Origin of the sequence: Ruegeria sp. ANG-S4, from assembly GCF_000814005.1 — a bacterium.
In the GTDB taxonomy this organism is placed as follows: domain Bacteria; phylum Pseudomonadota; class Alphaproteobacteria; order Rhodobacterales; family Rhodobacteraceae; genus Ruegeria.
The window spans coordinates 1,293,831-1,409,173 of record NZ_JWLK01000001.1; the positions used below are offsets into that span (position 1 = coordinate 1,293,831).

100 protein-coding genes (2 of these 100 cut by a window edge) are annotated in these 115,343 nt (G+C 57.3%); 65 read left to right on the forward strand and 35 right to left on the reverse strand.

Features of this window, described 5'->3' with window-relative positions; genetic code table 11:
- The 3 genes in view from phnE (RA28_RS06495) to RA28_RS06505 are tightly spaced (each overlapping or abutting the next) and all read left to right on the forward strand, a layout consistent with a single transcriptional unit that may run on beyond the window.
- Positions 1-247, forward strand: the end of a protein-coding gene (gene phnE / locus RA28_RS06495) for a phosphonate ABC transporter, permease protein PhnE (protein WP_039524769.1). The gene continues 569 nt to the left of window position 1, outside the view; 247 of the gene's 816 nt are visible here — the last part of the coding sequence; its start codon lies off the left edge, out of view; its stop codon occupies positions 245-247.
- Entirely contained in the window at positions 247-1,062 is an 816-nt protein-coding gene (phnE, locus tag RA28_RS06500; RefSeq protein WP_039524772.1) for a phosphonate ABC transporter, permease protein PhnE, read from the forward strand. The genes phnE (RA28_RS06495) and phnE (RA28_RS06500) overlap by 1 nt, the downstream gene beginning before the upstream one ends.
- The gene (locus RA28_RS06505; RefSeq protein WP_039524775.1) at positions 1,026-1,964 is read left to right on the forward strand and encodes an HAD-IIA family hydrolase; all 939 of its coding nucleotides are present in this window, start codon (positions 1,026-1,028) and stop codon (positions 1,962-1,964) included. The genes phnE (RA28_RS06500) and RA28_RS06505 overlap by 37 nt, the downstream gene beginning before the upstream one ends.
- Positions 1,965-2,168: 204 nt before the next feature.
- On the opposite strand, the gene mgrA is transcribed toward RA28_RS06505, so the two are convergent.
- Positions 2,169-3,236 carry an L-glyceraldehyde 3-phosphate reductase gene (mgrA, locus tag RA28_RS06510; RefSeq protein ID WP_052261306.1) on the reverse strand — a complete coding sequence of 356 codons (1,068 nt, stop codon included), beginning with the start codon at positions 3,234-3,236 and terminating at the stop codon, positions 2,169-2,171.
- Between the two features lie 250 nt (positions 3,237-3,486).
- On the opposite strand from mgrA, the gene RA28_RS06520 reads away from it, so the two are divergent.
- Positions 3,487-5,130: a GMC family oxidoreductase gene (locus RA28_RS06520; protein WP_052261307.1), complete on the forward strand. Its 1,644-nt coding sequence runs from the start codon at positions 3,487-3,489 to the stop codon at positions 5,128-5,130.
- On the opposite strand, the gene pdxR is transcribed toward RA28_RS06520, so the two are convergent.
- Positions 5,127-6,620 carry a MocR-like pyridoxine biosynthesis transcription factor PdxR gene (gene pdxR, locus RA28_RS06525; RefSeq protein WP_052261308.1) on the reverse strand — a complete coding sequence of 498 codons (1,494 nt, stop codon included), beginning with the start codon at positions 6,618-6,620 and terminating at the stop codon, positions 5,127-5,129. The two genes, RA28_RS06520 and pdxR, sit on opposite strands and share 4 nt — an antisense overlap.
- A gap of 47 nt (positions 6,621-6,667) precedes the next feature.
- Between pdxR and RA28_RS06530 the strand changes: the two genes are divergently transcribed.
- From RA28_RS06530 to RA28_RS06555, 6 genes are all read left to right on the forward strand, one after another.
- Entirely contained in the window at positions 6,668-7,852 is a 1,185-nt protein-coding gene (locus RA28_RS06530) for a mandelate racemase/muconate lactonizing enzyme family protein (protein ID WP_082029740.1), read from the forward strand.
- A gap of 112 nt (positions 7,853-7,964) precedes the next feature.
- Positions 7,965-9,260 carry an NAD(P)/FAD-dependent oxidoreductase gene (locus RA28_RS06535; protein WP_241481074.1) on the forward strand — a complete coding sequence of 432 codons (1,296 nt, stop codon included), beginning with the start codon at positions 7,965-7,967 and terminating at the stop codon, positions 9,258-9,260.
- Between the two features lie 141 nt (positions 9,261-9,401).
- Positions 9,402-10,475, forward strand: coding sequence for an extracellular solute-binding protein (locus RA28_RS06540; protein ID WP_039526068.1), 1,074 nt, complete (start codon positions 9,402-9,404; stop codon positions 10,473-10,475).
- 79 nt (positions 10,476-10,554) lie between these two features.
- Entirely contained in the window at positions 10,555-11,628 is a 1,074-nt protein-coding gene (locus tag RA28_RS06545; protein ID WP_039524786.1) for an ABC transporter ATP-binding protein, read from the forward strand.
- Positions 11,628-12,494, forward strand: a complete 867-nt coding sequence (locus tag RA28_RS06550) for an ABC transporter permease (protein WP_039524789.1) — start codon at positions 11,628-11,630, stop codon at positions 12,492-12,494. The genes RA28_RS06545 and RA28_RS06550 overlap by 1 nt, the downstream gene beginning before the upstream one ends.
- 3 nt (positions 12,495-12,497) lie before the next feature.
- Positions 12,498-13,352 (forward strand): ABC transporter permease, encoded by an 855-nt coding sequence (locus RA28_RS06555; protein ID WP_052261309.1) that lies wholly within the window; start codon positions 12,498-12,500, stop codon positions 13,350-13,352.
- Positions 13,353-13,664: 312 nt separating this feature from the next.
- Here RA28_RS06555 and RA28_RS06565 read toward each other — a convergent pair whose 3' ends face one another.
- From RA28_RS06565 to RA28_RS06580, 4 genes are all read right to left on the reverse strand, one after another.
- Positions 13,665-15,188 carry a sulfatase-like hydrolase/transferase gene (locus tag RA28_RS06565; protein ID WP_039524795.1) on the reverse strand — a complete coding sequence of 508 codons (1,524 nt, stop codon included), beginning with the start codon at positions 15,186-15,188 and terminating at the stop codon, positions 13,665-13,667.
- Positions 15,185-16,774 carry a tripartite tricarboxylate transporter permease gene (locus tag RA28_RS06570; protein WP_241481075.1) on the reverse strand — a complete coding sequence of 530 codons (1,590 nt, stop codon included), beginning with the start codon at positions 16,772-16,774 and terminating at the stop codon, positions 15,185-15,187. Before RA28_RS06570 ends, RA28_RS06565 begins: the two co-directional genes overlap by 4 nt.
- Complete coding sequence (locus tag RA28_RS06575) at positions 16,774-17,325, reverse strand: hypothetical protein (protein WP_052261310.1); 552 nt, start codon at positions 17,323-17,325, stop codon at positions 16,774-16,776. The genes RA28_RS06570 and RA28_RS06575 overlap by 1 nt, the downstream gene beginning before the upstream one ends.
- A 71-nt stretch (positions 17,326-17,396) precedes the next feature.
- Positions 17,397-18,347 (reverse strand): Bug family tripartite tricarboxylate transporter substrate binding protein, encoded by a 951-nt coding sequence (locus RA28_RS06580; RefSeq protein ID WP_039524800.1) that lies wholly within the window; start codon positions 18,345-18,347, stop codon positions 17,397-17,399.
- Positions 18,348-18,465: 118 nt separating this feature from the next.
- Between RA28_RS06580 and RA28_RS06585 the strand changes: the two genes are divergently transcribed.
- The 3 genes from RA28_RS06585 to RA28_RS06595 are packed head-to-tail and all read left to right on the forward strand — an operon-like array spanning position 18,466 to position 21,217.
- A complete protein-coding gene (locus RA28_RS06585; protein ID WP_039524803.1) occupies positions 18,466-18,948 on the forward strand; it encodes a MarR family winged helix-turn-helix transcriptional regulator in 483 nt (160 codons plus the stop codon).
- Complete coding sequence (locus RA28_RS06590) at positions 18,945-20,369, forward strand: sulfatase-like hydrolase/transferase (RefSeq protein WP_039524806.1); 1,425 nt, start codon at positions 18,945-18,947, stop codon at positions 20,367-20,369. Before RA28_RS06585 ends, RA28_RS06590 begins: the two co-directional genes overlap by 4 nt.
- Positions 20,369-21,217: an MBL fold metallo-hydrolase gene (locus tag RA28_RS06595; protein ID WP_152612025.1), complete on the forward strand. Its 849-nt coding sequence runs from the start codon at positions 20,369-20,371 to the stop codon at positions 21,215-21,217. The genes RA28_RS06590 and RA28_RS06595 overlap by 1 nt, the downstream gene beginning before the upstream one ends.
- 204 nt (positions 21,218-21,421) lie before the next feature.
- Here RA28_RS06595 and RA28_RS06600 read toward each other — a convergent pair whose 3' ends face one another.
- From RA28_RS06600 to RA28_RS06610, 3 genes are all read right to left on the reverse strand, one after another.
- On the reverse strand, positions 21,422-22,375 hold the full coding sequence (locus tag RA28_RS06600; protein WP_039524812.1) for an AEC family transporter: 954 nt from the start codon (positions 22,373-22,375) through the stop codon (positions 21,422-21,424).
- Between the two features lie 214 nt (positions 22,376-22,589).
- The gene (locus RA28_RS06605) at positions 22,590-23,300 is read right to left on the reverse strand and encodes an aspartate/glutamate racemase family protein (RefSeq protein WP_039524815.1); all 711 of its coding nucleotides are present in this window, start codon (positions 23,298-23,300) and stop codon (positions 22,590-22,592) included.
- A complete protein-coding gene (locus RA28_RS06610) occupies positions 23,297-24,001 on the reverse strand; it encodes a GntR family transcriptional regulator (protein WP_052261311.1) in 705 nt (234 codons plus the stop codon). Before RA28_RS06610 ends, RA28_RS06605 begins: the two co-directional genes overlap by 4 nt.
- Before the next feature lie 111 nt (positions 24,002-24,112).
- On the opposite strand from RA28_RS06610, the gene RA28_RS06615 reads away from it, so the two are divergent.
- Positions 24,113-25,807, forward strand: coding sequence for a thiamine pyrophosphate-binding protein (locus RA28_RS06615; RefSeq protein ID WP_039524818.1), 1,695 nt, complete (start codon positions 24,113-24,115; stop codon positions 25,805-25,807).
- Here the strand turns inward: RA28_RS06615 and RA28_RS06620 are convergent.
- Positions 25,768-26,688 (reverse strand): LysR family transcriptional regulator, encoded by a 921-nt coding sequence (locus RA28_RS06620; protein ID WP_039524823.1) that lies wholly within the window; start codon positions 26,686-26,688, stop codon positions 25,768-25,770. The two genes, RA28_RS06615 and RA28_RS06620, sit on opposite strands and share 40 nt — an antisense overlap.
- A gap of 97 nt (positions 26,689-26,785) precedes the next feature.
- Between RA28_RS06620 and RA28_RS06625 the strand changes: the two genes are divergently transcribed.
- The 6 genes from RA28_RS06625 (at position 26,786) to RA28_RS06650 (ending at position 33,044) form a co-directional block, all read left to right on the forward strand.
- Positions 26,786-27,919: an enolase C-terminal domain-like protein gene (locus RA28_RS06625; protein ID WP_052261312.1), complete on the forward strand. Its 1,134-nt coding sequence runs from the start codon at positions 26,786-26,788 to the stop codon at positions 27,917-27,919.
- Complete coding sequence (locus tag RA28_RS06630; RefSeq protein WP_039524826.1) at positions 27,916-29,181, forward strand: NAD(P)/FAD-dependent oxidoreductase; 1,266 nt, start codon at positions 27,916-27,918, stop codon at positions 29,179-29,181. The genes RA28_RS06625 and RA28_RS06630 overlap by 4 nt, the downstream gene beginning before the upstream one ends.
- 37 nt (positions 29,182-29,218) lie before the next feature.
- Positions 29,219-30,196, forward strand: coding sequence for a TRAP transporter substrate-binding protein (locus RA28_RS06635; RefSeq protein ID WP_039524829.1), 978 nt, complete (start codon positions 29,219-29,221; stop codon positions 30,194-30,196).
- Positions 30,197-30,266: 70 nt separating this feature from the next.
- Positions 30,267-30,800 carry a TRAP transporter small permease gene (locus tag RA28_RS06640; RefSeq protein WP_193747357.1) on the forward strand — a complete coding sequence of 178 codons (534 nt, stop codon included), beginning with the start codon at positions 30,267-30,269 and terminating at the stop codon, positions 30,798-30,800.
- Between the two features lie 4 nt (positions 30,801-30,804).
- Positions 30,805-32,118, forward strand: a complete 1,314-nt coding sequence (locus RA28_RS06645) for a TRAP transporter large permease (protein ID WP_039524831.1) — start codon at positions 30,805-30,807, stop codon at positions 32,116-32,118.
- A gap of 8 nt (positions 32,119-32,126) precedes the next feature.
- Complete coding sequence (locus RA28_RS06650) at positions 32,127-33,044, forward strand: hypothetical protein (RefSeq protein ID WP_039524834.1); 918 nt, start codon at positions 32,127-32,129, stop codon at positions 33,042-33,044.
- Positions 33,045-33,134: 90 nt separating this feature from the next.
- On the opposite strand, the gene RA28_RS06655 is transcribed toward RA28_RS06650, so the two are convergent.
- Both RA28_RS06655 and RA28_RS06660 read right to left on the reverse strand, forming a co-directional pair.
- Positions 33,135-34,469: an MATE family efflux transporter gene (locus RA28_RS06655; protein WP_039524838.1), complete on the reverse strand. Its 1,335-nt coding sequence runs from the start codon at positions 34,467-34,469 to the stop codon at positions 33,135-33,137.
- Between the two features lie 277 nt (positions 34,470-34,746).
- Complete coding sequence (locus tag RA28_RS06660) at positions 34,747-35,511, reverse strand: helix-turn-helix domain-containing protein (protein WP_039524840.1); 765 nt, start codon at positions 35,509-35,511, stop codon at positions 34,747-34,749.
- 105 nt (positions 35,512-35,616) lie between these two features.
- Here RA28_RS06660 and RA28_RS06665 point away from each other — a divergent pair, with 105 nt between their 5' ends.
- Positions 35,617-36,045: a hypothetical protein gene (locus RA28_RS06665; protein WP_152612026.1), complete on the forward strand. Its 429-nt coding sequence runs from the start codon at positions 35,617-35,619 to the stop codon at positions 36,043-36,045.
- Between the two features lie 181 nt (positions 36,046-36,226).
- Here the strand turns inward: RA28_RS06665 and RA28_RS06670 are convergent, their stop codons facing one another.
- Positions 36,227-36,598, reverse strand: coding sequence for a winged helix-turn-helix transcriptional regulator (locus RA28_RS06670; protein WP_039524842.1), 372 nt, complete (start codon positions 36,596-36,598; stop codon positions 36,227-36,229).
- Between the two features lie 129 nt (positions 36,599-36,727).
- Here RA28_RS06670 and RA28_RS06675 point away from each other — a divergent pair, with 129 nt between their 5' ends.
- Both RA28_RS06675 and RA28_RS06680 read left to right on the forward strand, forming a co-directional pair.
- Positions 36,728-37,336 carry an NAD(P)H-dependent oxidoreductase gene (locus RA28_RS06675; RefSeq protein WP_039524845.1) on the forward strand — a complete coding sequence of 203 codons (609 nt, stop codon included), beginning with the start codon at positions 36,728-36,730 and terminating at the stop codon, positions 37,334-37,336.
- Complete coding sequence (locus RA28_RS06680) at positions 37,323-38,042, forward strand: glutathione S-transferase family protein (RefSeq protein WP_039524848.1); 720 nt, start codon at positions 37,323-37,325, stop codon at positions 38,040-38,042. The genes RA28_RS06675 and RA28_RS06680 overlap by 14 nt, the downstream gene beginning before the upstream one ends.
- Before the next feature lie 20 nt (positions 38,043-38,062).
- On the opposite strand, the gene RA28_RS06685 is transcribed toward RA28_RS06680, so the two are convergent.
- Positions 38,063-38,494, reverse strand: a complete 432-nt coding sequence (locus tag RA28_RS06685) for a VOC family protein (protein WP_039524850.1) — start codon at positions 38,492-38,494, stop codon at positions 38,063-38,065.
- Between the two features lie 244 nt (positions 38,495-38,738).
- Here RA28_RS06685 and RA28_RS06690 point away from each other — a divergent pair, with 244 nt between their 5' ends.
- Positions 38,739-39,626 carry a sulfotransferase domain-containing protein gene (locus RA28_RS06690; RefSeq protein ID WP_152612027.1) on the forward strand — a complete coding sequence of 296 codons (888 nt, stop codon included), beginning with the start codon at positions 38,739-38,741 and terminating at the stop codon, positions 39,624-39,626.
- 920 nt (positions 39,627-40,546) lie between these two features.
- Here the strand turns inward: RA28_RS06690 and RA28_RS06700 are convergent.
- Positions 40,547-41,473 (reverse strand): LysR family transcriptional regulator, encoded by a 927-nt coding sequence (locus RA28_RS06700; protein WP_039524860.1) that lies wholly within the window; start codon positions 41,471-41,473, stop codon positions 40,547-40,549.
- Positions 41,474-41,575: 102 nt separating this feature from the next.
- Between RA28_RS06700 and RA28_RS06705 the strand changes: the two genes are divergently transcribed.
- Genes RA28_RS06705 through RA28_RS06750 form a run of 10 tightly spaced genes read left to right on the forward strand, consistent with a single transcriptional unit; the run spans position 41,576 to position 51,487 of the window.
- Positions 41,576-42,637, forward strand: a complete 1,062-nt coding sequence (locus RA28_RS06705) for a maleylacetate reductase (protein ID WP_039524862.1) — start codon at positions 41,576-41,578, stop codon at positions 42,635-42,637.
- A gap of 25 nt (positions 42,638-42,662) precedes the next feature.
- Positions 42,663-43,937 carry an ABC transporter substrate-binding protein gene (locus RA28_RS06710; protein ID WP_039526090.1) on the forward strand — a complete coding sequence of 425 codons (1,275 nt, stop codon included), beginning with the start codon at positions 42,663-42,665 and terminating at the stop codon, positions 43,935-43,937.
- A gap of 49 nt (positions 43,938-43,986) precedes the next feature.
- A complete protein-coding gene (locus tag RA28_RS06715; protein ID WP_039524865.1) occupies positions 43,987-44,706 on the forward strand; it encodes an ABC transporter ATP-binding protein in 720 nt (239 codons plus the stop codon).
- Positions 44,706-45,416 carry an ABC transporter ATP-binding protein gene (locus RA28_RS06720; protein ID WP_039524867.1) on the forward strand — a complete coding sequence of 237 codons (711 nt, stop codon included), beginning with the start codon at positions 44,706-44,708 and terminating at the stop codon, positions 45,414-45,416. The genes RA28_RS06715 and RA28_RS06720 overlap by 1 nt, the downstream gene beginning before the upstream one ends.
- Positions 45,413-46,276 (forward strand): branched-chain amino acid ABC transporter permease, encoded by an 864-nt coding sequence (locus RA28_RS06725; protein WP_039524870.1) that lies wholly within the window; start codon positions 45,413-45,415, stop codon positions 46,274-46,276. Before RA28_RS06720 ends, RA28_RS06725 begins: the two co-directional genes overlap by 4 nt.
- On the forward strand, positions 46,276-47,343 hold the full coding sequence (locus tag RA28_RS06730) for a branched-chain amino acid ABC transporter permease (protein WP_152612028.1): 1,068 nt from the start codon (positions 46,276-46,278) through the stop codon (positions 47,341-47,343). Before RA28_RS06725 ends, RA28_RS06730 begins: the two co-directional genes overlap by 1 nt.
- A gap of 3 nt (positions 47,344-47,346) precedes the next feature.
- Entirely contained in the window at positions 47,347-47,937 is a 591-nt protein-coding gene (locus RA28_RS06735) for a VOC family protein (RefSeq protein WP_039524871.1), read from the forward strand.
- 36 nt (positions 47,938-47,973) lie between these two features.
- Complete coding sequence (locus tag RA28_RS06740; RefSeq protein WP_039524874.1) at positions 47,974-49,731, forward strand: FAD-dependent oxidoreductase; 1,758 nt, start codon at positions 47,974-47,976, stop codon at positions 49,729-49,731.
- A gap of 39 nt (positions 49,732-49,770) precedes the next feature.
- A complete protein-coding gene (locus RA28_RS06745; protein WP_039524877.1) occupies positions 49,771-50,655 on the forward strand; it encodes an intradiol ring-cleavage dioxygenase in 885 nt (294 codons plus the stop codon).
- 1 nt (position 50,656) lies between these two features.
- Positions 50,657-51,487 carry a 3-keto-5-aminohexanoate cleavage protein gene (locus RA28_RS06750; RefSeq protein WP_039524879.1) on the forward strand — a complete coding sequence of 277 codons (831 nt, stop codon included), beginning with the start codon at positions 50,657-50,659 and terminating at the stop codon, positions 51,485-51,487.
- Positions 51,488-51,809: 322 nt separating this feature from the next.
- Here the strand turns inward: RA28_RS06750 and RA28_RS06755 are convergent, their stop codons facing one another.
- The gene (locus RA28_RS06755) at positions 51,810-52,478 is read right to left on the reverse strand and encodes a TetR/AcrR family transcriptional regulator (RefSeq protein ID WP_052261314.1); all 669 of its coding nucleotides are present in this window, start codon (positions 52,476-52,478) and stop codon (positions 51,810-51,812) included.
- A 68-nt stretch (positions 52,479-52,546) separates the two neighbouring features.
- Between RA28_RS06755 and RA28_RS06760 the strand changes: the two genes are divergently transcribed.
- From RA28_RS06760 to RA28_RS06775, 4 genes are read left to right on the forward strand one after another with little or no spacing between them, the layout of a single operon-like run.
- The gene (locus RA28_RS06760) at positions 52,547-53,902 is read left to right on the forward strand and encodes a flavin-containing monooxygenase (protein ID WP_052261352.1); all 1,356 of its coding nucleotides are present in this window, start codon (positions 52,547-52,549) and stop codon (positions 53,900-53,902) included.
- Positions 53,899-54,801 carry a bile acid:sodium symporter family protein gene (locus RA28_RS06765; RefSeq protein WP_039524885.1) on the forward strand — a complete coding sequence of 301 codons (903 nt, stop codon included), beginning with the start codon at positions 53,899-53,901 and terminating at the stop codon, positions 54,799-54,801. Before RA28_RS06760 ends, RA28_RS06765 begins: the two co-directional genes overlap by 4 nt.
- Positions 54,798-55,736 (forward strand): SDR family oxidoreductase, encoded by a 939-nt coding sequence (locus tag RA28_RS06770; RefSeq protein ID WP_039524886.1) that lies wholly within the window; start codon positions 54,798-54,800, stop codon positions 55,734-55,736. The genes RA28_RS06765 and RA28_RS06770 overlap by 4 nt, the downstream gene beginning before the upstream one ends.
- Positions 55,733-56,503, forward strand: coding sequence for an SDR family NAD(P)-dependent oxidoreductase (locus RA28_RS06775; RefSeq protein ID WP_039524889.1), 771 nt, complete (start codon positions 55,733-55,735; stop codon positions 56,501-56,503). Before RA28_RS06770 ends, RA28_RS06775 begins: the two co-directional genes overlap by 4 nt.
- Positions 56,504-56,583: 80 nt before the next feature.
- On the opposite strand, the gene RA28_RS06780 is transcribed toward RA28_RS06775, so the two are convergent.
- Positions 56,584-57,951: a sensor histidine kinase gene (locus tag RA28_RS06780; RefSeq protein WP_241481076.1), complete on the reverse strand. Its 1,368-nt coding sequence runs from the start codon at positions 57,949-57,951 to the stop codon at positions 56,584-56,586.
- The gene (locus RA28_RS06785) at positions 57,948-58,616 is read right to left on the reverse strand and encodes a response regulator transcription factor (RefSeq protein WP_039524892.1); all 669 of its coding nucleotides are present in this window, start codon (positions 58,614-58,616) and stop codon (positions 57,948-57,950) included. Before RA28_RS06785 ends, RA28_RS06780 begins: the two co-directional genes overlap by 4 nt.
- A 139-nt stretch (positions 58,617-58,755) precedes the next feature.
- On the opposite strand from RA28_RS06785, the gene RA28_RS06790 reads away from it, so the two are divergent.
- From RA28_RS06790 to RA28_RS06815, 6 genes are all read left to right on the forward strand, one after another.
- Complete coding sequence (locus RA28_RS06790; RefSeq protein ID WP_039526103.1) at positions 58,756-59,844, forward strand: tricarboxylate transporter; 1,089 nt, start codon at positions 58,756-58,758, stop codon at positions 59,842-59,844.
- Positions 59,845-59,924: 80 nt separating this feature from the next.
- On the forward strand, positions 59,925-61,955 hold the full coding sequence (locus RA28_RS06795; protein ID WP_039524895.1) for a tripartite tricarboxylate transporter permease: 2,031 nt from the start codon (positions 59,925-59,927) through the stop codon (positions 61,953-61,955).
- Positions 61,952-63,019 (forward strand): isocitrate/isopropylmalate dehydrogenase family protein, encoded by a 1,068-nt coding sequence (locus tag RA28_RS06800; RefSeq protein WP_039524899.1) that lies wholly within the window; start codon positions 61,952-61,954, stop codon positions 63,017-63,019. The genes RA28_RS06795 and RA28_RS06800 overlap by 4 nt, the downstream gene beginning before the upstream one ends.
- Entirely contained in the window at positions 63,016-64,104 is a 1,089-nt protein-coding gene (locus RA28_RS06805) for a 4-oxalomesaconate tautomerase (RefSeq protein ID WP_039524902.1), read from the forward strand. The genes RA28_RS06800 and RA28_RS06805 overlap by 4 nt, the downstream gene beginning before the upstream one ends.
- A 51-nt stretch (positions 64,105-64,155) precedes the next feature.
- Positions 64,156-64,392 carry a hypothetical protein gene (locus RA28_RS06810; protein ID WP_039524905.1) on the forward strand — a complete coding sequence of 79 codons (237 nt, stop codon included), beginning with the start codon at positions 64,156-64,158 and terminating at the stop codon, positions 64,390-64,392.
- A complete protein-coding gene (locus tag RA28_RS06815) occupies positions 64,389-65,369 on the forward strand; it encodes a D-2-hydroxyacid dehydrogenase family protein (RefSeq protein ID WP_039524908.1) in 981 nt (326 codons plus the stop codon). The genes RA28_RS06810 and RA28_RS06815 overlap by 4 nt, the downstream gene beginning before the upstream one ends.
- Here RA28_RS06815 and RA28_RS06820 read toward each other — a convergent pair.
- Complete coding sequence (locus RA28_RS06820) at positions 65,338-66,279, reverse strand: AbrB family transcriptional regulator (RefSeq protein WP_446737312.1); 942 nt, start codon at positions 66,277-66,279, stop codon at positions 65,338-65,340. The two genes, RA28_RS06815 and RA28_RS06820, sit on opposite strands and share 32 nt — an antisense overlap.
- A gap of 200 nt (positions 66,280-66,479) precedes the next feature.
- Between RA28_RS06820 and RA28_RS06825 the strand changes: the two genes are divergently transcribed.
- Genes RA28_RS06825 through tcuB form a run of 3 tightly spaced genes read left to right on the forward strand, consistent with a single transcriptional unit; the run spans position 66,480 to position 69,623 of the window.
- Entirely contained in the window at positions 66,480-67,160 is a 681-nt protein-coding gene (locus RA28_RS06825; protein ID WP_039524912.1) for a GntR family transcriptional regulator, read from the forward strand.
- Between the two features lie 11 nt (positions 67,161-67,171).
- Positions 67,172-68,566: an FAD-dependent tricarballylate dehydrogenase TcuA gene (tcuA, locus tag RA28_RS06830; protein WP_039524915.1), complete on the forward strand. Its 1,395-nt coding sequence runs from the start codon at positions 67,172-67,174 to the stop codon at positions 68,564-68,566.
- Complete coding sequence (tcuB, locus tag RA28_RS06835) at positions 68,556-69,623, forward strand: tricarballylate utilization 4Fe-4S protein TcuB (protein ID WP_039524918.1); 1,068 nt, start codon at positions 68,556-68,558, stop codon at positions 69,621-69,623. Before tcuA ends, tcuB begins: the two co-directional genes overlap by 11 nt.
- Positions 69,624-69,683: 60 nt before the next feature.
- Here tcuB and RA28_RS06840 read toward each other — a convergent pair whose 3' ends face one another.
- The 5 genes from RA28_RS06840 to RA28_RS06860 all read right to left on the reverse strand — a co-directional run bounded on the left by RA28_RS06840 (position 69,684) and on the right by RA28_RS06860 (position 75,080).
- Positions 69,684-70,532 (reverse strand): ABC transporter permease, encoded by an 849-nt coding sequence (locus RA28_RS06840; RefSeq protein ID WP_039524920.1) that lies wholly within the window; start codon positions 70,530-70,532, stop codon positions 69,684-69,686.
- Between the two features lie 5 nt (positions 70,533-70,537).
- Positions 70,538-71,803 (reverse strand): ABC transporter permease, encoded by a 1,266-nt coding sequence (locus RA28_RS06845; protein ID WP_241481077.1) that lies wholly within the window; start codon positions 71,801-71,803, stop codon positions 70,538-70,540.
- A 55-nt stretch (positions 71,804-71,858) separates the two neighbouring features.
- Complete coding sequence (locus RA28_RS06850) at positions 71,859-72,911, reverse strand: ABC transporter substrate-binding protein (RefSeq protein ID WP_039524923.1); 1,053 nt, start codon at positions 72,909-72,911, stop codon at positions 71,859-71,861.
- A gap of 42 nt (positions 72,912-72,953) precedes the next feature.
- The gene (locus tag RA28_RS06855; RefSeq protein ID WP_039524925.1) at positions 72,954-74,075 is read right to left on the reverse strand and encodes an ABC transporter ATP-binding protein; all 1,122 of its coding nucleotides are present in this window, start codon (positions 74,073-74,075) and stop codon (positions 72,954-72,956) included.
- Positions 74,076-74,273: 198 nt separating this feature from the next.
- The gene (locus RA28_RS06860) at positions 74,274-75,080 is read right to left on the reverse strand and encodes an MOSC domain-containing protein (protein ID WP_241481078.1); all 807 of its coding nucleotides are present in this window, start codon (positions 75,078-75,080) and stop codon (positions 74,274-74,276) included.
- A gap of 399 nt (positions 75,081-75,479) precedes the next feature.
- Between RA28_RS06860 and RA28_RS06865 the strand changes: the two genes are divergently transcribed.
- The 12 genes from RA28_RS06865 to RA28_RS06920 all read left to right on the forward strand — a co-directional run bounded on the left by RA28_RS06865 (position 75,480) and on the right by RA28_RS06920 (position 88,345).
- The gene (locus RA28_RS06865; protein WP_039524927.1) at positions 75,480-76,799 is read left to right on the forward strand and encodes an ABC transporter substrate-binding protein; all 1,320 of its coding nucleotides are present in this window, start codon (positions 75,480-75,482) and stop codon (positions 76,797-76,799) included.
- A 76-nt stretch (positions 76,800-76,875) separates the two neighbouring features.
- Positions 76,876-77,823, forward strand: a complete 948-nt coding sequence (locus tag RA28_RS06870) for a carbohydrate ABC transporter permease (protein ID WP_039524930.1) — start codon at positions 76,876-76,878, stop codon at positions 77,821-77,823.
- On the forward strand, positions 77,820-78,758 hold the full coding sequence (locus RA28_RS06875) for a carbohydrate ABC transporter permease (protein WP_039524933.1): 939 nt from the start codon (positions 77,820-77,822) through the stop codon (positions 78,756-78,758). The genes RA28_RS06870 and RA28_RS06875 overlap by 4 nt, the downstream gene beginning before the upstream one ends.
- Positions 78,755-78,943: a hypothetical protein gene (locus tag RA28_RS06880; protein ID WP_039524935.1), complete on the forward strand. Its 189-nt coding sequence runs from the start codon at positions 78,755-78,757 to the stop codon at positions 78,941-78,943. Before RA28_RS06875 ends, RA28_RS06880 begins: the two co-directional genes overlap by 4 nt.
- 2 nt (positions 78,944-78,945) lie before the next feature.
- Positions 78,946-80,043: an ABC transporter ATP-binding protein gene (locus RA28_RS06885; protein ID WP_039524938.1), complete on the forward strand. Its 1,098-nt coding sequence runs from the start codon at positions 78,946-78,948 to the stop codon at positions 80,041-80,043.
- Positions 80,036-81,028: an ABC transporter ATP-binding protein gene (locus RA28_RS06890; RefSeq protein ID WP_039524941.1), complete on the forward strand. Its 993-nt coding sequence runs from the start codon at positions 80,036-80,038 to the stop codon at positions 81,026-81,028. The genes RA28_RS06885 and RA28_RS06890 overlap by 8 nt, the downstream gene beginning before the upstream one ends.
- 11 nt (positions 81,029-81,039) lie before the next feature.
- The gene (locus RA28_RS06895; RefSeq protein ID WP_039524944.1) at positions 81,040-82,662 is read left to right on the forward strand and encodes a dihydroxyacetone kinase subunit DhaK; all 1,623 of its coding nucleotides are present in this window, start codon (positions 81,040-81,042) and stop codon (positions 82,660-82,662) included.
- Between the two features lie 52 nt (positions 82,663-82,714).
- The gene (locus RA28_RS06900; RefSeq protein WP_241481079.1) at positions 82,715-83,728 is read left to right on the forward strand and encodes a LacI family DNA-binding transcriptional regulator; all 1,014 of its coding nucleotides are present in this window, start codon (positions 82,715-82,717) and stop codon (positions 83,726-83,728) included.
- A gap of 27 nt (positions 83,729-83,755) precedes the next feature.
- Positions 83,756-84,811, forward strand: coding sequence for a sugar phosphate isomerase/epimerase family protein (locus RA28_RS06905; RefSeq protein ID WP_039524946.1), 1,056 nt, complete (start codon positions 83,756-83,758; stop codon positions 84,809-84,811).
- Complete coding sequence (locus RA28_RS06910; RefSeq protein ID WP_206539614.1) at positions 84,811-85,965, forward strand: Gfo/Idh/MocA family protein; 1,155 nt, start codon at positions 84,811-84,813, stop codon at positions 85,963-85,965. The genes RA28_RS06905 and RA28_RS06910 overlap by 1 nt, the downstream gene beginning before the upstream one ends.
- Before the next feature lie 158 nt (positions 85,966-86,123).
- Positions 86,124-87,050, forward strand: a complete 927-nt coding sequence (locus RA28_RS06915; protein ID WP_052261316.1) for an aldose epimerase family protein — start codon at positions 86,124-86,126, stop codon at positions 87,048-87,050.
- Complete coding sequence (locus tag RA28_RS06920; protein WP_039524952.1) at positions 87,047-88,345, forward strand: cytochrome-c peroxidase; 1,299 nt, start codon at positions 87,047-87,049, stop codon at positions 88,343-88,345. Before RA28_RS06915 ends, RA28_RS06920 begins: the two co-directional genes overlap by 4 nt.
- On the opposite strand, the gene RA28_RS06925 is transcribed toward RA28_RS06920, so the two are convergent.
- Together RA28_RS06925 and RA28_RS06930 are read right to left on the reverse strand one after the other, a co-directional pair.
- A complete protein-coding gene (locus tag RA28_RS06925) occupies positions 88,346-89,857 on the reverse strand; it encodes a CRTAC1 family protein (RefSeq protein ID WP_039524954.1) in 1,512 nt (503 codons plus the stop codon). It lies immediately after the preceding gene.
- Positions 89,847-91,064 (reverse strand): ROK family transcriptional regulator, encoded by a 1,218-nt coding sequence (locus RA28_RS06930; RefSeq protein ID WP_039524957.1) that lies wholly within the window; start codon positions 91,062-91,064, stop codon positions 89,847-89,849. The genes RA28_RS06925 and RA28_RS06930 overlap by 11 nt, the downstream gene beginning before the upstream one ends.
- A 150-nt stretch (positions 91,065-91,214) precedes the next feature.
- Here RA28_RS06930 and xylF point away from each other — a divergent pair, with 150 nt between their 5' ends.
- The 4 genes from xylF to xylA all read left to right on the forward strand — a co-directional run bounded on the left by xylF (position 91,215) and on the right by xylA (position 95,707).
- On the forward strand, positions 91,215-92,234 hold the full coding sequence (gene xylF / locus RA28_RS06935) for a D-xylose ABC transporter substrate-binding protein (protein WP_039524961.1): 1,020 nt from the start codon (positions 91,215-91,217) through the stop codon (positions 92,232-92,234).
- A gap of 61 nt (positions 92,235-92,295) precedes the next feature.
- A complete protein-coding gene (locus RA28_RS06940) occupies positions 92,296-93,594 on the forward strand; it encodes a sugar ABC transporter permease (RefSeq protein ID WP_039524964.1) in 1,299 nt (432 codons plus the stop codon).
- Positions 93,594-94,391, forward strand: coding sequence for an ATP-binding cassette domain-containing protein (locus RA28_RS06945; RefSeq protein ID WP_039524965.1), 798 nt, complete (start codon positions 93,594-93,596; stop codon positions 94,389-94,391). The genes RA28_RS06940 and RA28_RS06945 overlap by 1 nt, the downstream gene beginning before the upstream one ends.
- Before the next feature lie 8 nt (positions 94,392-94,399).
- Positions 94,400-95,707, forward strand: a complete 1,308-nt coding sequence (xylA, locus tag RA28_RS06950) for a xylose isomerase (RefSeq protein WP_039524968.1) — start codon at positions 94,400-94,402, stop codon at positions 95,705-95,707.
- Positions 95,708-95,968: 261 nt separating this feature from the next.
- On the opposite strand, the gene RA28_RS06955 is transcribed toward xylA, so the two are convergent.
- The 7 genes from RA28_RS06955 to RA28_RS06985 form a co-directional block, all read right to left on the reverse strand.
- Positions 95,969-101,530, reverse strand: a complete 5,562-nt coding sequence (locus tag RA28_RS06955) for an AAA family ATPase (RefSeq protein ID WP_082029741.1) — start codon at positions 101,528-101,530, stop codon at positions 95,969-95,971.
- Positions 101,523-102,836: a tryptophan 7-halogenase gene (locus RA28_RS06960; RefSeq protein ID WP_039524971.1), complete on the reverse strand. Its 1,314-nt coding sequence runs from the start codon at positions 102,834-102,836 to the stop codon at positions 101,523-101,525. Before RA28_RS06960 ends, RA28_RS06955 begins: the two co-directional genes overlap by 8 nt.
- Positions 102,833-104,158: an FAD-dependent oxidoreductase gene (locus RA28_RS22655; protein ID WP_039524975.1), complete on the reverse strand. Its 1,326-nt coding sequence runs from the start codon at positions 104,156-104,158 to the stop codon at positions 102,833-102,835. Before RA28_RS22655 ends, RA28_RS06960 begins: the two co-directional genes overlap by 4 nt.
- A 5-nt stretch (positions 104,159-104,163) precedes the next feature.
- Entirely contained in the window at positions 104,164-104,688 is a 525-nt protein-coding gene (locus RA28_RS06970; RefSeq protein WP_039524977.1) for a hypothetical protein, read from the reverse strand.
- A gap of 26 nt (positions 104,689-104,714) precedes the next feature.
- On the reverse strand, positions 104,715-106,988 hold the full coding sequence (locus tag RA28_RS06975) for a TOMM precursor leader peptide-binding protein (protein ID WP_052261318.1): 2,274 nt from the start codon (positions 106,986-106,988) through the stop codon (positions 104,715-104,717).
- A 14-nt stretch (positions 106,989-107,002) separates the two neighbouring features.
- A complete protein-coding gene (locus RA28_RS06980; protein ID WP_039524980.1) occupies positions 107,003-107,233 on the reverse strand; it encodes a hypothetical protein in 231 nt (76 codons plus the stop codon).
- Between the two features lie 197 nt (positions 107,234-107,430).
- A complete protein-coding gene (locus tag RA28_RS06985; protein ID WP_039524983.1) occupies positions 107,431-108,723 on the reverse strand; it encodes a cytochrome P450 in 1,293 nt (430 codons plus the stop codon).
- Positions 108,724-108,752: 29 nt separating this feature from the next.
- On the opposite strand from RA28_RS06985, the gene RA28_RS06990 reads away from it, so the two are divergent.
- Both RA28_RS06990 and RA28_RS06995 read left to right on the forward strand, forming a co-directional pair.
- Positions 108,753-110,054 (forward strand): SagB family peptide dehydrogenase, encoded by a 1,302-nt coding sequence (locus tag RA28_RS06990; RefSeq protein WP_039524986.1) that lies wholly within the window; start codon positions 108,753-108,755, stop codon positions 110,052-110,054.
- A gap of 270 nt (positions 110,055-110,324) precedes the next feature.
- Complete coding sequence (locus RA28_RS06995) at positions 110,325-112,073, forward strand: AAA family ATPase (protein WP_193747358.1); 1,749 nt, start codon at positions 110,325-110,327, stop codon at positions 112,071-112,073.
- A gap of 21 nt (positions 112,074-112,094) precedes the next feature.
- Here RA28_RS06995 and RA28_RS07000 read toward each other — a convergent pair whose 3' ends face one another.
- Both RA28_RS07000 and RA28_RS07005 read right to left on the reverse strand, forming a co-directional pair.
- Positions 112,095-113,150, reverse strand: a complete 1,056-nt coding sequence (locus tag RA28_RS07000; RefSeq protein ID WP_039524991.1) for a TAXI family TRAP transporter solute-binding subunit — start codon at positions 113,148-113,150, stop codon at positions 112,095-112,097.
- A 26-nt stretch (positions 113,151-113,176) separates the two neighbouring features.
- A protein-coding gene (locus tag RA28_RS07005; protein WP_039524994.1) for a hypothetical protein crosses the window boundary here: on the reverse strand, positions 113,177-115,343 show its 3' portion. Its footprint extends 302 nt past the window's final position; the window shows 2,167 of its 2,469 coding nt (coding positions 303-2,469); its start codon lies beyond the right edge, outside the window — the gene reads right to left on this strand; it ends in the stop codon at positions 113,177-113,179.

A 115,343-nucleotide genomic window follows, 5' to 3' on the forward strand; every position in this document is an offset into this window, starting at 1 on the left:
GATCAACTACGGCGTTCAGCCGCAGGTCATGCCGCGCCTTGTCGGGCTGTCGATGTATCGCATCGACATCAACTTTCGGGAAAGTGCGATCCTCGGGCTTGTCGGGGCTGGTGGCATTGGCGCGACGCTGAACACCGCGTTCGACCGCTATGAATATGACACGGCAGCGGCAATTCTTATCCTGATTATCGGGATTGTCATGGCGCTTGAATACCTCTCGGGGATCATCCGGGCGAGGGTGCAATAGTGCCGGTTCTTGAACGCGATGATGCGCAGGTCTGGCGCAGGCGAACGACCGGACAAAGTCTGGTGCGTTGGTTCGGTTGGCTTTTGGGCGTGGCCGTTTTTGTGTACTGCTGGCAGTTGATCTCGGCCTCGACAACATGGTTCTTTGTCTGGGATGCACCCCGCATCGCCAACGACATCTGGACCCGAGCGACCCCGCCCAAGTGGGACTATATCACCCAATTGGGCCGCCCGATCTGGGACACGCTGAACATCGCGACCCTGGGCACGATCATTGCCTTGTTCATGGCGGTGCCGGTTGCCTTTCTGGCCGCGCGCAACACCACGCCATCAGCGCTATTCATCCGGCCCATAGCGTTGCTGGTCATTGTCTCGACCCGCTCGATCAACTCGCTGATCTGGGCGCTGTTGCTGATCGCAATCATTGGTCCCGGTGTTTTTGCCGGCGTCATAGCCATCGCGATCCGCTCGATCGGGTTCTGCGCAAAACTGCTGTATGAGGCGATCGAGGAAATCGATCACGGCCAGGTCGAGGCGATTACAGCCACGGGCGCGTCGCGCTGGCAGATCATGGCCTATGGGATCGTTCCGCAAATCCTGCCCGCCTTTGCAGGCATCGCCGTATTCCGTTGGGATATCAACATCCGCGAGTCCACGGTTCTGGGACTGGTTGGCGCCGGTGGCATCGGGCTGCAATTGTCAGCATCGCTTAACGTTCTGGCGTGGCCGCAGGTCAGCCTGATCCTGATCGTCATCCTTATCGCGGTCATGATCAGCGAATGGGTCTCGGCCAAAGTGCGCGGGGCAATCATTTGACGGAGTTTTCCGCTCAAGAGGCTTTTGACGCCTATGAGGCGGTCCGCCACCGACTTCCGGATATTGCACCAGCCGAAGTGAATTATCGGCAAGCAGAAACGCTGGAGGACATCGCCGATGAGTTTGACGTCTTCCTGCTTGATGCCTTCGGGGTTCTTAACATCGGCGACACGGCGATCCCGGAAACGCCTGAACGGGTCAAGGCGCTTGGGGCGGCGGGAAAGCGGGTTTTGGTTGTCTCGAACGCGGCAGGATTTCCCCACGCTGCCCTGTTGGAGAAATACGCGAGGCTAGGTTATGACTTCGCACCGCAGGACGTCATCACCAGCCGCGCGACGCTGCTGTCCGGGTTAAACGGGCACGATGGAGTCCACTGGGGCTTGATGGCGACACCCAGCGCTGGATTGCGGGATCTGGAAGGGTTGAACCTATCCTACCTTGAGGATGATCCGCGCATTTATGAGGCAGTTGACGGGTTTCTCATGGTCGGGTCCGCCGTCTGGACCGAGGCGCGTCAGGCCATGTTGGAAGAGGCGCTGCTAAAACGTGCGCGTCCGGTGTTGGTCGGAAACCCGGATATAGTCGCGCCGCGCGAATTTGGGTTTTCCAAAGAGCCCGGGCTGTTCGCGCACCGCCTTGCGGATCGAACAGGGATCACGCCGCAGTTTTTCGGCAAACCCTTCGCCAACATCTATGATCTCGCCTTCCAAAGGCTGGGGCCGGTCGACAAGTCGCGTGTTCTGATGGTTGGTGATAGCCTGCACACCGACATTCTGGGCGCACGCACTGCAGGCGTCGCTTCGGCCTTGATATCGGGATTTGGCTTTTTTGACGGTCATGATGTTGGCGTGGCCATTAAGCAGGCAGGGATTGTACCCGACTTTGTCGTGACCCGACCCTGACGATGCGTGTTTCTTGGTTCCCCTGCATGGTGCGGCCGACACCGCGTCAGCAGTGTCACAACCAAAGGGTCATGACCCCTTCAGTCGTTTCCCGGCGACGTGTCGGGACCGTGCGAACGGGGCATTTTCCCAAAATAGGCGCCCGGTTGCATGCACCGCGCCCCTTGTTCAATGGGACCCTGCTTTTCCGGGTATCACCGATTTTCAATCAGTTTCCGAGGATCGGGCCCATAGATTGATATCTTCTTCCGAGCTGATTTCGTCGATTTTCGCCAACTCATCGGCGCTGAATTCAAGGTTGTTCACCGCGCCGACGCAATCGATGATCTGATCCGGTCTGGAGGCACCGATAAGTGCGGTGGTCACGCGACCGCCACGCAACACCCAGGCAAGGGCCATCTGTGCCAGCGTCTGGCCACGTGCCTCGGCCATTTCGTTCAGTGCGCGTACACTTGCCAGCGACCGCTCGTTTATCATGCCGTCCAACAGGGACTTGCCTTGCGTAGCGCGGCTTCCTTCGGGTATTTGGCCCAGGTATTTTGAGGTCAGAATGCCTTGGGCCAGTGGTGTGAAGGCTATCGACCCTACGCCCAGGTCATCCAGCGTATCCAGCAACCCGTCACGCTCGACCCAACGATTGAGCAAGTTGTAGGACGGCTGGTGTATCAAACACGGCGTTCCAAGGTCGTTCAGGATTTTCACCGCCTCGCGCGTGCGTTGTGAGTTGTAACTTGAAATGCCTACATAAAGTGCTCGGCCCGAGCGGACGATATGATCCAGGGCGCCCATCGTCTCTTCCAGCGGCGTGTCCGGATCAAAACGGTGGGAATAGAAGATGTCGACATAGTCGAGCCCCATACGCGCGAGCGACTGATCACAAGATGCGATCAGATACTTGCGCGAGCCCCACTCTCCGTAAGGGCCCGGCCACATGTCGTAGCCTGCTTTGGACGAGATGATCATCTCATCTCGGTGCCCGGCGAATTCTGTCTTGAGGATTTCGCCAAATGCCTCTTCAGCAGAACCAGCCGGAGGACCGTAGTTGTTTGCAAGATCAAAGTGGGTGATCCCATGGTCAAACGCCGTCCGGCACATGGCCCGCTTGTTTTCGTGGGTCGAGTCGGCACCAAAGTTGTGCCACAGCCCAAGGCTGACAACGGGAAGTTTGAGGCCCGAACGCCCACACCTGCGATAGACCATCCGGTCATAGCGGTCCGCGTCTGGACGGTAGGGAACAGTTTTCGGTTTCGGGGGGCGCTGAGGTTTGGTCATGTGCGCATAATCATCGGATTGGCCGATCTGTCAAACAGATCACGTGCTGCGCAGCATTCAAGCCGAAACATCCCGACATACCGCGCTTTTGCAGCACTTTTGTTTTTCAAACGCCAGAACACCAAGATTTCTAAGAGGCCGTGAACGATACCAAGAATAAATGGTATCCAAATTTGCCCAAAATGGTTCAAGACTCGGTGGCCAATAGCTCGTTAAAGACGTTTCAAACCAGCATGCCGAAAGGTTGCCCATGAATGAAGAAGTGACCCCCAACGATGCGCAAGCTGACTATGTCATTATTGGCGCGGGATCGGCGGGCTGTGTGTTGGCAGATCGTCTGTCGGCCGACGGTAAGACACGTGTTGTCGTTCTGGAAGCGGGCGGATCGGATTTCAATTTCTGGGTTCGGATGCCGATTGGGTATGGTGGAGCCTTTCATCATCCCAAGCTGAATTGGCGGTACACCACGGAACCGGAAACCGAACTTGACCAGCGCCGGATTTACTGGCCCCGAGGCAGGGTCATTGGCGGCTCAAGCTCCATCAACGCAATGGTTTTCATCCGAGGTCAAGCCGAAGACTATGACGGTTGGCACGCTATGGGGAATCCCGGTTGGGCCTATCAGGACGTGTTGCCTCATTTCAAGCGAATGGAAGACAACCTCGCAGGCGCCGATACCTGGCGTGGGGCAGGGGGGCCGATCTCGGTCAGCCCGATTGATAGGTCAGCGCACCCGCTGAGCCGGGATTACGTCGCTGCGGGGATGGCTGCTGGATTGCCCAACAACGCGGATTTCAATGGAGAAACGCAAGAAGGCGTCGGTCTTTACCAGATCACAACGCGCAACGGTTTTCGGTGCTCGGCGGCCACTGGATACCTGAACAAGGCGCGGCGCAGGGAAAACCTGCGTGTCATAACCGGTGCCCATGTCACTCGCATTCTCTTTTCCGGACGCCAAGCCTATGGCGTTGAGTTTCAAAGGGGCGGTGCGCTTCAGCGAATTGCAGCGACGCGAGAGGTTATTCTGTCTGCTGGCGCAGTGAATTCGCCCCAAATCCTGCAGTTGTCGGGAATAGGAAAAGCAGAACACCTGAAAGCACTGGGTATCGATGTGGTGCATAACGCCCTCGGCGTGGGGCAAAACCTTCAGGACCACATAGGATACGACTATATCTACGAGGCGACTTGTCCAACCCTGAACGAGGTTCTGCGCCCCTGGTTGGGAAGGGCGATGGTGGGACTGCGCTATGTTCTGACCCGTGGTGGGCCGTTGTCGCTAAGTGTCAATCAGGGCGGAGGCTTTTTCAAAAGTTCACCCGAACGCGACCGGCCCAACCTGCAGCTTTACTTTTCGCCTGTGAGCTATACGCGAGCGATGCCCGGCAAGCGCAAGCTTCTTGCGCCGGACAAGTTTCCCGGTCTTTTGATCGGAGTGTCAAACTGCCATCCCAAAAGCCGTGGCTATCTGCAGATTCAGTCAGCCGATCCGTTTGGCGCGCCCGAAATCCGACCTCGGTACTTAAGCGCGCCGGAAGACCTGGACGAATTGGCCGAAGGGGGATCAATGTTGCGTCGGATTGCCGGGTCGCCGCCGCTGGCCCAGTCGATAAAGCGCGAGGTTCTGCCAGGTGCCGATGTGTCCGATATGGAGGCGATCCGGGACGATATCCGGCAAAGGGCAGGTACGGTTTTTCACGCCTGCGGCACCTGCATGATGGGGCCTGACCCTGCCGTGGGGGCCGTTGTTGACGCCCGACTGAACGTACACGGTGTGGCGGGGCTTCGCGTTGTCGATGCTTCCGTTTTCCCGCGTATCACGTCGGGCAACCTGAATGCGCCAACGATCATGGTGGGGGAAAAAGCAGCCGAAATGATCCAAGAAGATTGGGGCTAGGTGTTGTCAACGGCGTTCTGGATCACTTTGGCCAGCGTTTGCACGCCCTTTCGGATTTGCGCAGGGGGTACTGCGCTGAACCCAAGCATTATCGCCTGACGCGGAACGGGTCTTATCGTAAATCGACTCAGCGGGGCGGTGACGATGTTCTCCTGACGGGCGGCATGCGAAATGCCTACGTCTGTCAGCGAGGGATGCAGCAGGTCGCCAACGGTGTGAAACCCGGTGTCGGTGTGCCGGACGTCCAGCAAACCGCCAAGTGATCGGTCCGCTTCGGATAACAACGCATCGCGCCGTTCTGCATAGATGTCGCGCATACGTCGAATATGCGCAGCGAAATGACCTTCGTTGATGAAATCAGCGACTGTCGTTTGCAGACTGGCGGGCGTTCCCTGCATCGTCGCTTGGGCAATCCTTTGGAAGATCGGCACCAGCTTTGGCGGTGCGACAACATAGCCAAGCCTCAGGGCCGGAAACAACGCCTTGGAAAACGTGCCGACATAAATGACCCGACCCGAGGCGTCGATGCTTTTCAGCGGCGGCAGAGTCTCTGTCCCATAGTGGAACTCGCCGACAAAATCGTCTTCGATGATCCAGGCTTCGGCCCTTTCTGCGGCCTGCAACAGCTCTCGCCGCCGTTCTGTTGTCATTGTCGTGCCCAGCGGATGCTGGTGCGCTGGCGTCACAAAAGCCAGCCGAAAGTTGGCAGAGGCAGCCAACCCCGCCTGAACATCCATGCCTTGTTCGTCTACCGGCACCGGTATCAGCTGAGCCCCGCAAGAGATCAGGCTGTTTCTTGCCCCAATCGCACCGGGATTTTCGAACCAAACCGGGTCGCCGGGATCAAGCAGCATGCTGCCGATCCGATTGAACGCGTTCTGCGCACCGCTGAAGATGAAAACCTCTTCCGGGTTACACTTGACCCCGCGATTTGCCCGCAGATGCTGACAGACCGCTTGCCTTAGCTCCGGCAACCCACATGCATCGGGGTAATTCATGACCAGGCTTCGAGGGCTGCGCCAATAGCGGGCCGTCAGTCTGGACCACAGGGCCATCGGAAACACATCGAACGCGGGCATTCCGGTGACAAAGGCGCGCGGGGTTTCGGGGTGCGACAAACGCGGGAAGTACTGATCAGATGCCTCTGCGCTCAGATGGGCAAGACGGGGCAGCGTGTCGGTGGTCTGCGGCTCGGTCGCTGTCTTTGGCGTCAGCTTCGGGATCGTGTCGCTGACGAACGTCCCCGACCCGACCTGCGACCGAAGCAGACCCTCTGCCGTCAATTGCTCGTAGGCATTGATCGCCGTGGTTCGTGACACACCCTGGTCGCGTGCCAAGGTTCGGCTTGCCGGCAACCTTTCACCGGACCGCAGCTGGCCCGAAAGGATCAGATCGCGCAACGCACCCGTCAGTTGGACCGTGATCGCCGCCTGATCTTTTCGGTTGATGGATAGCGTCGGGATCAACGCCCCGCCTGCATATTTAGCCAAGCTCGAACTTCCTCGATTGGACCGTCAGACATTACAAAGTGGACCTTATGTCCGTTACAATTTGCATTCATGTCTTTCCTTGCACAACCGGAATTGAACGCAGGCCGACGGATATGAAAATCACCCGCATCGAGACTTTTTGTAACGAGTTCGTTGGATTTACCCGGATCACTGACGAAACTGGCGCGACCGGATGGGGTCAGGTGTCAACGTATCACTCGGACATCACCGCGCAGGTTTTGCATCGGCAGATCGCACCCTGGACACTTGGTCGCGAGATTGATGATCTGGACGATCACCTGAACTACATTCAGGAACGCGAGCACAAATTTCCCGGTTCTTACATCTGCCGCGCGATGGGTGGCCTGGAAACCGCGGTCTGGGATATGCGCGGCAAGGCATTGGGCAAACCAGTGGCTTCGCTGCTTGGAGGCTCGCCGGGCAAAATACGCGCCTATGCGTCTTCGATGAAACGAGACATCACCCCCAAGGACGAGGCCGAACGGTTTCGACGCCTAAGCGGGGAATTCGGGTTCGATGCATTCAAATTCCGTATTGGCGCAGAGGTCGGGCGCGGAAAGGACGAATGGGAAGGCCGGACTGAGGAGATCATCCCGACAATCGCCGATGCATTTAAGGGTCAAAAGGTCGACCTTATGGTAGACGCCAATTCCTGCTATTCGCCAACGCAGGCCATCGAATATGGCCGTATGCTCGTCGACAACGGCATTGGCCATTTCGAGGAACCTTGCCCCTATTGGGAGCTTGAGCAGACCCGCGACGTCACGAACGCCCTTGCCGATCTTCCGATTGATGTGACCGGGGGCGAGCAGGACTGCCAGATCCCGATTTGGAAACGGATGATCGACATGCGAGCGGTTGATATCGTGCAACCCGACGTCATGTACATGGGCGGTCTAGGCCGCACGATGGAAGTTGCGAAAATGGCAGCTGCGGCCGGTCTGCCGGTCACACCGCATTGCGCGAACCTGTCGCTGGTCACGCTTTTCACGATGCATCTGCTTCGGGCGCTACCCAATGCGGGCAAATACCTTGAGTTTTCGATTGAAGGTGCGGATTACTATCCTTGGCAACAAAACCTTTTCGTAACCGATCCGTATGTCATTGTGGACGGGCAGGCCGAGGTTGCCGACGCCCCTGGATGGGGTGTCGAGATCAACCCGGAATGGTTGGCCAAGGCGACGTATCAGGTCAGCGAGGCTGCAGAGTGAGCGAGACTTTGGAACTCAACAAAGGGCGCCGGGCGCTTGTTTCCGGCTTTGGTGCGATTTCAGGCAATGGCCTCCGTGCCCTCAGTCTGTTTGAATGCAAGGAAAGACCCGCTTGACTGAGATTTTCGCAGAAGAATTCCGCGACACTCCGTACTGGTGGCAGACAACGCCGCTGAGCGATACGCCGACACCCGCTTTGCCTTCGCACGCTGATGCAGTGGTAATCGGCGCAGGCTACACGGGTTTACATGCGGCGCTTCAAATTGCGCGCGCCGGGCGCAGCACTGTGGTTCTGGAATCCGGTCCGCTTGGTTTTGGGTGTTCGACGCGAAATGGTGGACAGATCAGTACGTCGATTAAACCGTCTCTTGCCGAGTTGACCCACAAACACGGGGCGACGATTGCACGGCAGATTCTGTCCGATGGCCATAGCTCACGCAGGTTCGTCGAGGATTTTGTGAAAACGGAATCCATAGACTGCGATTTTCGGGTTTGCGGTCGCTTTCATGCCGCCCATTCCCCAAAGGCATTTGAGCAACTCAAGGCAAGTGCAGAAAATCAGCCCGAAGGGTTCGAAGTTCCGGTTACATTGGTCCCGCGCCGCGCACAGCAGAGCGAGATTGGCAGTGACCTTTATCACGGCGGGGCGATCTATCACGACCACGCGGCGCTTGATCCCGGTCGTTATCATGCGGGCCTTGTGGCGCTTTGCCTTGAAGCAGGCGTAACTTTCCTGCCGCATACTGAGGCGACCGGCATGTCCGAAGACGGGCAGGGCACGAAAATCACGACTGCGCGCGGCCAGATATCTGCCCGGGACGTTGTATTGGCAACAAACGGATACTCCGGATCGCTGTCCAAGTGGCACCAGCGTCGAATCATACCTGTCGGCAGCTACATCATCGCGACAGAGGAATTGCCGTCGGCCTTGATGGACGAGCTATTCCCTAAGAACCGTATCATGTCGGACAGTCGAAAGGTCGTTTACTACTACCGTTCCTCACCGGATCGAAAACGTATCCTGTTCGGTGGTCGGGTCAGTGCGACCGAGACCGACACCGTCAGCAGCGCAAAACGGCTGCATGCAGAACTTGTGCGCATTTTTCCACAAATTCAGGCGTGCAAGGTGACGCATTCCTGGATGGGTTTTGTCGGCTATACCTTTGACTCGCTTGCCCACACAGGCAAAAACGGGAACGTTCACTACGCAATGGGTTATTGTGGCTCTGGCGTTGGAATGGCAAGCTATCTGGGGATGAAAGCGGGTCTTCGCGTCGTGGGCGCCGCAGACGCCGGAACAGGTATTGCCGAAGCCGAATTCCCAACCCGACCGCTTTACAATGGCAAGCCTTGGTTTTTGCCTGCAGCGGTCGAGTACTATCGAATTAAAGACAGGATTGGTATGTAGGGCAGTATAAATTGGATTGCTATCAAGCTGAAAATGGACCTTTCAGACCCGGCAATTCGACAGTGTAATTTGGACTATCGTCTCAAAAACAAAAAAATCCGGATCAAACTCGCGATTACATTTCTAGTGGGAGAACAGACAATGAAAAACTCGATCAAGCTGATGCTTACCGGGACGGCCTTTGCGCTGGTGGCGGGTTCGGCGGCCTCTGCCGAAACACTTCGCCTTTTGACATGGGGCAGTTACGCGCCGGAAGAGGTGATCCGCCAGTTCGAAGCCGAGTATCCTGACATTGATGTCGAGGTGACGTTTTCGAACAACGAGGAAATGATCGCCAAGCTCCGGGCGACAGGTGGGTCCGGTTACGATCTGGCACAGCCCAGCCATGACCGCATTTTCGCCGCGCAGTTGGAGTACAACATCTATAAGCCGCTTGATCTTTCGCAGATCGACACTTCGGTCATGCAGACCAACCTTTTGGATGGAGTCAAGGCCAACACCACGATCGAAGGCGAGGTCTATGCCGTGCCGCACCAGTGGGGCACATCCGGCGTTATGACCAATATGGCCGAGGCGCCCGACGTAACCGGTTGGAATGACCTTTGCGACCCGGCCTACAAGGGCCGCACGTCAATGCGCCTGCGTCGGACCATTCTGTTGGGTACGGCCTTCGGCATGGGAATGAACCCGTTCGAACTCTATAACGATCTGGACGCCTATCAGGGGATGCTTGATCAGGTCACGGAAAAGCTGATCGCGTGCAAAGGCAACATCAAGACATATTGGACAGGCGGCGACGACCTGCAAAGCCTGATGTTGTCGGGCGAAGTCGTTGTATCAGAGACCTGGGATTCAACGGCCTTCCGTCTTTACAGCGAAAACCCGGAGATCGTGTTCGTACCGCCGGAAACCGGTGCGTTGGCATGGATTGACACGTTTGCAATCCCGCGCGGGGGCGAGGCCGACGATGCGGCGTACAAGTGGATCAACTTCGTGATGCGTCCCGAGATCATCACCTTGATGTCTGGTTCGACAGGCGCCATCGCGGCTGTGCCAAACGGCATCGAACTCCTGCCTGATGACAAGCGTGACGCAGTTCAGGCTGCATTCGATCAGCAAGACCTCGACAACCTCAAGTTCTTCGCCAACATTCCGCCGGGACTGGAGGATATGGAAGGTATTGCACTCGAGCGTATCAAGGCTGCGTCCGAGTAAGTCTCATTCCAATGTCAAAAGGATTTCAGGGGCACCAATCGCGTGCCCCTGTTCCATAAACTACTCTCAGAGGCAGAGCATGTACGACCTTCGCTGCGAAAACGTGACTAAGCGCTTTGGCGACTTTACGGCAGTCAACAATGTTTCGTTCGATATCCCCAGCGGGTCGTTCTTTTCGATCCTTGGGCCGTCCGGCTGCGGCAAAACCACTTTGATGCGAATGATTGCCGGGTTTGAAACGCCGGATGAAGGCGACATCCTGATCAAGGGCCGCTCTGTTCTGAAAGATGCGCCAAACAAGCGCAACGTAAAAATGGTGTTCCAACACCTCGCGCTTTTCCCAATGATGACGGTCGGGGAAAACATCGCATACGGCCTGCGCTGCCGTGGGGATGCGCGATCCGAAATTGGCGGAAGGGTCAAAGCCGTTCTGGAGCGTGTCGGCCTGCCCGGTGTCGAGGACAAGCAGATCTCACAGCTGTCCGGTGGACAGAAACAACGGATCGCCATTGCACGATGCATGGTTCTGGAACCCGATGTGCTTTTGCTTGATGAACCGCTCGGGGCGCTCGATCTTAAGCTGCGCGAGCACATGAAAATCGAACTGAAGCAATTGCAGCATCAGTTTGAGACGACCTTTCTTTATATCACCCATGACCAGTCCGAGGCGCTGGTCATGTCCGATAATGTCGCCGTCATGAATGCCGGGCGTTTTGAGCAGATCGGCCCGCCGAAGGAGCTTTACGAAAATCCCGTTTCGGGCTTTGTGGCGGGCTTTGTCGGCGACAGCAATCGCTGGTCAGGGCGGGTCGATCGAGTATCGGGCGGCACGGCGCGAATTGCCCTTGATGGCGGTGAGACCGTGCTTGGGACCCCGGGCGCGGGCGGGTTGACAGACGCCAGTGAAGTTGAGGTTTTTGTCCGCCCCGAGGCGATCTCAGTCGGTAAAGGAGACGAGGGCTGCACCTTGTCCGGCACCGTTGACAGCCTTCTGTTCAACGGAGCAAACAGCCGCATCCTGGTGCGGACAAACAGTGGAAAGCTGATCGAAGTCGCGGATCAGGCGGGTGTCAGCGGTGTCGCGGAAGGGGATGCAATAGACATCCACTGGCCGGGTCATCTTGCTCTATGCTTTGGCAAAGGAGCAGCCTGATGCGCTCGGACGCCGGAAAGCTGTCCCTGATCCTGCTGATGGCGCCGTTTGCGCTTTGGATTCTTTTGCTGATCGTGCTGCCGCAGCTTGGAATTGGCTATGTCTCGTTGCGTGAAAAGGTTGGCCCGGGGCAATTCACCTTCGGTTTCGGCAACTATTTGGACTTTCTGGGTGAGCCGATCTACTGGAATACCTTGCTGCGTACCGCGTGGATGTCCATTCTCGTGACGATCCTTGCGCTGTTGGTCGGCTTTCCCGTTGCTTATTATATAGCCAAAATGGCCCGCCAGCGGTCCCGTGCGGCCCTGTTTCTGCTTTGCCTGATCCCGCTGTGGGTCAGCGATCTTGTGCGCGCCTTCGGTTGGATCGTTTTGCTGCGCGAGACGGGTCTTGTGTCCGGCGCGTTGCAATGGGCCGGTTTGATCAGCGGGCCGGTCGAACTGTTGTACAATGACGTGACTGTTGTCATTGGTCTGGTCTACACCGTCGTCCTTTTCATGATCGTGCCACTGGTATCGACGCTGGACGGGATGGACGACGCCTTGCTGGAAGCCGGGTATAACCTTGGCGGCAGCCGACTGACCGTGTTTCGCCGCATTATTGTCCCCTACGCGATGCCCGGCATCGTCGCGGGCTGCATCATCACGTTCATGCTGACGGCAGGCAGCTATCTTACGCCGATCTTGTTGGGTGGCAAAAACAGCAGTTGGTTTACCGAACAAATCTACAACCAGTTCATAACCCGCTATAACTGGGAGGCCGGCGCAACCTTCGGTGTTCTGCTGCTCGGCTTCACCTCGTTGGTGATCTGGTTGGGCCTGAAACTGACGGGGCAAAGCCTCGCAACCACCGTGGCAAAGGACTAGGCCATGGCGCAGGCAAATCAATCCCGGTTTCTGACCGTCGTTTACCGGTCCTACGTGACCATCTTTTTCCTGTATCTTGTTGCGCCGCTTTTGGCGGCGGGTGTTTTCGCCTTCAATGACTCGTTGTTTCCTGCGCTGCCGTGGCAGGGGTTCACGTTGGACTGGTTCTTCAATGACACCGAGCCCAAGCTGGGAATGTTCCACGATGAACGCCTGCTGCGCGGTCTGAAAAACTCGGTCTATATCGGCGTCATCGTTTCGGCACTTGCTGTCATTGCGGGCACCTGCAACGCCTTTTTGTTTGAGCGCAAACAGTTTCCGTTCAAGAACGCGCTCTACATTCTGATGGTGGTTCCGTTGGTGATCCCCGGTGTGATCCTTGGCATTTCCATTCTGGTTTTTGCCAGCATGATTGCCAACGGAATTGATGCGGCAACGGGCGTGAACGTGAAATGGCTGCGACCGGGCATTCCATTGATCGTGTTGGGCCAGTTCTCGTTCCTGACGACGATCACCTCGCTTGTCATCGCAGCGCGGCTGCAAAAGTTCGATATCGCGTTGGAAGAGGCAGCACTGAATCTGGGTGCCAGTCGCAGCCGCGTCCTGATGACAGTGACCCTGCCGTTTCTGTTCCCGGCTCTTTTTTCCGCATTCGTCGTGTCGTTCCTTGTCTCGTTCGAGAATTTCAACACCACATTGATGCTGGTTGGATCTGACGCCCCGTTGACGATCACGATGTATGACCGCGTGGTCAAAGTCGGCTCGACCCCGGTGCTCAACGCTGTTTCGGTGTTCCTGATGATCGCCTCAGGTTCTCTTGCGTTGCTGAGCGTCCTGATCCAGAGAAACAAGGACTGATGCCTTTGTTTGCCAATTGGCGAACATCTTGCAGGTGCGAGTAGGGTGTTGTCGCAGCTTCAAGCCACAATGAAGTGATAGTCTTCATCGCTGTTGGTCAAAGTAATGATCTGCAACGGTCAAAGCTGACAGCAACATCAAAAAAGCGGAAATCAATCTTGATGGAGCTCAGGGCTTTGGCTGGGGGTGGGCACTGCGGCGCAATCAAAGTCGGGAACGGATCACGTTTGGCCTTCGCGAACATGCGAAATTTTGCCGTTCCGTGAAAAAATTCTGCCGCGTCGTTTTGCAACCGACCAAATTCAACCCTGACTATGCCGTCCCCACCGGAACCTTATCCGGTCCGATATCATCCGGTCGCGACGCGATATAGGTTTCGAGTTTACCGCGGATGTCCCGATGTGCCGGATCATCGAACAGGTTGTTCCGCTCGAACGGGTCTTCCGTCAGATCATACATCTCGCCTGCACCCGAGTTCAGTTCCAGCGTCATTTTGTGCCGCTTGGTGCGTACTGTGCGCAATTCCAGCGCGACGCCAACGCGCCCGGGCAACAACCCCCATTCGTTGAGGGCAAACGTGCGGGTCCCGCCATGTTCCAGAACCTCGCGCAGGCTTGTGCCGTGTTGCGTCTGCATCGGGCGGGCTTGTCCGTAATCCATGAATGTCGGCCCCAGATCGAGGGTCGAGACCGGTTCGTCGACGGCCTTGCCAGCCGGGATACCCGGCCCGCGGACAATCATTGGGACGCGCAGCAATCCTTCATAGTGCATTGGGCCCTTCAGGATCAGACCGTGATCGCCCAGCCAATCCCCATGATCAGAGATGTAGACCACGATGGTGTTCTCATCCAATCCCGCCTGTTGCAAGGCGATCATCATCCGGCCGACTTCGTGGTCGATATAGGAAATCTGGCCATAGGTATTGGCGATTATCTCGCGTAATTGTTCGTCTGTTTGAGGGGCTATCCTGCTGTAGGCTTTCCGCACATCGGCAAACTTCGGGTCCGCCGGTTCGTTCTCCATCGCAGCTTTGTGCCACCACGGTTTGCCCGAAAAGGACCGGGTGCGATTTGGGGGCAGATCCACGTCTTCGGGTTTGTGCAGCCACGACCACGGCTCGGGGCAGTCAAACGGGTGGTGCGGATCGGGAAAGCTCACCCACGTGCAAAAGGGCTGATCTTCGTCGCGACCATGGTTCAGCCATTCGATAAACCGATCCGACGTCCAGCTTGTATTGTGAAATGCGGTCGGAAGCCTTGAATGCCAGGTCTGCGCTGCATCCTTGGTGTCGCCCGCGTTTTCCCACATCATCCTGGTGCGCTCATCCCCGCGCCCGTCTGCGTGGTAGAACCGCTCATAATGTTGCCCGAAAGGCGGCTTGACCGGTGCCCACCAGTTGTGCCCGACCAACATCAGTTCGAGATATTGGAACCCCATATACGGTCCGTACCAATCCGCGCCGTAATCTGCACATGATTGCAGGCATTCGGGCGTGCCGGTGGGTTGATACGTGTGATATGTGGAAAAATGCGCTTTTCCGAAAAAGCTGGTCTGGTAGCCTGCCGCTGCCATGGCTCCGGCCCAGCCCTTTTCGCCAATGTCCGGGTCAAGGTCGATGCCGTTGTCATGCACCCCATGCGTGCGGCACAGTTGCCCGGTCAAGATCGAGGCCCGCGCCGGTTGGCACACCACCGACGGTGTGATGCACGAGGTAAAATGCGTACCATCCGCGGCCAGTTGGTCCAGATGCGGGGTTTTGACCTTGCGTCCCATGAACCCAAAACAATCCGCGCGTTGCTGGTCGGCGGAAATCAAAAGGATATTGGGACGCCTCATTGCGCGGGCTCCTTTCGGGTACGGGTGGAGAAGACGATGACAGTCACGGCAAGCGCCATGAAGACAGCAGCGATCGGGTTGGTGAACAGGAACCATGCATCGCCGCCTGTTGCGGCAAAGGCCTGACGCGCGGTTTCCTCAAGTTTGCCGCCAAGGATAAACGCGATGACGAATGGCAGGGGGGACATGCCTAAGCGGCGCATGAGATAGCCCAGCACACCAAAGCCCACCGCGAACCAGATCGCCGACATCCGGGCTTCTTGCACGTAGATCGCGGTGAATGTCAGCAACAAGACCACAGGCAGCAATATGTGCTTTGGAATGTGGATCATGTACCCCACAACCCGCATGAAGCCGCCGCCGATGGTCCAGTTGAACAGGTTGGCGAGCATCATGATCGTGAACAAGCCGAAGGCCATAACCAATTCTGGGTTTATGCTGCCCGAGGTGAATTTGAACACCGATGGGCCCGGATTGAACCCGCCAATGCTGTCGGCTGCGAGGATCAGAAATACCGCCGCGGCGTTGCCGGGAATGCCGAGGCTGAGAACAGGTATCAGGTTGGCGCCTGACACAGAACTGTTTGCTGCCTCAGTCGACGCAATTCCTTCGGGCGCGCCGTGGCCAAACTGAGTGGCGTCCGGCGACTTCGTTGCGTGCCGCCGGCTGCCGGTGGTGAAGCCAAGTGTGGCAGCAAGGGTGCTGCCGACACCCGGCAAAGCGCCGATAGCTGTGCCAATTACGGCAGATCGGGCGATGTACGGTGCAATCCGACGCAGGTCGGCGCGGTGCACGTGCTGGTCGCCCACCTCGGTATAGGATGGCCGTTTCTGGGCGCGGCGATGGTCATGCCAAAGATCCTCGATCGATTTGAAGACCTCTCCAATGATCAGCACCCCGAGAATGGCGGTTGCTATCGGGAACCCTTGCGCCAACGTTTGCGAACCCAACGTGAGGCGGGGATAGAAGTCCTCGCCCGTGCCGATGTACACCGCCAAAAGGCCCAACCCCATCGAGATCAGGCCTTTGCCCACCGAATTCCCAATGACCGAAGCTATGAAGGCCAGCGACAGGATCAGCAGCGCTGTTTTCTCGGGCAGGTCCAGGTAGGATTCAACCAGCACGGCCAAAAAAGGGGCACACAAGATCAGGACGATATCCGAAAACGTATCGCCAGAAGCGGAACTTACATGTGCGATTTTCAATGCCTTGCGCGCCTTGCCCGCCTGCGTCATGGGATAGCCGTCGAGCGTGGTCATGTAGGCATCCGGGGTGCCGGGCGTATTGAACAGAATAGCGGGAACTGCACCGCCGATCGTGGCCCCCTTCATGATACCGATGAGGAACCCCATCACGGGCAAAAGCGCATCTGGTGAAAAGCCGAAAATCGAAATCAGGATCGGCAGTGAAATGGCCATCGCCATCGGCCCAGCCAGACCGGGCGTTGCCCCCACTGCAATGCCCAAAAGAAAGCCCAACAGCACCATGATGGGCGTTACCGGAACACCGAAACCTGCTATCGCGAACAGGTCAGGCCCTTGAAACACGGCGGCGATGCCCAGTTGGATGTAGGTCCAGACCTCCATCATACGTCCCCGTTTGGCGGCAGCAAAAGGTCATCAAAGGGAAGGTCATACAGCAGGATCAAAAGCGAGCTGGCGACCACGCCGATCGCGAATGCGCGAAATGACGGTCGGCCCTCGATCATCGCGATCAGGCTCGCAATCAGGATGGTGCCGCCAAGAAAGTAGCCGATGACGTTCCATGGTGCGGTGGTGCGCAGCGCGGCATAGCTTTCACCGGCTCCAAACAAAGCCACGGCGGCAGGACCGGCCCAACGCATGATCGCGAAACTGAGCAATAGAAGCCCAATCAGCAGGGCAAGATAGCGCAAATTGGCCAAGCGCAGGCGACCGTCGGCGGGCGAGGCACCCTGAAAGAACAGCAACAGTCCACCCACGCCAATGAAGATTGAAGCCAGGGTCGGCGCAAGGGCGTCGCCAATGGTCACTTGTCGGCGTACTTTCTCAACAATCCCGGTGTCGGTGTCCAAGGGGACCCAGCCAATGGCGATTAAAAGTGCTGCGGCAATAGCGAAAATCGCCAAGGCCCGGTTGGTCGTGCTGCCCGTGAACATGCGCTTGTCCCGTCGCTGAATGACGTTTCGTGCGAAGCGCCAAAACCCCGCCCGTAGACGGGGTGTTTGAACTACTCTGACGCGGCCTGCAGAAGCGCACCCGCCTCGTCGTACTCGGCCTGAAGACGCTGCTGCAACGCGTCACCTGTCTGGATGAAGGGGCCGCCGAAGGCTTTGGTGATCATCGCGTTGGACTTTGTGCCTTCGGTTGAAATCGCGGTCCCGATGGCAGCGGCCAAAGCGTCACGAGCTTCGGGGTCCATTCCGCCCGGACCAACAAAAACAAAGGCACCGTCCGAGTTAAACTCGACGCCAAGATCCGCGAAAGTCGGTGCGTCCGGCGACTGCCTTAGCGGTTCGGAAAGGGCCGACGCCAGATTGACCAGATCACCGGCGGCAACGCCCTTGCCCTGAATGCCTGCCATAAATCCAAGGTCCATATCCCCGGCGTTTACGCCATTCATGACCGCGCGGCCCCCTTTGACGGAAACGATGTTGAAATCGACGCCCTGTGCCTTGCCCAGCAGATATGCCAGATCGGCAAGGCGAGGGCTCATCACGCCAAAGCGCAGTTCTTCGCCCGCCTGAGCGGCAGCAACCACATCTTCAAAGCTGTTCCATCCTTTGGACGACAGCGACACGACGCCCATTTGGAAGCCAGCCGTTGTTGCAATGCCGGTAAAATCCGAAGGGCTGACACCCGCGTCGGCAGCCCGCATGTTATAGCCCAGCGTCTCCGTCACGACCATTCCGATGACGGATCCGTCGTTCGGCATGTCTTTGATTGCCATGGCAAGGTTCATGCCGCCTTTGCCGGTTACTTGCTCTGGAATGAACTCCCAACCCGTGGCCGCTTCCAGATCTTCGGCGATCAGGCGGGCCTGCGTATCTGCGCCGCCCCCTGCCGCAAAGGCGATCATCAGCTTAATTGGCCCCGGCGGCGTCCAGTCGTCCGCCTGCGCTGACGCGGCGAGCACCACGCTGAATGCGGCGGCAGCGACGGTCTTGAGTGCGAGTTTCATAGCGTTTCCTCCCTGACGCAATGATCCACCATCGACTCAAATAAGTTGACCTGTCAACAAAATTCGGTTGACGCATCAACTAAACTCCCCCTACCATCAAGTAAACGAAGGGTGACTTATGGCGACTGACGATGGAAACCACCTTGGTCCTTACGAGGAACCTCTGGAACAAATGATCACTTTGCGCCTTTCACGGGTCTACGCCAGGTTGAACGCCCAAGCTGCTAAAATCCTTAAAGAAACCGCCGGGCTGTCGCAGGTGCAATGGCGGGTTCTGGTGATGCTTGTCAGTCTCGGGGCGCTGTCGCCGCACCAAATCGTGCGCCGCATTTTGATGGATAAAAGCCAGCTCAGTCGCACGATCAAGACAATGGAAAAGCAAGGGCTGCTTTCCGTGCGCGTCAGCGAATCGGACAACCGAGCCTCGGTGCTTGAGATCACCCCGAAAGGCCGCCAACTTTATGAACGCGCGCTGCCCGGAATGCGCGAACGTCAGTCTCGGTTGAACGCGAAATTCACCGCCGAAGAACGCAGTAGTCTGATTGATGCCCTCAAGCGGATTGAGTCCGTGGCGCAGGATGCCGAAAAAGAAACGTCATGACGAACTTGCTGGTGATCATGTCTGACGAACATCAGGCCCGCGCCATGGGCTGTGCCGGTCATCCGTTTGTGCAGACGCCACACCTGGACGCGCTGGCATCTCGCGGTACCCGATTTGCCAACGCCTACACCCCTTGCCCGATCTGCGTCCCCGCACGAGCATGCTTTGCCACCGGGCAACCGGTTCACGTAACACGCCTTTGGGATAATGCGATGCCCTATTCCGGCCAGATACAAGGCTGGGGCCATGCGTTGCAGCGGGGCGGAATTCCGGTCGAGAGCATTGGTAAGTTGCACTACCGGGCGCCGGAAGATCCCGCCGGGTTTGACGTGGAACACTTGCCGATGATGGTTGCTGATGGTGTTGGCATGGTCTGGGCCTCAATCCGGCGTGAGGATGAGCGTGTCACGGTCGGCCCCCGGATGCTTGGCGAATACATCGGACCGGGCCAGAGCAAGTACACCGAATATGACGCCGCAGTGACGAAGCGCACAGAGGACTGGCTGATTGATCGCGCAAACCAAAGCGGCGATCGACCATGGTGCCTCTACGTCGGTCTTGTCGCACCACATTTCCCACTTGTTTGCCCGGAAGAGTTCTTTGAGAAGTACCCCCCAGATGCTCTGCCGGCCGTCAAGTTGCACCCGGCGAAGGGCCACCAACGGCATCCCTGGGTCGAAAAGCAAAACGCCATGATGGACAGTGAGAGCCGGTTCAATAGCGAAGAGGAACGGCTTGCGGCGATGTCTGCCTACTATGGGCTGACAAGTTGGCTGGACAGCAATTTTGGGCGGATCACAACCGCGCTGCAGGCCAGCGGCATGGCCGAAGATACCGTTATCGTCTACACGTCTGACCATGGCGACAACGTCGGCGCGCGCGGGCTTTGGGGCAAATCCAACCTTTATGAAGAAAGCGTTGCGATCCCGATGATCATGGCCGGCCCCAATGTGCCTGTCGGAACCTGTGACACACCCGTCAGTCTGCTGGACCTTGCTGCGACCATTCCGGCGCATTTTGATCAAGAGTTTTCCGCCGCGGGGCAGTCGCTCTATGACATCGCAAATGCGCCGCCCAATCCGGAACGACCTGTCCTCAGCCAGTATCACGCGGCGGGTGCCGTTTCCGGGGCGTTCATGCTGCGTTTGGGGCGGTGGAAGTTGAACCAGTACATCGGCTTTGAGCCGGAGTTGTTTGATCTGGTGTCCGATCCGGAAGAACTTACCAATCTCGCGGGGGACCCGCGCCACGGTGAGACGCTGAAAATGATGAAGTCGGCCATGTCCGATCATCTGGACATCGAGGAAGTCGACGCACAAGCGTTCGCTGACCAGGCTGCCCTGATCGCAAGCCACGGCGGGCGGGACGCAGCATTGAAACTTGGCGCACCCGGCGCCACGCCACCACCAAGGGTTACGTGATGAAGCTAACCATCCTCGGGTCAGGCTCGCCCGAAGCCTACGCCCGCCGCGCCTCAAGCGGTTATCTTCTGGAAGTCGACAACGATGTTATCCTTTTTGATTGCGGGGGCGGCGTGTTTGACAACCTGCTGCGCGCAGGGCGGTCGCCGTCGGACATCACACACCTGTTTTTCTCGCATTTGCATACCGATCATATGATGGACTACGCACGCTTGGTGCACGCTGCGTGGGACGAAGGCGCCGCGCCGCTCAAGGTGTTCGGTCCGCCACCAATCGCGCGGATCACCGAAGGCTATTTCGGTCCAAACGGCGTCTTGTCTCATGACCTTCGGGCCCGCACGGAATTCGCCCCAAGCCAGGAGGTTTGGAAGGCACGCGGGGGCAGTCTGCCACGCCCATGGCCTGCGCCGCAGGTTCAGGAAATTGCGCCCGGATTTGCCTGCGCGGGCGAAACCTGGTCGTTGAGCTGCTGCGAGGTGCCGCATGCCCAGCCATTCCTGTCCTGTCTCGCGTTTTCTGTCCTTAGCGACGGTAAGAAATTTGTTTATTCGGGGGATGCCGGCATCTGTGACGACCTCATGGCGATGACCCGCGACGCCGACATGCTGTTGCATTGGTGCTATCGCCTGGACGGCGAAACCGCGCATCCCAAGATGGCAGCCCTGACGCCCACGCCGCGGGAAATTGCCTCAATGGCGCAAGGCGCTGGCGTCAAACAGCTATTGCTCACCCATTTTCGTGTCCATATGGATGAGGCTTCCTTGCACGAGGCGGCCCTGGAGACCATCGGCGATGCCTTCCGCGGGCCGTTTGGTATCGTCGAAGATTTGCAGGAATACGAGATTTAGGGGCGTTACGGGTTCGAATGGGCCAAGCCGCTAAACCAATATGTCGCCACTGCTGTCAGGCGAGAACAAACCGCCCTGCCGCAACCCTATTGCTGGCTTGGCGTTTGCCGCCTGTCTTCACGTGCTTCAGCTTGTTGTGATCCACAGTAAACGCGCGCGTCAGCTGTCGCTGGCCAGACTAAAACCGCATCCCCTATGCGGCATCTATTGCAATGTGAACGAGCCCGGGAAAATGCGTGACAAAACGATTAGCCAACCCACCAGTGTAATGACGGACACCGCAGTTGTCGCGGATACGGTTTCGGCCGTAACTTCTTCGTATTCGTGATATTGCTTCGACAGGATGAACATGGTTTTTCCGGTGGGAACAGCAGATGCAATCACCGCAGCCGTGGCCGTCAACGGATCGAGACCAGCAAGGTTTGCGCACAGAAGCACAAGTATCGGAAGTACGATCAGTTTTATTGTGCTGGTCAAGACGATGGTTGGGCCTGTTTTGACAACGTCGGACACCTTGATCGACATTCCCACCGCAAACAGTGCGCATGGGGTCAGGGCAGAGGCGACCAGATCAAGGTAATCAACCACGAGCTTGGGCAAACTCAGCGGCGTGATCGCGTAGGCAATGCCCAGCACAGTCGATAAAACAATCGGGTTCAAAACGGCTGTTCTAAGGTGTTTGAGGGTTGCACCCAACCCACCTTCATCTTCGGAATGGATGGTCTCGAGGATAACGATCAAGACCAGTATCAACCCGACCATCACCACATTTGCCAACGCCGCCAGAACAACTGTCTTTTCACCGAATAGTTCGTGCAAAAGTGGGAGTGCAATGATGCCCGTGTTGGACGCAACCGATACCATGCCCAGCATGACGGCGTTTCCGGTCGAAAGTCCCCGCAGGATACGGGCGCCGAAAAACATCAGGAAAAAGACAACGACAACGGGCAGGGTGAATACCCCGATGAAAGACCAATTGGCGAGGTCTTTGATTTCCTGTTTTGCAATGATAACGAACAGGATCGCCGGGATTGCTGTGTAGTAGACGAATTGCGTCAGCGCGCCGGCAATGCTTTGCGGCAAAACCTCAAGCCGGGCAAAGATGTACCCGGTGACAATTACCGCAAAGACCGGAAATATGAGCGCCAGAACTTCCATAATACAATTCTCAACCTTCGAAGAACTGAGCCAGACTAGTAACTTGCAATTACAAGACGCAAGAGTTTTGAGCCGATCTCTTGGCCGGATCCCCGGTTCCGGCGGCAAAAGCCGGGCAAAAAATCAACTCTGGCGGTTCGCTAAACAATCCACGCCAAACCTTGGCTTCAACGCAGGCGCAGGGCATTCCGCTTCACGAGGAGCAACACGGCACTCAATATGCAGCCGGCGCCAGCCCGGCCTGAAACCAACTGACAAACGTCACCATCGAAAACACGGGCAAGCCTGTAGCTTGCTGTATGTCTACCGCGTAAGGGCACATATTCGTGCATTCAAGAACGATCGCGCCCAGCTCCGGGTGGTTAGATTTCAGCGCTAGTGCGGCCTCGATATTGTCGGTGCGGGCTTTGTCGATATCCAGCGCCATCTCGTTTCCAAGAATTGCCCTCGTGAATTCTTGACCACCTTCCGTGGTGCCAATCGGTGTGCCGGGGGGAACATGCGCAGCGTGCAGGTGATCCTGGGTGAGCGTCGAGGCTGTGATCGTCAGAATCCCTGCTCGTTTTTTCGCCGGTAACATCCGGTTCACCATCTCGACCTGCATCAGCGACGAGGTGGCGACCGGAACCTGAACGGCATCAGTCAGCTCCCGCTGAAACAGCGATAGAAAGCCGCAATTTGTTGTGATCCCGTCAGCGCCGTCTTTGACCAGCTCTCGAGCGGCATCAATGAAGGCATCCAACATGCCCTCGGCCCGTTGTCTGACAACCCGATCAGGCGAGGCGTCGCGGACAATGCGATAGAGGACTGGGAAGGGCCAAGTCAGCGCGTTGCCCATGTCACCGGGAATGCGCGGAAACTGGGCGTCGAGCATCAAAATCCCGACTGATGCGCCATAGATGGATTTCCCGCCTCGTGCGATCATGCCTTGGCCTCCTCGATGATGCGGGCGGAAATGACTTCGGACCCTTCCATATAGATGCTGGAAATACCCTGTCGCACGGCCTCCTGCACCTGATCCATCCGTCTGGCGATATGTACGCCCAACAGCTGCGCCGCCTGATCCGCGTCACGCGCAATCAACGCCGCCATGACCTGCTTGTGTTCATCCTTCGAACGCTGAACCCGCTGGATGTCCATCGACACCCATCGGATATAGCGTATGCGCTCGTTGATCCGGGTCAGGGTGTGCAACAGCTCCATGTTGCCGGACAGTTTGGCGATACCCAGATGGAAGGCTTCATCCCGATGGACCGCCTCCTTGACGGTCAAGCCGGTGATATCGATCCCGGTCGCGTAGAGCTCATCGCGCAGCGCCTTTAGGTCCGCGTCCGACGCCTTTATGCAAGCTGCGCGAACAGCTGCAACCTCGATGATCTGGCGCAGCTCGAACAGGTCGAACACGCCCTGTGCATCCAAAGGGCGGCAAAAGAAGCCTTGGCCTGGACGAAAATCAAAGAGCCTTTCCGCAACAAGTCGGTTCAGCGCCTCGCGCAAGGGCGTACGGCTGACACCCAACTGTTTGGAAAGTGCGACTTCGTTCAATCGGTCGCCGGGGCGCAGGCGGAAGGACACCGCCATTGCCTTGACCTGATCATAGATGTCATCGACCCGCGGACCCGCCATACCTTCTGTCCTTATTGTGCCTTCAACAGGTGACACAGGCGTTTCTTGAAATCAATATACAAAACTGTATACAGTTTTGTGTGCAGATTTGATGCAAAGGATTCGCGGACCATGACGGGGACAAATTATCTGACCGGAGCTGAGGCGATGGTGTGCATGCTTGAGGCGCATGGCGTAACCCATATGTTTGGCCTTTGCGGTGACACAACGCTGCCGTTCTATGATGCCTTGGCGCGGATGGATCACGGTATTCAGCACATCCTGACTCGGGATGAACGGCATGCGGCCTATATGGCCGATGGTTATGCGCGGGTTACAGGTAAGCCGGGTGTCTGCGAAGGGCCGTCCGGTGGCGGCGCAACATACATCCTTCCCGGCGTGGTCGAGGCGAATGAAAGCTCAGTTCCCATCCTGGCGATCACGTCTGACGTGGCGACGACCAGCCGTGGGAAGTACCCTTTGACTGAGCTTGATCAAGCCGCATTGTTTAAGCCGCTCGCCAAGTGGAATGCGTCACTGGACGATGCGACGCGCTTGCCGTCCATGGTGCGGGCCGCCTTTCGGGCCATGACCACCGGAACACCCGGTGCCACGCATCTGGCGCTGCCGTTCGATACCCAAAAGGGGCAGGTGGACGCGGCTGAGATCTGGGCCGACGCGCGGCACCGCAGCTATCCGGCGGAACGCGCCGGGCCTGATCAGGACGCGATCGAGGCGGCGGCAGAGTTATTGGCGCAGGCAAAATCTGCCGTGGCCATCTGCGGCGGCGGACCGGTCCTGTCCGGTGCCGAACCCGCTTTGCACCGGGTTGCCAATCTGCTCGATATGCCGGTTGCCACAACGGTTTCGGGGCAGGGTTCTATTGCCGAGACCGACCCGCTGGCGCTCGGCGTTGTTGGCTCGAACGGAGGGGTTCCCGCAACCCGCGCGGTGGTTGATCAGGCCGATGTGGTTCTGTTCATCGGATGCCGCGCCGGTTCGGTCACGACCGAAAGGTGGAGCAGCCCCGGACGCAGCGCGACCATTATCCACATCGATAGTGATCCGATGGTAATCGGAGCCAACTATCAAACCGACGTGGCGATCTGTGCTGATGCCCGGTTGGCGCTCGAAGCTTTGGCGGATGCGCTAGAGGCGCGACAGGACCTGAATGGCCAAGACGGCACGCGCAAGGCCCGTGCCGCGTGGGAGGCCAAGATGGCCGCATACGCCCCACTTGCCGCAAGCCGAGAGACTCCGATCCGGCCCGAGGCCGTGATGGCGGCGCTGATGGATATCCTTGACGATGACGCAATCGTTGTTGCTGATCCCGGAACGCCGTGCCCCTATTTCAGCGCATATTATCGGTGGCGCAAGCCGGGTCGGCATTTCATCACAAACCGGGCACATGGGGCACTGGGCTATTCTTTGGGGGCTGCGATGGGCGCGCATGTCGGCCGTCCGTCGGTCAAGACGCTATCCGTCATGGGCGACGGATCGTTTGGCTTCACCTGCGGCGAGTTTGAAACCATGGTCCGCCACAACATGCCGATCACCTCGATCGTGTTTTCGAACGCGGTCTTTGGTTGGATCAAAGCGGGTCAGAATGCGGGCTTCGACCAGCGATATTACAATGTCGACTTTAATCGGACAGACCATGCTGCTGTCGCTACTGCGTTTGGTGTGAAGTCTTGGACGGTCAAAGACCCTGAAGATCTGTCAAAGGTTCTGAGACAGGCGATAGAACATGACGGCCCGACGCTGGTGGACATCCATTCCCAACAACTTCACGAGGCGGCGGCGCCGGTCTCGGAATGGGTGGCGTAAGAGGCGATGGAGGGCGTTAGCTGCGCCAGAAACTCCTGCGCGATGGATGACAACGGGCGGCCCTTGGCCGTGATGATTGCAAGGTCCAGCATCACTGCGGGCCGGAAGGGGCGGGTATGATACCCGCTTTCGCCGTCAAACGTGACGGTGAAGGGGTCGATCATTGCAACGCCCATGCCCTGTTTCACAAAGCTCAGCAGGTTTTCGGACAGGTGCGTGTGTATCTGCGTACGCCAGCTTCGCCCGGCGGTCTGGAAGATATCGCGGGTCCGACGATGGGTCTGATGCTCTGGGCCCATCACGATGAACGGTTCGTTTTCCAGAATTTCCGGCGTCAGAACATCATGTTTCGCCAACGGGCTGCCTTCGGGAAAGGTCGCGAGCGTTTCGAACTCGAACACCTGATAGTTCAGCGTATCGTGCAGGATCGGCATCTCGACGATCCCGATCTCAAACAGGCCCGAGATGACCCATTCCTGAATCTTCGACGAATATTGGGACTGAAAGCTGACCGACAGGTTTGGGCGACTTTCGGCAAAGCGCGCAATTTCGCGCGGCATGAAGCCGAAAGACAATAAATGCGGGGCGGCGACCTGCAACTGACCGGGATGTTTGTTCTGCAAATCTGTCACCGCTTGTGCGACGTGATCCAGTCCGCGCACCACAGTATCGACCTCGCGGAACAACAACTCGGCTTCCGGAGTTGGCAGAAGGCGGCCCTTGTTTCGTTCGAACAACGGCAACCGCGCCTCGCGCTCAAGCTGCGCCAGCAGGTTGCTGATCCCCGGTTGCGATATCCCCAGAACCGATGCCGCACCGGTTACCGTGCCGGTTTCCATGATGGCGTGAAAGGCTTGCAGTTGGCGAAAACGCAGGGACATAAGCTAGGCATCATTTTTTCTGATGAACTGTCGAAAATATAGTATTTGAAATGATGTTCTGGTCAAGGCAGGCTTCGCGTCGTCAACAGGGGACAAAATGGCCGAGCTGCACCAGAAGATTGTTGGATACGACCTGTGGTATCTGAAACTGCCGGTTACATCGCGCCGAGATCACGGGATCGGGTCCGTCGCAGGCACCTGCGAAGTCGTCGTCCTGCGGCTTACGTCCGAAGACGGAACCGAAGGCTTTGGTGAAGCGTCGCCTTGGTCCGTTTTCACAGGCACGCCGGAAGCGACATATGCGGCGCTGGATCGGTATCTGCGCCCTCTTGTGATTGGGGCCAGGGTCGGTGATCGGGCTGCGATCATGCAACAAGCGATGCATGCCGTGGCGCATTGCACCGAAGCCAAGGCGTCGCTGGAAACGGCGCTGATTGATCTTGCGGGCCGTATCAGCGGGGTTCCCGTTTGGTCGTTGCTGGGCGGTCGGTGCCGGGATGCCATTCCGCTGAGCTGTTCCATCGCGAACCCCGATTTTTCGCAGGACATAGAACTGCTGGCGCGATTGAGAGAGGACGGTGTTCGAATTGTCAAACTAAAGACAGGCTTCAAGGATCACGCCTTTGACATCATGCGGCTGGAACACATTGCCCAAAACTTCCCCGAATTCTCGGTCCGCGTGGATTACAATCAAGGCCTCGAGATCGAAGAGGCTCCGAACCGGGTACGCGACGTGGCGGGGTTCAAACCCGACTTCATCGAACAACCCGTGCGGTCGCATCACTATGGCATGATGGCGAAGCTGCGGCAGATGTTCGATGTTCCCTTGCTGGCCGATGAAAGCGTCTTTGGCCCCGAGGATATGGAGCGCGCGGCGCGTGAGGGCATTTGTGACGGCGTTTCGGTGAAAATTATGAAATCGGGCGGTCTTACGCGTGGCCAGACCGTTGCCCGCATCGCCGCCGCGCATGGTTTGACGTCTTATGGTGGTGATATGTTCGAGGCCGGGTTAGCACATCTGGCAGGCACGCACATGATCGCCGCGACACCTGAAATCACGCTCGGTTGCGAGTTCTATCAGGCCTCGTATTTCCTGAGGGAAGACATCCTCGAAGACCCATTTCAGATCAGTAAAGGGCAGGTCGTTGTGCCCACGGGTCCGGGCTTGGGCGGCAGACCTGACATAAGCAAGCTCAACCGCTATGCCGTTGCCACGGCGGTGGCCGCATGACGGGGACGAAGACAATCGCCATCATTGGGGCCGGCATCGTCGGTGTTTCCACGGCGATCTGGCTGCAGCGCGACGGGCATCATGTGATCCTGATCGACAAGTCCGGGCCGGGTGAGGGAACGTCGCACGGGAACGGCGGTGTTCTGGCCTCCTGTTCCATCGTGCCTGTGACCGTTCCGGGGTTGCTTGGCAGAGCGCCCGGCATGCTGTTCAGTCCCTCTCAGCCGCTGTTCATGAAGTGGGGCTATCTGCCAAAGCTGGTGCCGTGGCTCAAACACTATCTGAGTCACGCGAATGCCGAAGATGTCGCTCGGATCGCCGCGGCGCTGACGCCCATTGTTGGCGACAGTCTGAATGATCACAAGGCTTTGGCGGCGGGCACGGGTGCCGAAAAGTGGATCGAGCCCTCGGATTACCTGTTCCTCTACAACGATCGCGCACATTTCGACGGTGACGCGTTCGGATGGGACATTCGGCGCAAGCACGGGTTTGAATGGGAAGAACTGGAAGGCAAGGCTTTTCACGACTACGACCCGGTATTCAGCGCAGACATCGGCTTTGCCGCGAAGCTGTCGGACCATGGCCATATCACCGATCCCGGTCGCTATGTGAAAGACCTTGCCGCATATGTTGAGGCGAACGGAGGTCGGATCATCCGCGCAAGTGTCGAGGATGTGGCCCACGAAAACGGTCGCGTGACCGGTGTTCGGGCCGGGGGAGAAACCATCCCTTGTGATGCGGCGATCGTAACAGCAGGCGTCTGGTCGGGACCGCTGGCAAAACGCTTGGGCGTGTCGGTTCCGCTGGAAAGCGAACGCGGCTATCACCTTGAATTGGTGGATCCTTCTGCCAAACCGCGCAGCCCGGTTATGGTCGCCTCTGGCAAGTTTGTTGCCACACCCATGGACGGGCGGATACGCTTGGCGGGGATCGTTGAATTTGGCGGATTGGAGGCTCCGCCCTCAAAAGCGCCCTTTGAATTGATGCGCAAGAATGCCCGGACAGCGTTTCCGGGCGTGACATGGAAGGAGGAAGTGGAATGGATGGGGCACAGGCCCGCTCCGGCTGACTCGATCCCGGTCATTGGCAACGTTCCCGGCATCGAGGGCGCGTATATGGGCTTTGGCCACCACCACATCGGATTGACGGGCGGGCCGAAAACCGGACGCCTATTGGCGCAAATGATTGCAGGCAGAACCCCGAACACGGACATGAGCGTCTATGCGCCGTCGCGATACATGGCAAACCAACGGGCCGGATAGAAATTCCGGCAGATCAAAACTCAACAGGGAGAAAACGATGAAAAAAATGACAAACCTTCTGGCCGCAACCGCGCTGACTGCTGCGTCGGTTGCGCCCGCATTGGCGGAAAAGTGGGACATGCCGATGGCTTATTCGGCGTCAAACTTCCACTCCGCCACAGGCGCGGAGTTTGCAAAATGCGTGACGACGGGAACGGGCGGCGAGATTGAAATCGTCACCCATCCCTCCGGGTCGCTGTTCAAGGGCGCGGACATCAAGCGCGCAATCCAGACTGGACAGGCCCCGATTGGCGAGCGTCTTTTGTCCGGTCATCAGAACGAAAACGCGCTGTTCGGGTTTGACTCGATCCCGTTCCTTGCAACGTCGTTCGACGACAGCGCCAAGCTGTGGGAGGCGGCCAAACCATCCATCGAGAACCTGTTGGCCGAGCAGAACCTGACCCTGCTTTACGCGGTGCCCTGGCCACCGCAGGGCTTGTATTTCAAGGATGAAGTGAACTCGGTCGCGGATATGGAAGGCATCAAGTTCCGGTCCTACAACAACGCCACATCGCGGCTGGCCGAGTTGACCGGAATGCTGCCTGTGACCATTGAGGCGGCAGAAATCAGCCAAGCCTTTGCGACCGGTGTTGCGGATGCAATGGTGTCCTCGGGGTCGACCGGGTATGACCGCAAGGTATGGGAAAGCCTGGACTATTTCTACGAAGTGGATGCCTGGCTGCCGCGCAACTATGTGATGGTTAATTCTGACGTATGGTCGGGTGTCTCTGACGCAAACAAGAACGTCATCAAGGCCTGCGCGGACCTGGCCGAGTACGCAGGTAACTGGCGCGCCAAAGAATACACCGGCTTCACGCTGCAGGGCTTGCGTGATGGCGGAATGACCGTTGGCCCGGCCTCTGACCAGATGGTGGGCGAGCTGAAAGAGATCGGCGTAACCATGACCAATGAGTGGCTGGAAGCCGCCGGAGATGAGGGCAAAGCCATCGTCGACGCGTTCAATTCGTCGCAGTAATTGTGCATTCGGGCGGCGGAAATAAAATCCGCCGCCCGAACCGATCTAATCATAAGAAAACGGGGACGGTATGGCAGTCATGCGAGGGCTTCGGTCCGTACTGGATTTCATCTATCTGGCAGCAGGTGTTCTGGCGGCGCTCAGCCTGATCGCCATCTTGTTGCTCATCGTGGTGCAGATGCTGGCCCGCTGGACGGGCGAGGTGTTTCCCGGCGCGCCGGACTATGCGGGGTATGCGATGGCTGCCGCCTCGTTCATGGCCTTTGCCAATGCCCTGAACCGAGGCAGCCATATCCGCGTCTCGATCCTGTTGAATGCCGTCCCCGATGGTGTGCGCCGCATTCTCGAAGTCTGGTGTTTCGCCATTGGCGCTGCCGTCATGTGGTACTTCTGCTGGTACGCCTACCGCTTTGTCTACTGGAGCTGGAAGTTCAACGATGTCAGCCAGGGACAGGACAAAACCGCCCTGTGGATTCCGCAATCTGCCATGCTGATCGGGGCAGTCATCTTTGCAATCGCCCTGACCGATCATCTTATCCACGTGCTGTTCAAGGGCGATCACCGGATCACCCGCGATCTGGCCGATCAAAGCCACGGAGAGTGAGCGCATGGAAAACCTGTCCGTCATCATCCTCTTCCTCTTTGTTCTGTTTACGCTGCTGGGCTCTGGCGTCTGGGTCGGGCTGGCCCTGATGGGCGTCGCCTGGGTCGGGATGGAGCTGTTTACAACCCGCCCTGTAGGCGACGTGATGATCACCACGATCTGGTCGGCGTCGTCGTCGTGGACCCTGACTGCGTTGCCGATGTTCATCTGGATGGGCGAAATCCTGTATCGAACGCGATTATCCGAGGATATGTTCAAGGGCCTGTCTCCTTGGATGGCCCCGCTGCCCGGTGGGCTGGTCCATACGAATATTGTGGGGTGTACGGTGTTTGCAGCCGTGTCCGGATCGTCTGCCGCCACGCTGACCACGGTTGGCAAGATGTCGATTCCCGAGCTTCGCAAACGGAACTACCCCGAGCGAATGATCATCGGAACACTGACGGGCGCAGCCACGCTCGGCCTGATGATCCCGCCGTCGCTGACCCTGATCGTCTACGGCGTGACGATCAATGAATCCATCACCAAGCTATTCTTTGCAGGTATCCTGCCCGGCCTCGTGCTGGCGGCGATGTTCATGGGCTACGTCGCGATCTACTCGAAGCTTGGAAAAGACTGGAACCCGAACAGTGAGGGCAAGCTGAGTTTCTCAGAGAAGATCAAGAACTCGCGCTTTCTGCTGCCGGTTATCCTGCTGATCATGGTGGTGATCGGTTCCATGTATCTGGGCTATGCCACCGCGACAGAGGCCGCCGCATTTGGTGTGATCGGCGGGCTGCTTTTGGCAGCCGGGCAGGGGTCGCTTAACTGGAAAACCTTCACCGAGAGTTTGATGGGCGCGACCCGCACCAGTGCCATGATCGCCTTGATCCTTGCGGGGGCCGCCTTCCTGTCGCTTTCGATGGGGTTCACCGGCCTGCCGCGCGGGCTGGCTGATCTGATCGCCGGTTGGGAACTGACACGGTTCGAGCTGCTGATGGTGCTGCTGGTCTTCTATGTCATTCTGGGCTGCTTCCTCGACGGGATTTCGTCCGTCGTGCTGACCATGGCCGTGGTCGAGCCGATGATCCGCGATGCGGGGATCGACCTGATCTGGTTCGGCATTTTCATCGTGGTCGTTGTGGAGATGGCGCAGATCACGCCGCCGATCGGTTTCAACCTGTTTGTGATGCAGGGCATGACCAACCACGAGATGAGCTATATCGCGCGCGCCGCGATCCCGATGTTCCTGATCATGGTGCTGATGGTGTTTGTCCTCATTTGGTTCCCTGAGCTGGCCACCTGGTTGCCCGAGAACCTGCGGCAGAGCCCGGGCGGGTAGGGCGACCAGTGAACCCACTGCTCTGGGCGGCACGCAAAGGCCCATACGTTCTGGTCACCGGGCTTGTGGCAGGGTTGCTGCTGCCCGGACTGGCCGAGCCGATGCGGCCGCTCTTACCACCCTTAGTGGTCCTGTTGTTGTTCGTGACGATCCTGCGCATGGACCCTGCGGCCATTCTGGGATCTCTGACCGATTTGCGGCAGGTCATCGCGGTCGTGATTGGGTTTCAGGTGGTCATCCCGCTGATCATCGTTTCAGTCGGGTTCGTTGGCGGATGGACGGGCACGGCAATCATTCTATCCCTGCTTATCATGACAGCGGCACCCTCGATCTCGGGTAGTCCGAACTTGTGCATGATGATGGGCTATCCCGCCGAACATGCAATGCGCCTTGTCGTTGTTGGAACCGCTGCACTACCATTAACGACGCTGCCGATTTTTTGGCTCATGCCCGAGCTTGGCGATCTTTGGGCCGTTCTGAAAGCCGCGTTCAGCCTGTTCCTGACCATTTCCATCGTCACGCTGGTTGCGGTCGCGACGCGAAAAACGATGCTGCGACGCCCTTCGCAGACCGCGCTTTTGCAACTTGAGGGTCTGGCGACCATCATCCTGGCGGTATTTGTCACCGGTCTGATGCCATCCGTCAGCGCGGCAGCGTTTGAGAATCCGATGATCGCCGCGTTCTGGATCGCTTTTGCCTGTGTCGCAAATTTCGGATCCCAGATTGCGGTGTTTCAACTGACGCGCACCCGGCTCGCACCTGCCAAGGCCACCGCAGTGTCTTTGATTGCCGGAAACCGAAACGTTGCGCTTTTTTTTGTGGCCTTGCCGCCCGAAGTCACAGCCCCGATCATGGTATTTATCGGGGCCTATCAGATTCCGATGTACCTGACGCCCTTGATAATGCGCAGGATGTATCGTGCGTAAGTGACCGACCGGACCTGTCTTTCGGGCAGCTTTTGGTAATGGAGCGCTTCAAGCGTCAGGTATTACCCACGATATGTAATCCTGCCTGCGTCACGATCCCGGCCGCGTCAGCGACCAGAATCGAACGGGTAGGGCGATTGCCGCAATGATCAGACCGATCGTATAGCCAATCCAGACGCCGATGGCGCCAAGCCCAAACAGGAACCCGAGCACGTAGCTGGCCGGCAACGCAAGCGGCCAATAGGCCGTGAGCGTGATTAGTGTTGGAAGGTTCATGTCGGACATACCCCGCAAGGCCCCCAACGCGGTGCCCTGCACGCCATCCGCCACCTGCAACAGGGCCACGATGAAAAACAACGTAACCGTCAATTCGACCACAGCTGGATCACTGGACATGCTTTCAGCCATTACGCGGCCTGCGGTGATGAAGACGATTGCGGCGGCGGCCTGCCACAGCGTCACCATTGCGAAGGATGCTTTCAGGATCGGCCTGAGCCTGTCTCGGTCGCCCGCGCCGACGGCAAGGCCGACGCGGATGGATGCCGCTCCCGCCATGCCCAGCGGAATCATGTAGGCCAGACCGGCCAGAGCATTCACGATCTGATGTGCGGCAAGCGCTTCGGCCCCCAGCCACCCCATCATCAAGCCCACGACGGCGTACGCCCCGCCTTCGCCGGCGTAGCCAAGACAAAGCGGCAGGGCGTCTTTGGCTTGCGACCAAACATCCGCCCAGGCAACGGTCACACGCTGGCGAAAGGCGGCCAGGTCGGGGGCGCGCATCAGCACATAAACCCCTGCAGCCAGAGAAACACACTGCGACAGTATACTGGCCAGGCCTGCACCCAGAATGCCGAGGTCAAGAATGTGAATGAAAGCGTAGTTGGCAGGCACGTTAAACAAAACGCCCAGGTAAGAAAGCGCAACAGCCGTCCAAGGTCGCCCCACAGCGTCAAACAGGGCTTTCAGACCGAAGAAAAGCGTGAAGGGGACGATCCAAATCGCCATTGACACCCAATACGGCCAAAGGATTGCCAATACGTCCTGAGGTTGCCCCAACGGTCCCAGCAGTGGATAGAGCGCCATCATCAGCAAAGCCGAAAAGCCGCCGCCCAAAAGACACAGCAACAACCCGCTGCGCAGCGCCAGCGCGACCCGCGCGGCATTCCCCGCGCCCTCTGCCTGACTGATTTGTACCGAGATTGCGGTGATTACGCCCCACAGGGCAGAGATGAGTATGATCAGTACGGCAGTTGTCACACCAGCTGCCGCCAATGGCACTGTTCCAAGCGGGGAGATCATTGCCGTATCAACGACGCCGATCAAAAGCGCGGCGGCCAAGCCGACCATCAGCGGTACGGCCAGACGGATGAGTGGCATAAATTCGGCGCGGGCGGGCGCCTGAGAAATCAGGATTTGGTCTGTCATGGGTCACCTGTCGGACAACGTCCGACGATAAAGTCGCGTAAAAAAGCTCTGGGCTTTGAATGAATGCGGGCGGTTCAGCCCTGCGACGGGAACACCATGATTGCGGTCCTTTTGGTCGGACAAGTTAACGCGAAGCGTTCTAGGGGATTAATTGATCCGCGTCCAGACCTTGTGCGCGATCCCTTAAATTCTCACAGTGGTGCTTCGGTCGCGCGCCTGTGATCATCGAATCCCACATTGGTCTTTGCCTAGGGGGGCAAATGGAGACGTCGCCCGATTATTCCGGGGTCGCATCGGCAAGTTGTCGCAGGAACTTGGCGCTGTTTTCGTCGGCTGGAAAAAACAATTCAATCTTAAGATCGTCCAGCGTGACGTCCGTGGGCGTACTGAATTGGGCAATGGTCCCAAACAACGAAAGCCGTTGCCCTGCAAAGCGATAGACAGTGGGAATTGTAGGTCCAACATTCAAACTGTCCTGGGTGCGAGCCTGTTTGGACAATTCACGCGCCGCGGCATCCAGTTGGGGTATTCCGCCCGAATTGGCGCTTTCAGCACGCAGCCGCAGCATCGTATGATGTGCAACTTCTGGCCAATTTTCGACCAGAGTTTCCATCAGGGGACTGGTCAAAAGGGTCAGCAGGCTTTGGCCTTCGCTGATGCCCAATGGTTGAAACAAGCGTTTCGCGCCGCTGTTGAGCAATACGACCGTCCAGTTTCGATCCAGTGCCATACCCGGGTACGGGGCGTGTCGGTCAAGTGTCCACTCAACGGCTTCTCTGATGGGCGACAGCGCTTCGTCGTCGAAAGGGGTCGTCGCAAAACGCGGTGCGAACCCTTCGGCGCGCATCATCTGATTTCGAGTATCAACCGGGAGGTTCATGACTTCGGACAGGTGCAGGATCATATCCGGGCTGGGGCGCGATCGCCCGGTTTCCAAAAAAGAAATGTGGCGCGCACTGACTTCGGCTTCGACGGCGAGGTCCAGTTGGCTCATCCGTCTGCGTTTTCGCCATTCCTTGAGCATGCCGGGGTACGGGGTCATGCGCTGAACTTAACAGGCGCCGAAACGGAAATCACTTACCTCCAAGGTAATTGCTTTGAAACTGCCAAAGGCCGCAGGAAGGGGTAAAGTTGAAAGGAGAATGCAATGACACAACAACAGTCAGCGATGCGTCTGTCGGGCGTGATTTTGGCGGCAACGGGTGTCCTTTTCGCGCTTGCCGCACTGCCTTTGCTGCACCCTGTCGCACATATTTTTCTGCAAATTGCATACTGGCCCTTTCGTTATGTGCCATCTGGCCTCGGGGTTCCGGTGCCGTTGTTGTTGGTCATCACCGGTGGGCTTACGGTGGGGCTTGGTGCGATGCAGTGGGCGCTGGGAACGTATGTTGCAGCCATATCTGCCGTTGCAGCGAGCAAAACCGCACAAATTGCGGCATGGGCGTGGTTTTGCGTCGACAGTGCAGGCTCGATACTGGTCGGCGCCCCTTTCAACGTTGTCCTGAACCTTTCGTTTTTGATTTTGATATTGGTGTCATGTCGCCCGCGGAACGCCGATGTGCCAGCGACGAACTGAAGCGGTTGTGTTGTCACAAAGTAAGTGAAGGGGATTTACAATTGAGATCAAATGCTTGTGATGGCTACCTCAAGCAGTTGGCAACCGAGCCCCGGCGGGACGGGCACGCGTGGCGCGGTCACACACTTCGAGTGAATGCGAACTGCCTTTTTCCGGCGAGCAGCAAGATCTTGGCGAAATTCTAATCTCCGGTGACCTCTTGCGGCAGGCTTTCGGTCCACTCTCGCAACGCGTCGAGAAAGCCTAGCGCGGTGCGTCCAAAATCGGTGATTTCGTACTCGACCGAAACGGGTGCCGTATGCATCACCTCGCGCCGCACGAGGCCCTGCGCTTCGAGCCGGCGCAAGCGTTCGGTGATCATTTTTTTGCTGGCTCCGCCAATCATTCTGGACAAGTCGTTAAAGCGAACGGGCCCATCCTTCAGATGCCAAAGGATTGACCCCGTCCATTTGCCACCAATGATCCGCATGCCCCGTTCAATCGCGCAAGGCTCGGCACAGGCGTCATAGACCTGTCGTCGTCCCGTGGTGTCGTTCTCGACCCGCGCCCGCATCTGTCACCCTCCGTGAAAAAACAGGTTACTAAAAGTATACTGGTTGCTTTTCCATCTCTCAAGGCACACGTTCACCGCTAAGGCGTGACGTGTCAAGCGGCACCAAAGCCGAAGAGCAAGGAACCAAAAATGAGCAACATTCTGATCATCAACGGTACGCAACCGTATGAATTCGCACCCGGGCGATTGAATGCCAGTTTTGCGGAAAACGCGCGATCGGCATTGTCGCGTCAGGGTCATTCTATCCGACTGACGAACATCGCGGAGGGCTACGATATCGAAGCCGAGGTTGACGCGCATGTTTGGGCCGACGTTGTTATCATGCAGTTTCCGGTGAACTGGATGGGGACACCTTGGGTGTTCAAAAAATACATGGACGACGTTTATACGGCCGGAATGGATGGGCGTCTCAGTTTCGGAGACGGGCGCAAACCAAATGCGCAAAAGGCAAATTACGGAATGGGCGGCACCCTGAAAAACACAAGGTACATGCTGTCTGTCACTTTCAACGCACCAAAAGAAGCGTTTGACGACCCGTCAGAGCCTTTCTTTGCAGGCGGCAGCGTCGACGACCTGCTGCGGCCGGTCCATTTGAACGCCAAGTTTCTGGGTATGCAGCAACTCCCCACCTTTGCCGCCTTCGATGTTGTGAAGAACCTCAATATTGAATCCGACTTCAAACGCTTTGATGCTCATCTGACTGCTGTTTTTGACGAGGCCCACCATGTCCCAGCCTGACATTCATCTTTATACGGCCGCCACAATGAACGGTTATAAGCCGGTGATCTTCCTTGAAGAGGCAGAAGTGCCGTATGACCTCACGGCCATAGACTTTTCAAAGCAGGAACAGAAATCGCCGGACTTTCTGAAGCTTAACCCGAATGGCAAAATCCCTGCGATCGAGGACAAGGCAGAGGGGCGGGCGATTTTCGAAAGCGGCGCAATCCTTTGGCACCTGGCTGAAAAATATGGAAAGTTCCTGCCGTCCGATCCGGTAAAACGGTCGGAAGTGATGCAATGGATGTTCTTCCAGGTCGGACATGTTGGTCCGATGATGGGGCAGGCAATGTACTTTCAGCATATCGCAGCCCCGAACGGCCACGAGGAGCCGTTTTCAATCAAAAGATACGTCGACGAGTCTCGCCGTTTGCTTGAGGTGCTGAACAGTCATCTTGAAGATCGTGAATGGCTGGCCGCCGATGAATACACCATTGCGGACATGATGATTTATCCTTGGGCACGCGCTTATGTCTGGGCGCGCGCAAGTGTCGATGGCCTTCCGCACCTACAGGCCTGGTTCGACCGGATCGATTCTCGCCCGGCCGTACAAAAGGCCCTGACCATCCCGAAGGCGAACCCGCACTTCTGGGATACCGAGGCCGACGCCTCGGCCTTTGCCAAGGAAAACGCCGCGCGGTTTGCAAGCGATGTCAGGAAAGATTGAGTGTTCAGTTCCGGGATCCTCTAGGGTGACTCGGGTGTCGGCACCTGTTGGTGAACCTCAATGACATTGCCTTCCGGGTCGTGAAAGAACACTTGATGCCACTCTTTCGAAAAAGCGGTCCCATAGTCTGAATAGGGTATTCCGTGCGCGTCCAGCAGACTTAGAAAAGCGCGCAGATCGTCTGTTCGAAACGCGATGTGACCGCGTTCGACCGGATTGATGGCCTGACTGTTTCTGAACGCGACATCAAAGTCGCGTTCTGCTAGGTGCATCTGCATGCTTCCGTCGGTTGCAAACCGGATCTTGCCGTCATATCCTGTTTCCTCGGTGGCATCAGAGCGCGGAAAGTTCTGCGCCGGAATGTCGTCCAACCCCAAAACGTTGGTGTAGAAATCGTGCAAGCGGTCCACGTCGTCTGCAACGACGTTAATGTGGTGAAATTCTAACTTCATTTAACCGTGCCTCACTTTTGTCATTGTCAGATTTGTAGCACTTGGGATCAGGTTTTGGGATAGCCCACAGATTGCCCCATCAAGAGTCTACGGCGAATAAAGAACCGTAAACTAGCTTCACGCGGAAGGGCAGCTTGCCCAATCCAGCGGGTTTCGAAGCGCCAGCGAGTGTCGGAACATTTCCGGTTGTTTTGCGCTCACGCGATGTCTTTCATAGCCGCATCCGAAAAAGGAGGCGTAGCGCGTGTCGAGCCGAAAACTGTATCTTGGTCCTCTGACCGACAACAGACGCTGGGATATGGTCAATATCCGGCCAGATGACGTTATCGTTGTAACGCCACCCAAGAGCGGCACCACGTGGATGCAAACGATGGTGGCGCTGTTGTTTTCGGGCGATCCCGACATTGAAACCGAATTGTCTGTGAAAATGCCGTGGGTCGATATCCGACTGCGAGAAATGACCGAGGTTGCCGAACGGCTTGAAGCCATGCGCCACCGCCGCTGTATGAAAAGCCACACGCCGATGGATGGTTTGCCCTTGGACGAAAACGCGCAGTACATATGCGTGTTTCGCCATCCTCTCGATGCGCATTTTTCCTATTGCAAACACCTGAGGAACATCCCCTTGTCCACCTTCGATATGTGGTACCCCGAGAAAGACGAGGACAGGATCACATTTCGTCGCTTTCTTGACGGCGGGGCGGAAGGATTTGATGGCGATGCCATGCCGCTGGCCCATATTATTCAGCATTACAAGGCAGCCAAGGCTGTTGCCGACCGACCGAACGTCTCTCTGTATCATTACGCGGACATGCAGCGGGACCTGGCAGACACGTTCGCCAGATTGTCCGCGCAGTTGGGTATTTCCCATTCGCCGCCTGTCCTGGATCGCCTGATTCAAGCCGCCACGTTCGACAACATGAAACAAAATGCCGAACGGTTCGCTCCTTCCGGTGGGAAGGGGTTCTTTAAATCGGATGCAGATTTCTTTCACAGCGGAACAAGTGGAAAATGGCATGGCAAGCTTAATGATGACGAGTTGGCCGCTTATGACGCCATGATGGACGCATACCTGACGCCAGAAGACCGGGAATGGTTGGAGCATGGTTCTGGCGGCAACAGCGTGACCTGAACAGGCGCGATTCAGAAAAAATGATCCCAGCCACGACGCTGCCCGCAGCAGTCAATCATCTGTATTTGCCAAATCAATAGAAAGACTTGACGCTAAGTTGCAGGAGCTGGCTGTGCAGCCGAAATTGTCTGTTTGTTGCAAAAAGAAAAGGCGCCAGAGAGCAAGACCGAGGTCCGCACCGTCTGGCGCCTTCTTGAACCCTATCATCCCCCCAGAGGGCGACAGCAGGCCCAGCTTGCGTCCGGGCGTCGCCGCCCAAAGCCGAAGCGGCCGAGTTCGAAAACCCACCACTCCCCGCTCAACCCTGCTCATCTGTCCCACACGGCGTTGTGCTTGCGCACCAAACGCTGTCCGAAACACATCAGCCTATGCAACCCTGTCCATCACGCGACTTTCGCCACCACATGGTCTGACCTGCATCCAGCTGCCAGTTACACCCAAAGCTGCATCATTGATCCGTCTTCGAGTGCCCGTAAGCAACCGGGGCTTTTGCGTCCGCCTTCCCTAACAAGTGCCAAGTCCAGCGGTAAGCTCACGATGGGAAATAGCAGCGAGTCGTGCAACAAAAAACATGCATAAAAAGCAAATTTCTTGTGCATAAAGCCCTGAATATAATCATTTATTTCTGTGGATGACTTGTGGATAGACTCGGTTTTTCCTTATATCTCGCCGATTTATAGTGGGAAGAAATTCCTGATCACCTGGCCATTTTTGAAGGTCCGTGAACTGGCTATGAGGCGAAAGAAACCCGCTATGCGGATTATTTGCGCCGTTGGATTGGAATCACATCTCCGACTTTGGCTGCACGTGCGACCTCAGTCAGTGCTCAGGGTAGCGTTTACTGGACGCCAGCGACCAGAGCAGAGGTCAGAGCCTTGTCACTTCTCTGGACCTGCACGGCTGCGGATCGAAAGCGACAATCAGGCTTTGCAAATCAGCCGGTCCAACATCTTGAACTTCTGCTCGACAAAACCCAGAAACCGGTTTGAAGACGCGGACATTCTGCGATCCCTCAGTGCAATGCAGCCCAGGTGGCGGTCCGGGTCACCGATCTTGATGGGCAGCGATGTCAAAGTGTTCTGGCGCTGCATCATGAAAACGACCGAAAAGGGCAGGACCGTCAGCGAGTCCGATCCGGTCAGAACATTGACGACAGCGCTGAGCGACCCGCCGGTGAAGCTGATCTTGAGATCCCGTACACCTATTCCGTCCAGGGTATTTCGCAAATCGCGGAACAGCGGGCTGTTGGCTGGCGGCGCGATCCACGAATATTTCGTGATGTCTTCCAACCGAACCTCTTTCTTGCGCGCCAATGGATGCCCGACGCGGCAAGCAATCACATTCCGACCCGGTAGGATTTGCCGGAACTCGAACTCATCGGACACGTCAGCCGGACGAATGGGCAGAATTGCGACGTCCAGTGTTTCGCTGGAAATCTTGGACAAAAGCTCGGCGGGATACCCATAAGACTGATCAATCCGGATGCTTGGGTATTCGGCTTGGAACTCTGCAATCACGCTTGAGATGACGCCATCCATAAAGATTGGCGTCCCGGCAACGCGCACTGCACCGGCCAGACCTCGGCGATATGTATCGACCGTCTGGCTTGCGCGGCGGCCTGCATCCAGAATTCTCTGCCCCTCTTGCGCAAGGGCAATCCCAAGTTCTGTTGGTTGAAGCGGTCTCCGGGTCGGCAGGAACAACGGTTCCCCCACACGGTCTTCCAGCAACGAAACACTTCGGGATACGCTGGGCTGGGATTTGCCAAGTAAAGCAGCGCCTTCGGTCAGGCCGCCTGCCTCGACGATGGCCGCAAGAATCTCAAGATGTCTTGGGTCAAGTTTCATAACGCAAAGTTATATAATTCGTTCAAAATTCGATCAAGACTGCATTTCTGTCCTGCTAGCGTTCCTCCAAACCTGCAAGTCCGTGCGTAACAGGAACCTCAAATGAGCCTCAGCATCACAAGTATCAACGGTCAGAAAGTCCGCTTTGGTGCGGGGCTGCGGAACGATATTTGTGCCGAATTGTCCGAGTTGGAATCGGAGAAAGCGCTCGTACTCTCCACACCCGAACAGGCGGACATGGCGATGGAACTGGCGACGGTGATCGGGGATCGCGCTTCAGGCGTATTCACGCGCGCAACCATGCACACGCCGGTCGACGTCACCGAGGAAGCCGTCGAACATGCAAGATCCATTCAGGCCGACAGCCTGGTCGCAATCGGAGGCGGATCAACGATCGGTCTGGGCAAGGCAATCGCGCTGCGCACGGGATTGCCGCAAATCGCGATCCCAACGACCTATGCCGGCAGCGAAGCGACACCGATCCTTGGCCAGACCAAAAATGGCATCAAGTCCACGCTGACAGATCAAAGCGTTCTTCCACGTGCCATACTTTACGATCCGGAACTTGTCGCCTCGCTGCCGACGGCAATGACCGTAAACAGCGCGCTCAACGCGATGGCTCACGCTGCCGAGGCCCTGTACGCGAAAGACCGGACGGATCAGACGACAGAGCTTGCGATCAACGGGCTCGACGCCTTTGCTGCGGGCCTGCCAAAAGTTGTGGCGGACCCTGGCGACCTCAAGGCGAGGGAAGACACACAGCACGGCGCATGGGCCTGCGGTACCGTGCTTGGTCAGGTCGGCATGGCATTACATCACAAGCTTTGTCACACGCTGGGCGGTTCATTCAATCTTCCGCATGCGGAGACCCACGCAATCGTTCTGCCGCATGCCATCGCTTATAACGCGGCAGGCGTACCGGATCTTCTGGCACCCGTGTCGCAGGCATTGGATGGTACTGAACCGGGACAGGCGCTTTGGAATTTCGCCAAGGCTATGGGCGCGCCGATGGCGTTGAAAGGCCTAGGGCTTTCCGAGACCGATCTGGACCGCGCCACCGAAATCGCACTCAGCAATCCATACTGGAACCCGCAGCCCGTCACCGCCGACGGATTGCGGACGCTGCTGCACAACGCTTGGGCCGGAAATGCCCCGGGCCGATGAATTCACCGTGTCAAGGGAGGGACACATGATCACACGACGCAAACTGCTGCAATCCACCGCCGCAACCGGTCTTGGGCTGGCTGCCGGTGGCTTGGCTGCACCCGCTATCGCGCAAGGCGCAAAAATCAAACTGGGCTATGTCAGTCCGCAATCCGGGCCTCTTGCAGCCTTTTCCGAAGCGGACACCTACATCCTGGAGAATTTCGCAGCCTCTGAGGCTGGCGCAAACTTCGAAGTCATCATCAAGGACAGCCAGTCCAATCCGAACCGCGCGGCGGACGTTGCCGGAGAATTGATCGTAGATGATGAGGTCGACTTGATGCTGGTCGCCTCAACCCCGGAAACAACAAACCCGGTTGCGGCGACGTGCGAGGCCGAAGAGATGCCCTGCATTTCAACCGTCGCGCCGTGGCAACCGTGGTTTATCGGGCAGCAGGGCAATCCGGGCGATCCGTCCAGTTGGGAGCCTTTCTATTATGCCTTTCACTTCTTCTGGGGCCTCGAAGATGTGATCGCCGTTTTCACCGCAATGTGGAATCAGTTGGATACCAACAAGCAAGTCGGTGGTCTGTTCCCCAACGACGGCGATGGCAATGCATGGGGTGATCCGAATGTGGGGTTCCCGCCGGTTCTTTCAGAGCTGGGATATACCTTGACAGATCCGGGGCGGTATCAGAACCTGACCGACGACTTTTCCGCCCAGATCAATGCGTTCCGGCAGGCCAACGTTGAAATCGTGACCGGCGTTCCGATCCCACCCGATTTCACGACGTTCTGGAGCCAGGCCAAGCAGCAGGGGTTCACACCGAAGGCCGCAAGCATCGGAAAAGCCATCCTGTTCCCGCAAGCGGTCGAGGCCTTGGGTAACGCAGGCAACAACCTAAGCTCCGAGGTCTGGTGGTCGCCGACGCATCCGTTCTCATCTTCGTTGACCGGAGAAAGTTCGGCAGAATTGGCGCAGGGCTATTCGGCAGCTACCAGCCGCCAGTGGACGCAACCGATCGGTTTTGTGCACGCTCTGTTCGAAATGGCAGCAAACGTCATGGGCCGCGTCGATGACGCGGGTGACGGGGATGCAGTCGCCGAGGCAATCGCTGCGACTCAGTTGGACTCGATTGTCGGCCGTATTGCGTTTGATGGCGCGGGATTGCCACCATTCGCAGCACAGAACGTCGCGAAAACACCCCTGGTTGGTGGTCAGTGGCGCCTGCTTGACAATGGCAGCTACGATCTTGTGATCGTTGACAATTCTTCTGCGCCCGAGATCCCGACAGCCGGAGTAATGGAAGAAATCTCCTGATCGTTACGAAACAAACGCCCCGGAACACGTCCGGGGCAGGAACCTTGGTATGTCGATACTTTCGCTCAAAAACGTCTCGAAAAGCTTCGGTGCGCTGACGGTGACCGACGATGTCAGCTTTGATGTCGAACCGGGTCAGGCGCTTGGGATCATTGGTCCCAACGGGGCCGGAAAGTCGACGCTGTTCAATCTGATCACCGGGAATCTGATGTCTGACGCAGGCACAATCCACTTCGACGGTGCGGATGTCACGCACGTACCACCGATGCAGCGGTGCCTGTCGGGGATCGGGCGCTCGTTCCAAATTCCGCAACCGTTTGACCATCTGACTGTGTTTGAAAACCTGCTGGTGGCTGCAACGCACGGGCAGGGCAAATCTGAACATGAGGTCGAGCAGGAGTGTGCGCGTATCCTCGAACAGACCGAAATGGCCGACGTGGCGAACGATCCGGCCGGAGGTCTGCGGCTTTTGCAGCGAAAGCGTCTGGAACTGGCGCGTGCGATGGCAACCAATCCGAAACTGCTGCTGCTCGATGAAATCGCAGGCGGCCTGACCGACGCGGAATGCACAGCGCTCATCGAAACGATCAAGGGCCTCCACACCAGTGGCGTGACGATCATCTGGATCGAACATGTTCTGCATGCGCTGACCTCAGTGGTCGAAAGACTGCTGGTTCTGGATTTCGGCAAGGTGATCGGTCTGGGTGACCCCGATGAAATCATGAACAGCCGCGAAGTCAAAGAAATCTACCTGGGGATCGAAGTCTGATGAGCCTGTTAGAGACGCATTCGCTGACCGCGCATTACGGCGATTTCCAAGCCCTTTTCGGTGTGGATATCCGGCTTGAGCAAGGAGAAACCGTCGCCATCATTGGTGCAAACGGGGCGGGGAAGTCCACCCTCATGCGGTCGATCTCGGGCGTTCTCAAGAACGGGTCTGATCAAGTGCGGTTTGATGGCAGACCCATCGGCGATCTCACGGCAGACGAGATCATGGCGCGCGGCGTGGCGATGGTGCCCGAGGGGCGCAGATTGTTCCCATCCCTAAGTGTCGAGGAAAACCTGCAAATCGGAACCTATGGCCGCAAGGTCCAAGGGCATTGGTCGCTGGAAACGATTTACGACATGTTCCCGATCCTCAAGGAGCGTCGCAACCACCCCGGCACTGCCCTGTCCGGTGGTCAGCAGCAGATGGTGGCCATCGGACGTGCGTTGATGAGCAACCCGCGGGTTTTGCTGTGCGACGAGATCAGCCTGGGTCTGGCCCCGGTGGTGATCAAGGACATCTACGCCGCCGTTCCGCAAATACAGGACGCCGGTGCCAGCCTAATCGTTGTGGAACAGGACATCGGTCAGGCGCTGAAAGTGTCTGATCGCGTCTATTGCATGATGGAAGGTCGCGTGACCTTGGAAGGCCCGGCAGACACGCTTAGCCGCGAGGCGATCCATGATGCCTATTTCGGAGGAGCCGCCGCATGATCTGGGTCGACACCATTATTCAGGGCGTGCTTTTGGGTGGCCTCTACGCGCTGTTCGCCGCCGGTCTCAGCCTGGTCTTCGGGATCATGAGGCTGGTCAATCTGGCGCATGGCGACCTGATCGTTTTTGCAGCCTATCTGATCTTGTTGCTTGTCTCCTTGTTAGGCTTGTCGCCGTTCGTGGCTGCGGTTATAGCCGCGCCGATTATGTTCGGGGTCGGGTGGGCCCTGCAGCGCCACGTGCTGAACCGGGTTCTGGGGCCGGATATCCTGCCGCCGCTGCTTGTTACGTTTGGCCTGTCTGTTGTGTTGCAAAACGCGCTGCTCGAAGGGTTCTCGGCCGATAGCCAGCGCCTGTCGTCTGGTGAAATCACGACAGCATCGGTTCAGATGTTGGGCTTGAACCTTGGTGTGCTTCCCTTGTTGACCTTTGCCTCGGCAATCCTTGTGATTGTCGGTTTGAACCAGCTGTTCTATCGCACTGAACTCGGGCGTGCATTCCGGGCGACATCCGACGATGCGGTCACTGCTGGTCTGATGGGTATCCGCCCCGAGCGTATCTTTGCCACGGCGACTGCAATCGCGATGCTGGTTGTGACATTGGCCGCGCTCTATCTTGGGATGCGCGCAAATTTTGATCCCAATATTGGTCCCGCCCGTCTGATCTACGCTTTCGAAGCGGTGATTATCGGCGGTCTCGGCAGCCTGTGGGGCACCCTTGCCGGTGGCATCATCATTGGTGTCGCTCAGACTGTTGGTGCCGCGATCAACCCTGAATGGCAAATCCTGGCGGGCCATCTGGCCTTTCTCATCGTGCTTCTGATCAAACCCAGAGGCCTGTTTCCGAGGGCGGTGGACTGATGTCTGAAACTTCTTTGTACCGTGTCCAGACGCAAACCCGCGCATCTTACAGCGCCGGGGCCGTCTGCATCGCTCTGATCATCGTGTTCATCCTGCTTCCGGCATTTGCTGGCAGAGGGTTGATCCAGGACCTGTTCTTCATCTTCACAATGCTGGTTCTGGCGCAGTTCTGGAACCTGCTGGCGGGGTACGGTGGACTTGTTTCCGTGGGTCAGCAAGCATTTGTGGGCATGGGTGCGTATGCCATGTTCGGTGGTGTCATCCTGTGGGGCATGGACCCGGTTCCCGCGATCCTCTTGGGTGGCGTCGCAGCCTTGATTGTCGCCATCCCGACCGCATTCTTTGCCTTCCGGCTGCAAGGCGCTTATTTCGCAATTGGGACATGGGTCATCGCCGAGGTCATGCGCCTGTTGGTCGCCCAGTGGAAGGTTCTGGGCGGTGGTACAGGAACCTCGCTGCCACGCACTGCCACGCGCGAGATGTGGGCAACCGAGTGGATACAGACCACCTTTGACGTACGCAGCGCTGCCGCGCGGGATATTCTGACATACTGGTTGGCCTTGGCCTTGGTGATCATGACGATTGCCGGCATTTACTGGCTGCTCAGAACCAAGCGCGGGCTGGCACTGGCCGCAGTGCGAGACAATGTCGAAGCTGCGAAATCCGTGGGCGTCGATGCGGTGCGGATGAAGTGGCTGGTCTACCTTGTCTCGGCGGCAGGAACCGGGCTGACCGGCGCGTTGATCTATGTGCAGAAAGTGCGGATTTCACCAGATGCCGCATTCTCGGTCACCGATTGGACGGCTTACGTGATCTTCATCGTCGTGATCGGAGGGATTGGCACGATAGAGGGCCCGATCCTGGGTGTGTTGATCTTCTTCATTCTGCAAAGCCTGCTGGCGGACTACGGCTCCTGGTACCTCATGGTGCTCGGGCTGATCGGGATTGCGGTCATGCTTTTCGCCCCGCGCGGTCTTTGGGGGCTGATTTCAGAAAAAACTGGACTGCAACTGTTTCCTGTGCGCCGCCGCCTTGTGGTCAACGCGCAATCGAAAACGGAGGACTAACCCATGAAAACACTCGCATTTACAGCGACTTTGGCTGCGCTCGGAACAGCCGTTTTTGCCGACGATACAAAGAGTCAACTTCCGGGCATGACGGGCACAGACCATGTTGGTTTCACAGTTCCCAATGTTGATGAGGCCGTTGCATTCTTTCAGGACGTGATCGGCTGCAATGTGTTTTATCCCTTGGGGCCATTCTCTGGTGGCGATAGCACATGGATGGCAGATCACCTGAACGTGGATGCCAAAGCCGAGATCCCGACGATGCGACTGGTCCGATGTGGCAATGGCGCAAATTTCGAGATCTTCGAATACACCGCACCGGATCAGGATACCACGCTGCCCCGAAACTCGGATATCGGCGGGCACCATATCGCATTCTACACCACGGATATGAATGCGGCGGTCGGTTATCTGCGTGATCAGGGAATTCAGGTTCTTGGCGATCCGACGACCATGACCGACGGGCCAAGTGCCGGGGAAACCTGGGTCTATTTCCTTGCGCCTTGGGGGATGCAGCTTGAGCTGGTCAGCTACCCGGACGGAAAAGCGTATGAGGCCGAATACGATGGCCGCCTTTGGGATCCACGGTCCTGAAAACTCAAATAAGACAAGGAATAAGGGAGCGAGACTATGGCCACCATCACAACAGATGTAATGATCATCGGCACCGGCCCGGCGGGCTCTGCAACAGCTGCGCTGCTTTCCAGTTACGGTATCGAGAACATGGTCATCAACCGCTATCGCTGGTTGGCCAATACGCCGCGCGCGCATATCACCAATCAGCGTACCATGGAGGTGCTGCGCGATCTTGGGCACGAGGTTGAGGCCGAAGCCTATATGCACGCAGCGCATCAGGATCTGATGGGTGAGAACGTGTTCTGCGAAAGCCTCGCGGGCGAGGAAATCGGACGGATGAAAAGCTGGGGCAATCATCCGTTGTCCAAAGCTGAACATCTGCTGTCCAGTCCCACGATGATGAACGATCTGCCGCAGACCTTCATGGAGCCAATCCTGTTTGGCACAGCTTGCCGTCGCGGCACGCAGGCAAGGTTGAGCACCGAATACATAAGCCATGAACAGGACGCGGAGGGCGTGACGACAACCTGTCTTGACCGTCTGTCTGGTGAGGAATTCACCGTGCGGTCGAAATACCTGGTCGGCGCGGACGGCGGCAATTCCCTGGTGGCGGAACATGCGGGCTTGCCGTTCGAAGGCCAGATGGGCGTCGGCGGGTCCATGAACATCCTGTTCCGCGCGGATCTCAGTAAATACGTCGCACATCGGCCTTCTGTCCTCTACTGGGTGATGCAACCGGGTGCGAATGTCGGTGGCATCGGCATGGGTCTGGTCCGCATGGTCCGCCCATGGAACGAGTGGCTGATTGTCTGGGGATACGATATCAACCAACCGGCCCCAGAAGTCGACGAAGCCTTGGCAACGCAGGTTGCGCGCCAGCTTGTTGGTGATCCCGATCTTGAGATCGAACTGATCAGCGCCAACACCTGGACCGTGAACAATATGTACGCGACCCATATGCAAAAGGATCGTGTGTTCATCATGGGTGACGCGGCGCATCGCCACCCGCCATCCAATGGTTTGGGGTCAAACACATCGATCCAGGACAGCTTTAACCTCGCCTGGAAATTGGCCGCTGTACTCAAAGGCCATGCCGGGGAAAACCTGCTTGACAGCTACAGCCAGGAACGCGCGCCGGTCGCCAAGCAGATTGTCACGCGCGCCAACCAGTCCATCGGCGAATTCGGCCCCATCTTTGAGTCATTGGGAATGGCTGAAGGTGTTGATCCGCAGGTCATGCAAAGCAATCTTGAAGCCCGCACAGGCTCAACTCCCGAAGCACAGGCGCAGCGAAAGGCAATCCGCGAAGCGATTGCCTTCAAGAAATATGAGTTTGATGCCCATGGTGTTGAAATGAACCAACGCTATGACTCATGTGCGATTGAAACGGATGGCCAACCCAATCCCGGTTTCGATCGGGATGCCGAACTGCACTATCAGGCAACAACCTGGCCCGGCGCTCGCATTCCACATGTCTGGGTGTTTGATCATGATACCGGCAAAAAGCATTCGACGTTAGACCTCTGCGGTCGTGGTGAATTCACGGTTCTGACGGGCATCGGTGGTGAAGCTTGGGTAGCAGCAGCTGAAAACGTTGCGCGAGAATTCGGTATGCCAATCCGCTGCCATGTCATCGGACCACGTCAAACCTATGTCGATCACACGGGCGATTGGGCGCGGGCGTCCGAGATTTCGGATACCGGATGTTTGCTTGTTCGCCCCGACCAGCACGTCGCGTGGCGGTCAGCGGATATGGCCGCGGATGCCGAAGCCGAACTGCGCCGCGCCTTGACCACGGTCCTTTCGCGATAGGCAAAATCGGACCAAGTTTGCACAGGTTAGGAGGTCATAATGGAATCTCATGAATTTGGATACTTCACCGAAGAAAACTCGGCCGAAGTTGTGTCCGCGCGTAACAAAAACGCGGAAAGCGAAAGGCTCCAACAAGTCATGGAGGTGATAACGCGCAAGCTCCACGAAGCAGTGAAGGAAATCGAGCCGACGCAAGAAGAATGGTTTGAGACCATCATGTTTCTGACCAAGGTCGGTCACATGTGCGACGACTGGCGGCAGGAATTCATTCTTCTGTCGGATGTGCTTGGAGTGTCGATGCTGGTGGATGCGGTGAATTCCCGGCGTCCGACCGGAGCATCGGAAAACACGGTTTTGGGCCCGTTTCATGTTGGTGGCGCGCCTGAATACCAAATGGGCCACAATATATGCCTGGATCAAAAGGGCGAGGACATGGTCGTGCGCGGCCGCGTCACCGATGTGGATGGCAATCCGCTGGAGGGTGTGAAAATCGACGTCTGGCAAGCCAATGACGACGGGTTCTACGATGTGCAGCAGAAAGGCATTCAGCCTGACTTTAACCTGCGGGGCGTCTTCACGACCGGGGATGACGGGACGTATTGGTTCCGGGCCGTCCGACCCAAGAACTATCCCATCCCGGATGACGGACCGGTGGGCGATCTGTTGAAACGCCTGGGTCGGCACCCGTACCGCCCGGCGCATCTGCACTATATCGTTTCCAAGGACGGATATGATGACCTGACCACTCATATCTTCGACCCCGATGACCAATACATCAACTCGGATGCGGTATTTGGCGTCAAAGAAAGCCTGATTGCCGAGTTCAACCGCATTGACGATGCCGCCCGATCCCAAGAAGTTGGCTTTGACGGGCCATATTGGGATGTTGAGTTCGATTTCGTGCTGGCCCCCAAAGAGGTATGAAATGGCAGAGCCGTGCATCATCTGCGTCGCTATTACCGGCTCGCTGCCGACCAAGGCGAATAACCCTGCGGTTCCAATAACCGTCGACGAGCAAGTCGAAAGCACACACGAGGCGTTCGAGGCTGGGGCCACGATCTGCCATGCTCATGTTCGAAACGATGATGAGACGCCATCAAGTGACCCGGAGAAGTTCGCGAGACTGAAAGAGGGGCTTGAGAAACACTGCCCCGGCATGATCATCCAATTCTCGACGGGCGGAAGATCGGGGGCGGGCAAGGCGCGCGGCGGAATGCTCTCACTGCGGCCCGATATGGCCTCGCTGTCGGTCGGTTCGAACAATTTCCCCACACGGGTCTACGAAAACCCACCCGAGTTGGTCGAATGGCTGGCGGCTGAAATGTTAAACTACAACGTTAAGCCCGAGGTGGAAGCCTTTGATCTTAGTCACATTCTGAAGGCTGGTGAAATGCACAGGAATGGGCAGATCAAGGATATGCCCTACGTTCAGTTCGTGATGGGCGTCAAGAACGCGATGCCGGCGGATAAAGACGTATTCGATTACTATGTCAAAACAGTCGACAGATTGTTTCCTGATGCCCCCTGGTGTGCTGCCGGGATAGGCGCAAACCAGATCGTTCTGAACGAATGGGCAATATCTTCTGGTGGCCACGCCCGAACTGGTTTGGAGGATAACGTCCGATTGAACAAAGACACCTTAGCGCCTTCAAATGCAGCCTTGGTCAAGCGCACAGCAGAAGTCTGCGCACAATACGAGCGCAGCGTCGCAACGCCCGCGCAGGCCAGGGCCATCCTGGGACTTGCGGCACACTAGCTTTGGTCGCTACCCGTACGTGAGTTATGCAGTGGAAGCTTGCCAGTTTGAGCAAGCAATCCAAGCATTTCGTTGCTTCGCGCCAATCCAGCCCCAAGCCGATGGCCGCATTGGTGCTCCGGTTGATATCAGGCTTTGACGGATGTGAATGATGCGCCTTTCAAAGCGGGTATTAGTCGGCCCGAAATCTGGGCCTCGGGGGCTTCGAACTAGACTGCCACACTCGGATTTTTTGGGGTGTCGTTTTTTTAAGAAAACTGGTGCCGCGCGCCTAAGTTACGCTGTTTTTCCAAGTGTAACTGGCTGAACACCAGCTGTCGGTTTACTCTTCCGGATGTAAACTACTGACGACCCCTGACTTACAAAACGTCAAAAGGTTTTGGATCATACCGTTCGCGTCGGTTTTGTCCGCCGACCCTGCCAATGTGGAAATTCGCCAATCTGACGTGCACAGCGCCAGCATGGACGACACCGAGAAAACAAGGGCACCAGCCACGCGTTCGGGATCGGCCTTGGGGTATTGCGCGCATAGCTTTTGGACAACCAGCGACGCGACGGGGTCGAAATGCGTTCTGGCAAGGTTACGCCAGCGTGTATCGGCGGAAACGATCGCAACGATACGGGCGTAGGCGAGCCATTGGGGGTTTCCGCCAAACGCGCGGGTGACCAACGGAAGCATGAAGGCCGACAAAAGATCGCCGACATCCCAGCTTCCTTGCGCGTCCAGTAAACTGATCGCCGCGCGGCGTTCCTCTGACAGTTCAGACGCCCGGCGCGCAACGATGCGTTCGAACAGTTCCTCTTTCGGACCACCGTGAAAGTTCACATTTGCCTTCCGGACTTGCGCCCGTTCGGCAATGTCCCGAATGGAGGCACCTTCGAATCCCCGTTGGGCAAAAACCAGTTCTGCGGCATCAAGAATTCGCTCACGCGCAGCGACGGATCGCTGCGATGGCGCCCTTTTTCGTTCTTTTACAGCATGTTGAGCCATCTCAAAAACCAGTTTGCCTTATTTAGAACGTTCGTTCAAGATAAAGAATGTCGCAGGAGGAGAGGCGGATGGAACAGGGGCAGGTGCGAACGGGCAGGCCGGTGACGGCGAAGGCCCGCCCAGAGGAGTGTTTTGCGTTGATCGGCGCAGGTCCCATGGGACTTGCGATGGCAAAAACACTCATCGAACAAGGCGTGCCCTTTCAGGGGTTTGAACTGGCGGATGATGTGGGCGGTCTGTGGAACATTGGGGCGCCGCGGTCCACAATGTACGAGACTGCTCACCTCATTTCGTCGAAGCGAATGACGGAATTCGCTGATTTTCCAATGAAGGAAGAAACGGCAGAGTATCCATCCCACCGCGAATTGAAGACGTACTTTCAGGAATTCGCGAACGCATTCGATCTGTATCAGCATTTTCACTTCGGTGCCGAAGTCCTGTCGGCGGCCCCTTTGGAAGACGCCGGCTGGACGGTCACATGGCAGGATAAGACAGGTGCCAGACACACGCAGGTTTTCGCGGGCCTTCTGATCGCCAACGGCACCTTGTCGGAACCCAACATGCCGGAGTTCAAGGGTGAGTTTTCCGGCCCGCTCATCCATGCGTCAGAGTATCGGTACCCGACCCAATTCGCAGGAAAGCGTGTGCTTGTCGTCGGCGCCGGAAACTCGGGCTGCGATATCGCGGTCGATGCGATCCATCACGGGGTGTCATGCGACCTATCCATGCGCCGCGGATACTACTTTGTGCCCAAATACGTATTCGGCGTTCCAGCAGACACGATGGGTGGAAAAATCCGCCTGCCCATGTGGCTGAAACGCAGGATTGACGGGGCGATCCTGAAATGGTTCGTCGGTGATCCCCAGAAATACGGTTTCCCTAAACCGGACTACGCGCTCTACGAGTCGCATCCTGTCGTCAACTCGCTGATCCTTTTCCATGCCGGGCATGGTGATTTGAAAATTCGCCCGGATATCGCCCGCTTTGATGGCCAGACCGTTCACTTCAACGATGGCACGAGCGCCGACTACGACATGATCCTGGCCGCCACGGGATACAAGCTGCACTATCCATTCATCGACAAATCGCTGCTGAATTGGAAAGGGGCCGCACCGCACCTCTACCTGAATTGCATGCATCCGGATCGAGACGATTTGTTTGTCATGGGAATGGTCGAAGCCGCCGGTCTCGGCTGGCAAGGCCGTCACGAGCAAGCCGAGATGGTTGCCAGATACATCGCCGGGTTGCGTTCTGGAAATACAGCGGCACAAGCCATCCGGTCGACAAAATCAGAAAGCTACGAGCGCGCGACAGGCGGCATGAACTACATCGACCTGCCGCGCATGGCTTACTATGTCGACAAGGCGACTTATCGCAAAGAAGTCACCGGGCAAATTGCTGCGCTTAGGGCGGCAGAAAAATGAACGGCATTGATCACGTCGTCCTGAATTTCGACGCCGGAAATCTGAAGGTTCTGAACGCGATCCTCGCGATTGTCATGTTCTCGATTGCACTGGACCTGCGGCTGGACGATTTCAGGCGTGTCGCGCGTGGGCCGAAACCTTTGGTCATAGGGTTGGTGTCTCAGTTTTTGGTGCTTCCGGCGCTGACGTTTTTGATGATTGTCGCTCTGAAACCAATGCCATCTGTTGCTATGGGCCTCATTCTGGTCGCTGCGTGTCCCGGTGGAAATATCTCGAACTTCATGACACATCGGGCAGGGGGTAACGTGGCGCTGTCCGTTTCCATGACCGCGTTCGCGACGGTTGCGGCTATTGTCATCACTCCTGCGAACATCGCATTTTGGGGCAATCTCTATGGTCCGACGCGCGAAATCTTGCAGCGCACCCAAATCGATCCGGTCGCAGTCGCAATAACGGTCGGTTTTATGCTGATCCTTCCGCTTATTCTGGGAATGATTGTCAACGCGCGATTCACACCCTTTGCGGACCGCATACGCAGGCCAATGCAATGGCTGTCGATGGCCATCTTCATTGCATTCATTGTACTGGCGCTTGCCGCAAACTGGGCCAATTTTCTGCGCTTTGCGGGGGCAATCATCGGGCTGGTTGTAATCCACAACACGCTGGCGTTTCTGGGTGGGTATGTCACAGCCACCTTGGCTGGCTTGTCCGAGCGGGACCGCAGGTCGGTTACCATCGAAACAGGCATCCAGAACTCTGGCCTCGGGCTGATACTGATCTTCGCCTTTTTCGGCGGGTTGGGCGGGATGGCTGTCGCGGCAGCGTTGTGGGGCATCTGGCACGCAATCTCAGGGCTTGCGCTGTCCGGTTTCTTCGCAAGGCGAGAGGTTCCGGAATGAACAGAATTCTGATCACAGGCGCAGCAGGCGCGGTTGGATCGGCGCTGCTTGAAGACCTGAAGAACCGACCTGATATCGACGTCGTCGCGACCGATTTGCGTGAACCATCAAGATTGCCCGGAAACGCCCGGTTTGTCAGAATGGACGTGACGGGCGATGATCCGCAGACGGTTATTGGCGAAATACGTCCTCAGACGGTTGTGCACCTCGCTTCGGTCGTAACACCCGGACCCAATTCGACGCGCGAGATCGAGTATCAGGTCGACGTCGAAGGCACGCGCAATGTCCTCGGCGCATCTATTTGTGCCGGGGTGCGGCGGCTGGTCGTCACCTCATCCGGGGCGGCGTACGGATATCATGCGGACAATCCCGTCCCTTTGAACGAGGCTGACGCGATCCGCGGCAATCAGGAGTTTGCTTACGCGTGGCACAAACGTCTGGTCGAAGAAATGCTGGCAGATGCCCGACAAGCGGCGCCGGATCTGGAGCAGGTTGTGTTACGTGTCGGCACCGTGCTGGGTGAGCATATCGAGAACCAGATCACTGCGTTGTTTCACAAACCCAGATTGCTGGGATTGAAAGGCTGTGACAGTCCGTTCGTTTTCATATGGGATCAGGACCTTGCCGAAATTCTGGTGCGGGCCGCGACGGATGGGCCGGCGGGGATCTTCAACGTTGCGGGTGATGGTGCGCTTACCATCGCGCAAATCGCAGACGCGATGGGCAAAAGCGTTCGCTGGGTGCCACCCGGTCTGGTCAGGGCAGCCCTGACGATTGCGCGCCCTGTTGGTTTGACGCGATACGGTCCCGAGCAGCTGCGATTTCTGCAGTATCGGCCTGTCCTCGACAACACGGCGCTCAAAACAGACTTTGGCTACCAACCCAAAAACACCAGTGCAGAAGCGTTTCAACGCTGGTGGGAGAGTGTGCGATGAAGCGAACCGCAGTCATTACCGGCGGTGCGGGCGGGTTAGGTCAGGCGCTTTCTTTAATCCTGCGCGAGCGAGGTTGGCACACAGCGTTGATTGATCTTCCGGGTCCAGAACTCGAGGCTTTGGCAAGCGAAGATGCCGTGAGTGTTTACCCCTGCGATCTGACTGTTCCGGATCAATGCGCCAAAACCTGCGCCGCCATCTCAAGCGACAGACCGTCCATCGATCTGGTGATTTACAACGCAGGCGTCTCGCAGATTTCGGCATTCGCGGACAGCGATATGCAGACGCACCGCGGCCTGTTCGACATAAACTATTTCGCGGCCGTTGAATGCGCAAAGCACTTCCTTTTGCCGCTCAGGGCCTCGAACGGCACGCATCTTGCGGTATCTTCCGTGGCCGGGTTCGCGCCTTTGTTTCATCGCACGGCTTATGCTGCCAGCAAACATGCGCTGGAAGGGTTCTTCAAATCGCTGCGGGCAGAGGAACTGGAGCATGGCGTTCGGGTGGTGATCGCAGCGCCCTCGTTTGTCGCAACAAATATCGGCCGATCCGAGGCGAACCAAACCGGTTTCGTGCGGCCCGGCTCTGCCGCTGATGGCGTTGACTACATGGAGCCGCAAGACGCCGCGCGCGTCATATTGCGTGGCTATGAAAAGCAAAAAGACTTCGTTCCAGTGGGGCGCATCGCGGCGCTGTCGAGCGTTTTGAACCGCCTGGCTCCGAAACTCTATTTCCGCCAGATGATGCGCACGATCGGAAAGAACTGATCCGGCAGATGGTTGAACGACAGCCTAGATGGGGCCAAGCCCATGACTCGCAAAGACTTGCGTTGCCCTGTCGCAAGGGCTCAGACTGCGATTGGCAGTTTGAGCGTCAAACGCGCCCCTTTCTTGGCGGGCTCGATTGAAATTTGGCCCCGGTGACGCTCTGCCACGGCGGAAACGATCGACAACCCCAATCCGCTGCCTTCAGAGTGCTCCAATTGAGAAAACCTTCCGAACGCTGCGTCTTGTTGATCCGGGGCAAGCCCGGCGCCGTCATCTGCAATCGTCAAGGTCGCCGATGCTTTTTCGCATGCCAGTTCCACGGATATTCGGCTTAGCGTGTCGCCGCCGTGTTTTAGTGCATTGTCCAAAAGGTTCTTGATGGCTTCGATCAAAAACACCCGATCGCCCAAGACCGGGATGTCCGTGTCTGGCATCGAAACGTCAAAATCGAGACCTTTTGCAAGGATGTGCACGCCCATCTCTGCGCACGCCTCTTCCACAACTGACCGGAAATCGATTTTCTCCATCTGATCGCGATGTGTCGGATGCCGGAGGCGTTCCAGGGACAGCAATTGTTCCGCCACCGTTGCCGAGTTTTTGGCGGCGGTCACCAGTTCTGCGATGCGCTGGTCCCGCGTATCATCCGTTTTGGCATCCCGAAGTGCCTCGGCCATGGATTGGACCGCAGCTGCCGGGTTGCGCAGTTGGTGCGCGGCCTCGGAAATAAAGGTTTGGTGGGCGTTTATGCTGTGCTCCACCTGCCCAAAAAGCCTGTTCAGCGTTTGCACAACACCTTGAACCTCGGCGGGAACAGCGCGCTTGATCTGACTCAGGTCGTCGGGCGAACGCAGATCAATCGCATCCTGCAAGTCCAGCAACGGCCTGAGACCCCGCGCAACACCGAACCAGACGACAAAGGCAAGTGTTGCCATCAAAATACCCATCAAGACGGCGGCGCGAACCGACAGCTCATTCGCAAAGGCATTTCGGTCAGCCATGAGCTGCCACGCCGTGACCGTGGCGTCCCCGACGAGGTTATCCAGCGTGACACGTTCGGTCATCCTGAGAACGCGTACGGGCTCGTCGCGGTAAACGGCTTCGAAAAAAAACGGCTGGTACGGGTCATTGTCGCCTGTCGCAGCAGATGTCGGCGGGTAGGCGTATCCGGTCACGTAAATTCCGCCCGGGCCGGTGACGTGATAGAAAACCTCACCGCCTGACGCCTCGCGGATCATGTTTCGTGTTGAGGGCAACAGCGCGTCGCCGTCCGAGATCGCAACATCGCGTGAAATCGCAAGACCAGCCGACAACAGGCTGTCATCAAACAATTCCTGCGCCGTTTGCTGTGCAACCGTGAAACGCCAAACCCCAAGCACAACGGCGAGCAATACCAAAGGCGTCAGGATCAGAATGAACAGCCTCAGCCTGAGTGATCGATACTTGATCACTTAACAACCTCAAGCAAATACCCAAGGCCGCGGGCTGTTTTAATCCTGATGCCCAGGTTCTGAAGCCGCTTACGCAGGCGAGAGACATGTGGTTCGACGGCCGAGGCCTCGACATCGGCGCCGACACCGTAGACATAGTCCGTCAACTGGTTCTTGGGAACGATCCGCCCGCGACGCTCGAGCAGACATTCAAGAACGGCCAGTTCGCGCCGCGGAACCTCCAAAACTTCGCCTTTGACACTCACCTGTCGGGAGGCGCGGTCGAATTCCAGATCACCGATGGTTTCCTGCGCGCCGTAGTCAAGTTGTTTGCGACGCGAAAGTGCCCGGATACGGGCCTCCAACTCGTCCATCTCAAAGGGTTTTACCAAGTAGTCATCAGCACCCATATCCAACCCGGAGACCCGGTCGCTGGTCTCTGTCCGCGCCGTCAAAAGAATGACGGGCACGCCGTCTCCGCGACCCCGAAGCGCCTTCAGGATATCCAAACCCGACTTGCCCGGAAGGTTGATGTCCAAAACCACAAGATCGGCACCTTCCTGCACGAGGTAAAGATCGGCAGCGTCGCCGTCGACCAGCACATCCGCCGAATGGCCGCGGTCACGCAAGCGGTAGGCAATGGCGTTGGCAAGGGTTTCGTTATCCTCGACGATGACGATCCGCATCCGGTCTCCTGCAAGTTTCGCGCAAGGTTGGCCCTTCATGATTGCCAGATGGGAGGGGGAATCAACCCCGCAGTTCTATTTTGCAATCGCGTGGTGCGGCATGCGCCATCGCGGTTGTTTGGTCAACAGGGAGGAACCAATGACCATTTCCAAACTCACCCGTCGTGCCGTCGTGGGGCTGATCGCCGCCGCCGGTATCGCCGCACCAGCCGCCGCCGAGGTCGATTTTTCGGGCAAGACCATCGAATGGGTCATCCCCTTCTCGGAAACGGGCGGGTCGGCCAAATGGGCCAACTTCTTTGCACCACTTCTGTCCGAGGCGCTGCCGGGCGAACCGACAGTCGTTGTGAAATTCATGCCGGGTGCCGGTTCAACCAAAGGTGCCAACTGGTTCCAGGACCAAAACCATGATGACGGCACGTTGCTGTTCGGAACCTCGGGCTCGACCCAGTTCCCCTATCTGCTAAGTGATCCGCGTGTGCGCTATGAATACAACGACTGGATTCCCGTTATGGCTTCGGGAACCGGTGGCGTGGCCTATCTGAACGCCGAGGATGGTGCCAAGTTCGATGGCTCGGCCAATGCGCTGAAAGACACCAACTTCATCTATGGCTCGCAGGGTGCGACCCGTCTGGACCTTGTGCCGCTGCTTGCGTGGCAAATGCTGGGCATGAATGTTGAACCCGTTTTTGGCATCAAGGGTCGCGGCGACGGTCGTCTGATGTTTGAACGTGGCGAGGCCAATATCGATTACCAGACGTCCTCGGGCTATCTGGGCGGTTCGGCCCCCTTGGTCGAAGCGGGTCAGGCTGTGCCAATGATGACCTGGGGTGCGCTGGACGCCGATGGCAACATCGTACGTGACCCAACCTTCCCGGACATCCCAACCTTCAAAGAGGTCTGCGAAGCCACCGATGGCTGTGAAACCAGTGGCGAAGCATGGGACGCTTGGAAAGCCTTCTTTGTTGCGGGCTTCCCGGTTCAGAAACTGGCCTTCCTGCCCGGTGATACACCGCAGGAGGTTGTCGATGCCTACACAGCGGCGTTCCAGGCTGTGACTGAACGTGCTGACTTTGGCGAAATTTCCTCCAAGCGCGTCGGCAAGTACCCGGTGTTTGTTGGCGATGGCTCCAAATCGGCCCTGCAAACCGCGACCAGTGTTGACGACAACGCCAAGCAATATGTGCTGAACTGGCTCAAAGACTCCTACGGTGTCGAGCTGAACTAAGCGCACACCTCTTGGCGCGCGCCCTGCGAACCGGGTGCGCGCCTTCTGTTTTACGCAAATTTGAATGAAAGGCGGCCGCTATGGAGGTTTTCGCCACAGCTCTTCCTGCGCTCAGCGATGCGTGGGGTCTGATCCTGCAACCTATTGTTCTGGGTTATCTTATTCTCGGCGTTGTCATGGGGCTGGCCGTGGGTGTTTTTCCGGGGCTGGGTGGAATTGCCGGCTTGTCCCTGCTGCTGCCTTTCATGTTTGGAATGGACCCGATCCTGGGTCTGGCACTGATGATCGGGATGGTTGCCGTGGTCCCGACATCCGATACGTTTGCCTCGGTCCTGATGGGCATACCCGGCAGTTCCGCATCACAGGCGACGGTGTTGGACGGCTTCCCGATGGCCAAAAACGGCGAAGCCGCACGCGCGTTATCGGCGGCGTTCGCATCATCCCTGTTTGGCGGACTGGTTGGTGCGACGTTCCTGACGATGTTCATACTGGTCGCGCGGCCCATCGTTCTGGCCTTTGGCTTGCCCGAGATGCTGATGATCACGATCCTCGGCCTGTCTATGGTCGCCATTCTGGCGGGGCGCATCCCATTGAAAGGTGTGGCCGCTGCCGGCTTGGGCCTGATGGTGGGCACGATTGGCGAGGCTGACGCAGGCGGATCGCTGCGCATGGCAACCTATGACATTCCTTACCTGACGGATGGTTTGAAGCTGGTCATCGTCGGATTGGGGATTTTTGCTGTCCCCGAAATCGTGTCGCTTCTGCGCCAGGACCGGTCCATCGCCAAAGGCGCGTCCCTTGGGGCCGGCTGGTTCGACGGGGTGAAAGACTGGGCGGCAAACATCTGGCTGTCCATCCGTTGTTCGATCATCGGTGTAGTGGTCGGAGTAATCCCCGGCCTTGGCGGTTCGGTTGTCGACTGGATCGCCTATGGCCATTCGGTTCAATCCACCAAAGACAAAAGCAAATTCGGCAAGGGCGAAGTGCGCGGCGTGATCGGCCCCGAAAGCTCGAACAACGCCAAAGAGGGCGGCGGGCTTGTGCCAACTCTGCTGTTCGGTATCCCGGGATCAGGCTCGATGGCCATCTTCATCGGTGCCGTTGCGCTGCTGGGCTCCGGAGATATCGAGGTTGGCCCGAGCATGCTCAAAGACAATCTCGACATCACCTATTCCATTGTCTGGCTGCTGGCGCTTGCCAATGTTGTGGGCACGATCCTGTGTATCGCGGCCTCAGGCGGGATCGCCAAGCTGACGACAATCCGGTTCACCTATCTCGCGCCGTTCCTGTTCATGCTGATCAGCTTCGCCGCGTTCCAGTCCGGTCAGAACTTCGAAGACCTTCTGGCCCTGTTCGTGATCGGCCTGATCGGCATTTTCCTGCGCCGTTTCGACTGGTCGCGCCCGGCCTTCCTGATCGGCTTTGTTCTGTCGAACCCGGTCGAGAAGTTCACCAACCAGGCGTTCCAGATCGCCTCGTTCCGGTTCCGCGATAGCTTTGCCGCAGGCATGGAGTATGTCTTTAGCCCGATCGTGATCATCCTGCTGCTGGTGACGGTCGCCTCGGTCATTCTGGGCATTCGTCAGGCTAAGATGATCATGGCCGAAGGCGAGGTGCAGTCCGGCAGCAAGCGCGCGCCGCTGATCTTCCTGCTGGTGATCATGGCCTATCTGATCGTGGCATTGGTCAACGCCAACATGATCCCCGACTATAACATGACCGACAAGATCATCCCGTTGGTGATCGGCAGCGTCTCGCTGTTCTGTTGCGTGATTCTGTTGATCCAGATGATGCGGCGACCCGAAGGCGATGCGATATTCGCCGATAAGGAAATCGCCGGAGAGGATGCCAGTGCGCCACATGGGCTGTGGTCAACGTTGGCATGGTTTGCAGGTCTGATTGCCGCCACTTGGGTAGTCGGCTTTATCCTCGCCCTGATCGGGTTCCTGATTGCGTTCTTCCGCATTCGTGCTGGTTCAAGCTGGCAGATGACGCTGATCCTGACGGCCTGCGGCATAGGGTTCATGTGCGTGATGGCAGGCGCGCTGAATCGCGATTTCCCGCCTGGACTGTTGCAGGGCATGGTCGATCTGCCCTGGCCGTTGAAATGAGCGATCAGCTGAAGCTGCTGTGCCTCGAAGGGGACGGTATCGGGCCCGAAATCATGGCTGCAACGCTGGCGGTTCTGCGCGCTGCCAGCCCCTTTCTGAAACGCAAAGTGAATGTCGTACGCAAAGACATTGGCTTTGCTGCGCTGAATGTCGAAGGCTCAACCATTCCGCAGGTGGTTATTGACGATGCCAAGGCCGCGGACGGGGTCATACTCGGGCCTGTATCACACAATGCGTATCCATCGGTCGAGGAAGGTGGGCGCAATCCATCAGGCGTTTTGCGCAAGGAATTGGCGTTGTTCGCCAACCACCGCCCGGCCAGAACGTGGCCGGGGTTGGATGCGCCGTCCCGCAAAGCGTTTGATCTGGTCGTGATGCGCGAGAACCTTGAAGGGTTCTATGCCGACCGCAACATGTTTGCCGGCGGCGGAGAGTTCATGCCCGAACCGGAAGTTGCATTGGCGCTTCGGAAAGTCACCGCCTCGGCAAGCACCAACATCGCAAGGGCCGGGTTCGAGTTGGCCGCGACCCGTTCTGCCAAACACGTGACGGTCATTCACAAGGCAAACGTCATGCGCATGACGGACGGCCTGTTTCTGGACTGCGCCCGCGCCGTGGCAAACGAATTCCCGTCTGTCGGCTACAACGAAATGCTTGTGGATGCCGCCGCCGCCCATCTGGTCCGGGACCCGTCCCAATTCGACGTGATGATCACCACAAACATGTTCGGAGATATCCTGAGCGATCTTGCTTCGGAACTTGCTGGCGGTTTGGGATTGGCCGGGTCGCTCAACTTCGGAACCCACCATGCGGTTGCGCAAGCCCAGCATGGGTCGGCCCCTGATATCGCAGGTCAGGACCTGGCCAACCCGGTTTCCCTGATCTTGTCGGTCGAAATGTTGTTGCGGCATTTGGGCGAAACCGCTGCTGCGGACCTGATCCGCGCCTCAGTAAGCGCAGCCTTGGCATCGCCTGACACGCGGACACGCGACCTGCAGGGAACGCTGGGGACCCGAGAGTTCACGGAAGTTCTAACATCACTTGTTGAAGAGGGCGCGACATGACCCAAACCGCAATCCCCTACATCTTCATGCGCGGGGGGACGTCAAAAGGTCCCTATTTCCGCAGGGCCGATTTGCCCGAGGATCAGGAAACACTGGCGGACGTGCTGATCGCGGCGGTCGGGTCTGGTCATCCCCTGAACATCGACGGCATCGGCGGAGGTGCCGCCGTGACGACCAAGGTTGCCATGCTCTCGGTCAGTGACGATGACTGGGCGGATATCGACTATTTCTTTGCGCAGGTCTCGGTTGAGGAAAAGCTGGTGGACTTCAAACCCACCTGCGGGAACATTCTGTCCGGGGTCGGACCGGCCGCAATCGAGATGGGGTTGATTGCGCCCAAAGGTGACGAAACCGAAATCCGGATTCGCGCCGTCAACACGGGCGCACAAGTCGTGGCAAATGTGCAAACGCCGGGCGGGGTGTTGACCTATGACGGGGCGACCGAAATAGCCGGGGTTCCGGGACACGCAGCACCGGTTCAGCTGAGTTTCAGAGGTGTCGTGGGTTCCTCGACGGGCGCATTTTTGCCCACAGGCAACTTGCATGACACGGTTAAAGGGATCGAGCTGACGTGCATGGACGTCGCGATGCCCATGGTAATCGCCCGTGCCGCCGATTTCGGTTTGACGGGTTATGAAAGTGTCGAGGAACTGGATGCGAACCGCGGGTTCTTTGACCAGATGGAAGCCGTTCGGATCGAAGCCGGAAAACTGATGGGCATGGGGGACGTCTCTCAGTCCGTGACCCCGAAGGTCGGGCTTTTTGCACCGGCGAGAGAAGGGGGGACAATTGCGGTCAGGTACTTCATGCCCTGGAAAACGCACCCGACAATGGCTGTGACCGGCGCGCAGTGCATGGCGTCATGCGCTTTGACCCCAGGGACAATTGCCGACGGGCTGCTCGACAGACCGAATACCAGCCCCGCCGAGGTCGTTCTGGAACATGCATCTGGCAAAATCGACGTGTTGGTAGAGTTTTCCATCGATGACGGGTTCACCCTGAACGCAGCGGGGTTGGTGCGTACCGCACGTAAGTTGGCGGATGGTCATGTCTATGTGCCAAAAACAGTGTGGGATGGGAGTTGATCGTATCAAACTCATTGAGTATACTATCGTATACAGTATTGAGGTTGCACAATGGACGACTATTCTGAGTGCCTGGACATCGCACGGCAGGAACTGAAACTGGCAAAGGCGGCTTTGAGACGGGACATGGCGGAATACCCGACGCCGATTGCGGGATGTGACGAACAATTCAACCATCTACTTGACCAAATTGAACGCGTCCGTACCGCCTTGGCGGCGCTGGAAATTCCGAACTTCGTTCCAACGCCAAGGAAGCTGGAGCCGGGTCGGAGCATCGAAAGCCGATGAAAGTTCATATTCTGGATGACTGGTTCGACACGCTGCGCGGTCTGCCCTGCTTTGCTAAACTTGCTGCCCATGACGTGACGGTCTGGACGGATCACGTCGAAGACATCGATGCCTTGGCTGATCGGCTACAGGACGCCGATGCTTTGGTTCTGTTTCGAGAACGTACAAAAGTCACTCGCGCTTTGCTTGAAAAGCTTCCAAACCTGAGACTGATCAGCCAACGCAGCGTCTATCCTCATGTGGACGTTGCCGCGTGTTCGGACCACGACGTTTTGCTGTGTTCAAACATGCACGGCGGAACACCATCCTATGCGGCGGCCGAATTGACCTGGGCCTTGATCATGGCCGGAATGCGCGATCTGCCTACGCAGATGGCTTCGGTCAAGGCGGGACGATGGCAGGCCGGGGTGGGTAAGACATTGCGCGGGCGGCAACTGGGGCTCTACGGCTATGGACGTATTGCGCGTGCGGTCGCGGGATATGCCGAGGCCTTTGGCATGAACGTCACGTGGTGGTCTTCGCAAGAAGGTCGCGCGCGGGCACAGGCCGATGGTGTCCAAGTTGCACCAAGTCGCGACGCTTTCTTTTCTTCCTGCGATGTCGTTTCAGTGCACGTTCGATTGAAACCGGATACTGCGGGGATAATCACAGCGGCGGACTTTGCGCAAATGCAACCGGGATCGTTGTTTGTGAACACGTCACGAGCCGGTCTCATTGCGCCCGGATCTTTGCTGAAGGCGCTGGAAATCGGTCGCCCCGGCAAGGCAGCAATCGATGTTTTCGACACCGAACCGTTGACCGACCCAGACGATCCGCTGCTTTCGCACCGCAACCTGATCGCGACGCCGCATATCGGTTTTGTGACCGAGGACGAGTTCGACCTGCAATTTTCGGATATCTTTGATCAAGTGAACGCTTACGCAAACGGTGCTCCGATCCACATGATCAATCCCGAGGTTTGGACCAACGCAAAATAAGATTGGCCGCAATCGGCGCGCCGATGATCACCAATACGATGCGGGTGAGGTGATGGGTGATGACGAACCCCAAATCTGCGCCAGAGACAATGGCCAGTACGGTCATCTCGGCCTGACCACCGGGCGCAAACGCAAGAAACGCCTCAAGGGGGTGTCCCAGTCCCAGCGTTGTGACGACTGCGGTGAACGCAGCCGCCAGCAAGGCAAGCACGATTACGTAGGCAAATCCAGCCGCAACCACGCGACGAAGTTCGGCCAGGGTTACGCCGACGAATTTGACCCCGATCGTGCAACCGATAAAGAACTGTGCAACCAGAATCGCCTCACGTGGTGGGCGGCTGTGCACAAGATCCCCAAGGGACAATCCGGCCGTCAGAATCATGGGCCCAATGATCGACGCGCCGAACAGACCGATCTTTTCCCCGCCTTTCCAGCCAAGAAACGCAGCTGCTAGCATCAGTAAAAGCTCGTGTACCGGCAACTCACCGGCGGGCTCGCCGATGGGGTTGGTCAGTTGCGCGTCATAGAACACTGTCAAAATCAGCGGGGCCAGCGTTACGATGATCAGGACGCGGGTGCCGTGGATCAAAGATAGCGTGCGCGGATCGGCTCCTGCCTCGGTGCCAAAGATGATCATGTCCTGCAGACCGCCCGGCATAGCCGCATAGAACGCGGTTTTGTCGTCGAACCCCCAAAATTTGCGAAAGAACGGAACGCCGACCAGGGCAATCAGGATAATGAAAAACGGGATCAGCATGATCGACGCCGCCATTCTGGGAAGCTCGGAAAAGAGGGCAGGCGTGATCGACGCACCAACCGCGACACCCAGAATGGTGCGGGCGGCAACCGAAACCTGACCGAATCCTTCCATCGGCGCGTGGGCCAACGCCGCAACAAGGCAAGCGGCCATGGGGCCAAATAAGAACGGCAAAGGCAGGTTCAGAACCCAAAAAATCAAAGTGCCGAGCACTGCGATGCCAAATGTGACCAGCCTTTTGATCAGAAGGCTGGGTCGGTTTTCTGAAGAGGGCAAATTCTAGCTTCCATTGCCGTTGACTCGATATGTATCCAAATGTATACAACTGGACGCAATATGCAAGAGTGTGCTTTATGACCATGCTGGACGACCCGTTAAAACCCGGCCCCCAAGGCAATTCAGCGTATCAGCGTCTGTTGGATGAGATTCGCGAAGGGGCGCTTCTTCCCGGTGATCGGCTGCGGGAAACCGAGCTATCCGAGCGTTTGGGCGTCAGCCGAACGCCGGTACGCGAAGCGATCCGCCAGCTTGAGGCAGACGGGTTGGTCACGCATGTTCCAAGGCAGGGCGCGACGGTCCGAAGCCTCGACTATGCCGAGGTGATGGAACTTTATGAAATGCGCGCCGTGCTGGAAGGCACGGCCGCACGGCTTGCTGCGCGGGCGGCATCGGATATCGAGCTGGATGAGCTTGAAGTTCTGAACGAGAGGCTGTCAGAGGCGGGCACCGGCCCGGATGCGGCCCGGATCAACCGCATCTTTCACGCCACGCTTCTGGACGCTGCCAAGAACCGTTTTTTGGCCAAATCGATGCTGTCGCTGCAAAAGGCCCTGCTGATACTGGGGCCGTCGCAACTCTACGACAGCGATCGGGCCGAGGCAGCCGTTGCCGAACATCGGCGTGTTCTGGCGGCCTTGAAATCGCGGGATGGCGCAGCGGCCGAGACAGAGATGCGTGCCCATATTCAGGCCGCCCAGCGGATGCGCATCCGTGCGCTGCAGGAACGCGACCGCTCAATTGATGAAAACCAATAGGAAGACAGGATATGGCCACCCAGACGGAAGCCTACGATATCGCTGTAATTGGTGGCGGAAACGCGGCGCTCTGTGCGGCGATGACAGCCGCCGAAACAGGCGCGCGCGTTTTGATACTCGAAACCGCGCCGAAGCCTTACCGCGGAGGAAACTCTCGGCACACGCGTAATTTCCGCTGTATGCACAAGGCGCCTTTGGGTCCGCTGATCGAAGATTACAGCGAAGAAGAGTATTTGTCGGACCTGTTGAAAGTGACCGGCGGAAAGACCGACGAACATCTTGCCCGCCTCGCGATCCGCACATCCGAAGAGTGCCTGCCATGGATGGAGGAACATGGCGTCCGGTTTCAACCTTCGCTGTCAGGAACACTGTCACTGGCGCGGACCAACGCTTTCTTTATGGGCGGCGGCAAGTCATTGGTGAATGCGTATTACAGGACTGCGGCACGTCTGGGCGTGGATGTCTTGTACGAGGCCGCCGTGACCCATCTTGAATTGAACGGGGATCGGGTCGAATGGTTGGATTACACTTACGAGGGCCAATCCCACCGGATCAAGCCAAAGGCGGTCATCGTTGCTTCGGGTGGGTTTCAGGCCGATACTGATTGGCTCACCCGTGCATGGGGTGAGCCCGCCAAGAACTTTCTGATCCGCGGCACGCCCTATAACCGCGGCGTCGTGCTGGCCGACCTTCTTAATCAAGGGGTGGACAGCGTCGGTGATCCGACCCAATGCCACGCGGTTGCCATCGACGGACGCGCGCCGAAATTCGATGGTGGCATTGTCACGCGTCTGGACTGCGTGCCGTTTTCCATCGTCGTGAACAAGGACGCCGATCGGTTCTACGACGAAGGAGAGGACGTCTGGCCCAAGCGCTATGCGATTTGGGGGCGTCTGGTCGCAGCGCAACCCGATCAAGTGGGCTATGTGATCATCGACTCGAAGTCGCTGAACCTGTTCATGCCTTCCGTGTTCCCGCCGTTGAAGGCCGACACCGTAGCGGAGCTAGCCGGAATGATGGGTCTGCCTGCAGACAGGCTTTGCAAAACGGTTTCGGAATTCAATGAGGCCTGCGGCGACACCAGCGATTTTCATCCCACCGAGTTGGATGGCGTTGCAACGAACGGCTTGACACCGCCCAAAACCAATTGGGCGCGGCCGATAACGGAACCGCCCTTTTATGGTTATTCGCTGCGCACGGGCGTGACCTTTACCTATCTGGGGTTGAAGGTGGACGACACCGCGCAATGCTCGACAGCGAATGGCAAGATTAAGAACCTGTGGGCCGCGGGCGAAACCATGGCCGGATCAATCCTTGGTCAGGGATATTTGGCCGGTTTCGGAATGACCATCGGCACCGTTTTTGGGCGCATCGCAGGACGTGAGGCAGCCGCTTATGCAAACTGAACTGATACAAGAAGCCCGCCGTCAGGCCGAAATCTGCAATGCCTGCCGGTATTGCGAAGGCTATTGCTCGGTGTTCCCGTCGCTTCACGCGGAGCGTGCATTTTCGGACGGCGATATCACGCAACTGGCCAATCTCTGTCACAACTGTCGTGGCTGCTATTACGCGTGTCAGTACACGGCTCCACATGAATTCGACCTGAACCTTCCGAAAGCGTTGGCCGAAGTCCGGCGCGACAGCTGGGAAAGCTACGCATGGCCAGGGCCTCTGGCACGGCGGTTTCACACGCATGGAGGGGCGATTGCCCTGGCTTTGGTGATCGGGTTCGCCGTGTTGTTTTGGGCAATTCGCGCGATCGGCTCCAGCGGCGGCGAAGGCTTCTACGCCGTTCTGTCCCACAACGCGATGGTCGCGATCTTTGCGCCCGCCTTCCTGCTGCCGCTTTTCAGCATAGGCATCAGCCTCCGTCGCTATTGGAGAGATGTCGGTGGCAAGCCAGTGCAAATAACTGACGTCACGGCTGCTTTCAAACGCGCCGGAAAGATGCAGGATTTGGCCGCCGGGCACGGTGACGGCTGTAACTTTGAAGACGAGGACCGGTTCAGCCAGGGGCGCCGCCACATACATCAGGCTGTAATGTATGGGTTTCTGATGTGTTTCGCGTCCACCTCGGTGGCGACGGTCATGCACTATGTGTTTGGTTTACACGCGCCTTACGGCTTCTGGTCTCTGCCAAAACTGTTCGGCGTTTCCGGTGGCATTCTTTTGACCCTTGGTTGTGTCGGCATGGTTGTGCTGAAGCAAAAGTCCGACCGCAATCTGGGTGATCCTTCGGCGTGGGGGGGCGATATCGGTTTCATTCTGCTGCTTGGGTTTGTCGGGTTCAGCGGTCTCGTTCTCTATGCCTTGGGTTCAACTTCGCTGATGCCCGCGCTGCTGGCCATTCATCTGGGGGCCGTCCTGACATTTTTCCTGTTAACGCCCTACACCAAGATGGCCCACGGGTTTTACAGGCTTGCGGCTTTGATCCGGGACGCGCAAAGGAAGCGTGGCGTTTAAAGGCGAGGCGTCAGCGCGTATTGCAGGGGCAGCCTGCGCGGCACTGTCGCTTTGGCAATCTCAACCAGTTCCGCGCAGGCGCTCGGACCGGCGGCGCAGAAATTCAAGCGTCACCAGCAGGGCGATGGAAACGACAACCAACAAGGTGGCAACGGCTAGGATCGTCGGGTTTATCTGCTCTCGCAAACCCGAAAACATCTGACGCGGGATCGTGCGCTGCTCGGGTCCTGCCAGAAACAGGACGAGAACCACCTCGTCGAAGGATGTTACAAATGCAAACAGACCGCCCGAGATGACGCCCGGCCGGATCAACGGGATCACGACATCCCAGAACACCTTGATTGGCGAGGCCCCAAGGCTCAGCCCCGCGCTGAACAACGTTCGGTCAAAGCCGGTTAGCGTTGCAGTCACGGTGATGATCACGAAAGGCACGCCCAACGCAGCATGCGCGATAATCAGTCCCGGATATGTGCCAACCAGTCCGAATGACGTGTAGAAAAAGAACATCCCAGCCGCGATGATGATCAGGGGCACAATCATTGGCGACAACAAGAGTGCGGTGATGATCCGTTTGAAGGGCATCCAGGGCGAGGCAAGCCCAACCGCCGCGACCGTGCCGAGCACCGTTGCCAGAATGGCAGCGGCAATGCCGATGACAAAACTGTTCCAGATTGCCAGAGTCCACTTCTGGTCGTTCAGAATCTCACTGTACCACCGCAGCGAATAGGCCTCGGGGTCCAGCGCCAGCATACCTTGCGTGAAGGTAAAGAAAGGTTCCGCATTGAAGGAAAGCGGAATGATCACCAGGATCGGCAGGATCAGAAATGCCAAAACCAGAAAGGCCATTGCGCGCAGGGCATAGTGACCTGCGATATGCCAGATGGTGAAGTATTCAGGAAACCCGCGCATCGACGTTACCCCAGCTTGATGTTTCCGGCACCGACGAACCGGTCGTACAGCCAGTAAAGCGCAATGATCAGGAACAGAAGAAGCGAACCCAGCGCGGCAGCGAGTTCCCAGTTGTTGGACTGCTGCATGTGGAACGCGATGATATTCGAGATCATTTGCCCGTCGGTTCCGCCAACCAGAGCAGGGGTGATGTAATACCCGACGGAAATGATGAAGACCAGCAATGCACCCGCGGACAGACCGGGAAGGCTCATGGGCAGGTAAATCCGCAAAAAGGCGGGAATCGGACGGCTGCCCATCGACATTGCAGCCCGCATGTAACTGGGGTCGATTCCGCGCATCACGGAATACAACGGCAGGATCATGAACGGCAAAAGTATATGCGTCATTGCAATGATCGTCGAAAACTGCGTGTACAGCATCTCAAGCGGATCTCGTGTCAGGCCCAACGCGATCAGCGTTGAATTGACGACACCATTGGTTTGCAGCAACGCGATCCAGGCCGTCGTTCGCACCAATAGCGAGGTCCAGAATGGCAGCAGCACAAACACCATCAGAAAGTTGGCGCGCGCCGTGGAGCTGTGCGCCATGTAGAACGCCAGAGGATACCCAAGTATCAGCGTTAAGACCGTGATGATCAGCGCCATCCAAAGCGTTTTGCCATAAAGCTTGAGGTAAATTTTCGTATCCCGCTGCTGGATCGTGCCGTCAGGGGCGGTTTCCAGATCAAGTGCGGTCAGGTAGTAGCTGGACGTGTAGGTCCGGCCAGCCTCTTGCAGGGCCCGCCACACCTGCGGGTTTGCCCATGCTTCGTTGGCCTCGATCAGCAAGTCCACGCCGGATTGTTGAAGCTCGGCGTCTTCCACACGTCGCAATTTGCGGGCTGTTGACTTCACGACGCTGGAAGTGCCCGGCATGAACCGGTTGATCTCCTCGGCCAGCCGCCCCGAGGTCCGGTCATTGGCGAGCCTTTTCAGGTCGATGGCAAATTGCGTTAGCGCTGCGTCAGAGGGGCGGTCTACGCCGTCCCATTCTTTCAACGTGTCCAATGAGGCGGGAACAAGTTCCGCCACCGTGGGGTTGTAGGCGCTCCGAAACAACATCGTGGCAATTGGGGCCACGAAAGCGAAGGTAATGAAAACCAGCAAGGGGACGACGAACAGAAACGCACGCATTCGACGCGCGCGCACCTCTTTGGCGGCGTTTCTGGCATCTTCCGAAGCGAGACCGCTGTCCCTTTTTCCCGGATTTGCAGCCATCGTGTCGGCCATGCGTCCCTCCTGCAAAACCCTGCGCGCGCAAGCGCGCAGGGCAGATCACTTTAGCTTACTGCAGCAGCCACTCGTTGAATTTCTCACCAAGCGATTCACCGTAGTCCGCCCAGAAGATGCCGTCGGCCTTAAGGCCTTTGTCCAGGTGTGCCGTCGGCAGATCCTGCTTCACATCTTCAGGCAAAAGCGCCTGCGCCGACTTGCGTGTCGGGCCATAAGCCACGTCCTGCATGCCCGACAGCGGCACGGTCATGGTTGCCGATTTGATGAAATCCAGTGCGGTATCCATCTTTTCGGTCCCTTCCATGACGGCCCAGACGTCTAGGTCATACACATGGCTGTCCCACACCATCGAGAAAGGCGCGCCTTCGTCTTTGATCGCGGCAAAGATCCGGCCATTGGCCGATTGCACCATTTGCGCGCCTCCGTCGTTCAGCAGGACAGGGGCTTGCGACCAGCTGTCGTACCAGACGATGTCGTCTTTGATCGTCCCCAGCTTGTCGAGCGCCTGTTGCTGCCCTTCATCGGTTGCCAGAACTTCATAGACCTGATCCGCCGGCACGCCGTCGGCCAGAAGCGCCCATTCCATGTTTACCTGCGGACGTTTGCGCAGACCGCGCTTGCCCGGGAACGCTTCGGTGTCGAAGAAGTCGGCAATCGTTTTGGGGCCGCCATCCGGATAGGCGTCATTGGAGTGAGCAAAGATGATCGACCATACGATGTTGCCGACGCCGCATTCGTGCAACGCTTCGGGGATGAAGTCTTCGGCAGCGGGTGTTCCATCGTCACCTGCAGGCAGGATCGAATGGTCAATGGCTGCGACATACCCTTCTGAGCAGGCACGCTCCAGATCGATCACTTCGATGTCCACAACATCCCATTGGATATTGCCCGACTCGCTCTGCGCCTTCATTTCGGCAACACCGCCGCCGTAATCTTCGAACAGGATGTTTGTCCCCGTCGCTGCGACGTAGGGATCAATCATGTGCTTTTTCTGAGCCGCGCCATACGCCCCGCCAAAGGATGTAACCGTAAGGTCCTCGGCTGCAGCACCATGCGCGCCAAGCGCCAGTGCACCAGCCGCCAAAAGTAGTTTGTGATGTTTCATTGCGTCCTCCTTGTTTGCTCGGGAAAAACTTGAGGGGCCCGATTACCCCATGGTTTCTGGCATCTCGGCTTGATCGGGAAATGCGATACTGTCCGAGATAAGCCATTGCAGCCTACCCGTATCGCCTTCGCTGAATTCCGGCGCGGATAGGTCATTCAAAACCTTGACGACAATTTCCGACCCATCGGCGAGCCGGAAGTAATACCGAATGAAATCGCCCACATAGATACGGGCGATGAACTTCGCTTCTATTTCATTGTCGTGGTCATGTGTCGTTGGATGGATAAACAGTTTTTCCGGGCGAATTGAAACGACGCTGTTGGCGCCTTCAACAAGGCCACCTGCCGCCTCGGCCACAATGGTTCCTTCCCCGGGGATCGAAACGACGGCACGTCCGCCCTCGATCCGGTCTACCTTGCCTTTGATAAAGTTGTTCTCTCCGATGAACTCCGCCACGAAGGCGTTGGCGGGCCGTTCGTACAATTCTGCGGGTGGCGCGCATTGCTGCACAATTCCATCGTTGAACACCGCGATCCGGTTCGACATAGACAGCGCTTCGGTCTGGTCATGTGTCACGTAAATCACGGTGAAGCCGAGCTGCTCGTGCAATCTGGTGATTTCATATTGCATCTGTTCGCGCAGTTTCTTGTCCAACGCGCCCAAAGGTTCATCCATCAGGATCAGCGTTGGCTCGAATATCATCGCGCGGGCAAGCGCCACGCGCTGTCTTTGCCCCCCTGAAAGCTGCCCTGGGTAACGATCGCCAAAGGCATCCAATTCGACCAGCTTTAAATACTCTGCGATCCTGTCGCGCTGGGCGGTTTTGTTCATTCCCCGAACGCTTAGAGGATAGCCCAGGTTTTCCGCCACCGTCATGTGCGGGAACAACGCGTAGTTTTGGAAAACCATACCGATGTTGCGTTTGTATGGCGCAGTTCGGTTGATTGAATTTCCGCGAATCGAGATCGTGCCGGATGTGACGCTTTCAAACCCTGCAAGCATCATCAGAACGGTTGTCTTTCCAGACCCGGACGGCCCGAGAAGCGTTATGAATTCGCCTTGCTCAACTGCGATGTTGAACCCTTTGACGACCAGATTCTTTTGGTCGTAACTCTTTTTCACATTGTCAAATTCTAGGAAGACACTGTCCTGGGTCTTCAACATTCAGCACATCCCCACGCACCCTGATCACCCATCTACGGTCAACGCGCCCGGGCAGCCATATCACTTTGAGATCACACTAAACTGTGATCGACCGAACCCGCAAGTGAGAGCGTGACTTGCGGCCCGCAACCGCCAAGAATTTTGTGTCGGTGCCATCCCGGACAGCATCTGAACCGACGGATTGTGGTCTTGGTCGGCTCATTCATCGCCATCTGCATCGGACATTTTCCTATTGAAACGCCCGGATTGCCCAAGCTCGAGCGTTCCGCCGACTGAGACCTCGGCATAGATGCCCATGTCCATGTGACCCAGATGCTTTCGCAGGAGATAAGGGATTTTAAGATCCCGCTCTGCGGTTTCGGGGTTAACTTCGGTTGCGGCACATCGCTTCGTGCGGGAAAGGATGCGCAAGTGAACATCCCCAAAAACCAAGCTCGAACCGACGGCATCGAGTTCCGAAAATGCAGGCAGGCCCTCAATTTCGATGTTCGCCCTAAAGCGGGCTGGGTGAACTTCGGTGTTCAACATACCACCCAACGCCTCGACAGAGGCCAAATTCAGAACCGAAATCGCGTTCATCATTTTTGGTGAAACCACAGAGACATCGGTAAAGCGATGCGGGGCAGAGGAGACGAATTGCGGCAGCGCGGGATCCCGAAGTGAGAGGGTGTCCGACAAAAATTGCGCTGCGTCCATCTGCCCTTGCGGCGTGTTCATCAAGAACCGATGGATGCCCTCGTCAGTCGTCACTTCCAGTTCCTGGGAGGCAGGATGAAACCGGGTCCGAAGACCGGCCAAACCCGCCTCGTTTAGCAAAACGACAAAGCGGTCTTTTGGTAATGGCTCTGGGTTTTGAGGGTCAAAGCCCGAGTTGTACCGAGCGAACCCGTTCAGGCGGTCTCCGGGGACGCCTTCTCCGACACTCAGCTTCATGCTGTCCATTGGTTCGGCGCTGAGACCCTTGATCGGGTATCTGCTCATCCGGACGATTCGTAGTTCGCTCATGTTGTTGTCCTTGGTTTGAAATGTCGTGCGGAGTAGGGCAATCCCGCGTCCGATTGGATCTCGGTACACGTTTCCAACCGGCCCTCTGTTTTGGCGAAGCTAGTACAGAATGAGCACTTTGGACGAGAGTGAATCGTAGCGCCAGAATTATGCGGAGAACACAGGGTGATTTCCTGCAAGTTCTGCGCGATGGCACGTCCTTTGCGATCATTTTGTTGAATTATCTCGGCAATAGATCAAATAAAACATTTATTTACGACCATTACTTTAAGCCCCGAGATTGCGAAATGAGGTACGAACCTCAAAATTATCTGGACCTGAGGTGCGTACCTCAAATACCATCGGAGATATGCCGCGATTCGCACATCCTCGATTGTCGGCGAAAAAAGGGAGGAATGGATGACTTACTCAAAACTGGCCTCGGCCAGCGCAATAGTCCTTGCCGCTACTACTCTTTCGACCAAGGCACATGCAGAAGATCTGACACTGTGTTGGGCGGCATGGGATCCGGCCAATGCACTGGTTGAGCTTTCAAAGGAGTTCGAAGCCGAGTCCGGCCACACGATGAATTTCGAGTTTGTGCCCTGGCCAAACTTCGCAGACCGGATGCTGAACGAACTGAACTCTGGCGGTAAATTGTGCGACCTTCTGATCGGTGACAGTCAATGGATTGGCGGCGGCGCTGAAAACGGGCACTACGTCAAACTGAATGACTTCTTCGATGCTGAGGGTATCAGCATGGACGACTTTGCCCCGGCGACGGTTTACGCATATTCGACATGGCCGAAGGGCACGCCGAACTACTATGCGCTGCCAGCCATGGGCGATGCGAACGGCTGGTTCTATCGCAAGGACTGGTTCGAAGATCCTGAAATCCAGGCCGCTTACAAGGAAGCCACCGGGCAGGATTTGCGCGAACCGCAGTCTCAGAAAGAGCTGCTGCAGATCGCGCAGTTTTTCCAGGGTCGCGAGATTGACGGCAAGACCGTCTATGGCGCTGCGATCTTTACCGAACGTGGTTCGGAAGGCATCACAATGGGCGTGACCGGCGCGCTGTACCCTTGGGGGTTCAAGTATGAGAACACGCCGGGGTCCTACGACATGGAAGGTGCCGTGAATTCGCCCGAAGCGGTTGAGGCGCTGGAATTCTACAAAGAATTCTACAAAACCGCGACACCACCGGGCTACACGAACTCGTACATGGGCGAAAGCCTGGACGCCTTCAAGTCAGGTCAGGTCGCTATGGCGATGAACTGGTTTGCGTTCTTCCCGGGTCTTTATGCTGATCCCAACACGGGCGGCGACAAGATCGACTTCTTCGTCAACCCGCCACAGAACCAGCCGGGCTCGACACTGGGCGGGCAGGGGATTTCTGTTGTCAGCTACTCCGACAAGCAGGATGCCGCGCTTGAATACATCAAGTGGTTTGCAAACCCCGAAGTTCAGGCCAAGTGGTGGGAATTGGGCGGCTACTCGGCGCATAACTCGGTGCTCGAAGATCCGGGTTTTGTGGACAGCCAGCCCTTTGCAGGCGATTTCCTGGAGGCGATGGCAGGCGTGCAGGATTTCTGGCAGGAGCCCGCGTATGCAGAACTTCTGCTGGCCATGCAAAAGCGCATTCATGACTACGTCGTCGCCGATCAGGGCACGGCACAAGAGGCGCTTGACCTGCTGATCGAAGACTGGACCGAAGTCTTCGAAGACGAAGGCAAACTGTAAGCCGAAATTGGTCAGAGCGGGGGCCGCTCCGCTCTGACCGTGTCAACGACCGCAACCCACAAGAACGGACAGAAATATGTCTGACAGGACCATAGATCGCGTTGCGCAGGCAACGCCCGTGCGAGTTGCGCGCAAAATTCGGGGCCTATCTGATCGAGCGATCGCCTGGATTTTCATATCCCCAACCATCTTTCTGCTGCTGGCGATCAACATCTTTCCATTGATCTGGACCATCCAGCTGAGCTTTACCAACTACAAAGCCAACCGGATCGGGCGTGAGGTCAAGGATGTCGGGTTCAGGAATTACGAGCGTATCCTGACTGACAGTGACACCTGGCTGAACATGCAAGCCACGGCGCATTTCCTTTTCTGGACGATCTTCTTTCAGGTTTTGATCGGTTTCACGCTGGCGTGGTTGATCAACAAGAAATTCAAAGGAAATGACCTTTGGACCACGATCATAGTTTTGCCGATGATGCTGTCGCCGGCTGTCGTCGGGAATTTCTGGAAGTTCCTCTATCAGCCCCAGATCGGTCTGTTTAACTACATCGTGTCCTGGTTCACCGGCAAGGACCCATCGAGCTTTGAAATGCTGGGATCAGTGACGTTGGCCCCATGGGCGATCGTGATCGTCGATACCTGGATGTGGACTCCTTTCGTGATGCTGATCTGTTTGGCCGGGCTGCGCAGTATTCCCGACTACATCTATGAGGCCGCCGAGATCGACCGTGCCAGCAAGCTGCGGCAGTTTTTCACGATTACGATCCCAATGGTTCTGCCCTTCCTCATGCTGGCGGTGCTGTTCCGGGGGATCGAGAATTTCAAGATGTTCGATCTGGTGGTGCAGCTGACGGGCGGCGGACCGGGGTCTGTCACGGAACTGACGTCGATCAATCTAAAGCGCGAAGCGTTTGAGAAGTGGCGAACGGGATATGCCTCAGCCTATGCGATCATCCTTTTCGTAACCGTGTTCGGCCTTGCGTCGATCTACGTCAAAGCCCTGAACAAGGTGAAGCAGAGATGAGCAGTTTTTCCGTCACCGAACCGACCCAACGGTCCAAATGGATCGCCGGTGCTCTGGTCATCTCGTACGCTCTGATCACGATGATCCCATTGGTCTGGATTTTGCTGACAGGCTTCAAGTCGCCTGCAGATGCCATCAGCTACCCGCCCAAAGTGGTTTTTGACCCAACGCTTGAGGGCTACGTCAACCTCTTCACCACACGCACACGGCAAACGCAGGAGTTTTTGGAGGCGAACCCGCCGCAGAACTGGGCGGACGAGATTGTGCGTCAATACGACATGGTGATCGTCGGGCCGTCGAAGTTTGGCGAACGCTTCATGAACTCGGTCATCATCGGGTTTGGATCGACGTTTCTAAGTATCTTCCTTGGCACCTTGGCTGCCTATGCGTTCAGCCGGTTCAAGGTGCCGCTGAAGGATGACCTACTGTTCTTCATCCTCAGTACAAGAATGATGCCCCCGGTTGCGGTGGCTATTCCAATCTTCCTGATGTTCAGAAACCTCGGGTTAAGCGACACGCATTTGGGGATGATATTGCTCTATACGGGCGTGAATATCTCTCTGGCTGTCTGGCTTTTGAAAGGGTTCATCGACGAAATCCCGCGAGAGTACGAAGAGGCGGCGCTGATTGATGGCTACACACGATTTCAGGCGTTTTACAAAGTTGTGCTGCCACAGGCTGCCACGGGTATCGCGTCAACCGCGATCTTCTGCCTGATCTTTGCATGGAACGAATATGCATTTGCTGTGCTTCTGACATCCGCTAATGCGCAGACTGCGCCACCGTTCATTCCAACCATAATCGGAATCGGTGGGCTGGATTGGCCCGCAGTCGCGGCTGGTGCCACGATCTTTTTGATCCCGGTCATGATTTTCACCATCCTGATGCGCAAACACCTGCTGCGTGGGATCACCTTTGGAGCCGTACGCAAATGAGCGATTTTCTGACTGGATTGATGCGGCTTCGCCGGGGCCCGTGGGAGATGGTCGCGACCATCCTGATCGCGGTCGGAGTCTTCATGCTGATGCAGCCGTTTGTCCTGTGGGCCTTCACTTATTCTTTCATCGTTACGCTGATCGGAACCGTCATGTTCATCATCGTCAGCCATTTCCCGGAGTAAGAATGGCCCAGATCGTAGTTAAAAACGTCAAGAAGATGTTCGGCGATTTCACGGCTGTCCGCGAAAGCTCGTTCACGATCGAAGACGGCGAGTTCTTCATGCTTCTCGGGCCATCGGGGTGCGGAAAGACAACAACGTTGCGCATGATCGCAGGGCTGGAACTGCCGACTTCGGGTGAAATATATCTTGATGGCGAGGAAATCAGCCAAAGACCGCCATCGGAACGCGATATAGCCTTCGTTTTCCAGATGTTCGCGCTCTACCCTCATATGAACGTGCGCAAGAATATCAGCTATCCGTTGATATCGCAGGGAATGCCACGCGCTGCGGTGAAAGCCAAAGTCGAAGAAGTCGCAGGAATCTTGGGGATAACGGACATTCTGGATAGCCCCGTGGGCGGGCTTTCAGGTGGCGACAGGCAGCGTGTTGCGTTGGGACGGGCCATCGTTCGAGAGCCAAAGGCCTTCATGATGGACGAACCTTTGGGCGCTTTGGACGCTGAGTTTCGCGAGCATATGGCCGAGGAACTGCGCGCCTTGCACGATCGCATGGGCGCGACCACGGTCTATGTCACACACGATCAATTGGAAGCCATGCAGATGGGCGACAAGATCGTCGTCATGAATAACGCCGTGATCGAGCAGTTCGGGACGCCGCAGGAAATCTATGACAAGCCAGCTACGATGTTCGTTGCGGATTTCATCGGCTCACCATCCATGAACTTCTTGCCGTTCAAGGGCAAGGTCCAGCCCGGTTCTGAAGCAGTCCGGCTGAACGGCCACGACGAAGCTGTTCCAAGATTGATGGAAGGGGCCGAAGGTGATCTGGTATTTGGCGTTCGGCCCGAGCACGTGTTTCTGTCTGACGCCAGCGGCTATCGCGCCAAGGTACTGGCGGCGGAATATCTGGGGACGACCCAGATCGTGACATTGCAAAGCCCGAATGGCGAATTGAAGGCCCGCGTGGATGCGCGTCAGATGGTCAGCCCCGGCGAGACGGTAGGTCTGGAGTTTCGCTCTCCCACAGTGACGCTTTTTGACCAGTCAACCGGTCGGGCGTTGCGGTCCACACTGAACGATGAGGTGCTGAACGATGGCTGAAGTCGTTTTGGAGAACATCTCGAAATCCTTTGGCAACGTGAAAGCGGTGGACGGAATCTCGATGACGATTCCAGACGGTGCGTTCGTGGTGCTGCTTGGACCGACCGGGGCAGGGAAAACCACGACGTTGCGGTTGATTTCAGGACTGGAGAAACTGGATTCCGGATCCGTTCGCATTGCAGGCCGCGACGTCGGGATAGAGACTCCCGCGCAACGCGACGTGGCAATGGTCTTCCAGCAATATTCGCTCTACCCGCATATGACTGTGCGCGAAAACCTGTCGTTTCCATTGCGATCCCCAATCCTCAGGACGCCGGAGGATGAGATCACACGGAAGGTGAACGACGTCGCGGAAATCCTTCAAATCCCACATAAACTGGACAACAAAGCCACCGAACTTTCCGGCGGCGAGATGCAGCGCGTTTCGATTGGACGGGCTTTGGTGCGCGATCCGCAAATATTTCTGATGGACGAACCGCTGAGCTCTTTGGACGCCAAGTTGCGTGCGGATCTGCGGGTCGAGTTGAAACGAATTCAGGCAGACCTTGGGTCGACTCTGCTGTACGTGACCCACGATCAGGTTGAGGCCATGACAATGGCAACGCATATCGGGGTGTTGGAAGACGGCAGGCTGGTTCAATACGGCACCCCTCGGGACATCTATGAAAATCCGGGCAGTGTATACGTTGCCAGTCGGTTGGGCCTGCCCCGGATCAACATCCTGCCATCCGAATTGTTCGGCGGCGACCACAAGGGCCCTCAGATTGGTCTGCGTCCCGAAAACATCGTTGAAGGCGAAGGCAGCGATGCACAAGTCATTCGTGCCGAGCATTTGGGCGATCAAACACGGCTACATCTGGATTTGCGCGGCCACACGGTCGTGACCCTGATTGATGTGCATCAGGATTATCCCACCGGAAAGACAATCAAAATCCGCCCTCAAAATCCGCTTTACTTTGACGCGTCCGGTGCGCGTGTGACTTAAGGAGCAAAAGCATGGCCCAGTTCCTCAACACAAAAGAAACCTTGGTGACCGATGCGATAGACGGGCTTTTGGCGTCTTCGGGCGGTGCCCTGACACGCCTGGACGGCTACCCACATATAAAGGTCGTCTATCGGTCTGATTGGGATAAATCGAAAGTCGCGTTGGTTTCCGGGGGCGGTTCAGGCCATGAACCCGCGCATGCCGGTTTTGTCGGCGCAGGTATGCTGACCGCCGCCGTATGCGGAGAGGTTTTTGCGTCGCCGTCGGTCGAGGCGGTCCTCGCCGGTATTCTGGCCGTGACCGGCGAAGCGGGGTGCCTGCTGATCGTCAAGAACTATACCGGCGACCGATTGAATTTCGGGCTGGCGGCTGAACGTGCCCGCGCCTTGGGTCGGAAGGTGGAAATGGTTGTCGTGGATGATGACATCGCATTGCCGGACCTTCCGCAACCGCGCGGTGTGGCCGGAACTTTGCTCGTGCACAAGATTGCGGGCGCACTTGCAGAAAACGGGGCCGATCTGGAAACCGTGACCGCCGCAGCCACTGCAGTAATCGATAAGGTTGTCAGCATCGGAATGAGCTTGGACACCTGTACCGTTCCGGGGTCTCCGAAAGAGGATCGGATCGCTCCGGGCAAGGCGGAACTTGGCTTGGGCATCCATGGCGAACCGGGCGTCGAACAGGTCGACTTTGCCAATGCTTTGACGGCAATGGGTACCGTTGTGGAAAAACTCCGTCAGCGTGTCAGCGCAGGCGACTGTGTGGCATTGGTCAACAACCTCGGGTCAACGACGCCATTGGAAATGTCGGTCCTAACGCATGCGTTGTGCGAAACCGGGATTGCGGGGCACATCATCGGTCCCGCTCCGATGATGACCTCCTTGGATATGCACGGTTTTTCGGTTTCCATCCTGCCGGTTAGTCCGGACGATCTTTCGGGGCTTGAGGCTCCGGTCGATCCGGTGGCTTGGCCCGGCGTCAACAGAATCGAGGCTGTTCGGATCGCGCCGCTACCCGACGGACTAACCCCGATCGACCCAATCCCGTCGAACAACCCGGCGACCAGAGAGACGATCGCAAGGCTGTCCGAGTTACTGATTAACGCAGAAAGGAAGCTGAATGAACTGGACGCAAAGTCCGGCGATGGTGACACTGGCAGCACTCTGGCGACGGCGGCTCGCGCGTTGCAAGGCAGCCTTGACCGGATGCCTCTTGCTGACCTGACACAGCTTTTCCCGGCGCTGGGCAACGAGTTGAGCCAGACAATGGGCGGCTCATCCGGTGTCATCCTCGCGATCTTTTTCAATGCGGCGGGCGACGCCTGCGCAAGCGGCGCTTCGATATCGAAATCCCTGGTCGAAGGTTTGAACCGCGTCAGCCAGGTCGGCGGCGCGAAGGTCGGCGACAGAACGATGATCGATGCGCTGGCACCGGCATTGGCGGCGCTGCCGTCGGGCCTGTCGCATGCGGCAAGCGCTGCGCGGCAAGGCGCTGACAGTACGGCGAATATTCACCGTGCAAAAGCAGGGCGCGCGGCCTATGTCCCCGAGGAAAACCTGATGGGGAACAACGATCCGGGTGCCGAAGCCGTCGCCTTGCTGTTCGAGGGTTTGGCGCAGGAGATTGAGGGCTGACTGACACGTGGAAGACCAAAAACAAAGAATAGAATTGGTAAAAAAGCCAACTGTGAACGATATCGCCCGTGTCGCCGGGGTAAGTCTGGCGACCGTCGACCGGGTATTGAACCGCCGTCCGGGGGTGCGGTCCGTGACGGTTCAGAAGGTTCAAAACGCCATAGACGAGCTGGGGTATGTCCGCGATACCGCAGCTGCCAACCTTGCACGAAATCGGGTTTACAACTTTCTCTTCGTGCTCCCCGACACGGATAACGAATTTGTCGAGGCGTTGAGTACACAGATTGCCGAACAGTCGCGCGATCAGTTTATCGAACGCACGCGGATGACGATCCAGCGGGTCGCGCCATTCGAACCTCAGGACATTGTTGAAATTCTGGATGCGGTTGACGCGCGGGATGTCGATGGCGTGGCTGTATTTGGTCCGGAAACGCCGTCGGTGCGCGACGCCGTCAAAAGAGTGAGGGACAAGGGCGTTCCCGTGGTTGCCTTGGTCTCTGATCTGCCCAGCTCGGACCGGGATCATTTTGTCGGGATTGACAACGTTTCAGCCGGCCGCACCGCGGCCCAGCTTATGGGGCGCTTCGTACATCGGAAAGGCAAGGTATTGGTCCTGACCGGTTCCCGTTTGGCCCGTGATCATTTGGAGCGCCGACAGGGTTTCGATCTGGTCGTCGCCGAGGATTTTCCACATCTTGAGGTCGTGGCTTCCGTTGAAGGGCGGGATGACCCGCATTTGATCTACAAGATGATGCCCGAGATATTCGATACGTATCCCGATTTGGTCGGTATCTATTCCTCGGCGGCTGGTAACTCGGGCCTCGTCCAGTTTTTGTCCGAAAGCAAGATCAGCAAAGATCTGGTCATTATTGCCCATGAACTCACGCCGCTCAGCCGCGAAGCGTTGAGTCGCGGAACATTTGACGCCCTGATTTCGCAGGACTCCGGTCATCTGGTCCGGTCTGCCGTCCGCCTGTTGCGGGCTACGTCAGACAAGGTACCTTTCAACAGGGCGCAGGAACGCATTCGCATCGACATCTATCTGAAGGAAAATTTGCCGCCATAGCGGTTTCGATTTTTGGGAGGAAACAGAATGAAAACGATCAAAGGCCCGGCTTTGTTTCTGGCGCAATTCGCCGGTGACGATGCACCTTTCAACTCGTGGGACGCCATCACAAAGTGGGCTGCGGATTGTGGCTATAAAGGTGTGCAGGTTCCCAGTTGGGATGGTCGACTGTTCGATCTCGACAAAGCCGCGTCCAGTACCGATTACTGTGACGAGTTCAAGGGCAAGGCGCGCGAAAACGGGGTCGAGGTCACCGAGTTGTCGACCCACCTGCAAGGCCAGCTTGTCGCCGTGCACCCGGCTTACGATACCGCGTTTGACGGGTTTGCAGCGGAAAGCGTCAGGGGCAATCCCAAAGCGCGACAGGAATGGGCCGTCGATCAGGTGAAAAAGGCGCTGTCGGCGTCAAGAAACCTCGGCATTTCAGCGCATGCGACCTTTTCGGGGGCATTGGCATGGCCCTATGTCTATCCTTGGCCACAAAGGCCCGCCGGACTGATTGAAACAGCTTTCGATGAGCTTGCGCACCGTTGGGTCCCAATTCTGAACCACGCGGAAGAATGCGGCGTGGATGTCTGCTATGAAATCCATCCGGGCGAGGATCTGCACGACGGGATCACGTATGAAATGTTCCTGGAACGCACGGGCAATCACGCGCGCGCGTGCATGCTGTACGATCCGTCTCATTACGTCCTTCAGTGCTTGGATTATCTGGACAATATCGAAATCTACAAAGACCGGATCCGCATGTTCCATGTCAAAGATGCCGAATTCAACCCAACCGGGCGGCAAGGGGTCTATTCGGGCTATCAAAGCTGGGTCGACAGGGCCGGGCGTTTCAGATCCCTGGGTGATGGGCAGGTCGACTTTGGGGCTGTGTTCTCAAAGATGGCGGCCAATGACTTTGACGGTTGGGCGGTTGTCGAGTGGGAATGCTGCCTCAAGCATCCGGAAGACGGCGCTCGCGAAGGGGCGCAGTTCGTGTCTGATCACATCATCCGTGTAACCGAAAAAGCCTTTGATGATTTCGCAGATGGTGGCGCGGATGAAGCTGCCAACCGGAAAATGCTGGGGATCGACTGATGGTTACAGGACGCAACGAAGAAACATCGAGGCGCATTCGGCTTGGTATGGTCGGCGGCGGCAATGACGCATTCATTGGCGGCGTACACCGTATTGCGGCACGATTGGACGATAAATTTGAACTGGTGGCCGGTGCCTTATCCTCGACGCCCGAGAAATCCCGCGAAAGCGGTGAGGCGTTGGGGCTGGACCGGGTGTACGACGACTTCAAGCAAATGGCGATCAGAGAAGCCCGTTTGAAGTCTGGTATTGAAGCGGTTTCCATCGTCACACCGAACCACGTGCATTATGCGGCCGCGCGAGAATTTCTGAAGCGCGGTATCCACGTCATCTGCGATAAACCCCTCACCTCGACACTCAGCGATGCCAAAAAGCTGGTCAAAGCGGCAGAGACCGCGGACGCGTTGTTCATCCTGACGCACAACTACACCGGCTATCCAATGGTACGGCAAGCCCGGGATATGGTGGCCAATGGGGTGATTGGTAAAATTCGCGTGGTTCAGGTCGAATACCCGCAGGATTGGTTGACGGAAGAGCAGGATTTCAAACAAGCGGAATGGAGGACGGATCCCGAACGCTCGGGCGCGGGGGGATCGACAGGGGACATTGGGACCCACGCCTACAATATCGCCTGTTTCGTCACCGGGCTCGAGGCAGAGAGCCTTGCGGCAGACTTGCAAGCGTTTGTTCCCGGTCGTCTGGTCGATGACAACGCGCACGTCATGTTGCGCTTTCAAGGCGGAGCCAAGGGTATGCTGTGGTGTTCGCAGGTGGCCCCCGGAAACGAAAACGCGCTTCGATTGCGCGTATACGGAGAAAAAGGTGGGTTGGAATGGGCGCAGGAGGACCCGAACTATCTTTGGTTCACGCCCTATGGCGAACCCAAGCGGTTGGTGACCCGTAACGGTGCCGGGGCAGGGGACGCCGCCAACCGCCTGAGCCGCGTTCCGCCCGGTCATCCCGAGGGATATCTGGAAGGATTTGCAAACATTTACAGCGAAGCGGCAGAGGCCATTCAGGCCTTCAGAAATGGTGAAAAGCCGGACACATCCGTTATTTACCCAACTGTGAGCGACGGGCTTCGCGGCGTCAAATTCGTCTCGGCCTGTGTGCAAAGCTCAGCGCGAAATTCGGCTTGGGTGAAGTTGGGCTAGGAATGCGATGGGTCGAGAAGCGTTGGCCAGATGCATGTGCGCTGAAAGTCGGTTTTTGGTTTCGGAAGACGAGCGAAACTGAGTATCAATGGGATTGGTGTTGCGATACGGTTTCGACTGATTTGACGGTGCAGCAGTAGTGGGTTCGGTACAGAGCGTTGCAGATTGAACAGGTGTCCCTGACCGACGAAACGATGTCGGTATCGCTTTTGAACTATGGGGCTGTCACTCAAGGGTGGTGGCTGGACGGCACACCTTTGATACTGGGTTATGAGAACCCGCAGGACTATCTAACCGACCCCTATTATCTCGGTGCAATTGTCGGGCGTGTCGCCAACAGACTTGGCGGCGGTCAGTTCGAGCTTCACGGCATTTGCCGCAAGTTGGACGCCAACGAGGGCGAGAACACTTTGCATGGCGGAAGCGTCGGACTGTCGCGGCAATTTTGGACAATTCGCCAAATCGCGCCAAATGAGGCGGTGTTGAATTACCTGTCGCCAGACGGCGAAGGCGGATTTCCGGGCAACGTGGACTTTCAGGTTCGCGTCCTCCTTCATTCCCCGTGCTTGACGTATGAGATTAAGGCCACGCCGGATCAAGCCACCCCGATCAGTGTGGCGCAACACAATTATTTTTGTCTGGGAAGCAAACTGGGCGCGTCGGACCTGCGCGTGGGGGTGGCATCAAATCAATTTCTCGAAATAGACGAAGCGGGCATCGCTACGGGAATGCGACGCGATGCAACCGAAATTGGCGTTGGTTCCCCCGCTGACCAGCCAAGTGTCGATGCTGAACAGGACATAGATCACTTTTTTGTCTTTGATCCCAAAACTCAGCGCAGGCCGGTGGCCACAATCACGGCCAAAACCGGCCTTCGACTGAATGTCTATAGCGATCAACCGGGTGCACAGGTTTACACTGGCGGGCACCTCTCGCATCCCTTTCCGCGAAATGGTGGGGTGTGCGTTGAGCCATCGGGCTATCCGAATGCCGTGAACGTTCCGGGGTTTCCATCGGTCATTCACACGCCGGACAATCCGTATTACCAAAAGCTGACTCTGAAGATCGAAAGGGGGCGGGATTGAAGTACGCTTTGGCAATAACGGTTTCGGGTTTGTGGCTGACACTCACGGCTGCTAATGCGCAGGATCTCGGACCCAGGCCCGAGTTTCTGGAACCGGATTTTGACAATGCAGAACTTGGACACCTGCTGTTTTATGATCCGATCTTGTCAGGCAACCGGAATATCAGTTGTGCGACTTGCCATCACCCTGACCTTGGCACATCGGACGGGCTGTCGCTTGGGATTGGCGAGGGGGGCATCGGGCTTGGCAACGAGCGCAGGCCAGATCCTGACAACCTGCCGGAGCAGCGGATACCGCGAAACTCGCCTGGACTGTGGAACCTTGGCGCGACCGAATTCACAACCTTCTTTCATGACGGGCGACTAGAAGCTGACCCGGGCGAACCGCTTGGGTTCCGAACCCCTCTGGGCACGAATATGAGGCCGGGTTTTCAATCGGCTTTGGCGGCACAGGCGATGTTCCCGGTTTTGTCGCCTGATGAAATGGCCGGACACTATTCGGAAAACGAAGTAAGCCAGGCCGTGCGTCAGGGACTGCTGTCACAGGAGGGCGGGGCGTGGGACCTGATCGCCGCCCGGGTCGCGGCAATTCCCGAATACCGGCAGCGATTTGAAGATGTGTATCCGGGCGAAGAGATTACTTTCACCGCGATCGCCAACGTCATCGCCGATTTTATTGCCTTTGAATGGCGCGCCGACAACAGCCCGTTCGACCTTGCAATGCGGGGCGAAGGCGAGCTGCCGCAAGCCGCCCAACACGGGATGGGCCTGTTCTATGGCAAGGCCGGATGCGCGGCCTGTCACGCCGGCTGGTTTCAAACGGATCACCAGTTTCATTCGATCGCAATGCCGCAAATTGGTCCCGGCAAGGCGGCACGGTTCGAGAACCATGTGCGCGACGACGGACGCTTGCGCGTGACCGGCAGTTCCAACGATGCCTTTGCCTTCAGAACCCCGTCGCTGCGCAACGTGACACTGACTGCGCCCTACGGTCACAGCGGGGCCTATTCAAGTCTGGAAGATGTTATTCGCCACCACCTGAATCCTGCGCAGTCGCTGCACGAGTATTCCCTTGAAATGGCGAATTTGCCCGCGTTTTCCGGTGCGGAGGATCAGAATCCGATGATGGACACCGAACTTGTTGCCGCGATTGCAGACTCCAGCGATTTGTTGCCGCAAAGCCTGACGGATGACGAAATCGATGCACTTGTGAGTTTTCTGGAGAGTCTTGAGGACCCAGCCGTTCGTTTGGGTGTGCCGGACAGCGTCCCAAGCGGGTTGCCAGTCGATCAATAATCACCGACCAAAGCGAATGATCTGGTTGGGCGCGACGTCTTTCCATTCGCCGGTTTCGCCTCCGGGCCAGACAATGCGCACTTGTACGCTGTCAGCCTCGCCAATGCCGAAATGCTGCATGCCAGCGATCCCGCTGGCATGGCCTCCACCTACGGTGATCTCTCTGGTTTGGGTGCCGAACTTGGTTTTGACCTCCAAAAAGCCTCCAACGGCCATTCGATTGGGACGGTCCTGATGGACGTCTACCAAAAGCCAGTTATCCGATTGCGAGCGGTTTTGGTAAACCTCGAAATCTGCACCTCGATTGACGACCACAAGATCCAACCGCCCATCATTATTCAGGTCGGCCAGTGCGGCCCCGCGCGACTTGGACATTGATGCGACACCGGCCTCCGACGAAGCTTCGACGAACTCGCCGTTTTCTTTTTGAATCATGAGGTTATTGGGGTCGCTCATTGCCGCATCGGGCATTTGTTCGACATTTCCCTTTGCAACAAAAATGTCGTCCAAGCCGTCATTGTTCACATCACCGAACTGCGCATGCCACCCGGTCGACGGCCGCCCATCATCACCCGCATGCGGGCGGTGTGCGGTTGTGCCCTTGTCATAGGTGGCATCCCGCCACGTCGGGCCTTCTGCCTCGGGGTCAAACACCTGAAACTTCTGGTCGCCCATCGACGTCAGATACACCTCGGGATGCCCGTCACCGGTCAGATCACGCGAAGCGATGCCCATTCCCCAGATCGAATAGGGCAGCCAGCCGTCATCGGATGAATAAAGACGCGGCGTGTCCCCCATCGACCAAAGCTGCTCTTCTCCTCCGCGCACGTAGTAGTGGCGGTCATTGCTGACGCGCAAATCCGCGCGACCGGTCCGTGACCAATCCGAAAACAGAATGGATAGAGAGCAATAGCCGGGTTCAAGATGTTGCGGCACTGTGTACCTGCCACCATCGGGTCGATACAGAACCGTTGGCCCGCAGGCCTCAAAGGGGCCATCTGGGTCGGAACGGTCCACATAAGTCCCGAACGCAAGGGTCGGCAAGGTCTGGCCATCCTCCCAAGTTGCAGAAAAACCGGTGGTCCAATGATCCTCCGACTGAAATCCAAGGGATTCGAATGGGGCAAAGGTGCAGTCGGGCCTTCCCTGCAACAACAAGTCCTGCCCGACCCGCAGGACAACAAGGTCCATCCTACCGTCGCTGTCGACATCCAGGGGGTAGGCACCTGTCACGCCGGTCTGAGCGAGCTGCGCAGGGGTGTCCTCGCGAAACGAAAGGCTTTCGGTTGAGGTGTTCTGGAACAGCGTGGAAGGGTTCGACCCGCCAGCCACGAAAAGCTCTGGCAGGGTGTCGCCATCACAGTCGAAGACGGCAACGCCACCGCCCACAAAGTGCTCCCACCCGCCGTCATAGGCGTGGGGTGCAACCTCAATCCGTTCGAAAACCGGGGGCGCGGCATTTGCCGACGCCGCGGTCGCGCACAGAAGTGAAAAAATTAGTTCACGCCGCATTGGCAGCAAACTCCTTAACTTTGAGGATCGAGACCTGCTCGATTCCATAGGCCGCAGCACCTTTGGCCCAAATCTGGTCGCCCCAACGGTGGACCTTGATCTCGGGCAGCGGCGCATCAACGTTAACGACCCCGCTGCGAATGCGGTTCATGACCTCGTCGGAACACAGGTGGTCAATACTGGAATGCGCCGCTGAAATAATAATACATTCGGGATCGAACAGGTTAATCAGATTGGATATTCCCAGCCCGAACATCTGGCCTGCACGGGCAAGCACTGAAACCGCTCTTTGATCGCCAGAGCGGGCGCGTTCCTGAATATTGGAAACGGTTTCCATGTCTTTTGTCTGGTCCGCAACGGTCATTTCGCGGATCAGCGCATAGTCCCCGACATAGGCTTCCAGGCACCCACGCTGACCGCATTGGCATAAAGCGCCATCAAGTTGAACCTTGGCGTGTCCAAACTCTGCCCCGCACCCTCGTTCGCCGCGATAAAGCTCACCATCCAGCACGATACCCAGTCCGACTCCGTGTTCAATCGTGACGACGAGGAAGTTCTTCAGGCCCTTGCCCAAGCCAAAGAGTTGTTCGGCCTTGGCAACAAGATTGGCGTCGTTTTCAACGAAGGCCGGGCAGGGTAATTCGGTCGACAACAGGTCGTTGAAGTCGATGTTGCGTTCTGTGATGGACGAAGACCAGTGGACAAAGTTCCGTTCCGCGTCAACCAGACCGGCAATTCCGATTGAAACGCCCGCCAGTTTGTCGGGGCTGCTGTTGATCTTTTTGCAAGTGTCTTCCAGAACCGCTCGGATGACTTTCACGAACTCATCCGGCGACATTCTTGCATTATCCAACGTATGTCTGTGCGAGGCGACCTCGCTGCCTTCGAAGTCGACAACAATGACCGAGATGTGCTGGCGCGCGACTTTCAAACCCGCAATCAGATGTGAAGTACCGTCCAACTGAAGCAGGACCCTGGGTCTACCTCGCTTTGTTGATTTTGGGTTCGTGTCCCCCTCGATTTCTTTGATCAAACCCGCCGAAATCAGGTTGGCGGTCGCCGCTGTGACGGTTGCCGGGCTGGTTTGCAACGCTGCTGCAATATCGATTCGCGAGATCGGTCCACGCACACGGATATGTTCGAGAACCCGCAGGCGGGTCACGTTTCGTTTGTCCAAAGTGTCTGGAGACGCATTGCTTTTCAGCATCTTATCCTCGCGAATCTCATCACAGACTTAACGTAAGCGGGTTTTATTGTTTCTGACAGACTAAATATTTTACCGACTGAAATAAATATGCTAGTTAAAAATCTGAGAGCAGCGAATCGAATACGTTTGCTCACCAAATGGGAGGAAATCATGAAGAGAATTCTCAGCCTTTCGGCTGCAGCAGTGATGTTGGGTTCGGTCGCGTTTGCCGACCCCGTTGTCGGCGTCAGCTGGTCCAATTTCCAGGAAGAGCGCTGGAAGACGGACGAAGCAGCGATCAAATCCGCGCTGGAAGCAGGCGGTGCGGAATATATTTCGGCTGACGCGCAGTCGTCATCGGCCAAACAGCTTTCCGACATTGAAAGCCTGATTGCCCAGGGTGTGGACGCTCTTATTGTCCTCGCACAAGACGCTCAGGCCATTGGCCCGGCAGTACAGGCGGCTGCGGACGAAGGCATTCCGGTCATCGCGTACGACCGTCTGATTGAAGATGATCGCGCGTTCTATCTGACCTTTGACAACGTCGAAGTTGGCCGGATGCAGGCAAGGGCGGTTTTCGACGCGATGCCCAAGGGCAACTACGTGATGATCAAGGGTTCCCCTACCGATCCGAACGCTGATTTCCTGCGGGGCGGCCAACAAGAAATCATCGCCGCAGCTGTGGACAGTGGCGACATCGTCATTGTGGGTGAGGCTTATACCGACGGTTGGCTTCCGGCCAATGCGCAGCGCAATATGGAACAAATCCTGACCGCCAATGAAAACAACGTGGATGCCGTGGTTGCGTCTAACGATGGTACTGCGGGTGGTGTTGTTGCGGCCCTGACAGCCCAAGGCATGGAAGGTATTCCGGTTTCGGGGCAGGACGGTGACCACGCCGCATTGAACCGTGTCGCGCTGGGGACGCAAACCGTTTCCGTTTGGAAAGACGCGCGCGAATTGGGCAAGGCGGCGGGTGAAATCGCTGTGGCTCTGAGCAGCGGAACCAGCCCTGCTGATGTGGATGGTGCCGTCAGCTGGACGTCGCCCGGCGGGACGACCATGAACTCGGTCTTCCTGGCTCCGGTTCCGATCACCAAGGACAACCTGTCCGTTGTTGTCGATGCCGGATGGATCCCGTTGGAAGATCTCTGCCAGGGCGTTGAAAGCGGCCCCGCTCCTTGTAACTAAACATCACGGTCCTCGGCCCCAATCCTTGGCCGGGGACCCTTGCTGAATTGAAAGATCGGAAATGACCGAAACTTCGTCTCAGCCGGTTCCACAAAAAGCAAAGCCAGGCCTGTTCCAACAGTTGGAACTGGATATGCGGCTTTTGGGAATGATCGGCGCATTTGTCATCCTTTGCATCGGGTTCAACATCGTCACGGATGGGCGATTCCTGACGCCGCGAAACCTGTTCAATCTGTCGATTCAGACTGTTTCAGTGGCGATCATGGCCTGTGGCATGGTCTTCATAATCGTAACACGTCACATTGATCTGTCCGTGGGCGCGTTGCTGGCAACGACCTCTGCCGTCATGGCAATGACGCAGACCGAGTTGCTTCCGAACATTCTGGGCATGGGCCTGAACAATCCTGCGACCTGGGCCATAACTATCCTTATCGGGTTGCTGGCTGGCACGTTGATAGGGGCCTTCCACGGGTGGATGGTCGGCTATCTGACAATTCCTGCCTTTATCGTAACGCTCGGTGGGTTCTTGGTCTGGCGAAACGTCGCCTGGTACATGACCAGTGGGCAAACGATTGGGCCACTGGACAGCACGTTCCTGATGTTTGGTGGAACCAACGGCACGCTTGGCACAACCGCGAGCTGGATGTTCGGATTGTTTGCCACGGCGGTTGCGATCTGGGCGTTGTGGAGCGGCCGCCGCGCAAAGGCGTCGCACGGCTTTCCGGTAAAGCCTGTGTGGGCAGAATCCACCTTGGCCGGAATCATCGCGATCGCGATCCTTGGATATGTCTACATCGTAAACAGCTATTCCATTCCGACCCGCAGGTTAGAGCGTATGTTCGAAGCCCGTGGTGAGACAATGCCCGAGGGTTTGGTCGTCGGATACGGCATTCCAATCTCGGTTCTTATCCTGATAATCGTCGCGGTCACGCTGACTGTGGTTGCCCGAAAAACCCGGTTTGGCCGCTATATCTTTGCCACTGGCGGCAATCCTGACGCGGCAGAACTCTCGGGGATCAATACAAGGCTGCTGACGGTCAAGATTTTCGCGCTGATGGGTTTTCTTTGCGCGGTTTCGGCGGTGGTCGCCTCGGCGCGTCTGGCCAACCACTCGAACGACATCGGGACCTTGGACGAACTGCGGGTCATCGCGGCTGCGGTAATCGGCGGTACGGCCTTGTCTGGCGGTATCGGCACCATCTACGGCGCGATCCTCGGAGCTTTGATCATGCAGGCGCTTCAATCCGGCATGGCGATGGTCGGCGTCGACGCTCCGTTCCAGAATATCGTCGTCGGCAGCGTTCTTGTACTCGCCGTTTATATCGACATCGTTTACCGCAAGCGGCTGGGAGCCAAGTGATGCAGGATCAGGAAACTCAGCAAACATCCTCGGGTCGCGGCTCTGGCGTTCCGCCACTTGTCGAGATGCGCGACATTTCGATCTCGTTCGGGGGGATCAAGGCGGTCGATCACGTATCGGTCGACCTATATCCCGGCGAAGTGGTCGGTCTGTTGGGGCATAACGGCGCGGGCAAATCGACGCTCATCAAGGTCCTGTCTGGTGCGTATCAGATGGATCACGGCGAAATCCTGATTGATGGCAAATCGGTCGAGATTACCAACCCTCGCGACGCGCGGGCCAATAACATCGAGACAATCTATCAAACCCTTGCTTTGGCAGACAATTTGGATGCGACATCCAACCTGTTTCTGGGGCGCGAGATGGTCACCCCGATGGGGTTGGTGAACGACGCCGCGATGGAGGCCGAGTGCCGCAAGATCATGGCGCAGCTCAATCCAAACTTTCAGAAGTTCAACGACCCCGTTTCGGCGCTGTCAGGCGGGCAAAGGCAATCTGTGGCCATCGCGCGGGCCGTTTACTTTAATGCCCGCATCCTGATCATGGACGAGCCGACGGCGGCCTTGGGACCACACGAAACCCAGATGGTCGCTGACCTGATTCATCAATTGAAAGCACAGGGAATCGGTATTTTCCTGATCGATCACGACGTTCACGCCGTGATGGACCTGTGTGACCGGGCATCGGTGATGAAGAACGGCAAACTGGTCGGGACAGTCGATATCGCGGACGTTACGGACGACGACCTGTTGTCGATGATCATTCTCGGCAAACAGCCGGGGCAAAAATCAGAATAGAGGCAGAAATGACAAGCGGTTTCTTTGAGGGCATTGAAAAGGTCCGGTTCGAGGGTGTCGACAGCGACAACCCGTTGGCGTTCCGACATTACAACCCGGATGAGGTTGTTCTGGGCAAGCGGATGGAGGATCACCTGAGGTTTGCCGTCGCATGGTGGCATACATTTGCCTGGGAAGGCGGCGATCCGTTTGGCGGCGCGACGTTTGAACGGCCTTGGCATCCTCAGGATGACATGGGTCGCGCAAAACTGAAAGCCGATATCGCATTCGAGATGTTCGAGCTTTTGGGTCAGCCTTTCTTCTGCTGGCATGATGCGGACATTCGGCCGGAACAGGGCAATTTCGCCGACAATCTGCGCACATTGGAAGAAATCACCGACTATATTGGTGAAAAGATGCAAGATGTTGGCACAAAGTTGCTTTGGGGGACGGCCAACATGTTCAGCCATCGCCGCTGGATGGCAGGCGCCAGCACCAACCCCGACCCGGACGTTTTCGCCTTTGCTGCGGCGACCGTGAAATCATGCATGGATGCGACCCATAAGCTGAATGGCGAAAACTATGTGCTGTGGGGCGGTCGTGAGGGGTATGAGACGCTGCTCAACACCGACTTGAAAACCGAACTTGATCACATGGGCCGCTTCCTGAACATGGTGGTCGATTATAAGCACAAGATCGGCTTCAAGGGCACCATTCTTGTCGAACCAAAGCCGCAGGAACCATCCAAACACCAATATGACTATGACGCGGCAACTTGCATCGGGTTCCTCAGGAAATACGGCCTCGAGGACGAAGTTAAGCTGAACCTCGAACAAGGCCATGCGATCCTTGCCGGGCATAGTTTCGAGCATGAACTTGCCGTTGCTACAGCCGAGGGCATGTTGGGTTCGATCGATATGAACCGAAATGATTATCAATCGGGCTGGGACACGGACCAATTTCCCAACAACACACCAGAAGTTGCCTTGGCTTACTATTACGTGTTGAAAGCGGGCGGTTTCACCACAGGCGGCACAAACTTTGACTCGAAGTTGCGTCGGCAATCCATTGATCCGGATGATCTAATTGCGGGTCATATCGGAGGTATGGATGTCTGTGCCCGTGGTTTGAAAGCCGCAGCTGCAATGATCGAAGATGGCGGTTTGGAAACCGAACTGACCAACAGATACTCTGGTTGGGAAACGCCCGCGGCCCAAGCCATGTTGGAAAGCAACCTGGATGACATCACTGCGCGCGTTCTCGCAGATGCGGTAAACCCCGATCCACGATCAGGGCGTCAGGAAAAGCTGGAAAACTACGTCAACCGGTTCGTCTGACCCGCCTAACGGTCTGAGTCACTTGCTCACAAAGGGCGAAGCTTGCATTCGCAAATGCCAAGCTCGCCCGTCTACTGTGATGCATTTGGCATGGGCCGGACTTTGCGCCGACAGACCAGACGATGACAGGGTTTCGACTAATGCAACGCGCCGCCGCGAGCCTTCCCGTAATCCGGGCACCCGGTTCATGGCGCGTTGAACGCCTCGCATCGTCTCATGCGCAAAATACCTTTCAGCGTCGATCAGATACCGGCTGGGCGTCTAACCCGCAGCTTTCGCGGCGTTTTGTTGAACGAGCCTGGCAAGAATCGTACGGGCATCTGGTGGGATTGCCGTAAAGCGCACTGCAAAGCCGCCGTTTTCTCCTGTCTTGTCCAAAACCTTGGCATACAAGCTCATCCCCGGATCCGTGCCATCAGGCCAGTCAATCTGCAATTGCAGATCAGTAAAAGGTTGCGGAGAGATGTCGGATCGGATGCGCGCTTCGGTCGTTGACAGGCGCATGATCCTACCCTCAACCGGGTCGCCCACGATCTGTTTTTCAACGACCGAGCGGAATTTGAGTGTTATGGGTGGGTCAAGATCGGCCATTTCAACCGGCTGACTTGACAGGCTTATCGCATGTGCGCCGCCCAGCCCGATCAGTTCAAACAGTTTCAACGGTTTGCCAGCGCCTTTGGGCTCGACCGTGCGGAATTCGCGCAGGTCCAACGGGGCTTTCACCGCGTTTCGGGTTTCTTCGGCAATCAAAACTTGTCCGCCGACGGTAAATCCTTCGATCCGAGCCGCCAGGTTGGTGGTGCTGCCCACCACGCTGTATTTGGCGCGTTTGTCCGAGCCGACGTTGCCGACAACGACCTCGCCTGTGTTCACACCAATACCCATCTCGATCTCGGGCAAGCCATTGCGCGTGTTCCAGTCGTTCACCCGCGCCATCCTTTGCTGCATCTCCAGCGCACATGCCAAGGCGCGTTCGGCGTCATCGGGTCTTTGCAACGGGGCGCCGAACACGACCAGAATCGCATCCCCCACAAAGGCATCAATCGTGCCGTTGTACTTCTGAATGACCGTCGTCATTTCGCTGAGATAGTTGTTCAGCATGGTCACGATGTTTTCGGGCGGCAATGTGTCCGAAAGCGTTGAAAAGCCGCGCAGGTCCGACATCATCACGGTCACAGTGGTTTTTCTGCCGCTGAAATCCAGCCCGTCCGCAGACTTCAACAACTGGTCAACCACCTCGCCCGCCAGATAGCGGCCAAAGGTCTGTTCGATGAAGCTGGCGTGCATCTCGAGTTGTTCGGTACGCTCGCGTACTTTGTCTTCCAGATTTTCAACCAGTTCCGCATTGCGGATAGACACCGCGATCTGTCCAGACAGCAGCGACAGAAGGCGCGCGCGTTCTGGTTTAAAGGCCGAACTGACAAGATTGTTTTCAAGGTAGACAAGTCCGATCAACTCACCTTGATGCAGGATCGGCTGACACAGGACCGAGCGGGTCCCGCTGTCCTGAACATAGCGATCGACCATGAATCTTTCGTCGATCTGTGCGTCGTCGACGACGACAACCTCGTGTGTGCGCGCGGTATAATTTATGACGCTCGCGGGAAGGATCCTTGTTCCGACCTCGGAATCCAGCGGCACCGGCAGCTCTGCGACCGAGCCGTCCGAAATCACGCTGGCTTCGGTTTCGATCATGATGTCATCACCGCGCGTCAACAACAGCACACCGCGTTGCGCCCCCGCGTTTTCGATGAGAATACCCAGCAAGCGATCAAGCAGGCGCCCAAGTGCGACCTCGGCCGAAATGGTTTGTGCCGCCTTGAGCAAAGTGTTGAGGTCAAGATCGCCTTTCAGGAACTGATTGGTCGTCGTGTCGACTGTTCCTTGTGTGCTCTCGGCCATCGTCTGAATGGTCGCGCGACTGTCGCGATGCTCGGTCAGAAGCTGCGGGAATTCCAGTTCCAGTTCTTCAACTTTTCGCTGTGCCCCCCATAGCTGGTAGGCATAGCGGGCATCGCGCAGATACATCATTCCGATCCGCGCATTGGGCCGACGTTTCATCACGTATCGCGCGGCCAGTTCACAGGCAATCGCCTCATCCTGTACGAATTGACCTTTCTGAGCAGAAAGGATCGCCGCATCAAACAGATCAAGAACGTCGGTGTCCTTGCCATCCAGACGTGCGATCTCGGCCGCAACAATCAATTGCTTGGCGCGGAAGTTATCCGGCCCGGACTCGGCCCACTGGCTCAACCGCTCGTGGTTGGCCTCCAGCTGCGCCCGCATCTCGGGATCGGTATCGCCGCCGGCGTCAAGCGCGGCGATCGAAAGCGATTGGTACAACAGATGATCTGCGAGGTTCGGGTGGTTGATGATGAAGCTCAGCAAAGGCTCGACCATACGGGTCTCGGCCAAGGCCTCGTGCGGGCGGCCAAACACATACAATGCCTGCGCCTTGAGGATGCGATAGAAACAGATGGCCATAGACATCTTGTTTTCTTCGCAGGCTTCCAGGAAAGCAGTTTCTTCTAGGTTCTCGGTAGAGAAATCCGTGCTGGAATGTGACCGCCCCGCCAGCGTGGACAGCACCAGTTGATGGGCGTGGATGCCCGCAATGGCCCCGTGGTTTTGTGCCCGCAGCAATGCATCAAGCTGGTCGGGCATCGCGTCCAGGACCTCGTCAATCTGCTTGCCCGCAAAGGTGTCGATGGCCACGCGGTACATGACCAAGTACCCGGCCCATAGAATGTCGCCCGAGTTCATGCCCTCGCGGTAACCGCGCTCGATGACCGGAATAGCGTTGCGAACGTGGTGAACCCACGGGATAAGCTCGACGCCTGTAACAAGGCAGACGGTGGCCGACGGGGCTTTGGCACCGAACTTGTCACACAGCCTCAGTGCAAGCTCGCCAAAGGCCAGGCCCTCGCGGAATTTGCCCATAAACGCGCCAAGGATCAGGCCGAAATTTGCAAAGAACAACGCAGATTCAGGTGCGTTGCCGTGTTTCAGCGACAACTGGACCGAGGTTCCGACGATCTGCGGGAACAATTGCTGATTATACAGGAAGGCCGCGATGATCAGGTGACGCAGGCTGCGCTGTGCCAGCGCAATTTCCGGGCTGTCCACGTCCGGATTGTCAAACAAAGCCGCCGGGTTTGTGTCGCCCAGCATTCCGGCTGCCATTCCAACGGCGTTCTGGCCGGCCTCTTCCAGGTTTTCGAGGCTCATTTCCACGCCGACAAATCCCAATGCCCTGATGCCGGCTTCGATGGCTTGATCAAACTCCATCAACAGCGTGTGTTGGGCGATGCGGGTAAAGTAAATCTCGGCCTTTTCGAGATCGGTGCGTGCGTGATCCAGCGTCGTTGAAACGATTTCGGTGCATCGTTCAAAATTACCGGTCAGATACTCCAACGTGGCGGATTGCCGATGGGCCTCAAACATGAGGTCATAGTTTTCGTCCCATCCGTTCGGTCCCAACAGTTCCAGGGCCACGTTCACAAAGGACAGCGCCGCGCTGTACGCTGCCGAAGCATAGGCTTTGCGTGCCGCCGAAAGGTCGAGTTGGGCAAGGTCGATCTGCTCGTCGCGATCAGTTATCCCGTCGCGCCCGATGTTCAGTTGATCGACAACTTCGAAGATCCTGTCGTTCAGCTCATCTGCCGACAATCGTGACCGCAGCTGACGGCCAATCGCAAGATGCACACTGTTGTGGTCTTCGATGTCTATCAGGCTATACGCCGCCTGCTGAACACGGTCATGTTGGAAGGCGAACTCGCGCACAACCAGCGGGGAAAGCGCATTGTCATCCTCGGTTACGATCAAATCGGACAGAGGTCTGATCAGGTCTTCCTGAATGGCGGGCAGCAGGCACTCGAACGCCTCTTGCGGTTCAATCTTTCGGATCAGGGCAAGCGTGTCGATATCAAACTGGCTGCCGATACAGGCAGCGAGCTGAAGGGCCGATTGCGTGTCGGGCTCCAGTCTGCGCAGTCTTTCAAGCAGCAGGTCCACGACGTTATCGGTGATTTTAGCCGCGCGGATTGCCTGAATATCCCAAGTCCAGCGAACCGGGGCGTCCGGATTGTCCGAAGTTTGAAAAATCAGGCCTTCATGGTGCAGATCGATCAGGAATTGTCGGGCAAAAAACGGGTTGCCCTGGGTTTTTTGAACGACAAGCTGCGCCAACTCGAACAGCTGTGACGCGTCCGTTTGCAAAGTGTCCGCGATCAGGTTCGCGATGTCCGACATGCCAAGCGGAGCCAGCGCCAGGCTGGAAAGTTTGCCACCAGCGTCGCGCACCGAATCCAACGCCAGCGTCATGGGGTGCATCGCGTCCACTTCGTTGCTGCGATAAGCCCCGATCAGCAGCAAGCGACCGATCTGGTCATCCGTCAGAACCACCTTCAACAGTCCAAGCGTCGCGCTGTCAGCCCATTGCAGGTCATCAAGAAACAGGACCAGCACCCGGTCATGGGCACAGAGCGCCCTCAGGAACTTTCGGACCGTCTGATTAAAGCGGTTCGTGGCCTCTGTCGCATCCAGCTCGGCTGCGGTCGGTTGCGGGCCGATGATCAATTCCAATTCCGGCAGGACATCCAGTATGACTGACGCGTTGGGAGCCAACGCCTCGTTCAGTTCCTCGCGCCAGCGCGCCAGACGGTTTTCGCTTTCCGTCAACAATTGGCGCACCAGATCCTGAAGCGCAACGGTCAGGCCGAAATAGGGGTCGTTCTTCTTGAATTGGTCGAATTTGCCCCGGCCAAAATATCCGCGTTCGCGCGTGATCGGTTTGTGGACCTCGTTAACCAGCGCGGTTTTGCCAACACCGGAATAGCCGGATACCAGCATCATCTCTGCCGGGCCCTGCCGTACGCGCTCAAACGCCTCCAACAATGTCCGCAATTCCCGGTCGCGCCCATAAAGCCGTTCGGGCACGGTGAAACGATCCGTCCTGTCAGACCGCCCCGGTTCGAACCGGTCCAGACCCGCACCAAGGCGCACGGTTTCAAGGTCTGCAATGATGCCCGCCGCACTCTGGTATCTGTCCTCGGCCTTCTTGGCCATCATTCGTCCAACGATTTTGGACAGCGCCAGTGGAACATCCGGGTTGCGCCGATGCGCGGGAATCGGTTCGCGCGCCACATGGCAATGAACCAGTTCCAGCTTGTCGTCAGCTTCGAAAGGCGGCACACCGGTCAGCATTTCGTAGAACGTCGCGCCCATGGAGTAGAAATCGGTGCGATGATCCAAGGTCCGGTTCATTCGGCCCGTTTGCTCGGGGGAGATGTAGGGCAGGGTGCCTTCCAGTACCTCCGGGCTTTTTAGAACCGGATGTTCGATTGAGAACCTCGTGGCGATACCGAAGTCGATCAGCTTGACCTCGCCCGTGCCCGGATTGATCAAAACGTTTTGCGGCGAAATATCCTTGTGGATCACGTGTGCCTTATGAATACCCTCGACTGCCCTTGCCATCTGAAGGGCGGTGTCCAGAAACTCGGCAGACGACAGCGTGCGTGTTGCCAGCAGATCGGCAATTGCCACCCCGTCAAAGTCTTCCAGAACCATCATCAGCGACTTGTCGTGACGACGTAACTCCAACGCGTGAATCACGCCGGGCAGGTCGAGGCTGCTGGTGATTTCATATTCGCTGCGATAGCGGGCCAGTTTGCTTGCGCTCGGGAAATCGCTTTTGAGGATCTTTATGACGACCCGCGCGCCGTCCGAGTCTCGTGTGGCGCGGAACAGAAATGAATTGCCACTTTCATAAAGCCGCTCCGACAGGCGGAAGCCGGGAACAAAGGACATGCTCGTGTTAGCCATGGACGTTGTCACCCGCGGACCATTTGTTAGCGCCGTAATAGCCAATTCCGTGGCCGACCTGCGCAAAGTTCAACTCGGAAAAATTGCCGAATGGGATATATTTGGTCAACATTGGCAGTACGTCGCTCTCCCATCTTCTTGGGTCCGTGCAGGCCCCGATCCGGGCACCGGGCAGGTCGCGCCCCGCATCCAGAAAGTCTTTCATTGCATTCATATGGCGAGCTAAGTACGCGTGTTTTTCCGCGCGCTCAAGGCTGTTGGCAGCAAGGGTCCAGAATGGCGTGTCCCACTGTGACCCGCACGCATAATGCCATGCGATGAAAAGTGAATTACGCAGGATATAGGATCGCATCGTCTGGTTTGCGTGATCTATCGCGGGGTCGCTTAACGGGCTTTTGGATCCGTGGTCGGTCATCCAGCGTTGCGCTGTGCGCACCTGCATGATCGTTGCCCCAATGGCCGTCGCCTCCAGCGGTTCGACAAATGATGCGGCGTTGCCGATCGTGAAGATGCGTCCATCAAACCACGTTTTGCGCATGAAGTTCGGAAAGCTCACGCGAACTCGGATTTCCGTCGGTTCCGTGTCTTCGCTTTCCAGGAAAGCGTCGAAGTCCTCAAGCACCTCTTCATCCGTGCTGAGTGTCGGATTGAAGACATAGCCGCAGGACGTCCAGTCACGCAATGGTATCTGAAACGCCCATCCATGCCGCCGCGCAATTGATCGAGACATGCTTGTATCCGCACTGGGCGGCAGGCGGCGAACCATTGCACGTCCGGTGGGAATCCAATCCATTCGGATGATGTCCGGGTCCATTGGTGCATCGGCCCACGCCCCTTTCGGAAAACCACGCGCGTCAAGGACATAGTCACAGTGCAACTGACTTCCGTCTTCGAACCCGATCAGAACGCCTTTTTCTTGTGTCACCAGTGATACGACTTTGCCGTCAATATGCGTCGCGCGAACATGATCGCTGATCAGATCAGTGACGCGACCCGCATCAAAGTGATACCCGTACAAACGCGGCGGCTGAAACCGGTTGACGAAATCGGTGTTGTCCGCACCCCATCCTTGATACGCGGACCCCATTTTTACCGTTGCTCCGCAACGCTCGCCTATCTCGTCCGGGCCGACGCCCGAAACCTCTTGCAGCCAAAGCGGGAAGCGCGGAGTCGTCCCCTCGCCAACCCCAATTGTCGGTATCCGGGAATCAAAGATGTGCCACAGTGCGGCATCGGGAAAGTAATGCGTCAGATGCGCTGCCGCGATGAAACCGGCTGTACCGCCACCCAAAACGGCAATCTTCATGCGACGGCCTCCTGTGTCAGCGTTTCTGGATCGCGCAACATATGCTGAACGTCCAAAAGCAAGCGAGTAAGTGTCGTGTCGAATGGCGCTGCGCGCACAAGGCTGTTCATCCGCTCGGCCAATCCGGGTGACATCGAATTCTCCCATTTGCCTGTGGCGACCCGCCACGGCCATTCGTTGTGCTGCGCCAAAAGTGACTGAAACCGTTTACCTGCAAACCCGCTGGGGCATTCGTCCAGACATTCTGCAAGCAAGCGAACACCTCGCGCCGCTGCAGTCATGCCCAAGCCCGCATAGGGGTCCAGCGCACATACGCTGTCACCTACAGCATACAGGTTTTCCGGCCAGTCGGGATAGTCTTCGTAGTGTCGCCGTCGGTTTGTTGTCCGGCCAAAGATGTGAACAGGGCTTGCAAGGCTCGCTTGTTTCAAAGCGTCATGCAGCGAGGCGTCGGGCAAGTGCGCGGTAAGTCTGAGGAAACCATCGTAATCGGTTGGCAAATCGGCATTTTCCGGGGACTGAATTACAACTCCCCACAGGTCGTTTTCGGCGCGTATCATCATACCGGCATAACCGTCCGATCTGCTTTCGGGCGCGATTGCAAGTCCGCTCCATTCCGGTGTCTGCCCAGGCGCAAACTGCACCCAACACGAGGCGTATTGGCGACCGGGCGCAACCTCGGACGTCGCAATCCTGGCGGCCTCTCCAAAATGTTGTGCAAACCAACGGGGCAGGCGCGATGCAGCGCCACTTGCATCGATAACAACATCCGCTCTTTGAATGCCTTGAGAGGCTCCGTTTTTAGTATCTAGGCAAACCCCACGAATACTTGCGCCATCCGGCGTCAGTTCGAACCCGGTAACCCGCTGCCCTGTGCACATACGAACCGTTTCGGTGTCCCGGATTAGGTCCAACAAGGCAGTTTCAATAAGGCACCGTGATGCACCGTACAGCGTTATTCCGGTCTGAACGCGGGGCAACCATCCTGTGGACACCCGCTTCGCCACGTCAGAGCCCGCGTCATATGCCGTGGCGCCGCGCACCAACAGGGCGTCGCGCCATCCCGGTGCCAAATCGTCAAATGCCTGCGCCCCTGCACCCATCAGCATGTGCAAGCAATGGCTTTGGGGCACAGAGGGCCGTGATTTGGGGGCGTCACCCGACAGTTCCGCGTAGTCCGAACGCTCCAGCACGGTGACCCGGGCGAACCGATCCTTGAGCATCAGCGCTGAAAGCAGGCCTGCGATGCCGCCGCCAATGACAATCGCATGGGCGTCGGTCTGGCGTGATGGGTCGTGATTTGGATCGGGTGGCCGGGTCATCGAGTTCAGAACGCGTTTTCGGGTACGTCGTAGGAAATCCGCTCGAAGGTTTGCGACACAACATACCGAAACCCGTCCGTTTTGCCGTTTGCGTCGCGCGGCACAAAGGGGCCGATTATTCGACGTTGATTGGGATTCAGGAAGTATTGGTTGTTATAGTAGTCGCCGTTCGGAAAGTTGAGGTGAAACAGATAGATACTGGGCGAACTTTCCACACCATGGACCTTGATGTCGCCGGAGACAGAGACACAGGCTTTGCCGGTCACCTCCAGATCGAACTCGCGCAAAACAAACAGGTCCTTCATGGTTTCGCCGTGCTCGTGCTCGGACACAAGCTCATCCAAATTGCCCAGGTCCTCCTGCCGGTAATGCATGATCTTGCCGGGCTCCTTCCAGTCGATCGTCAGGATACTGGGGCCGGTATACAGATACTTGCCCTGGTCGTCATACATGATGGAGTGCCCCGTCCACATGCCAATCATAATATCGAAAGGAATTGCGTAATCGAAAGTTGTTGAAGAGGTGGCCATGCGTTGTGTCCTTGTCCGGGATGTTGTCAGAACTGAATGATATGAGGGTTCAGGTTTTCTTCGGTTTTTTGCGTTTCAAGCCAGCCCTGCCGGACGGGTACGTCATATAGTCGACCGGGCCCGAAACGGGCCCAGAAGTGGCGCAGACCAGGGGCAACCACGCGAACAACCGGAAAGCCCACGTCAAGTCGGGTTTGATCCAAAACCAGCACATCGATTCCGCGTGCCTCAAGCAGGGATATGCAGGTTTCAATATCAGTCAGCACATCATCGCTCGCCAAAGAGCGGTGATCATTAATAGACGCCCAACCCGCCCCCGTATCAGGAGTCAGATAGGGAGAGTTCTCCAGCGTTACGGTCCGCCACCAGTTCACAGATTCACTGCTGCCCAAATAGGTCATCTGGCCGGGCGAACCGCCGGTCTTTGGGACGGCTTCCAGTGATTGATTAACCTCGGTCAACGCGCGGGACAGGGCGGTTTCGGGGTCCAGATGGCAGCCAAAGCCATAGATGATATCCTGTTCGGCCTTGTCGGTCCGTCCCGAAATCGCAGCGAAAGTCGGAATGCCGATGTCGCTTGTCACGTCAATGACGTCCAGCGTTCGGTTCAATTGACTATATCGGGCCATCATGCGGGCGGCGAAAGTGTCGCCGCAGCCGTCGAGTTTTACGCCGGGTCGGACCAAACGGTTGTACCACCAGATTGCCACGGCGTCCCGTTCGACAAGCTCCAACAAACCCTGCAGGATGGCGTCTTCGATCGTGGCCCCGGCGGCGCACCCGTTGGAGTCCGCCCGCCCGAAGATGGGGCCTGTTCCCTGATACCCGAAATAGCACATGGAGGTCGGCAAGTAGCGTACGCTCTGCGTGCCCAGCGACCAAAGCGGGGTCCACTCGATTTCGGCCTCGGGATCAAAGGGTTCTGGCACCCAATGTGCCTTGTGGTCTTTCAGGTTGCTAGTTTCTCTGTTTGCGAATTGTCGGGGGCTGTAGCCCATGCAATCGTTCGGCGCGATTGCGTGGCCTTCATGGTCGACGAACCGGGCCATCTGCCGTGGCTCGGTTCCATCAAAAACGCCAGAATACCGTTCCAGGGATTCAGCAACGGCACTGATGCGCGCCTGCTCGGGTGTGCGGCCCTTGCCGCCAGATCGCCGCCTGAGCCCTTCGCGGAGGAAAAAGCGCCTGTCATGCATGTCAGAAAAATTGTGATCGGCAGAATAGGTTGGCGTGACCCAGTCTTCGCCTTTGACGGGGCCGCTTCGAGTTCCAGGCTTCACCGTTCCTATGATCCCGGTTATCGGGCTGACATGGCGGTCTAGCGTCTTCAGGACTTTGCCAGCCTCAGTGGTTCGGTGCCCGCCATCCGTTCCGCGCAGTTTGGGTCTTGATTTCAGATCCAGCCTGCAAGAATGGGCTTGGCGATTTGCTTCGCCGCAGGCAGGGCATTGTGGCCTTCGGGTCAAAACGTGGCTTTGCCGCTCCAGCGTCAGGCGATCCGTGCTGATAACCCGGTCCGCCAGAACAGATGATCCACCAACTCCGATCCACCGCGTCACTTCGGTCGCCACTTCGGCCAGTGCAGGCAGTGCGGATGACCCAATGCCCGATGTCGGGACGAGCGGGAAACCGTCGCGCCGTTGCATCTGATGCGCGAAATGAACTTCCGCCCGTTTGTGCCAGCGCAGGCGGTGGGCAAGGCATTCCCAGCAGGCGGTTTCACGCGGAACAAATGCCGGTCCCAGCCAAGATTGAATCCCACCGGGCTTGACCAGAACCCATGGTTTTCCTTCGGCAATCGCCTGCCGGTTCCATTCGTCCAGTTCAGGCGCAAGGTAGCTGTCTGTCACGACGACCCTCAATGCCCCGTGATCGACAACCCGTAACCCGTTTTGCTCAAGCAAATTCTGCAGGTCTTGCCTGGAGTTTTTGCCAAGGCACAGGATGTCAACAGACGTGGCCAGCATACGCTCGGCGGCCTGCGCGGCGTTGGTCCCAGCGAGGTCCCAGAACGCCTGTTGATTCCGCGGTTTCGACGCGGTGTCCTCGGCCAAAAATCCATGCCGCTTCAACAGGTCAAGCGCAGCCAACACGTCTGCGCTGGCGTGGTGCCGGCACATCCTTTCGAAGATATCCTCGACCTGATGCGTGCCATCCAGCAATGGCGCAAGATCGGAATAAATCCGGCCTGTCAGACTGACATGGCCCTGTTCGCTGAACAGATACAAGCCGTCGTCTGGGTCGACGATCGGCTCGATGCTGGATTTGAAACGCGGTGCCGAATTGGCACTGTCATACATGGGCGCATGCGCCCTTAGCAGCAGGCGGGTGGGGCAACTGCGGAATCGTGGGTGTGAAGGTCGTCATCCGAAGCGTCGCTGGGCTTGTCCCCGAGGTTCACGATCTTTGTGAACGTCTTTCCGACCTCATCGCCGTATGCCTTGACCGCTGACGTCGGGTCCTGTTCCAGCAAGGTCCGGAATTCCGGGTCTTTCCATGCTTTTGCGTGCATCTTGCCCCAGTCGTCATTTGTTGGTGCGCTCATCGAATTTCACTCCCTGTCGTGTGTATTTTTGCCGCCTGCTTTCGGCACAACGGCGCTGCAAAGCCGGCATATTTCTGCCTATTGCATTGAATCAACCTTTTCACACGGCACAACAGCAATCAAGCGACTTATTGGCCACCTTGTGCACGCCTAACGCGTATTCCGGGTATTGTTTGTTCAGGCGTGTTTTTTGTGCCTCAGATGCGGGGTTGCAGGTCGAATACCTCGGGCTCTGCGGCGCTGGGCGTCAGGGACCAGCGACCGGTGATCGCGGCGATGATCACGGTCATCTGCAAAAGCGACTGCGCCGCCGCGATGCAAACTCTTGGTCCCGCGCCGAAGGGCATGTACGCCTTGGCAGCGGTCTGGGGGATGCGGCCTGCGGCGAACCGATCCGGAATGAAATTCGACGGGTCAGAAAAGTATCGCGTGTCCCGGTGAAGTAGTCCGGGACTTACCCAGAGACCGACCCCCTGGACCATTTGGCAACCAGCGGTTTCGAATCCGCGCGATACTTCGCGGTACAGGATTGGTGCCGGGGGTGACAAGCGCATGGATTCGCGCAAGATGGCCATTGTGCGGCTTGCGCCAAGGACCTGAGCGCTTGGTTCCGGGGCGCCATCTATCGTCATGGCATCTGCGGCCACTTGTTCGTCCAATGAGTAGTCGTGTACATCGCGCCAAAGGGCGGTCAAAGCGAGGGGGATGGTCAAATGACCGGCATAAAGCATCTGAATGACCTCGCCCGCAATATCCTGTCGCGTCAGGGTTTCAGGGTCCGCCAAATGCATCTGAACCAAGGCCGACAAAACATCACCGCGATCCTTAAAATCGCCAATGCGCGTGTCGATAATCGAGCGTACGCTATCCATGTCTTTCGGTGCGCGCGGGCGGGTCATCCGAAGCGCACCGGGCGTTATGTCGGCAGGCGATGTAAAATCCTCGCCATACCCTTCGGCAAAGGGCACCAGACCACTGCGCCCACGACCATCTGCATAACCTTCAAGATCGGCATCTATGACTGTGCGCAATGCGATACGTGCGGTCAAAAGCCGAATTTCGTGCGGCAGATTGACAGAGCTGCGCCCAGCCCAACTCTCGGCCATGGACCGCGCCAGTTCGGCGGCGATCAAAAGGCGTGGTTTGCGCAAAGCCGCCCGAAAAAGCGGCAACAACTGATACCGGCGTGCGCGCCACACGTCGGGGTCGTCCAGCGTGGTCAGACCATCGCCCCAATGGCCACGATTGGAGTCGCGCAGAAAACGCGGCTTGCGCATATGCGCCTCATGAAAGCGAAAGAGGTCGCGCACCAAGTCGCCATCGTTGACAAGTACGATGGGCCCCGTGCCCAGATCGAAACTGGCAACGTCGCCAAAGGTATCGGACAGTTGGCCAAGAAAACCCAAGGGATCGCGTTTGAAGAATTCGGCATTCAGACGGGCGTGCTGTGCTCCGGACGGCCCCGGCGGCAGATCGGACAACCGGACCATCACTGGACCACCCTGCAGGGGATGTTCTGATGCCGCAAGCTGAACCCTGGTCCTATGGCTTGGTGCGCGACGTTGCGCTTGAGACGTCGGAAGATCATGTCCTCATTCGGACCCCCGCCAGAACCCTGCGATTTGCCGGCAAGGAAAACGCCGAACTCGTCAGGCTGTTGGCAAAGGGCGACGCGGCGGAGGACGCTTTGGGCGCCGCCGTAAACGCGTCCGATATGTGTGCGGCCCTTCTGTTCCGGCTTGACCAAATTGGTTTGTTGATCCGCTCGCTGCTGCACGAGGGTCGGAGAATTGCGGCATGCGTCCCGCACCGCGCACCTGAACACGGCTTGCCGCAATCTCTGTCCGCCCCCACGCTGCAACTGTCGTCCCGGGTGATTTTGCAACCAGTCGACCTTGGCTACCGGGTTTATGTTCCAGGTAGCTGGGCGGAAATTGAGATACTGGGCGCGGGATCGTCGCTGCTGTTGTTCGATCTCGCGCAGGGCATGGACGCAAAAGCAATCACTGCCGCCCGGTATGACCTCGATCCATTGGCGCTGGACACTTTGCTGCGCATGTTCCAGTGGTGTGGACTGCTGGACACGTCCAGCGCGCCGCACGTTCCAACGCACGAGGCCCTGTTTCACAGCCGTACTCGAACCGGGTTCTCGCGGTCGCCAATCGGTAAAACGGGTGAACCTCCATCCATCAAAGCCGCAGGATCTGCCCCGCAGATTGAACTGCCAATGCTGAACATCGCAGACCTGATTGCCCGCGATCCGCCTTACGCGTTGGTCTCGCAGCGGCGCAAAAGCCAAAGAACGCAAGGATCCGACCCAATATCCCGTGAACAGCTGGGCGAGTTGCTGTTTCGTTGTTTCTACACGGGAAACGGCCATCATGCCTATCCCAGTGGTGGCGGACTCTATCCACTGACTGCGCATCTTGTCGTTCATCGTAGTGACGGCCTGGCATCTGGGCTTTACAGCTATGATGCCGGGCATCATGGCCTGAACATGATCGCCGATATCAACCCGTCTCTCAAGGCGCTTGTGATGGAGGCCGCTTCGGCTGCCGACACGACGTCGCCGTCGCAGATACTGCTGGTGCTGTCCGCGAATTTGAACGAGATGCGATGGGTTTACGGCGATCTGGCGTACTCGCTTGTGCTGAAAGAGGTTGGGGCGGTCTTTCAAACTGTCCAACTGGCCGGAGCAGCAATGAACCTGGCTGTTTGCCCACTGGGAACGGGAAATTCGCTGCGATTTGCACAGGCTTCCGGCCTGAGTGAATTTGATGACCCATCGGTTGGGGAAATGCTGATCGGGTCAGCAAAGTGACACCCGACAGACGGGCACTTTCAAGTCTTGGACCATGACGAACCGAGCTGCCGCTCTACATGAGCCTAGATTTATCGCTGGTATTCCGGCAAAATATCGGGCGAGGGGAGGCCTTGGCTTTCTCCCACCTGTAAGGATTGGGCGGATTTTGCGCCCGGCGGCACAGATGTCGAACATTCGATGTCGAAACCCGCTCAGCCAGAATCCGGTACAGGGCGGTAACAAGTTTGGTGGTACGCAGGGCGAACGTTGGGGGATATGGAAGGCACAATGGCGCAACCGGAGGTTTCCTCGGGGGCGAATTTCGGGTCAGAGCAGCCCGGTTCGATGTATTGGAGCGCGGCGCACAAGCTTGCGTTTGAACGGCTGACGTTTGCAGTGACCAGCGGCGCGCCGATGACCGTATTTGTCGGTCGCGAAGGAACGGGCCGGACGCGGCTGGTTCGGGAACTGATCGCAACCAATACGTCTGACTGTGTCATTCGCTTGATGAACAACCCCGATGGTGTGGCGGGTGAGGTGTTTTCTGATGTGCTGTCAGCCTTCAACCCCAAGCGCGCATACTCGGACGACATTAACCGTGACCGCGAAGAGTTGCTGAACCTGCTGCAGTCTCTTCACGCCGCCGGTCGGTTTCCGGTGCTGGTGGTGGACGATGCAGATCAAATGTCGAACCTTTACCTTGGCGAGCTTTGCGAACTTTGCTCGCAAAGCGTCGATGGGCGCCCACTGCTGAAACTGCTTCTGGTGGGGCGGCCGGGCACGACGGATATTCTGTCTGGCGTTCGACCGGACCTGACCGGTCCCGCGTTTACCCTGGAATGCCTGAGCGAGAAAGACGTCGGCGGCTTTCTGAGAGCGCGGCTTGACGAAATTGGTCTGACGGACCGCGCGCTCAGCAAAAACGCTGTATCCGAGGCGTTCATACTAACCAGTGGAATTCCCGCACGGCTCAACCGGCTGTGCGAGGGATTGAAGCAGAACGCAACGCTGACACGGTTCGCCACAAAGGTCGATACACGGGAAATAGACAAGGCCCAGATGCGCAAAATCGGCGCCCTTGTCCGGATCAACGAGCTTGGCCAGAAGGCTCGGGACCAAGGGTATCTGGACAATGAAAGTGATGTAGACGGCGCGACACTGGTCAGACGGACTGGTGTGGAGGCTGAAGAAGGCCCGCTGCGCGATGCTTCTGATACTGGTGGAGCGGAACAGCCTGATAAAGCGCGAACCGGTCTGGGTATCAAAACTCTGTTTGTTGGGGGCGTTATCGTCGTTTTGGGCGCCGGCATGTTGCTGCTACTGCCGGGATCGCAGGCGTTTTTTCAGGACCGCCTTGGCACAACGCAGGGTGAAGCTACGGAGCCTTCCAGTATCCAAGAGCCAAGTTCGGAAAATGTGGCCCTTGAGGCCACGAGCGCCCCTGCACCCGACCTTGCGGCAGAGGCGAAAGCCCGTGTGGCACTGATCGCCGACGCGCTTGCGACGACGGATTCGACAGCGACAGGACAGTATCTTGCAGCGCTTGACCTGGCCGAAACGACGCCGGAGGCGGCGACCGTTGCGTATGCCCGGGCCGCTTTGGCCGGGCATGCCCGCTCGGCCTACTACCTTGGTCAGATCTATGAAACGGGCGAGGGTATTCCTGTGGATTTGACCCTCGCCCGCGCCTGGTATCGACTGGCAGGACCGCAGATCGAAGGAGCGGCAAACAGACTGGATGATCTTCAACCGTCGGCGGCAGAAGGTGATGCAAACGCTCCGATACCGCTGTTTTCAAACCGCACGCCGGACGGGTACCTGGAATTGGTGTGGACAAGCGGACAAGGGCCGGACCCATCGGCTTACCGGATTGAACTCTCTTCGCGGACAGATGATCCGGTGCACCATATCCCCGAAATGACCATTTCTGCCGTGCGCGTGGCCGCGCCGGATCAAGTGCAGGAATGGCGCGTCATAGCCCTGACCGCCGATGGAGATGACGTAGCCGCATCGCCATGGATGGCAATCGACCCGTGACAGTGTCACGGGTCGGTCGCTTCAACATCCTATGACAGCACAGATCCTGTTGCGATAGGCGGCGTTCGCCTCGCTTTCGATGCTGGGTTGCTCGGTCGTTGCAACCGGCCCGCAGCTTAGCTCGTATCCCTCACCCAGACCCAAATTCACGCATTCCGAGATGTTCCACCCGGGTGGGATGTCATTCAGGTCCACATCGTTCCATTTTGGATGCCCCGACTGTTTCAGCGTCTGGAATTCCTTGGCAATCAGATGGGCAACGTCAGACACAGCTTTGCAACTTTGCCGGTGATATGCGTTGCGTGTCGGCGTGTATTCGTAAGTCATCAAAACGGCTTTGACCGCCACCACGTCGATCGTGTCCTGCTGAAACGGATAGGTTCCGGCTTCGATCTTGGACGGTGTGTAAACCGCAGCCAGCGTTGGGTCCGTCACTGGCAAAAGATGCAGCTTTTCCGGATCAATCTGGTCGGTCTGGAAGATCTTCGTCGGTGCCCCGGCGACATAAAAGAATGCATCAATGCTCCCGTCCAGAAGCATCTGCAATGAGGTGTCGGCGTTGACCGTCAGCCGTTCAGACGGGGTCACACCCGCCAGATCCAGCACCAGCGATGACGTCAGAAACGTACCGCTGTCCTCCACACCGACTCCCACGCGACGACCATTTAAATCCGAAAGCGAATTGATATCCTTTTTCGCAAGGATGTGGACTTCTTCGTTGTAGAGAGGAAAGGCAATTCGGACGCCAAAGATGGCTCGTGCAATTTCCGGATCCTCGCTGGAATAGGTTTTCAGGTATTCCAGAACGTCACTTTGCACGATGCCCAATTGAGTGTGGCGGCGTTTGCGAACGCCCAGGAAATTCTCAAGCGAGCCGGCGCTTTCGCGTACATTCAATTCGATCCCGCATGCAGCGGCCAGACCACTCAGATCACCGCCGATTTGGATATACGTCCCGGTAGGGCCACCGGTCAAAATATTGCGTTCGAAGGCCGACGCAGACGACGATAATAGCACGCTTGCGGCGGCAACCGCCGCGGTTTTGGCAAGAACGCCCGCCAGCTTAAAAAGACCCATTTTCACCTCCCTAAAAACAACAGAATTTAACAGAATTCTCCGGATTTGACCAAATGAAGCAGCGTATGGCGGTTGATTTCGCCCGTCGCTGATTGCAACGCGTTTACGGCGCAGGTCCCGCTTGCCAATTCGGCAGCAAGCGCCTCAACGACATCGACGGGCAACTCGGCAAGACCCGGCGCACCATTCAGGATTATACGCACCGTTTCGATAGGTTTGCTGGGACCCGCGGGTGCTGGGATCACAACGGCGACGGGTGCGGGTGCGTCGCTTTGCGGCTCGGGTGTTGTTTGGGCCGTCGGCGCGGGGTTCGATGCAGCCGAAAGACGCGACTCCGCATCCAGCGTTTGCCGCTCGAGCTCTGCAAGGTTTGCCGCGAGCCCGGCCAATTCATCTCGGTAAGCAGCCGTTTGCAGGCGCAGCGCGTCCAATTCTTGCCGGGCTTTTGCGGTACTAGCTTCGGTCTCTGTCAGGACGGCCTGACTGTCCCGCTGTCTTTGCTCGGCAATTTCAGCGTCCTGAGCGGCTTGTGCCTTGGTCGCCTCAACCTCAGCCAACTGGTCCTGTGCTGTATCGCGCTGCGACGTAGCTTCGGCCAGTTCCGATCTGACGCGTTGCAAATCCTGCTTCGCGGTCCCGAGTTCACCCTGAACCGACTGCAGGTCTGTTTCCGCATCTGTGACCTGCACAGAGATGTCCTGCAAAGTCTGTTCGGCCTCAGCAACTTGCGTCTTCTGTGCGTTTGCCGTCTGGATGTCTGCGTTCAGTTGGGCAAGTTCGGTTTGACCGGCCGCCAGATCACTTTGCAATGTGTCCAGCTGTTCCTGCGCGGTGGCCGCAATGCCTTCGGTTTGTTGCAACTCCGCGGCGACCTTGTCGTGTTGCGCACGAAGGTCAGCCAGTTCGTCGGTTATCGTGGAGCGGGCTTCCGCATCTTCACTCTTTGCCGTTTCAAGCGCACTTTTTGCCTGAGCCAATTCTTCCCGCAACCTTTCGACGTTTCCCGCTACCTGATCCTGGTCTTGCTGCAACGCGTCCAATGCGGCGACCAGATCAAGGCGTACCTGGTCTCCGATCTGCAACTCGCCGGACAGTTCTGTCAGCCGGGCTTCGTTCTGCGAGATTTCAGTGCGAGTTGCTTCGGATTGCGAACGCAGGTCCTCCAACTCGGCCTCTGACTGCGCGCGGTCCGCTTGGTCCTGCGAAATTTCGGCCCGTATACCCTCAAGCCGTTCGCGCGCCGTTTCTATTTCTGTTTCAATCGCCTGCCTTTCCGTCAGGAGTTGACCAGCGTTTTCTTGCTGTTCCTGAACCCGCGCCAATTCTGCGCGCGCCGCGGTCAGGGCTGTTTCGACCGTCTGCTGTTCTTCCTGCGCTGCACGCGTTGCGTTTTCGGCGCTCGAACGGGCGGCGGACAAAGATGCGATTTCCACCGACACTGCTTCCCGGGCTTCATCAAGCTCGGTTCTTGCCTTGTCCAATTCGGCCTGCGCCGCAGCCGTTTCATTTTGAATTCCCGTCAGATCCGCCTCGGCTGATTTCTGTTGATCCAGCAGGGTCTGCAGCGATTGCTGAGCGGATGTAATCTGTTCTGCCGATCCTTCGGTGTCTTCGGACAGTTTGGCCCTTTCTGCGCTCAGGGTCTCCAGTTCCTGTCTGATCTGCGACTCTTCCTCGCGCCGCATATTCACAACCCGTTGCAGCCGTTTCAGATCGTCAGTGACGCCAACCAAGTCCTCTTGCAAGGTCGACAATTCAGACTGAGTCTGATCCATCTCGGCCTGTTTTTCGACGACGGTTGCAGTGAGTTGTTCAAGCTCTTGCTGTTTCGTGACAAGGTCGGACTTAGCCGTTTCAATGCTGGCTTTTGTTCCGCTCAACGTCTCGTTCAAAGCATCCAGCTTTGTGCTGGCTTCGACCTGGCTGCGTGTCAGAGTGTCGACCTCTTCCTTAAGCTGGCCTGCCAGCAGACGGTCGGCCTCCATCTTGCTTTCAAGATCACGCATTTCCAGTTTCATCTGTTCCAGATTGCCGACCTCTGCGGCGGCTGTTTCGATCTGAATGTTCAGGTCGGCAAGCTTTACACTGGCGTCTTGCGCGCTGGTCTCCAATTCCACAAGCTCGGCCCTGCGCCGTTCCATCGTTTCTTCGTTCGCTTGCGTCTCGGAAGCCAGTTGACTGCGCGCCTCTTCC

Coding starts and splice junctions, on each gene's coding strand:
- xylA (WP_039524968.1), top strand. CDS start 94,400: ATGACAAGCGGTTTCTTTGAGGGCATTGAAAAGGTCCGGTTCGAGGGT.
- RA28_RS06570 (WP_241481075.1), bottom strand. CDS start 16,774: ATGGAGGTCTGGACCTACATCCAACTGGGCATCGCCGCCGTGTTTCAA.
- RA28_RS06625 (WP_052261312.1), top strand. CDS start 26,786: ATGGCCGAGCTGCACCAGAAGATTGTTGGATACGACCTGTGGTATCTG.
- RA28_RS06770 (WP_039524886.1), top strand. CDS start 54,798: ATGAACAGAATTCTGATCACAGGCGCAGCAGGCGCGGTTGGATCGGCG.
- RA28_RS06545 (WP_039524786.1), top strand. CDS start 10,555: ATGTACGACCTTCGCTGCGAAAACGTGACTAAGCGCTTTGGCGACTTT.
- RA28_RS06870 (WP_039524930.1), top strand. CDS start 76,876: ATGTCTGACAGGACCATAGATCGCGTTGCGCAGGCAACGCCCGTGCGA.
- RA28_RS06995 (WP_193747358.1), top strand. CDS start 110,325: ATGGCGCAACCGGAGGTTTCCTCGGGGGCGAATTTCGGGTCAGAGCAG.
- mgrA (WP_052261306.1), bottom strand. CDS start 3,236: ATGACCAAACCTCAGCGCCCCCCGAAACCGAAAACTGTTCCCTACCGT.
- RA28_RS06775 (WP_039524889.1), top strand. CDS start 55,733: ATGAAGCGAACCGCAGTCATTACCGGCGGTGCGGGCGGGTTAGGTCAG.
- RA28_RS06580 (WP_039524800.1), bottom strand. CDS start 18,347: ATGAAACTCGCACTCAAGACCGTCGCTGCCGCCGCATTCAGCGTGGTG.
- RA28_RS22655 (WP_039524975.1), bottom strand. CDS start 104,158: ATGACCCGGCCACCCGATCCAAATCACGACCCATCACGCCAGACCGAC.
- RA28_RS06960 (WP_039524971.1), bottom strand. CDS start 102,836: ATGAAGATTGCCGTTTTGGGTGGCGGTACAGCCGGTTTCATCGCGGCA.
- RA28_RS06555 (WP_052261309.1), top strand. CDS start 12,498: ATGGCGCAGGCAAATCAATCCCGGTTTCTGACCGTCGTTTACCGGTCC.
- RA28_RS06805 (WP_039524902.1), top strand. CDS start 63,016: ATGACCCAAACCGCAATCCCCTACATCTTCATGCGCGGGGGGACGTCA.
- RA28_RS06665 (WP_152612026.1), top strand. CDS start 35,617: ATGACACAACAACAGTCAGCGATGCGTCTGTCGGGCGTGATTTTGGCG.
- RA28_RS06860 (WP_241481078.1), bottom strand. CDS start 75,080: ATGAGCGAACTACGAATCGTCCGGATGAGCAGATACCCGATCAAGGGT.
- RA28_RS06845 (WP_241481077.1), bottom strand. CDS start 71,803: ATGGCCGACACGATGGCTGCAAATCCGGGAAAAAGGGACAGCGGTCTC.
- RA28_RS06895 (WP_039524944.1), top strand. CDS start 81,040: ATGGCCCAGTTCCTCAACACAAAAGAAACCTTGGTGACCGATGCGATA.
- RA28_RS06540 (WP_039526068.1), top strand. CDS start 9,402: ATGAAAAACTCGATCAAGCTGATGCTTACCGGGACGGCCTTTGCGCTG.
- RA28_RS06720 (WP_039524867.1), top strand. CDS start 44,706: ATGAGCCTGTTAGAGACGCATTCGCTGACCGCGCATTACGGCGATTTC.
- RA28_RS06715 (WP_039524865.1), top strand. CDS start 43,987: ATGTCGATACTTTCGCTCAAAAACGTCTCGAAAAGCTTCGGTGCGCTG.
- RA28_RS06905 (WP_039524946.1), top strand. CDS start 83,756: ATGAAAACGATCAAAGGCCCGGCTTTGTTTCTGGCGCAATTCGCCGGT.
- RA28_RS06680 (WP_039524848.1), top strand. CDS start 37,323: ATGTCCCAGCCTGACATTCATCTTTATACGGCCGCCACAATGAACGGT.
- RA28_RS06795 (WP_039524895.1), top strand. CDS start 59,925: ATGGAGGTTTTCGCCACAGCTCTTCCTGCGCTCAGCGATGCGTGGGGT.
- RA28_RS06590 (WP_039524806.1), top strand. CDS start 18,945: ATGACGAACTTGCTGGTGATCATGTCTGACGAACATCAGGCCCGCGCC.
- RA28_RS06885 (WP_039524938.1), top strand. CDS start 78,946: ATGGCCCAGATCGTAGTTAAAAACGTCAAGAAGATGTTCGGCGATTTC.
- RA28_RS06710 (WP_039526090.1), top strand. CDS start 42,663: ATGATCACACGACGCAAACTGCTGCAATCCACCGCCGCAACCGGTCTT.
- RA28_RS06925 (WP_039524954.1), bottom strand. CDS start 89,857: ATGCGGCGTGAACTAATTTTTTCACTTCTGTGCGCGACCGCGGCGTCG.
- RA28_RS06865 (WP_039524927.1), top strand. CDS start 75,480: ATGACTTACTCAAAACTGGCCTCGGCCAGCGCAATAGTCCTTGCCGCT.
- RA28_RS06930 (WP_039524957.1), bottom strand. CDS start 91,064: ATGCTGAAAAGCAATGCGTCTCCAGACACTTTGGACAAACGAAACGTG.
- RA28_RS06505 (WP_039524775.1), top strand. CDS start 1,026: ATGGGTCTCGGCCAAAGTGCGCGGGGCAATCATTTGACGGAGTTTTCC.
- RA28_RS06910 (WP_206539614.1), top strand. CDS start 84,811: ATGGTTACAGGACGCAACGAAGAAACATCGAGGCGCATTCGGCTTGGT.
- RA28_RS06745 (WP_039524877.1), top strand. CDS start 49,771: ATGGAATCTCATGAATTTGGATACTTCACCGAAGAAAACTCGGCCGAA.
- RA28_RS06640 (WP_193747357.1), top strand. CDS start 30,267: ATGGCAGTCATGCGAGGGCTTCGGTCCGTACTGGATTTCATCTATCTG.
- RA28_RS06825 (WP_039524912.1), top strand. CDS start 66,480: ATGACCATGCTGGACGACCCGTTAAAACCCGGCCCCCAAGGCAATTCA.
- RA28_RS06760 (WP_052261352.1), top strand. CDS start 52,547: ATGGAACAGGGGCAGGTGCGAACGGGCAGGCCGGTGACGGCGAAGGCC.
- RA28_RS06940 (WP_039524964.1), top strand. CDS start 92,296: ATGACCGAAACTTCGTCTCAGCCGGTTCCACAAAAAGCAAAGCCAGGC.
- xylF (WP_039524961.1), top strand. CDS start 91,215: ATGAAGAGAATTCTCAGCCTTTCGGCTGCAGCAGTGATGTTGGGTTCG.
- RA28_RS06660 (WP_039524840.1), bottom strand. CDS start 35,511: ATGACCCCGTACCCCGGCATGCTCAAGGAATGGCGAAAACGCAGACGG.
- RA28_RS06575 (WP_052261310.1), bottom strand. CDS start 17,325: ATGTTCACGGGCAGCACGACCAACCGGGCCTTGGCGATTTTCGCTATT.
- RA28_RS06810 (WP_039524905.1), top strand. CDS start 64,156: ATGGACGACTATTCTGAGTGCCTGGACATCGCACGGCAGGAACTGAAA.
- RA28_RS06840 (WP_039524920.1), bottom strand. CDS start 70,532: ATGCGCGGGTTTCCTGAATACTTCACCATCTGGCATATCGCAGGTCAC.
- RA28_RS06520 (WP_052261307.1), top strand. CDS start 3,487: ATGAATGAAGAAGTGACCCCCAACGATGCGCAAGCTGACTATGTCATT.
- RA28_RS06705 (WP_039524862.1), top strand. CDS start 41,576: ATGAGCCTCAGCATCACAAGTATCAACGGTCAGAAAGTCCGCTTTGGT.
- RA28_RS06730 (WP_152612028.1), top strand. CDS start 46,276: ATGTCTGAAACTTCTTTGTACCGTGTCCAGACGCAAACCCGCGCATCT.
- RA28_RS06815 (WP_039524908.1), top strand. CDS start 64,389: ATGAAAGTTCATATTCTGGATGACTGGTTCGACACGCTGCGCGGTCTG.
- RA28_RS06875 (WP_039524933.1), top strand. CDS start 77,820: ATGAGCAGTTTTTCCGTCACCGAACCGACCCAACGGTCCAAATGGATC.
- tcuA (WP_039524915.1), top strand. CDS start 67,172: ATGGCCACCCAGACGGAAGCCTACGATATCGCTGTAATTGGTGGCGGA.
- RA28_RS06750 (WP_039524879.1), top strand. CDS start 50,657: ATGGCAGAGCCGTGCATCATCTGCGTCGCTATTACCGGCTCGCTGCCG.
- RA28_RS07000 (WP_039524991.1), bottom strand. CDS start 113,150: ATGGGTCTTTTTAAGCTGGCGGGCGTTCTTGCCAAAACCGCGGCGGTT.
- RA28_RS06610 (WP_052261311.1), bottom strand. CDS start 24,001: ATGGCGGGTCCGCGGGTCGATGACATCTATGATCAGGTCAAGGCAATG.
- RA28_RS06585 (WP_039524803.1), top strand. CDS start 18,466: ATGGCGACTGACGATGGAAACCACCTTGGTCCTTACGAGGAACCTCTG.
- RA28_RS06800 (WP_039524899.1), top strand. CDS start 61,952: ATGAGCGATCAGCTGAAGCTGCTGTGCCTCGAAGGGGACGGTATCGGG.
- RA28_RS06635 (WP_039524829.1), top strand. CDS start 29,219: ATGAAAAAAATGACAAACCTTCTGGCCGCAACCGCGCTGACTGCTGCG.
- RA28_RS06765 (WP_039524885.1), top strand. CDS start 53,899: ATGAACGGCATTGATCACGTCGTCCTGAATTTCGACGCCGGAAATCTG.
- RA28_RS06980 (WP_039524980.1), bottom strand. CDS start 107,233: ATGAGCGCACCAACAAATGACGACTGGGGCAAGATGCACGCAAAAGCA.
- RA28_RS06600 (WP_039524812.1), bottom strand. CDS start 22,375: ATGGAAGTTCTGGCGCTCATATTTCCGGTCTTTGCGGTAATTGTCACC.
- RA28_RS06855 (WP_039524925.1), bottom strand. CDS start 74,075: ATGTTGAAGACCCAGGACAGTGTCTTCCTAGAATTTGACAATGTGAAA.
- RA28_RS06685 (WP_039524850.1), bottom strand. CDS start 38,494: ATGAAGTTAGAATTTCACCACATTAACGTCGTTGCAGACGACGTGGAC.
- RA28_RS06755 (WP_052261314.1), bottom strand. CDS start 52,478: ATGGCTCAACATGCTGTAAAAGAACGAAAAAGGGCGCCATCGCAGCGA.
- RA28_RS06605 (WP_039524815.1), bottom strand. CDS start 23,300: ATGATCGCACGAGGCGGGAAATCCATCTATGGCGCATCAGTCGGGATT.
- RA28_RS06785 (WP_039524892.1), bottom strand. CDS start 58,616: ATGCGGATCGTCATCGTCGAGGATAACGAAACCCTTGCCAACGCCATT.
- RA28_RS06645 (WP_039524831.1), top strand. CDS start 30,805: ATGGAAAACCTGTCCGTCATCATCCTCTTCCTCTTTGTTCTGTTTACG.
- RA28_RS06890 (WP_039524941.1), top strand. CDS start 80,036: ATGGCTGAAGTCGTTTTGGAGAACATCTCGAAATCCTTTGGCAACGTG.
- RA28_RS06945 (WP_039524965.1), top strand. CDS start 93,594: ATGCAGGATCAGGAAACTCAGCAAACATCCTCGGGTCGCGGCTCTGGC.
- RA28_RS06620 (WP_039524823.1), bottom strand. CDS start 26,688: ATGTCCCTGCGTTTTCGCCAACTGCAAGCCTTTCACGCCATCATGGAA.
- RA28_RS06955 (WP_082029741.1), bottom strand. CDS start 101,530: ATGGCTAACACGAGCATGTCCTTTGTTCCCGGCTTCCGCCTGTCGGAG.
- RA28_RS06615 (WP_039524818.1), top strand. CDS start 24,113: ATGACGGGGACAAATTATCTGACCGGAGCTGAGGCGATGGTGTGCATG.
- RA28_RS06565 (WP_039524795.1), bottom strand. CDS start 15,188: ATGAGGCGTCCCAATATCCTTTTGATTTCCGCCGACCAGCAACGCGCG.
- RA28_RS06975 (WP_052261318.1), bottom strand. CDS start 106,988: ATGTATGACAGTGCCAATTCGGCACCGCGTTTCAAATCCAGCATCGAG.
- RA28_RS06725 (WP_039524870.1), top strand. CDS start 45,413: ATGATCTGGGTCGACACCATTATTCAGGGCGTGCTTTTGGGTGGCCTC.
- RA28_RS06850 (WP_039524923.1), bottom strand. CDS start 72,911: ATGAAACATCACAAACTACTTTTGGCGGCTGGTGCACTGGCGCTTGGC.
- RA28_RS06530 (WP_082029740.1), top strand. CDS start 6,668: ATGTCCGTTACAATTTGCATTCATGTCTTTCCTTGCACAACCGGAATT.
- tcuB (WP_039524918.1), top strand. CDS start 68,556: ATGCAAACTGAACTGATACAAGAAGCCCGCCGTCAGGCCGAAATCTGC.
- RA28_RS06880 (WP_039524935.1), top strand. CDS start 78,755: ATGAGCGATTTTCTGACTGGATTGATGCGGCTTCGCCGGGGCCCGTGG.
- RA28_RS06970 (WP_039524977.1), bottom strand. CDS start 104,688: ATGGCCACCTCTTCAACAACTTTCGATTACGCAATTCCTTTCGATATT.
- RA28_RS06820 (WP_446737312.1), bottom strand. CDS start 66,279: ATGGCCGCTTGCCTTGTTGCGGCGTTGGCCCACGCGCCGATGGAAGGA.
- RA28_RS06675 (WP_039524845.1), top strand. CDS start 36,728: ATGAGCAACATTCTGATCATCAACGGTACGCAACCGTATGAATTCGCA.
- RA28_RS06630 (WP_039524826.1), top strand. CDS start 27,916: ATGACGGGGACGAAGACAATCGCCATCATTGGGGCCGGCATCGTCGGT.
- RA28_RS06595 (WP_152612025.1), top strand. CDS start 20,369: ATGAAGCTAACCATCCTCGGGTCAGGCTCGCCCGAAGCCTACGCCCGC.
- RA28_RS06990 (WP_039524986.1), top strand. CDS start 108,753: ATGCCGCAAGCTGAACCCTGGTCCTATGGCTTGGTGCGCGACGTTGCG.
- RA28_RS06670 (WP_039524842.1), bottom strand. CDS start 36,598: ATGCGGGCGCGGGTCGAGAACGACACCACGGGACGACGACAGGTCTAT.
- RA28_RS06790 (WP_039526103.1), top strand. CDS start 58,756: ATGACCATTTCCAAACTCACCCGTCGTGCCGTCGTGGGGCTGATCGCC.
- RA28_RS06700 (WP_039524860.1), bottom strand. CDS start 41,473: ATGAAACTTGACCCAAGACATCTTGAGATTCTTGCGGCCATCGTCGAG.
- RA28_RS06735 (WP_039524871.1), top strand. CDS start 47,347: ATGAAAACACTCGCATTTACAGCGACTTTGGCTGCGCTCGGAACAGCC.
- RA28_RS06550 (WP_039524789.1), top strand. CDS start 11,628: ATGCGCTCGGACGCCGGAAAGCTGTCCCTGATCCTGCTGATGGCGCCG.
- RA28_RS06740 (WP_039524874.1), top strand. CDS start 47,974: ATGGCCACCATCACAACAGATGTAATGATCATCGGCACCGGCCCGGCG.
- RA28_RS06655 (WP_039524838.1), bottom strand. CDS start 34,469: ATGACAGACCAAATCCTGATTTCTCAGGCGCCCGCCCGCGCCGAATTT.
- RA28_RS06985 (WP_039524983.1), bottom strand. CDS start 108,723: ATGGTCCGGTTGTCCGATCTGCCGCCGGGGCCGTCCGGAGCACAGCAC.